The following is a 109780-nucleotide window of genomic DNA, read 5'->3' as shown; positions in this document are numbered from 1 at the left end:
AGCGACACCCGATCTGCGCGGGCGGCGAGGGCCCGGACACAGCGACGCCCGTCCAGTCGATTCTGGACGGGCGTGACTGTGTCTGGGGGGACCGGCTACAGCTGGATGCCGAGCCGTCGGGCGCTGCGGGCGCGCTGGCGCGAGGCGCGCAGTCGGCGCAGGCGCTTGATGAGCATGGGGTCCGCCTCGAGGGCGGCCTGGGAGTCGATGAGGGCGTTGAGCACCTGGTAGTAGCGGGTGGCGCTCATGTCGAAGAGCTCCTTGATGGCCTGCTCCTTGGCCCCGGCGTACTTCCACCACTGCCGCTCGAAGGCGATGATCTCGCGATCGCGCTCGCTCAGCCCTGCGGCGGCGCTGACGTGATCCTGCTCGTGTGCGGCGTTCACTCTCGACCCTTCGTGACGGTGCCTTGCAGGGGCAACTATACGGAGGGAATCACACGCTTGTCATTCTGTTCGGCGAGCCGTGCCTGACGACTTTCCGTGCTCGGTCACACCCGTCACACGCACCACACAGGTGCTCGGCGGAGCCGCCCGACGGGTCCGGGACGGCCTCAGGCCATGGTGTCGAGGATGGCGCTGATGTCGTCCTCGGAGGTCTTGGGGTTGACGATCGCGAACCGCGTCAGGGTCTCGCCGTCGTGCGAGGTCGGCACGACGAAGGCGAACTCGTCCTCGAGCAGCCGGTCCGACCAGCGCTGGTAGTCCGACGGGGACCAGCCGATCCGGCGGAACACCACGACCGACAGGTCGGGCTCACGGACCACTTCGACGTAGTCGCGGCGACCGATCTCCTCCGCAGCGAACCGGGTCACCGCCAGGGTCCGCTCGACGGCCTCGGTGTAGGCCTTGGTGCCGTGCGTGGCGAGGCTGAACCAGAACGGCAGCCCACGGGCGCGACGGGTGAGGCCGACCGAGTAGTCGGTCGGGTTCCAGTCGGCGGCCTCGGTGAGGACGTCGAGGTAGGACGCGTGCTGGGTGTGCGCGGCCCGGGCCAGCGCGGGCTCGCGGTAGAGCAGCGCACAGCAGTCGAACGGGGCGAAGAGCCACTTGTGGGGGTCGACGATGAACGAGTCCGCGTGCTCGATCCCCTCGTAGAGGTGGCGCACCGAGGGCGCGGCGAGGCCGGCGCCGCCGTACGCACCGTCGACGTGGAACCAGATGCCGAACTCCCGGCAGACCGCGGCGACGGACTCGAGGTCGTCGACGATCCCGAAGTTGGTCGTGCCCGACGTGGCGACCACGGCGAAGAACGTCTCGGGCCCGTGCTCGAGGAGCACCTCGCGCAGCGCCGGTCCGGTGAGCCGGCCCATCTCGTCGACCTCGACCCCGACGAACTCGGCATCCATCACGTCGCACGCCGACTGGATCGAGGAGTGCGCGCCGTGCGTCGCCGCGACACGCCACGGCCGGGAGCCCTCGCCACGGCGTCCCTGCTGGGTGGCCTCCATCCGGGCAGTGTGACGGGCTGCCACCAGCGCGGAGAGGTTGCCGATCGTGCCGCCGGGCACGAACACGCCGCCGGCGCTTTCGGGGAGGCCGACGAGGTCGGCGATCCAGCGCAGCGCCTGGTTCTCGGCGTACACGGCGCCGGCTCCCTCGAGCCACGAGCCGCCGTAGATCGACGAGGCGCCGACGACGAGGTCGAACATGGCCGAGGCCTCGGTGGGGGCACATGGGATGAAGGACAGGTACCGCGGGTGGTCGGTCGAGATGCACGCCGGGGCGAGGTCCTCCTCGAACAGCTTGAGCGCGGCGAGTCCGCCGATGCCGTCCGGGGTGATCGTCATCCCGGCCGCCGCGTCGAGCTCGGCGAGCGTCCGCGGCCCGTCGAGGGGGACCGGGTCGAGCTTCAGCCGGTCGGCGGAGTAGGCGAGGATCGCGTCGCCGAGGATCTCTAGCTGCTGGTCGCTGTAGCCGTGCACGCGGCGAGTCTAGGGCCGGGCGGACCCCAGCAGCTCGGCCCTCAGGCCGACCGCGTCGTCGACGACCGCGTGCGGGCCGGTGGCCTCCAGCTCCGCGCGCACCCCAGCACCCCAAGTGACCGCGAGCGCCCCCATGCCGGCCGCCCTCGCCGCCTCGACGTCGACGGTGGCGTCACCGATGTACACGCAGTCGGACGGTGCCGCGCCGAGGCGCTGCGCGGCATACAGGAGGGGCGCAGGGTCCGGCTTGTGCAGCGGGGTGGCCTCCTGCCCGGCGAGCACGTCGATCTTCTCGGCGAGACCCACGGCCCGCAGGCCGAGCTCGACGGTCTCGGCCTTCTTCGAGGACACCACCCCGGTGCGGGCACCGGCGGCGTGGAGGTCGTCGAGCAGCTCCGGGATGCCGTCGACGGTCTGGATCAGCTCGTCGTGGTTGGCGAGGTTCCAGGTGCGGTAGACGTCGGTGAGCTCGGCCCCGCGACCCGGGTAGCGCTCCTCGAGCACCGGCTGGAGCGGGCGCCCGATCCACGAGCGCACCTCGTCGTCGTGCGCGGACTCGCCGAGCACGGACGTCAGGGCGTGGCGGTAGGAGGCGACGATGAGCGGGATGGTGTCGGCCAGGGTGCCGTCGAAGTCGAACAGCACGACGGGCCAGCGCAGCGAGGTCACCCGGACAGCCTAGGCAGGCCGCGACGGTGCGGTTCGCGCGGTGCGACTCCCGCGGTGCAGCTCGAGCCGTGGGTCGAGCAGCAGGGGTCGAGCCGTGGGGTCGAGCCGTGGGGTCCAGCAGTCGGCTCAGCAGTCGGTGTCGAGCATGTCCTCCACCGCGGCCTTCTCGGCGCTGTCCACGTCGAGGTCCCAGTAGTACTTCACGTTGATCCACTCGCGGACGTACTCGCACTTCCACGTCGCGCTCGTCGGCTGCCACTCGGCCGGGTCGCGGTCACCCTTGCTGCGGTTGCTCGAGGCGGACACCGCGATGAGCTGGGGTCGGACGAGGTCGTTGGCGAAGTTCTTGCGATCCGTCGACGTCCACCCGCTCGCGCCCGAACCCCACGCCTCGGCCAACGGCACGACGTGGTCGATGTCGAACGTCGAGGCATCGGTCGTCTTCACGCCGTCGTAGACGCTGGTCCAGGAACCACTGGTCGCCTTGCACGCCGAGTCGGTCACCACCCCGGAGCCGTCGCGCTCAAGGACGGTCTCGCGGGTGTCGCAGGTCCCGCTGATGGTGATCCAGTGCGTGAAGAGCGTGCGGTCGTACCCCGCGTTGTCCTCGGGCGCCACGGTCAGGGTGGCGAGCTGGTCACGGGAGTCAGCAACGGTCGGGGCCGGCGGCGGGAGGGCGGAGGCGGCGGAGGCCGCGACGGGGAGCGCGGCGAGGGCGAGGGTGGCCGCGGCGGCAGCGCGCAGGAGGGAGGAGGGGGAGGTCATGACCAGCGAGACTGGCCCGAACCCGTTGCGCCGTGGGCAACTCCGCGGCCAACACGCGGTCCGGATTCGGTGCGGGTTCGGCAAGGCCCGGGTCAACTGTGCCGGTGTGCGACGGCAGGGATACGTTTCTGGGTATGCCGCCCGCAGCCCTCCCCGAGCTCGTCCACCCCTCGTGGGCGAAGGCTCTCGAGCCGGTGGCCGGCACCGTGGCCTCGATGGGCGAGTTCCTCCGGGCCGAGGTGGCTGCGGGGCGCGGGTACCTGCCGTCCGGGGACCGCGTGCTCAGGGCGTTCGAGCAGCCGCTGGACGCCGTCCGCGTGCTCATCGTGGGGCAGGACCCCTACCCGACCCCCGGTCACGCCGTGGGGCTGTCGTTCTCGGTGGCCGCGGACGTCCAGCCGGTGCCCCGGAGCCTGGCCAACATCTACCAGGAGCTCGGCACCGACCTCGGCCTGCCGCGACCCAGCACCGGTGACCTGTCGCCGTGGGCCGACCGCGGCGTGCTGCTGCTCAACCGCGTGCTGACCGTCCACCCCGGCAAGCCGGCGAGCCACCGCGGCAAGGGCTGGGAGACCGTGACGGCGCAGGCCATCTCGGCCCTCGTCGACCGCGGTGGCCCCCTCGTCGCGATCCTCTGGGGTCGCGACGCCCGCAACCTCGTGCCGCACCTCGGGGACGTCCCGTCCGTCGAGAGCGCGCACCCCTCACCCCTGTCGGCCCACTCGGGGTTCTTCGGCTCGCGCCCGTTCAGCCGCGCCAACGAGCTCCTGGCCCAGCAGGGCGCCGACCCGATCGACTGGAGCCTGCCGTGACCGACCCGACCGCCGAGCACACCACCGACGCGGCCACCGAGCTGCCCGGCAACGAGACCCACCTGCCCGAGAGCGGCGGCAAGGTCTGGCACCGCTACGTGGCAATCGGCGACTCGTTCACCGAGGGCATGTCCGACGCCGACCCCTCCCGCGACAACAGCTACGTGGGCTGGGCCGACCGGCTCGCCGAGCACCTCGCCGGGATCGCGCACCGGTCGGGTGGGGAGTTCGCCTACGCCAACCTCGCCGTGCGCGGCCGGCTCCTCGCCGACGTCATCGGACCCCAGCTGGAGGCCGCGCTCGGGCTGCAGCCCGACCTGGTCTCCATGGTGGGTGGCGGCAACGACATCCTGCGCCCGAAGGCCGACCTCGACGCGATCGCCGACCGGCTGGAGACCGCGGTGGTGCGCCTGCGCGCCGCCGGGAGCGACGTCCTGCTCGCGACCCCGACCGACCCGTCCGGCGCTCCCCTGCTCCGCCACCTGCGCGGCCGGCACGCGATCCACTCGGCCAACATCTTCAGCATCGCCCAGCAGCACGGCTGCTACGTCATCAACCAGTGGGGGATGGACGCGCTCAAGGACTTCCGGTTGTGGGCCGACGACCGGATCCACATGACCACCGAGGGCCACCGCCGCGTCGCGCTCAACGCCCTGTCCGCGCTCGGCCACGACACCGACCGCGCCGACTGGAGCACTCCGCTGCCCCCGCTCCCGCCGGTGGGCCGCCGGGAGGCGACGGCCGCGAACGCCGCCTGGGCCAGGACGCACCTCGCCCCCTGGGTCCAGCGCCGGCTGCGCGGCGAGTCCTCCGGCGACACCGTGACCGCGAAGCGATCCGAGCTCACCCCGGTCGAGCCGACCCAGCGCCATACCTGACCCCCGCCCGCGCCCCCCGTCTGCCCCCGCTCCGCCCCCCACCCCCCCACCCTCCGTCTGCAGCAGCAACCTCTGCTAGCAGACGTTGCTGCCGAGGGGGTAGGTGGCAACCTGCCCGCAGGGCAGAAACGTCTGCTGGGTCGGGGGCCCTCACCTCGGCGATGCAGGTAGTAGGACGTCCTACTACTACCCTTGCCCCATGCCTGCGACCCGTCTGATGCCCTCCGAGGAGGGCCAGGACCTCATCGACCTGACCCGCGAGATCTGCGCCAAGGAGCTCGCGCCCGTCGTCGACGAGGCCGAGCGGGCGGCCGCCACGACCCCGCAGCTCCCCCTCGAGGCGTTCCGTGTGCTGGGGCGGGCGGGCCTGCTCTCGCTGCCCTACCCCGAGGAGTTCGGCGGCGCCGCGCAGCCGTATGAGGTGTACCTGCAGGTCGTGGAGGAGATCGCCTCGGTCTGGATGAGCGTCGCCGTCGGCGTCTCGGTGCACGGCCTCACCTGCTACCCCGTGGCGACCTTCGGCAGCGACGAGCAGAAGGAGCGCCTGCTGCCCGACATGCTGTCCGGCGACCAGCTCGGGGCGTACTGCCTCTCCGAGCGCAGCGCCGGCTCCGACGTCGCCGCCATGACGACCAGGGCCGTCGCGGACGACGAGACCGACCCGACGTCCTACCGGCTCAAGGGCACCAAGGCGTGGATCTCGCACGCCGGCCACGCCGACTTCTACACGTCGTTCGTCCGCACCTCCGACGACGGCGGTCGCGGGCTGTCCTGCTTCGTCGTCCCCGGCGATGCCGCGGGGATCGCGTTCGGCACCCCCGAGAAGAAGATGGGCCTCCACTGCGACACCGTCAGCGAGGTGCACTTCGAGGGGGTCGACGTCGCGGCCGACCGCCTGGTCGGCGAACGCGGTCAGGGCATGGCCATCGCGCTCTCCGCCCTTGACTCCGGTCGGCTCGGGATCGCAGCTGCCGCAACAGGACTCGCGCAGGCCGCCCTCGACAGAGCCGTCGACTACGCCAAGGACCGCCAGCAGTTCGGGCGCCCCATCGGCGACAACCAGGGCCTCGCGTTCCTGCTCGCCGACATGGAGGCGGCGGTCACCTCGGCGCGCGCCTCCTACCTCCACGCGGCCCGCCTCCGCGACGCCGGACGGCCGTTCAGCAAGGAGGCGGCGGTCGCCAAGCTCATCTGCACCGACAACGCCATGCGTGTCACGACCGACGCCGTGCAGGTGCTCGGTGGTGCCGGGTACACCCAGGACTTCCCGCTCGAGCGCTACATGCGCGAGGCCAAGGTGACCCAGATCTTCGAGGGCACCAACCAGATCCAGCGGCTCGTCATCAGCCGCCAACTGCTCCGCGGCTGATCCCGCCCCATACCGACCTCCCCACCGAAAGGCCGAAAACCCTTGCAGATCAACGACTCCACCGTCGCCCTCGTCACCGGCGGCGCCTCCGGCCTGGGCGGCGCGACCGTCCGCCGCCTGCACGCCGAGGGTGCAGCCGTCGTCATCGTCGACCTCCCCTCCTCACCCGGCCAGGCCCTCGCCGAAGAGCTGGGTGACATGGCCGTGTTCGTCCCGGCGGACGTGCGCGACGAAGCCCAGGTCCAGGCCGCCATCGACGCCGCCGCCGAGCTCGGGACCCTGCGGATCGTCGTCAACTGCGCCGGTGTCGCCACCCCCGGTCGCGTGGTCGGCAAGCGCGGCCCGCTCGGCCTCGAGGACTTCGCGAACGTCGTCAACATCAACCTCATCGGCACCTTCAACGTCCTGCGCCTCTCCGCCGCCGCGATGCTCGCGAACGAGCCGCAGGACGGCGACCGCGGCGTGGTCGTCATGACGGCGTCCATCGCCGCCTACGACGGCCAGATCGGCCAGGCCGCGTATGCCGCGAGCAAGGGTGGGGTCGTCGGCCTCACCCTGAGCGCCGCCCGCGACCTCGCGGACAAGGCCATCCGCGTCGTCACCGTCGCTCCGGGGACCTTCGAGACGCCGATGCTCGCCGGCCTGCCCGGCGAGGTGAAGGAGCTCCTGGAGAAGCAGGTGCCGCACCCGTCCCGTCTCGGCAAGCCCGAGGAGTACGCCAACCTCGTCGCCCACATCGTCGACAACTCGATGCTCAACGGCGAGGTCATCCGGCTCGACGGCGCCCTGCGGATGCCCCCGCGCTGACCGGTTCACACCCGGCGCGCGAGCGCCAGACGCTGACGCTGCCCCGCCGAGTGCCTGCACTCAGCGGGGCAGCGCGCGTTCCTCGGTGATGCTGTTGCCGCCGTCGACGACGAGCACCTGGCCGGTCGTGTACCCGGCGCCGGGGCTCACGAGGTAGGCGATCGCCGCGGCGACCTCGTCCGCGGTCCCCGAGCGCCCGCCCGGCGTGACCAGCCCCTCGGCGGCCTCGTCGTCGGTCTGGGAGCCCGTGGCGATCCAACCCGGGGCGACCGCGTTGACGGTGACGCCGTGCACGGCCTCGTCCACGGCGAGCGCCCTGGTGAGGCCGACCAGCCCGGCCTTGGCCGCGGCATACGCGACCTCACCGCGCATGCCCATGACGGCACCGGTGACGCTCGCGACCATCACCACCCGCCCCGAGCCGCTGACCCGCAGGTGCGGCAGGGCCGCCCGGGTCACGAGGAACGCGGTGTCGAGGTTGCGGCGCAGCGACTCCGACCAGCGGTCGGGCGTCGTCGCGGTGAGGTCTCCCTCGAGGTAGTCGGGCTGGCTGGTGGACACCATGCCTGCGTTGTTGACGAGGACGTCGAGCCGGCCACCCCACTCCGCCGCCGCGTCGACGAGATCGGCGACGACCTCGGGATCGGTGAGGTCGCCCACGAGGCCGAGCGCCTCGACCCCCGAGTCCTCGAGCTCCCGGGCCCGGTCCTTGACCCGGTTCGTCGTCGCCGCGAGGACGACGCCCGCGCCCAGCGCACCGAGGTGGCGGGCCGTCGCGAACCCGATCCCGTTGGGGCTCCCCGCCCCGGTGACGAGGGCCGTGCGTCCGGACAGGTCGAGGGACGGAGGAAGCACCATGCCGGCAGTCTGCCGCACGGGGCCCCGTCGACGCCGGGCCCACCGGCCCGTCAGGGCATGAATCGACCCGGCCAACTCATACTTGGCCGGGTCAGCACCTGTCTAACAGCGCCGACCGCACCGGCAGGTCACCGACACGCGACGGTCATGTGAACAGTGGCGGACCTCACGGGTGCGGCCGGACGCAGCCGTCCGACCGCACCCCTCGGACGCGGGTGTCGGACGGAAGGCGTCAGACGGAGGTGGCGAACGCGTTCTCGAGGATGTCGAGGCCCTCGGAGAGCAGGTCGTCGCCGGAGGACAGCGGCGGCAGGAACCGGAAGACGTTGCCGAAGGTGCCACAGGTCAGGGTCACGAGGCCCTCGGCGTGGCAGGCCTTGTTGATCCGCCCGGTGAGGTCGGCGTCGGGGGTCTTCTTGTCCAGGTCGCTGACGAGCTCGACGGCGAGCATGGCGCCGCGGCCGCGGATGTCGCCGATGACGCCGTACTTGTCGGCGAGCGCCTCGAGACGGGGACGGAACATCGCCTCGACGGCCTTGGCCCGACCGCGCAGGTCCTCCTCCTTCATCGTCTCGATGGAGGCGAGGGCAGCCGCACAGGCGACGGGGTTGCCGCCGTACGTGCCACCGAGGCCACCGACGTGGATGGCGTCCATGACGTCCGCGCGCCCCGTCAGCGCCGCGAGCGGCATACCGCCGGCGATGCCCTTGGCGGTGGTGATGAGGTCGGGGACCACGTCCTCGTGCTCGGACGCGAACCAGTCACCGGTGCGGCAGAACCCGGTCTGCACCTCGTCGGCGATGAAGAGGATGCCGTTCTCGGTGCACCAGTCGGAGACCTTCTTGACGAACCCGGGGGCGGGCACGATGAACCCGCCCTCGCCCTGGATCGGCTCGAGGATGACGGCGGCGGTGTTGTCCTCGCCGACCTGCGCGTGGACGTCGGCGACGAACGCCTCGAACGCCTCGTCGGCGCAGGCCTCGGGGCCGGTGGGCCAGCGGTAGGGGTAGGCCATCTGCACCCGGTAGATCTCGCTCGCGAACGGCCCGAAACGGTGCTTGTAGGGCATGTTCTTCGCGGTCAGGCCCATCGTGAGGTTGGTCCGGCCGTGGTACGCGTGGTCGAACGCGACGACCCCCTGCCGGCCGGTGAAGTGGCGGGCCACCTTGACGGCGTTCTCGACGGCCTCGGAGCCGGAGTTGAACAGCGCCGAACGCTTCTCGTGGCTGCCCGGGGTGAGCTCGGACAGCGCCTCCGCGACGAGGATGTACTCCTCGTAGGGGGTGACCATGAAGCAGGTGTGCGTGAAGTCGTTGATCTGTGCCGTCACCGCGTCGATGACGCGCTGGTTGCCGTTGCCCACCGTCGTCACGGCGATGCCCGAGCCGAAGTCGATGAGCTGGTTGCCGTCGACGTCGCGCAGGATGCCGCCGGCCGCCTGCTCGATGTAGACGGGGAGGCCGGTGCCGACCCCGGCGGAGACTGCAGCGGTCTTGCGCTGCTGGAGGGCCTGGGACTTCGGGCCGGGGATGCTGGTGGCGAGGACGCGCTTCTGCTCGAGCATGGGCCGAGCATACGACCGGCTCGCGGTCGCCGACAGCGCGGCCACCCGCCCCGTCGGGAAGGGACCCAGCCGCCCCTATGCCGCGTGCCGGCCGGCGCTCGTGACCCCGGCGGCGCGCTGGGTCAGGACCGCCTCGAGAAGGTCGGGCCGGTTGGTGATCACCCCGTCGACGCCGCGGTCGAGCGCGGCGTCCATCGCTGCCGTTCCGTCGACCGTCCAGGTGAGGACCTGCAGCCCCCACCGGTGTGCCTGCGCGACGTAGGCCGCGTCGAAGGTGGCGTAGGCGGGGTTCACTTGGTCGACCCAGCGCGACAGGGCAGGGAGGTCCGCGACCGCAGGGGTGCCCAGCAGCCCGACCGGGACCTCCGGCTGGAGCACGTGGTACCGGCGCAGGGAGGTCGCGTCGAAGGACTGCACGACCGGCGCCTGGTCCGCAGGGCTGTCGTGAGGTACCCGGGGAACTGCTTCCACGTGCGCGTCACCTGCGCCTCGATCCCGGGGTAGAGCGAGGGTGACTTGAGCTCGATGAGGATGCCCGAGCGCGAGTAGCGGACCAGCTTGACCAGCTCGGCGAGGGTGGGGACCCGCTGCCCCGCATAGCGGGAGGACTTCCACGACCCGGCGTCCAGCGTCCTGATCTCGGCCAGGGTGAAGTCGGCGACCCGCCACGGCGACCTGGTCGGGTAGCGCTGCTCGACGTTGGTCGTCCTGGCCAGCGTGGTGTCGTGCATGAGGACCAGTCCGCCGTCCTTGGAGCGCTGGACGTCGCTCTCGACGAGGTCGGCACCCTGTCGCACCGCGAGGGCGAACGAGGCGAGGGTGTTCTCGGGCGCGACGGCGCTCGAACCCCGGTGGCCGACCGTCAGCGGCCGGGCGGCGCTGGCGGGGACCGCCCCAGCCGCCGTGGCTGTCGCCGCTCCTGCGGTCCCGGCACCCGCGGTCAGCGCGGCGGCCGCCACGAGGGTCGCGGCGCCTGTGGAGACCACGAGACGGAGGGAGCGCACGGCGACGACGGTAGCCCGCGGAAGTGCTGCGTATGCGGCGAATCGGGCAGTTCGGTCGAACGGCCCACGCGGGCGGGGACGGCAGTCCACCCGCTCCGGGTGACGCCGCGCCACACCGGCCCTAGGTTGGGCTGCATGGCAGCCAAGGCGACGTCCCCCGCGATCGAGCTGGAGGTCGGCGACCGGGACGTGCGCATCTCCAACCCCGACCGGGTGTACTTCCCGGAGCGCGGCGAGACCAAGCTCGACCTCGTCAAGTACTACCTGGCGGTGGGCGACGGCATCGTCAACGCCCTGCGGGAGCGGCCGTGCATGATGCACCGGTTCCCCGAGGGGGTGGCCGGCGAGAAGGTGCACCAGAAGCGGGTGCCGCACGGGGCCCCGCCGTGGCTGGAGACGGTGCGGGTGAAGTTCCCGCGGTACAACCGCACGGCCGACGAGCTGTGCGTCACCGAGCTGGCCCACGTGATCTGGGCGGTGCAGATGTCGACGGTCGAGTTCCACCCGTGGAACAGCCGCCGCGGGCACGTGGAGCGGCCCGACGAGTGGCGGATCGACCTCGACCCGGGACCGGAGTGCCCGTGGGACCGGGTTCAGCGCGTGACCCACGTCGTCCAGGAGGTGCTCGACGAGCTCGGGGCGGTGGGCTGGCCCAAGACGAGCGGGGGCTCGGGACTGCACGTGTACGTGCGGATCGACCCCCAGTGGGGGTTCAAGGACGTCCGCAGGGCCGCGCTCGCCTTCGCCCGGGAGGTGGAGCGCCGCGCCCCCGAGGACGTGACGACGACCTGGTGGCGCAAGGACCGCGACCCGGCGGCGCTGTTCGTGGACTACAACCAGAACGCCCGCGACCACACCATCGCCAGCGCCTACTCCGTGCGCGGCAACCCCCGCGGCACGGTGTCCACCCCGATCCGCTGGGACGAGGTCGACGACGTCACGCCGGACGACTTCACCATCGCGACCGTTCCTGCCCGCTACGCCGAGCTCGGCGACCTGCACGCGGGGATCGACGACGCGGTCTTCGGGATCGACCAGCTCGTGGAGTGGGCCGAGCGGGACGAACGAGATGGCGCTCAGGACCCGCCCGAGACCGCAGACGCGGACTGAAACACTCGCCATACCCGCACTTGCGGTCCTAGAGTGGCCCGTATGCCGCAGCTACGGATCAAGGACGCCGCCACCTTCCTCGGGGTGAGCGACGACACCGTCCGGCGCTGGGTCGACAGCGGCGCGCTCGCCTCCGAGGCCGACGACGCCGGGCGCAAGGTGGTGGACGGCTACCAGGTCGCCCTCCTCGCCCGCGACCAGGCCCACACCGCCACCGATCCCTCGACCGTCGGGCGGTCCGCCCGCAACCGCTTCGTCGGACTGGTCACCGACATCAAGACCGACCCGGTGATGGCGCAGGTGGAGCTGCAGTGCGGCCCGTTCCGCGTCGTCTCCCTCATGAGCAGCGAGGCCGTCCGCGACCTCGGCCTCGAGCTCGGGTCGGTCGCCATCGCCGTCGTGAAGTCCACCACCGTCATCGTCGAGACCCCGCAGGGAGCATCATGATCCGGCCCGCCCGCCTCGTCCTCCTCGCCACCGCCCTGACGCTCGCCCTCGGCACGGCCGCCTGCGGGAGCAGCTCGGGCGACGCCGCCGGCGGGTCCGGCTCCGCGGGAACGAGCTCGAGCTCGTCGTCCAGCGGGCTGTCGGGCGAGATCACCGTGTTCGCGGCAGCGTCCCTGAAGAAGACGTTCACCCAGATCGGCGCCGACCTCGAGAAGGCGAACCCGGGCGCCACGGTGAAGTTCAGCTTCGCCGGCTCCTCCGACCTCGTCGCGCAGATCCAGCAGGGCGCACCGGCGGACGTCTTCGCCTCGGCCGACACCAAGAACATGGACAAGGTGACCGCCGAGTCGCTCACCGCCGCAGCCCCCGTCGTCTTCGCCTCCAACACCCTCGAGATCGCCGTCCCGCCGGGCAACCCGGCGAAGATCGCCTCGTTCGCCGACCTCGCGAAGTCCGGGGTCAAGGTCGTCGTGTGCGCACCGGCCGTCCCGTGCGGCTCGGCCGCCGCCAAGGTCGAGGCGTCGGCCGGTGTCGACCTCACGCCCGTGAGCGAGGAGCAGTCCGTCACCGACGTGCTCGGCAAGGTCACCGCCGGTGAGGCCGACGCGGGCCTCGTCTACGTCACCGACGTCAAGGGCGCGGGCGCCACGGTCCAGGGGATCACCTTCCCCGAATCGTCGGCCGCCGTGAACTCCTACCCGATCGCGGCCCTCAAGGCCTCGAAGAACACCGCGCTGGCCGATGCCTTCGTCAAGGCCGTCACCGGATCCGGTGGTCAGCAGGTCCTCGCCGACGCCGGGTTCGCCAAGGCGCCGTGACCCGCTCCCGACGTCCAGGCCGCCCAGCACCCCGACTGGGAATGCCCGGCTGGGTGTTCGTCCCGGCCGCCGTGGGCGCCCTCTTCGTCGTGCTGCCCCTGCTGGCGATGCTCACCCGCGTGGACTGGACCCAGTTCCCCGAGCTCGTGACGTCGGAGTCGTCCCGGGCGGCTCTGCTCCTCAGTCTGCGGACCTCTGCTGCCAGCACGTTGCTGTGCGTCGTGTTCGGCGTACCGATGGCGGTCGTGCTGGCGCGCACCGAGTTCCGTGGGCAGTCGGTGCTGCGGTCGCTCGTGCTGCTTCCGTTGGTGCTGCCGCCGGTGGTGGGAGGCATCGCCCTGCTCTACACGTTCGGCCGCCGGGGTCTGCTCGGCAACACCATCGAGGTCCTCGGCCTGCAGATCGCCTTCTCCACGACGGCCGTCGTCCTCGCCCAGACCTTCGTGGCGCTGCCCTTCCTCGTCGTGAGCCTGGAGGGGGCCTTGCGAACAGGAGGGCAGCGCTACGAGGAGGTCGCCGCCACGCTGGGTGCCCGGCCGACGACGGTGTTCCTCCGCGTCACGCTGCCGCTGGTCCTCCCCGGCCTCGCCTCCGGGGCGGTCCTCGCGTTCGCCCGCGCCCTCGGGGAGTTCGGCGCGACCATCACGTTCGCGGGCAGCCTGCAGGGCGTGACGCGCACGCTCCCGCTCGAGATCTACCTCCAGCGGGAGACCGACCCCCAGGCGGCGGTGGCGCTCTCGCTGGTGCTCGTCGTCGTGGCCACCGTCGTCATCACCGTGACGCGTCGATCCCGGACCGCCCTGTGACGCTCGACGCGACCCTGCGCATCCCCGGACGCGATGTCGACCTCCACCTCCACGTCGAGCAGGGACGCACTCTGGCGCTGCTGGGGGCCAACGGAGCCGGCAAGTCCACCGCGCTCTCCTCCATCGCCGGCCTCCTCCACCCCGACAGCGGGGAGATCCGACTGGGCGACCGGATCCTGTTCTCCTCCAACGGATCCGGCACCTGGGTGCCCCCGCACGCCCGCGGCGTGGCCCTGCTGGCCCAAGAGGCACGGCTCTTCCCCCACCTGGACGTGACCGACAACGTCGCCTTCGGTCCGCGCAGTGCCGGTATGCCGCGTGGCGAGGCGCGAGAGCGGGCCGCCCACTGGCTGTGGGAGGTCGACGCGTCGGAGCTCGCCCGGCGGCGCCCGGCGGAGCTGTCCGGCGGCCAGGCGCAACGGGTGGCGATCGCCCGGGCTCTGGCCACGGAGCCCGAGCTCCTCCTGCTCGACGAACCCCTCTCGGCCCTGGACGTCGAGGCCGCCCCCGCGATCCGCCAGCTGCTGCGGCGGGTGCTGCGCGACCGCACGACCGTGGTGGTGACGCACGACATCCTCGACGCGGTGCTGCTGGCCGACGACGTGGCCGTGCTCGAGTCAGGTCGGGTCGTCGAGCAGGGACCGACGACGCGGGTGCTCTCGCGCCCCACCAGCGCGTTCGCCGCCCGGATCGCCGGACTCAACCTCGTGCGCGGGACTAGCGCAGGCACCGAGACCACGCCCGCCGTCAGCACCCCCGAGGGCCTGCGGGTCGAGGGTCTGGCCGAGGAGTCGCTCGTGGCCGGGGAGCCGGCCGTCGCCGTCTTCAGCCCGAGCTCGGTCGGGGTGTACCGCGAGGCTCCGCACGGCAGCCCGCGCAACACGGTGCGCGCCACGGTGACCGACCTCGAACCCCACGGCCACCAGGTGCGGGTCCACACGGCCCACGTCTCCGCGGACGTCACGCCGGCCGCGGTCGCCGAGCTCGACCTGGCCGTCGGTGCCGAGGTCGTCCTCACCGTGAAGGCGAGCGAGGTCGCCGTCTACGCCGCCTGAGCGAGCCGCGCGCCGACCGCCCCTGACGTCCCCCATGATCGTGGGATGGACGTGACGCGTGGGCGCCGATGCCCCCGGTGGGTGCCGGCGCTGGTGCTCCTGGCCACGGTGGGCCAGCTCGCGCTGGCGACCTTCGCGACCGGGCTGGCGCAGTTCGAGGGCAAGGCGTTCGGCGCGCGCCTGGTCGCCTACCCCGTGCTCATGCTGCTCGTGCCCCTGGCGTGGTGGGCGACCCACCGCCGAGGGCTCACGCCGACTCCGTGGGGCGCCTTCGCCCTCGTCATGGCACCGTTCCTCATCGACGTCAGCGGCAACACGCTCGATCTCTACGACTCGGTCGACTGGTGGGACGACGCGAACCACTTCGTCAACTGGTCCCTGCTCTGCGGCGGTCTGGGAATGCTTGTCCTGCAACGGATCGCCGAACCCTGGGTGCGCACGCTGCTGGTGACCGGACTGGGCGCGGTGCTCGCCATCGCGTGGGAGGTGGCCGAGTGGTGGACCTTCATCCGGCACGGCACCGAGCTGGGCACCGCCTACACGGACACGCTCGGCGACGAGGTCCTGGGGACTGCGGGGGCCCTGGTGGCAGGCCTCCTGCTGTCGCGCCGTGCCGGGTCGGTCACCCCCGGCCCGGTCACCCCCGGACCGGTCACTCCCGGACCGGTCACCTCCGGACCGGTCACCCCCGGACCGGGAGCTCCTGGAGGACCCAGCGGTTCCCGTCGGGGTCGCTGAAGTTCACGAAGCGCCCCCACGCGAGCTCCTCGACCGGGGTGCACTCGATCTCGCGCTCCACGAGGTACGCGTGAGCGTCGTCCGCGTTCGCGACGACGACCTGGATGTACTGCGCCTGACCCTCGGGGAGCATCCCGAGCCCCTTGCCGAAGCAGAAGGAGCATGCCGATCCGGGGGGCGTGACCTGGACGAAGCGCAGGTCCTCGTGGGGAGAGCCGTCCTGCTCGGCGACCCAGCCGACCCGGGCGTAGAAGTCCTTCGCGCGGTCGACGTCCGACACGGAGATGGGGATGAGCTCGATCTTGAAGTCCATGGTGCTGCCTCTCGTCCGGGAACCTGCGACAGCCCCAGCCTAGGAAGACAACAGGTCAGTTCCTGACCGCTTCCCCGAAGCGGAGGAGGACGGTCACGCGGGCGCCGGGGCCCCACCGGGGCGGCTGGGGTTGCGTCGGTGCAGCTCGTCGATGATCGCCTGCTCGCGCGCCATCACCGCCAGGACCTCGTCGTCACCGACAGCCACCGGACCGGCGGCACGCAGGAGGTCCTCGAGGTGGGCCAGCTCCGAGAGGAGCTCGCGGACGCTCGGCTCGGTGGCCGCGTCGTCAGGCTCGCCCACGACCTCTTCCACACCCCCGCGGTGGGCGACGGGAACCGCCAGGGACAGGGGTTCGACCGGTCTCACCGACTCCAGGAAATCGGTCATCGGCGGCCTCCTTGCTCGCGACGAATGGAAGGCTCCGACTGCTTGAAGCCCCATGATCATGAGTCGGTTTGTCCGTACTTGTCAACGCGAACCGGTCAGGTCCGGCGTCAGCGGCGCCCGCAGCCGCGACGGACGGAACGAGCCACACGCACCGCCCTGCGGGCGACGCGGCGCCCCCAGGAGGCGCGCGACCTCGGCTCGCCCTCCCCCTTGGCCGGGGCGTCACGGCGCAGGCTGAGGTTCCCCTTGGTGGTGCGGTAGGCCGTGAGCCCCGCCGCAGCGACAGGTGGCGACATGGCCGACACCTCCGCGTCCCCGGCCTCGACCCTCCGCAGCGAGCGCCACCCCAGCACCTCGGTCTCCGTCCGGACATCGAGGACAGCCCGACCCCGGCTGCCGGCCAGTCGCAGCATCCGGTCGAGCGGCACGTGCGCGACCCCGGTGAAGACCAGCCTTCGCCGGCCACCGGCGCCTGCCTCCCCCGTCACGACCCCTCCCGGGACCGTGACCGCGAAGTCGTCGTCACCGTCGCGGCGCCCCACGACCAGCAGGACCGACGCACGCTGGACCTCGTCGGTGACGTCGAGGTCGAGGCTGGGATCGTCCAGGCTCTCCCTCGGCACCCAGCGCAGGCGCCCGCCCTCCTCCGCGAACTCCACCTGCTGGCCGTCTCGGTGGAGCAGCTCGACCCGCAGCCCGATCTCGACCCCCTCCTGACCCCAGGTCACCTGCTCTGCCACGGCACGGGTGGTGATCGCCTGCTCGGTCCGCGCCAGGGCCATGAGCGCCTCGGTGGCACCAGCCCGCAGCAGGTGGACTCGGACTCGGGCCGAGAAGTGCAGCTCCCGGTCGGCGTCGGGCGCGTACCGCTGGTCGACCAGGGCCCGGGCCGCCCGCACCATCTCCGCTCTGTACTCAAGCGGGTACTCGAGCATCGGCGCCCGGGCGACGATGGGCAGCAGCTTCCGTTCGAGCCAGTGCGCCTTGATCCTGTCCCGGCGCGGGCCAGGCGGCACGTGCTCCTCCACGAGGTCGAGCACCCTGTTGAGCGCCACCTCGACGTACTCGTGCGGGTCCTTCAGGTCCAAGGACGCGTGCGCGGTCCCCTCGCGACGGGTCCAGTAGTAGAACGGGTGGTCGGCGTAGATCGAGATCCGTTCGGCCGCGAAGTAGGCAGCCATCGTGAACAGGTGGTCCTCCAGCCGGACCTTGCCCTCCGGGAAGCGAATACCGTTCTCGCGCAACATCTCTCGCCGGTAGAGCTTGTGCGGCGTGAGGAGTCGGACGATCGGCGAGTTCTCGAACGTCGCGTCCGGCTCGTTGCGCGTGAACATGAAGCGCCCGATGCTGCGCCCCACGCCCACCTCGCGGGCGACCACGACGTCACTGTGGTGCTGCCGAGCGAAGGCACAGGCCGTCGCCAGGCCGTCCCGACCGAGGAAGTCGTCGTGGTCGACGAACGTGACGTACTCGCCCGTGGCAAGCTCCAGGCCTACGTTCCGGGGCGTGCCCGGCCAGCCCGAGTTGGGTATGTGGCGCACGACCCAGTTGGGCCGCTGCGCGGCCAGCGCGTCCAGGACCTCCCCCGTGCCGTCGGTCGAACCGTCGTCCACGACCACGACCTCGAAGTGCTCCTGCGGCATGGACTGGCCGTCGAGCGAGCGCACGAGCTCATGGAGGGTTTCGCCGGTGTTGTACGCCGCCACGACCACGGTCACCGCGCACAGGTCCCCCGACGCGGGAGCTTGCGCAGGTGCGGAGCGAGGTGACAGGTCCGGACACATCATGACGAACGTACCGCCGTGGCGCTGAGAAATTCCTGACCGCATTTCCCACCCATCCGTTCGTGGATACGCTCCGAATGTGAGGTGGGTCACTCCAGTGACGGACGCCTTCGCCCGGGCTGAGGACCCGCCCAGCGCGGCAGCAACCAGCGAGTCGCGCCCAGCAAAGGAGACCCTCATGTCCGATGCCACACGGCGTACGTTCCTGGCTGCAGCCGGGACGGGCGCCGCTGCTGCCGCTGCGGCGGTCGCAGCAGCCCCGGGAGCCAGCGCGGCCCCCGCAACCGTCACTGCCGCGGGCTCCGCCGCGGCGCCCACCGGGCCCCGGCTCGTCGCGTACGTCGACGACCCCAGGTCCGGCCGGCTCACCGTCATGTACGGCGAGCACGAGGTCACCATCCAGGACGCCGACCTGGTCCGCCGCCTGACCCGAGCAGCAGGGAAGTGACCCATGTCCTCTCACCGTGAAGCCCCAGAGGTCTCGAAGGACCCGGTCGCCGACAACACCGACGTCTACGCCTTCGTCAGCCCGGACCGACCCGACTCGGTCACGCTGATCGCCAACTTCATCCCGTTCCAGAGCCCGCAGGGGGGTCCGAACTTCTACGAGTTCGGCGACGAGGTCCTCTACGAGATCCACGTCAGCAACCGGGGCGACGCCCGACCCGACGTGACCTACCAGTTCCGGTTCACCACCAAGGTGCGCAACAAGAACACCTTCCTCTACAACGTCGGCCCGATCGGCTCGATCACCGACCCCAACTGGAACCGCCCGCAGTACTACTCCGTCACCCGCGTCGCGCGTGGCGACCGACCGCGCCTGCTGGCCAGCAACCTCACCTGCCCACCGGTCAACATCGGCCCGCGCTCGACGCCGAACTACGCACGGTTCACCGACCAGGCCGTGCACCCGATCCAGGGTGGACGCAAGGTGTTCGCCGGGCAGCGCTCGGACGGCTTCCACGTCGACCTGGGCAGCATCTTCGACCTGGGCACCCTGCGCCCCTTCCAGATGGCGCACCTCATCCCGTCCGCGGCTGCGGCGGGCGTGAACGGCACCCAGGGACTCAACGTGCACAGCATCGCCATCCAGGTCCCCATCCGCGACCTGACCCGGTACCGCGACAAGCCCACGGACCCGATGGCGTCGCGGTCGGTCATCGGGGTGTGGGCCACTGCGAGCCGCCAGCGTTCGCGGGTGTGGGACGACGACGAGGGCAAGTACACCTGGCACGGTTCGTGGAACCAGGTGTCGCGTCTCGGCAACCCCCTGTTCAACGAGGTCATCACGCCGATGGCCAAGAAGGACACGTGGAACGCCAAGGCACCCAAGGACGACAAGGACTTCGCCCAGTACGTCGCCAAGCCCGAGCTCGCCGGGCTGCTGCCGGTGCTCTACCCGGGCGTCTTCCCGAACCTCGCGAAGTACACCAAGGACCGCGCGGACCTGCTCGCGATCCTGCTGACCGGCATCCCGAAGGGAGTGGTCCCCGGCTTCCAGAACTTCACCGGGACCACCCAGGCGGACATGCTGCGACTCAACGTCGCGATCCCGCCGACCAAGAACCCCAACCCGATCGGCCTGGTCGCGGGTGACGCTGCCGGCTTCCCGAACGGGCGACGGCTGGTCGACGACGTCGTGGCGATCGAGCTGCGGGCGGTTGCGGGTGCGACCATCCCGCTGGTCGACCCGAGCTACACCCCCGACGGTGCCGCGAGCGCCCTCACGGACGGGACGAGCAACACGAACCTGCCGTTCCTCGACTCGTTCCCGTACCTCGGCAACCCTGCAGGTGGCTACCAGACCAAGCCCGGCCAGCCGGCGGCCTGACCCACCTCCCCAGCCCTGCCCGGGCGACAGGCTCCTGTCGCCCGGGCAGGCTCCACCCCTGGAGTCCCCATGCAGAACCTCGAGAACCCGTATGCCGGCCAAGGCCCGGTCCTGCTCGACATCGGCGGTGACGTCGGCGCACTCGTCGTCGCCATGCCCGCCGAGGCCGAGGGACTCGAGGTCGAGATCCGGCCCGCCGGAACCACCGCCAGTGCGCACGGGGACCACAGCCACCCCCACCCGCACGACCACGCTCACCACGACCACGACCACGACCACGACCACGGTGCGGCCCACCACCCGCACGTCGGGGTGGTGGCTCGGCCCGGTGCGGACGGGCCGGCCCACACCCTCGTCTACCCCGAGGTGACGCAGGGCACCTACGAGCTCGTCCCCATACCCGGCGACACGGTGGTGATGACCGCGGAGGTGACCGGCGGGGTCGTCACCTACACGTCGTGGCCCGAGCCCGCCGGGGACGCGTAGGGAGGACGGCACGCGCGGGGTCCTGTTGGACGGCATCGTCGCAGGTCAGCGGGTCTGCGGGGCCTTGCGGGCACCGGTGACGAGGACTACCTTCGCAGGGAGTCAAGAAGCGGCCCGCCCACACCCAGGCAGGTCCGCTGACGGAGGCCGGATGTCGCTCGTACACAACCATGTCGCACTCCCCGCCCTCGCCTTCGACTACGACGTCGTGACGGCTCGGTGGACGTGGGACCCAGCCCTGCGGGAGCTGCACGGCCTGCGCTCCTCGGAGGAGCCCAGCACCGACCGCCTCCTCGCCCACATGCACAAGGACGACCGGGTCGTCATGATCAGCCGCTTCCAGCACCACCTCGAGCACGAGGGGCCGTACAGCTGCTCGTACCGGATGAAGGACGCGTCAGGGCACCAGCGGCGGCTGGTCTTCGTCGGTGAGAGCGAAGCGGTCGGCGGGGCGGTGACCCGGCTCAGCGGGTTCGTCGTCGACATCACGGAGCCGGCACGCCAGATCGGCCGCGATGCCGTCGCAGCCTCGACGACCCACCACTCCACGGTCGAGCAGGCCAAGGGGGCCCTGATGCTGGCCTACAACGTGGACGACGCGGGGGCCGCCGACCTGTTGCGCGCCCACGCGAGCCGCCACGAGGTGACGCCGCACGCCATCGCCACCGCGATCGTGGACCGGCTCAAGGACACTCGACGCGACACCGGCACGGGGAGCGCGCGGATGGCGGGCATCGTCGCGCACCTGGACGAGGTCCTGCACCCCTGAGGCTCAGGCGGTGTGGGCCCGGGCCTCGATCGGTCAGGTGTCGCGGGTGACGCTGTCGATGAAGGCCCGGAGGCGGCCCATCATGCGTTCCACGAGGTCCTCGACGGACAACGACTCCTGGAGGCGCGCGCCCGGGCCGGCGCTGCGCAGGCCACGGACGTAGGCGGAGCAGGCGAGGTCGCTGCACAAGTAGGTGCCCACCGAGTTCCCCTGCTGCCCAGACCTGCCCGCCTTGCGCGCCGTCATCAACGAGACCCCGTCGCCGGAGTGCGTGGTGAGGCAGACCGCGCACATGTTGCGTCGTCGCTGGCCCGTGGACGAGTCGGCGAGCCGCAGGGCGACACCGGTGGCCGACCCACCGACGGACGTCACGACATACGCTCGCTGCGGCGCGGCGGGGTCGCGCCAGCCCAGGAAGTCGAGGTCGTGCCACGGCTGGTCGGCCAGGTCCTTCGGCAGGACGAGGCGCTTGGCCTCGCCCTTCGTGGAGTTGACGAACGACGCCCTGATGTCGGTCTCGGTCAACGGCTGCATACTACGAAGTATAGGTCATACACTAGGACCCCTAGGTTTGGAGGGAACATGGCGCGAGCAGGGGTCACGGTCGAGCGGCTCACGGTTGCCGCTGCCGACCTCGCCGACGAGGTCGGGTTCGAGGGGATCACGCTGGCGGCCCTGGCCCGAGGCCTGGGCGTCAAGGACGCGAGCCTGTACGCCCACGTGCGCGGCCTGGCGCAGCTGCGGGCGCGCGTGACGGTCCTGGCGCTGGCGGAGCTGGCCGACCTCCTCGCCGACGCGGTGGCCGGGCGCTCCGGCAAGGACGCGCTGCTGGCGTTCGCCACGACCTACCGCCGGTACGCCCTCGACCACCCCGGTCGCTACACCGCCATGCAGCAGGAGCTCGACCCCGCCATGGCATCGACCAGCGCCGGTCCGCGGCACGGCCAGCTCGTGCGGGCCGTGCTGCGCGGATACGGCCTGACCGACCCCGACGAGACCGACGCCGGACGACTCGTGCTGTCCACGATCTACGGGTTCCTCGGCCTCGAGGCGATGGGCGGGTTCAGCCACCACCCACGGGACGTGGACACGTCGTTCGCCCGGGCGGTCGACGCGCTGGACCACGCGTTGCGGACGTGGCCCAGGACCGGCACCACCCCTGCGCGATCCTGACCGGGGCCGTTCCGGCAGCGCACCCTCAGCGGTCGGCCACCTGCTGCATGGCCTCGGGGTGGCGATCTCCCTGGACACGCACGCTGGCCGAGGCGTCATCCAGCTCGGACACGTCGTCGGCGATCAGCTCGATGCCCGTCGCTGCCAGGTTCTCGTCGCGTCGTTCCAGCCGGCGGGTGCCGGGGATGGGGACGACCCACGGCTTCTGGGCGAGGAGCCAGGCCAGGGCGACCTGACCGACGCTGGCGCCCTTGGTGTTCACCTGCACACCAGGGGGGGTTGATGGCTTGGTTCACACGTTCGAGTTGTCCTGTTGAAAGCCTGTTGTCCGGGAACGGTGATGTGGGGCTGTGCGTGGGAGGTAGCCGCATAAGGTCGTCTGATGCACAGCGACCGATCCACAGCCGTACGGGCCGACGCCAAGCCGGCCCGGGTGGATCGGGCCCTGATGTACAACCCAGGAGCGCGCAAGGTGACACGACCCGAAATCGAAGCAGTGGTGGCTCGCATCCGCGCCACCGCAGACCTGCTCGATCAGGCGGACGAACGCGCCGTGGTGTTCGATGTGGCCGATGAGATCTGCGTCATCGAGATGCACCTGCGGATGCTCTACAACGTCGACCACGACGGCTTCCCGATCCGTGAGTCCGACAACTAGGTCAGCGTCCCCGGCAGGGTCGTCGGCCACGGGTCATCCGTGGGCCGGGTTGTGCAGATGTACGTCGCTGTGCCGGTCGTGCCACCCAGGACGAGCACCTGACCCGCCGACGAGCTCGAGGCCCGCATCCTGTGGATCCTGCGCCGTTACCCAGCACCAGGCTGGGAGGAAGTTGACGTCGCTGCCTCTACCGCTTCCGCCGCGATGCCGCACTCATGAAGGCCGCGCTCGCTGAGGAGCCGGCCGCTCGCTGAGTGACACTTCGACGCCTAGCCGTGTGAGAACGATCGTCGGATCCGCGACATGGAGCATGGCCGCGGGCGTACTCTCGCGATCGTCGAGCGGGGTGCACCCCCAGTCGGACCCTTCTCGACAGGCGCCGGCCCCGTGTCCCCTGCCCGGGGTCGGCGCCGCCCTATCGCTGGCAGCTGCAGCGGCGTACCGTCAGGGCTGGACCCCCTCAGGGGAACAGCAGACCTGGTGACGTTCCCGGGCTGCCGGACGAGGTCCGGGGCGACCGCCGGAGCAGTGGCGGTCGCCCGTGTGACCGCGAGGTCGCCTCCCGGGGCATGCCCTACCCCGGCCGCCCGGTCCTCGAGCCGCTCCCCCAGTTCCGCGGCACCGCAACAGTGCGCCAGACACCGGAGCAGCGCGCCGCCCTGCTCGAGTTCGTCGCCCGCGGGTACCAGACGGGCCGCTCTCTGCGCGAGCTGGCCGAGCTCACCGATCGCACCCAGACCGCGATCCGCCGCGCCCTCGACGAAGCCGGGGTACGGCGCCGCGGCCGCGGCGCTCCGGCGGCTTCCGCGGCCAGAAGCGTGAGGTGATTGGTGCAGGATCGGCCCCAAGCATGCGCCACGCCGTCGGGGTCAACCTGCTCCGATGCAGGTCAGAGACCTAAGGCCTGAGAGCCGGCGAAGGGACTCGAACCCTCAACCCCCTGTTTACAAGACAGGTGCGCTACCAATTGCGCCACGCCGGCATGCCCGCGCACCCGGGTGCGGTGGACCGCGACGATGCTACCGACGCCCGTCCGCGTGTCCCAAAGGCCCGTACCCAGACCACCCACCCTCCCCGCCGAGCAGAGCCGACCGCCGCCGACCAGCGCCGTAGCGAGACGGCGCTTAGGGTCGACGGAGGGGTTGGTCCGGTCCGGGTCACCACCTCACTCGACGAAAGGTCTGTTCACATGTGGGTCCTGTTCACCCGTCGCCTCCGGATGTGGCTGCTCGCGAGCGTGGCACTGCCCGTCATCGGCTGGCTGCTGGGCCGGATCGGTACTGCCATCGAACAGCGTCGAGGCTCCTCGCGCGTGTCGCGCACCCTCGTGAGCGCCGGTGACAAGGTGCGCCGCCGCCGGTAGGCGGGCGTGGCCGCCAAGACCCCAGCACCTCACCGACGGTCGACATCGCGGACGCCATACGCGACCGTCGGCACCGTGGTGATGCGCTTCACATGAGCAATGTGGCGTCGGGGCGTGCCGATTTCCTCCCGGAGCACGACGAAGTGGTGACAGCACTTCTGCAGGAAGGAAACCACCATGTCGACACCGTCGAAGGCCAGCCACTCCCCCGAGGAGTACGGACTGGGCCGCCGCGCAGCCGCCGAGTTCACCGGAACGCTCTGGCTCGTCCTCGCGGGCTGCGGCACCGCCGTCCTGGCCGCGACCTCCATGGCTCAGGCCGACGGGTCACAGCTCTTCGTCGGCGTCGGCTACCTCGGTGTCGCCCTGGCGTTCGGCGTGGCCGTCACGACCATGGCCTACGGCCTGGGCCACATCTCCGGGGGCCACTTCAACCCTGCGGTCAGCCTCGGTCTGGCCCTCGCCGGCCGGCTCGGCTGGCGCGACCTGCCCACGTACGTGGCCTCCCAGCTGGCCGGTGCCGTGGCCGGCGCCGGGATCCTCTACGCCATCGCCTCGGGTCGACCCGGCTTCGACGTGACGACCGGCTTCGCCACCAACGGGTATGGCGCCCACTCGCCCCAGGGCTACGGCCTGACCGCCGCCCTGGTCACCGAGCTGGTCCTCACCGCGGTGTTCGTCGTCGTCATCCTCGGCGCCACCGACTCCGCCGCCCCCAAGGGCTTCGCACCGCTGGCGATCGGCCTGACGCTGACGGTCATCCACCTCGTGTCGATCCCGGTGACCAACACCTCCGTCAACCCGGCCCGGTCGATCGCCCCGGCCCTGTTCTCCGGTGCCGATGCGCTCGGTCAGGCCTGGCTGTTCATCGCGGCACCACTGGCCGGTGCCGCCGTGGCAGCGCTGGTGTACCGCCGGCTGTTCGCAGCGCGGACGGCGCCCGCCGCGATGGCCGACGCCGCGCGGAGCTGACCGCAGCGCCGTCCACCACGTCGAGATGGGCCCGTCCGGACTTCCGGACAGGCCCATCTCGACGTGCATGTGCGGAGTGCGTCAGTGGCGGTTGAGGTACGCCTGCAGGCTCCTGACCGTCGCGTGGTCGAGGTTGCGGGAGCCGTTCTTCTTGGCGCCGATCTTGGACTGCAGGGCGCGGATCGTCTTCGGGCCGATGGCACCGTCCGGCGTGGAGCCGACCTTGCGCTGCAGCTTCTTGACGTCCGAGTGCGAGATCCAGGCGTTGACCGAACCGCCGACCCAGCGCTCGATGGCGCGGTCGGTCTTCGGGCCGCGCACGCCGTCGACGACGAGCTTGGCGTGGGAGGACTGCTTGGCGGGGGCCTTGCGGACCGTCGAGCGCGAGGCGCGGCTGGTGCTGGTCGAGCCGGTGCTGGCTGCGCCACCGTTGGCCCGGGTCAGGCCGGCACGGGCACCACAGGTCGGCCAGGCGCCGGGGCCCTGGGCGGCCAGCACCTTCTTGGCGACCGAGATCTGCTCGGCCTTGGAGGCCTGGTGCGCGTTGTTGGCGTACCGCTCGCCGCCGTAGGCGTCCCACGTGCTCGGGGAGAACTGCAGCCCACCGTAGTAACCGTTGCCGGTGTTGATGGCCCAGTTGCCACCGCTCTCACAGGCGGCGACGCGGTCCCAGACGGTGGCCGCGGAGGCCGAGGTGGCGGTGGCCATGCCACCGGCGATGGTGGCGGCACCGGCGACGGCGACGCCGGCGAGGCGACGACGGACCGGCTGGGGCTTCCGGGCAGAGTGCTTCGGGGCATAGAACATTGCAGGGGGGTCCTTCCTGACCGGCGCCTGCGAGGTGAGCTGTCGGGTTCGGGCTGTCAGGTGCCCGGCCGGCGTGAGCCGGCTTCACCCCAAGACCGCCGGAGCGGTCGCGTTGGGTCCCCCGTCCTCGTCGTGCCCGGAGCTGTTCCGGTGAACCACCCGCCTGACGAGGCTCGGCGCTGCGGGTGGGCATTGGATTGGGAATGCGGTGGTGTGCAGTTGTCGGCGCGAATGCGCTGGTCAAAGGTAAGGCGCTGGCCCCCGGGCCACAAGCCGGTCCACGAAAAACGAACCGAAGAACGTATGGCGCATTCGTCCCTTTTGTGCCGGGCCGGAACTCGTCAGCGCCGTCGTACGCGCCGCTTCTGCACCATCCGGCGGTCGAAGGGTGCGGCCACGAACTCCCCGAGGACGCTGCCGGCTGCGATCGCCAGCAGGACGGCCATGGCGCCGAGCAGCGTCGTGATGCCGCCCTGCATCGACAGCGAGCCCGCGTTCGCCGAGGACCCGTTCACCATCTCGTAGAGGCCCCGGAAGATGGCCAGACCGGGCAGCAGGCCGTAGGACGCCGGGACGGCCAGCACCATGGCCGGCGCCCCCATCCGCAGCGCGATGAGCCTGCCGGCGAACCCGAGCACGGTGGCCGCGACACCGGCGGCGGCGAGCTGGCCGAGGGCGTCGAGCCGGTCCACGCCGAGGGACACGGCGACCCCGAGGGCCGACAGCGCACCGGCAGGCACGACGAGGTTGCGGCGACTGCGCAGCGACACCGCCCCCGACATGCCGACCACGAACGCTCCCACGACGGCCAGGGCCACCGGTGCGCTCAGGGCGCGCGTCGCCATGACTGAGGGCGAGACGAGCTGGAGGTCGAAGGTCGAGGTCAGCGCCAGCGTCACGGACAGCCCCGTCGCGACCCCGAGGATGATCCCGGCCGTCGTGAGGAACACCCCGAACATCCGGCCCGCGCCGGTCACCGAGTAGCCGGAGATGGCGTCCTCGAACGCCGACGCGACGGTCCGTCCCGGCAGCAGCACGGTGATCCCGCCGGCCACGATGAACGCGAACTCCTCCGAGGACACCGGGATCCAGCCGTTGGCCCCCATGCTGAACGCACCCCAGGCGATCGCGGTCGCGAGGAACCCGCCGATGGCGCACTGGTAGAAGTCGGGGAGCCCGCGGCGCCCGGTCGCCCGGGCGGCATACCCGACGAGCAGGGCCGAGCCCCCGGCGACGAGGGACGCGACGATGCCCGCCCCGAGCATGAGGGCGATGGCGGCCGAGAGGACGCCGAGCGAGCCCCGCACCGCCCAGCGCGGCCAGAACCGCGGCGCCCGGCGGATCTCGCGCAGCCGGGCTGCCGCGGCCTCGAGGTCGTAGCTGCCGGCGACGAGGTTCTCGACGAACTCGTGCACCGCGGTGAGGCGGTCGAAGTCGCGGGTCGCGGAGCGGACGACGCGCAGCATGGTGATGGGCGTCCCCGAGGAGGACGTGCACTGCACGAGCAGGGACTGCAGCGTGATGTCGACCTCGAGGTTGTCGAGTCCGGCGGCCGCGGCGACGGCGATGACGGACGACTCCACCTGGGGCGCCCCCGCGCCGCACCGCAGCATGAGCTCACCCACCCGCAGCGCGAGGTCCAGGGACGCCCGCGCCTCGCGTTCCTCGGCCGCGGCCTGCCTGACGCGGGCGTTGCGGTAGGGCGTGTGCCGCAGCGAGTCGACCATCGGCAGCGTGTCGGTGATCTCCTCACCGCGCCAGATCCGGCTCTGCCGCAGGGCCGGTCGCTTGAGCGGCCGACGAGGCGGCAGGGCGGGCGGAGGGTTGACGCCGGTCGCCATCAGCGGTTCACGCCCGGCACGACCACGGAGGGCTGCTGGGTCGGCCACCACTGCACGGTGCCGCCCTGCTGCAGGCTCCAGACGACGAGGCCGGCCGCCCCGAGCAGGAGCAGGGCCACGACGACCCGGGTCGCCCGCGGTCCGGGACTGGTGCCACGGACGATGCTGCGCGAACCGCGCCGCAGGCCGGCGCCACCGGGACCCCACCACGCCATCAGCCCGGCGACGACCGCACCGACGGCGACGGGCGCGGACCGGTCCGGTTCGGGCTGGCCGCCGGTCACGGCGACGATCGCGAGCGCGGCGCTGAACACCGCGCACACGCCCACGACCAGCGGCAGCAAGGCGCTCACGACGGTCGCCACCAGGCCGATCACGAGGTGCCACGGGCTCGCCGCGACCGCGAACGGGACGTCGGAGCGACGTCGCCCGCGGTTGTGGCGACGCAGCACCAGCGAGGTCACGGAGCGGTCGGCCGTCCGCGCCGCCCAGGACCACAGGACGGCGACGACGGCGGCCACGACCGGGAACGCCGCGGCACCGGCGACGAACAGGGCCAGCAGGGCGACCAGGGTGCCGGTCCGCCCGGCCCGGCCGATGCGGGGGTCGGGCTCGCCCGCGTCCCCCTCCCACGCCGCCTGCCAGTCCGACGGCTCGTCCTCGGGCGACGGCTCGTCGAAGCCGCCGACGTCGGCGCCACCGTCCCACTCGTCGTCGCGGTCCACGGGGAGGGCGACCGGACCCACGGGTCGCCGGTCGGCGACCGCGGGTCGGTCCCACCGTGCCGTGGGTCGCTGCTCCAGCACCTGCGTATGGCGCGGGGGTGCGCTGAGGGCGGTCGTCACCGGCTTCCCCTCGGCGTAGCGCTCGAGCGCCTCGACCACCTCGTCGGCGTCCGGGCGCCGGCGTGGCTCGGGCGAGAGGGCGGCGCGCAGCAGCGGGGCGAGTCGGGGGTCGACGCCGGTGAGGTCGGCCTCCCCGCGGCTGACCCGGCTGAGCACGACGTCCATCGGTCCGCGGCCGAAGGGCGGGGCACCGCTGGCGGCGAAGGCGAGGGTCGCCGCCCAGCCCCACCAGTCCGTCGCCTCGGTGACCGGCGCGCCCTCGACCACCTCGGGCGACAGGTAGCCGGGGGTGCCCATGACCAGGCCGGTCATGGTGATCCGCACGTCGTCGGCGACGTGGGCGATCCCGAAGTCGATGAGCACCGGGTCGCCGTCGAGCAGCAGGACGTTCCCGGGCTTGAGGTCACGGTGGATGACGTCGGCGGAGTGGATCGCGTCGAGCGCCTCGGCGAGGCCGCGGCCCAGCGAGAGGAGTGGGCCACCGGTGATCGGGCCGTGCTCCTTGACGACGTCGTCGAGCGCGGGCCCGGGCACGTACCGGGTCACGAGGTAGGGGCGGTCGCCATCGAGGTCGGCGTCGATGACCGCCGCGACGCGCGGGTCGCGGATCCGCCCGAGCACGTCCACCTCCCGGGCCAGCCGGGTGCGCGCGTCCTTGTCGTGGGCGATGTGCGGGCGCAGCAGCTTGAGCGCGACGGCGCGGCCATGGGGGTCCAGCGCGAGGTGGACGACACCCATGCCGCCCTCGCCGATCTGCTGGATCAGGCGGTACGGCCCGATCCGCGGCCCGTCGGGCGCACTGGTTCCGTCGCCGCCGTCGCTCCCCTCGATGGCCTCGGTCCGCATCCTCCTACGGTAAGGGAGGCCACCGGCGGAATCGGGTAGGGCTACTGCTGGATGTACCCGACGAGCTGGTCACGCTCGGTCTGGAGCTCGTCGATCCGGTGCTTGACGATGTCGCCGATGCTGACGATCGCCTGCAGCCGTCCGTCCACGACGACCGGCACGTGCCGGATGCGCAGGTCGGTCATCGTGCGGGCGAGCTCCTCGATGGCCGCTTCGGGCAGGCACGTCGTCACCTCGGCCGTCATGATCTCCGAGATGGGCAGGGCGAGCACGGCGGCGCCCCTGCGGTGCAGGTGGCGGACGATGTCGCGCTCGCTGACGATCCCGTCGACGGTGGACTGGTCCGTGGAGACGACCACGGCACCGATCCGGTGCTCCTCGAGCAGCTCGAGGAGTCTCTCGACCGTCTCGTCCGGTCGGACGGTCACGACCTGGTCACCCTTGCGACGCACCACATCCGAGATCTTCATGGTCAGACGTTAGACCGCAGGGCAGGTCCTCGCTAGGGGAGATTCAGGGCACCGCCCGCGGCGCCGACACCGAGGCCCTCGATCCGGCAAGGGGCGCCCGCCTGCGGCCGGACATAGGGTTGGGGTCGAATCAGAACCCCGGAGTTGATGAACCAGTGCCCCGCACAGCCACAAAGTTCGACCTCGTGATCGCCGCCAACCGCCTGCCCGTCGACCGTGTCGTCGACGCCGATGGCACCGAGTCGTGGAGGACCAGCCCCGGCGGGCTCGTCACCGCCATGGAGTCGGTGATGCGCGGCCGTGAAGGCGCCTGGGTGGGGTGGGCCGGCGAGGCCGGTGACGCACCCGAGCCGTTCGTCGAGGACGACATGTACCTGCGCCCCGTGGCGCTCTCCGAGGACGAGGTCGCTCACTACTACGAGGGTTTCAGCAACGACACCCTGTGGCCGATCTACCACGACGTCATCGTGTCGGCGACGTTCCACCGCTTCTGGTTCGGCGCCTACGAGGCCGTGAACCGCCGTTTCGCCGAGGCCGTCTGCGACGTCGCCGCCAAGGGCGCCACCGTCTGGGTGCACGACTACCAGCTGCAGCTCGTGCCGGCCATGGTCCGCGAGATGCGGCCCGACGTCCGGATCGGCTGGTTCAACCACATCCCCTTCCCGCCCGTCGAGCTGTTCGCCCAGCTCCCGTGGCGCCGCGCCATCCTCGAGGGGCTGCTGGGCGCCGACTACCTGGGGTTCCAGCGCGTCGCCGACGCCCAGAACTTCATCCGCGCCTGCCGCCAGCTCCTGAGCCTGCCCACCAAGGGCGACACGGTCTCGGAGTCGCGGTCCGAAGGAGCACGACGGGTCCGCGCCAGCGCGGTGCCGATCTCGATCGACTTCGCGGGGCTGGAGGCGCTCGCCAAGCAGCCCGAGACCAAGGCCCGTGCTGCCGAGATCCGCAAGTCCCTCGGCGACCCCGAGACCCTGATCCTCGGGGTGGACCGGCTCGACTACACCAAGGGCATCGGCCACCGCATCAAGGCGTACGGCGAGCTGCTCGAAGAGGGCAGGGTCGCCCCGCCGAAGCAGATGTTCGTCCAGGTGGCGACGCCGAGCCGCGAGCGCGTCGACGCCTACCGCGACCTGCGCAACGAGATCGAGGGCGAGGTCGGCCGGCTCAACGGCGAGTTCAGCGACATCGGCGCCCCCGCGGTGCAGTACCTGCACCACTCCTACCCGCGCCAGGAGATGGCCGCCCTCTATCTCGCTGCCGACGTCCTGCTCGTGACGCCGCTGCGTGACGGCATGAACCTCGTGGCCAAGGAGTACGTCACCTGCCGCTACGACGACGGCGGCGCGCTCGTCCTGTCGGAGTTCACCGGCGCGTTCCACGAGCTGCACCAGGCGTTCGTCGTCAACCCCCACGACATCGAGGGCCTCAAGCAGACGATCATGCGGGCCATCGAGACCCCTGACAAGGACAAGCGGCGCCTCATGCGCGCCATGCGCCGGCGGGTCGCCGACCACGACGTGCAGCGGTGGGCCGCCCGCTTCCTCGACAACCTCGCCCACGCTCCCGAGAAGGGTGGCTCGTGACGCTCCCTCCCGACTACCGCGAGGCCGCGGCGCGGTTCGCCGCGGCCGGCCGGGTGCTCGTGGCCACGGACTTCGACGGGGTGCTCGCCCCCCTCGTGCTCGACCCCTCCACCTCCGCCCCGCTCCCGGGCACGATCGCGGACCTGCAGGCGCTCGCCGCCCTCCCTGACACGTATGCCGCGGTGGTGTCCGGTCGCGACCTGGCCACTCTCACCGAGCTCACCGGGCTCGACGGCAGCGCCGTGACCCGGATCGGCAGCCACGGTGGCGAGTCCAGCGCAGCCGAGGGCGACGACCACGGTGAGGCGGCCCTGGATGACGAGCAGCGCGCGCACCTGGCCGACCTGACGCAGGAGCTCGAGGAGCTCTGCAGCGGGCTGCCCGAGGGCGTCTACCTCGAGCACAAGCCGACCGCCGTCGTCCTGCACACCCGTCGCATGGAGGAGGGTCCGGCCGCCGAGGCCGAGCAGGCCGCGCTCGACGTGGCCGCGCGGCATACGGGGCTGCACGTCCTGCACGGCAAGCAGGTGGTGGAGATGAGCGTCCTGCAGGCCGACAAGGGCACCGCGCTGGTCGCGCTGCGCGACTCGGTGGGTGCGAGCCGCGTCGCCTACTTCGGTGACGACGTGACCGACGAGCACGCGTTCACGGCCTTGGGCGCCGACGACCTCACGGTCAAGGTCGGCGACGGCGAGACGGCGGCGCGGTTCCGGGTGACGGGGCCGCAGGACGCCGCCGAGGCCCTGTCGCTGCTCCGGTCGCTCCGCGAGGACTAGCGCCGGGGCGCGGCACCCGTCGACGCGCGCACGACGAGCTCGGGACGGAAGACGTACTCGGCCCGCGGCGTGGGCTCGCCGCGGATCTCGTCGAGCAGGGCCCGCACGGCAGCCTCGGCCATCGGCTGCACGCTCTGGCGCACGGTCGTCAGCGGCGGGTCGGTGAAGGCGATGAGTGGCGAGTCGTCGTAGCCGACGACGGAGAAGTCCTCGGGCACCCGCAGCCCCGCCCGACGCGCCGCGCGGATCGCCCCGAGCGCCATGAGGTCCGAGCCGCAGACCACGGCGGTGCAGCCCTTGTCGAGCAGCCGGGCCCCGGCCGTGTCGCCGCCCTCGACCGAGAACATGGTGCGCTCGATGAGGTCCTCGACGTCGTCGCGGCCGAGCAGCGTGTGCATCGAGGAGCGGAACCCGGCGATCTTGCGGATGACGGGGACGAACCGGTCGGGGCCGATCGCGAGCCCGATGCGGGTGTGGCCCAGCTGGACCAGGTGGGTGAGCGCGAGCTCCATGGACGCGATGTCGTCGTTGGAGATGAAGGGGGCGTCGATGCCCTGCTGGTACCCGTTGACCAGGACGATCGGCAGGCCGCGCTCACGCAGCGTGGCGTAGCGGTCGGTGTCCTCGGTGACGTCGGCGTGCTGCCCGGAGACGTAGATGATGCCCGCGACGCCACGGTCGAGGAGCATCTGCACGTACTCGTCCTCGTGCACCCCACCGGGGGTCTGCGTGCACAGCACGGGGGTGAACTGGTGGCGGGCGAGCGCCGTCTCGATGATCTGCGCGAACGCCGGGAAGATCGGGTTGGTGAGCTCGGGGACGATGAGGCCGACGAGGTCCGCGGACTTGCGCCGCAGCCGGGACGGCCGGTCGTACCCGAGCACGTCGAGAGAGTGCAGCACCGCCTCGCGGGTGGAGTCGGCGACGCCGGGCTTGCCGTTGAGCACGCGGCTGACGGTCGCCTCGCTCACGTCGGCGTGGACCGCGATGTCGGCCAGTCTCGCCTTCACCGATCCCCTCCCCTTGGTGTGTGCTCCGCGCGCGCCCCGGCTGTGCCGCGGGGCGTCGCCGCAGGTGCCGGACAGGGCGCAATCTAGCAAGAACTTGCAGCGTGACCGATCAGGTACGTGCAAGAAGTTTCACGACGCAAGGGCGGTTGGCCCGGGTTTGTCCCGACCTCGTGCGTGAGCGCGAGTGCGCAAACGTTTCCATCCAGCGGATGGGAGGTGGTCAAACCGCGCCGGCTGGGACAGACTGACCCCACCGACGACACCGATGTCGCCGGTGTTCCACCTTTACAACGGATCGTCCGGCACGTTCCTGCCGGTGAAGGAAAGGCAAAGACGCCCATGGCAACTGTGAAGTTCGACGAGGCCACCCGCCTCTACCCCGGCAACGACAAGCCCTCTGTCGACAAGCTCAACATCGACATCGAGGATGGCGAGTTCCTCGTCCTCGTCGGCCCGTCCGGCTGTGGCAAGTCCACCTCCCTGCGCATGCTCGCCGGCCTCGAAGAGGTCAACGCCGGCAAGATCTGGATCGGTGACCGTGACGTCACCAACCTGTCCCCCAAGGACCGCGACGTCGCCATGGTCTTCCAGAACTACGCGCTCTACCCGCACATGACGGTCGCCGACAACATGGGCTTCGCGCTCAAGATCGCCGGCGTCGACAAGGGCGAGATCCGCAAGCGCGTCGAGGAGGCTGCCAAGATCCTCGACCTCACGCCGTACCTCGAGCGCAAGCCGAAGGCCCTCTCCGGTGGCCAGCGTCAGCGCGTCGCCATGGGTCGCGCGATCGTGCGCTCCCCCCAGGTGTTCCTCATGGACGAGCCGCTGTCGAACCTCGACGCCAAGCTCCGCGTCCAGACGCGCACCCAGATCGCCTCGCTGCAGCGACGCCTCGGCGTCACCACCGTCTACGTCACCCACGACCAGGTCGAGGCCATGACGATGGGTGACCGCGTCGCGGTCCTCAAGGACGGCATCCTGCAGCAGTGCGACAGCCCGCGCCGCATGTACGACCACCCGAACAACGTCTTCGTCGCCGGCTTCATCGGCTCCCCCGCCATGAACCTGCTCGAGGTCGAGTCCACCGACGGCGGTGTCCTCGTGGGTGACTCGACCGTCGCCGTCGAGCGCGACCGCCTCGCGGGCGCCTCGGGCAAGGGCCTGACGCTCGGTGTCCGTCCCGAGGACCTCGAGCTGCGCACCGACGGCCACGGCATCGCCGTGACGGTCGACGTCGTCGAGGAGCTCGGCGCCGACGCGTACATCTACGGCTCGACCAAGGCCGCCCAGCACGTGGACGAGGAGGACAGCGACGCACCCGAGAAGCCGTTCATCGCGCGCGTCGACGGTCGTCGTCCCCCGGCCAAGGGCGAGACGGTCTACCTGGCCCCGAAGACGGGTCACGTGCACCTCTTCGACGCCCAGTCCGGTCTGCGCCTCGGCGACTGACAGCGCCATCTGCAAGGCCTGTGGCCGGCTCCCGCGAGGGGGCCGGCCACACGGCTGTCCGGGCCAGGGCGCGCTGGTCGCCCGGCCCGGGTGCGGCGGTTGCCCGGCCCGGGCGCGCTGGTTGCCCGGCGCGGGCGGCCCGCTGGCCGGCCGGCACGGTGAGCAGCCCACCCGCACCGACGACCAGAGTGGGAGCATGGACCCGTGGCCCTGAACATCACCGCATCCCGGCCCGACCCGGCCCTGCTCGACCTCCCGTGGGAGCTCCCGCTCGAGACCTGGCCGGAGGAGTACCTGGCAGCCCTGCCCCGTGGCATCTCGCGGCACGTCGTGCGCTTCGTCAAGCTCTCCGGCCGGGTCCTGGCGGTCAAGGAGATCAAGGCCGACATCGCCGTCCGCGAGTACCAGATGCTGCGCGTCCTCAACAAGATCGAGGTCCCCTGCGTCGAGCCCTTCGGGGTCGTCAGCGGGCGCACCGACCGCGACGGCAACCCCCTCGACGCCTGCCTGATCACCCAGCACCTCCAGTTCTCGCTGCCCTACCGCGCGCTGTTCAGCCAGTCCCTGCGCGAGGGCACCTCCACCCGTCTCATCGACGCGCTCGCGGTGCTGCTCGTGCGCCTGCACCTGAGCGGGTTCTGGTGGGGCGACGTGTCCCTCTCCAACACGCTGTTCCGGCGCGACGCCGGCGCCTTCGCGGCCTACCTCGTGGACGCCGAGACCGGCGAGCTGCACCAGTCGCTCACGGACGGCCAGCGCGAGCACGACCTCGACATCGCCCGGGTCAACATCGCCGGTGAGCTGATGGACCTCGAGGCGGGCGGCTTCCTCGAGGCCGGCACCGACGCCGTCGACACCTCCAACCGGATCGTCACCCGCTACACCGAGCTGTGGGACGAGCTCACCGGCCTGGAGCGCTTCGAGCGCGGCGACCGCTGGCGCGTCGACGAGCGCATCCGGCGGCTGAACGAGCTCGGCTTCGACGTCGACGAGCTCGCCATCTCCACCGACTTCGACGGCACGACGATCCAGATCCAGCCCAAGGTCGTCGACGCCGGGCACCACTCCCGCCGGCTGCTGCGCCTCACCGGCCTCGACGTCGAGGAGAACCAGGCCCGTCGCCTGCTCAACGACCTCGACTCCTACCGCGCCGGCACCGACCGCCAGAACGACGACGAGGAGATCGTGGCGCACGACTGGCTGGCCAAGATCTACGAGCCGATCACCCGGACCGTGCCCCGCGACATGGCGGCCAAGCTGGAGCCGGCCGAGCTCTTCCACGAGGTGCTCGAACACCGTTGGTACATGTCCGAACGCGCCGGGCACGACATGCCCATCGAGGACGCGATCCGCGACTACGTCGCCCACGTCCTGCCCAGCAAGCCCGACGAAGCCACCGTGGTCGGCGTCGACACGGTCGAGATGCCGGTCGTCGCCATGTTCGACGACCGGTAGTCGTCGCCGCCGCACCGGCCCTCCCCCGTCCGGACAGGGTGTTCGCGAATCCGCCCCCTGGCCTGCTCCCGCGGCGGTACCTTTCCGGCGGCCCGCGGGGAGCGCGGCCGGAACGGCACGCGCACAGGGGGACGGACATGACCGAGCACCAGGCCTTCTCGACGTCGGGCGGCACGATGTCGGGACAGTGGGTGCCGATGGCCGGCTGGTGGCGCCGCGTCGCCGCCAGCCTGATCGACGCCCTCGTGGTCGCCGCGGCCCAGATCCCGTACTACGTCGGGCTGGTCGTGCTCCTCGACGCGGCACCTGGCGCGCGGATCCTCGGCGGCGACCCCGCCGACTACGCCGGCGTGGACCTGCCCACCCTGCTGCTGGCGAGCGGCCTGATGCTCCTGGGCTCCGTGCTCGGACTGGTGGCCGTGATCTGGAACCGCTTCATCCTGCAGGGACGTACCGGCCAGAGCCTGGGCAAGTCCGCGCTCAAGCTCTACCTCGTCAGCGCGCAGACCGGCACGCCCGTCGGCGCAGGCACCGCCTTCGTGCGCGACATCGTCCACATCGTCGACGGCCTCTTCTACCTCGGCTACCTCTGGCCCCTCTGGGACAGCCGGAAGCAGACCTTCGCCGACAAGATCGTCGGGACCGTCGTCGCGCACGCCGCGCCGGTCGGGGCTCCCGGAACGGCGCTCGTCCCGCCGGTGGGCGCGCCCCTTCCCCAGTAGCGTGAGCCCGTCGGCGACGGTTCGACGGCGGCCGCGCACCATCCCGAGGGACCACGATGACCGACCAGGCACAGCCACCGCACCCCGAGCCCCGTGGCGGGCTGGTGGGCCGGCGCTGGCCCGCGCCATACGGGATGGCCAGGTATGCCGCACTGACGGCACCCGGGGTCGACGGGCCGTGGGGGCCGCTCGCCGACTGGGGCAGCCGGGTGGCCGCCTCCCTCATCGACAGCCTGGTGGCACTCTCGGGGCTGCTGCTGTGCGTCGCCGGCGTGGTCACCTTCTCGGCGGGTGTCGCGAGGACCGAGTCGGTCTTCGACCCCGCCACACAGACGACCAGCCAGGTCGACACGGGCCTGATGGTCCTCGGCGGCGTGCTGGCCCTGCTCGGCCTCGTGGCGGTGCTGGCGATCCAGCTCTGGAACCGGACGTTCCGGCAGGGCCGCACGGGTCAGAGCCTGGGCAAGATGGCCTTGGGTCTGCGCCTCGTGGAGGAACGCACGGGCCAGCCCGTCGGGGCGGGGATGGCGTTCGTGCGCGAGCTGTGCCACACCCTCGACGGCCTCGGCGCCAACATCGGCTACCTGTGGCCGCTGTGGGACGACAAGCGCCAGACGTTCGCCGACAAGGTGATCGGCACCGTCGTGGTCCGGGTGCCGAGGCCCGGAGAGGCCGCCGGAGCAGAGGAGCCCGACGACGGAGGGCGGTGACCACCCGGGGTGGTCACCGCCCTCTGCGCGTATGCCGCGGAGAGCCGGGTCAGGCCCGCGGCGCCGAGGAGGCCTGGTAGAACTCCGAGGACTCCTTCTTGTACAGCAGCACGATGATGTAGGCGCCGAGCAGCACGGACACCACGTTGATCAGCTTGCTCAGCAGCGGTCCGGCCTGGACGAGGGTGCTGAGCAGGCCGAGGACGCTGATCGCGAAGAAGACCGTCGCGACGATGCGCGCCCAGGACTTCCCCTTGCCGTTGGCCGAGGCCATCCACAGCCACAGACCGACGCCCACGAGGCCGAAGACGATCCCGGTCGCGGTGCCGACCGTGACGGCGGTGTCGACCTGGGACGCCGTCAGGCTGCCGTTGTTCGACTTCTCGACGGCCTGACGGATGGCGTCGCGCATGAAGAGCGACAGGAGCAGGCCCAGCAGGCTCAGCCCGGCGCCGACCTTCATGAGCAGGACGGCCTGGTCCATCGCCGGGGGGCGCGTGACCGGCGCCGCGGATGGGGCCTGGCTCGGGTCCATCTGGGGCATCTGCCCGTAGCTGCCGCCCTCGGGTCCCGGAGGTGGCGGAGGTGTGCCGTACTCAGACATGGTGCGATCCCTTCGCGTTCTGGCCGCCGCTCCCCCTTGGACACGACGATGCCGCGAACGCTGGCGGACGCCCTCCCGACTTGGGCGGATTTGCGCCGTCAGGCGTTCTTGGCCTCCGCGCGCCGTCGGGCCACCTCGTAGAGCGTCACCCCGGCGGCGATGCCGGCGTTGAGCGACTCGGTCGTCGACGACATGGGGATCGACACGATCTGGTCGCAGGTCTCGCTGACGAGCCGGGACAGCCCCTTGCCCTCGGAGCCCACGACGATGACGATCGGCTCGGTCGCGAGCGCCAGGCCGGGCAGCTCGACGTCACCGTCCATGTCGAGCCCGAGGATGAAGAAGCCCGCCTTGCGGTACTCCTCGAGCGCACGGGTCAGGTTGGAGGCCAACGCGACCGGGACGCGCGCAGCGGCGCCGGCCGAGGTCTTCCACGCGCTCGCGGTCATGCCCACCGAGCGACGCTCGGGGACCACGACACCGTGGCCGCCGAAGGCGGCGACCGACCGGATGATCGCGCCGAGGTTGCGCGGGTCGGTGATGCCGTCGAGCGCGACGACGAGCGGGATGCCGGGCACCTGCGGGTCGATGAAGTCCTGCGGGTGCGCGTACTCGTAGGGCGGCACCTGGAGGGCGAGGCCCTGGTGGACGGCGCCGTCGGTGATCCGGTCGAGCTCGCCGCGGGGCGTCTCGAGGATCGCGATCCCCTTGGTGGTGGCCATCTTCAGCGCCTCACGGACACGGTCGTCCGCGTCGATCCGTCCGGCGACGTACATCGTGGTGACCGGGATGTCGGCGCGCAGCGCCTCGACCACGGAGTTGCGACCGGCGACGATCTCGCTGGACGCCTTGCCACCGCGACGGGAGCCGCCACTGCGCTGGCCGGAGCCGCCGGAGCCTCGCGGACCCGAGGGTCCGCCGCTCTTCGCAGCGGCCTTGGCCATCTTGTGCGCCTTGTGGTTGGGGCGGTCCTCCGCCCGGGGCGTCGGGCCCTTGCCCTCGAGGCCACGACGACGCTGACCGCCGGAACCGATCGACGACCCCTTCTTCGACGCGCCCTTGCGGATCGCGCCACGGCGCTGGGAGTTGCCTGCCATCAGATGCTGCCTGTCTCTTCGTTGTCCCGACGGGCCAGCGACCAGTTCGCTCCCGACGCGGTGTCCTCGATGACGATGCCGGCCAGACCGAGCTGGTCGCGGATCGCGTCCGCCGTGGCGAAGTCGCGGGCGGCCCGGGCCGCGGCGCGGGCCTCGAGCTGCACCTGCACGAGGGCGTCGAGGGCGCCCTGTGCGTCGCCGGAGCCCGACGTGGTGTCGGTCCCCCACTGCGGGTCGAGCGGGTTGACGCCCAACAGGTCGGTCATGACGACGACCGAGGCGAACGCTGCTGCGACCGCCTCCTCGTCACCGTCGTCGAGCGCGGTGTTGCCGGCCCGCACGGTGTCGTGCACCACGGCCAGGGCCCCACTGACGTTGAGGTCGTCGTCCATCGCGGCGGCATACGCCTCGGGGACGGCGCCCAGGTCGGGCGTGATGGAGGTCCCGTCGGGCAGCGACCGCAGGGCGCGGGTGAGGAAGCCCTCGATGCGCTCGACCGTGGCTTCGGCCTCGCGCAGCGAGCCCTCGTAGAAGTCGATGGTGGAGCGGTAGTGGGCGGCGGTGAGGTAGTACCGCAGGGCCAGCGGGCGGGCGACCTTGGTGACCTCGGAGACGACCAGGCTGTTGCCGAGCGACTTGCTCATCTTCTCGCCACCGAGGGTGACCCAGGCGTTGTGCAGCCAGAAGTTGGCGAAGCCCAGACCCGCGGCGTGCGACTGCGCCTGCTCGTTCTCGTGGTGCGGGAAGCGCAGGTCGACGCCGCCGCCGTGGATGTCGAACGCATCGCCGAGGTACTTGCGCGCCATCGCCGAGCACTCGAGGTGCCAGCCGGGACGGCCGACGCCGAAGGGGGTGGGCCACGAGGCGGTCGCGGGTTCGGACTCCTTGCGTCCCTTCCAGAGCGCGAAGTCACGGGGGTCGCGCTTGCCGCGCGGGTCGGCGTCCTGCGCCGCTTCCATGTCCTCGATCTTCTGGTGGGTCAGCGAGCCGTACTCCGGGAAGCTCTTGACGTCGAAGTAGACGTCCCCGCTGCCGTCCGTGGCCGCGTAGGCGTGCCCCTTCTCGACCAGGGTCTCCATCAGCTCGACCATCTCGGTGATGTGACCGGTCGCGCGCGGCTCGTAGGTCGGGGGCAGCACACCGAGCGACGCGAGCGCGGCAGCCGTGGCGACCTCGTTGCGGTAGGAGAGGGCGAACCACTCCTCACCCGCGTCGGCCGACTTGGCGAGGATCTTGTCGTCGATGTCGGTGACGTTCCGCACGAGCGAGACGTCGTAGCCATGACGGCCCTCGAGCCACCGGCGCAGCACGTCGAAGGCGACGGCGAAGCGGACGTGCCCGATGTGCGGCTGGCTCTGGGTCGTGAGCCCACAGATGTAGATCCCCACCTTGCCGGGCACAAGGGGGGTGAAGTCGCGCAGCTGGCGCGCGGCGGTGTCGTACAGGCGAAGACTCACGGGCGCAAGGCTACCGGCGCGGGCTCCACGAGCCGAACCACGAGCAGCCCCCCGAACTGGGCTGACCCGCCCCTGACCCGGTTCCGGGAGCGTAGGGTGCCACGCACAGGCGTTCGCGCCCTGCCCGGCGAGGGGGTCGAGCATGAGCACCACGAGCGAGACCGGCACCAGGCCGACCGCGGCCGCGTACCGCGCGCTGCTGCTGCTCGCCGTGCTGCTGGTCGTGGCCTACGCCGTCTGGACCCTCCCCGGCGTCCGGCCACGCCCGGGTTTCGACGAGCGCTTCGACGGACTCCTGCAGGGCGGTGCCTACACCGTCGTCGCCCTGCTCGGGCTCGTCGGCGCGCGGCACCGGCGCACGACCGGTGCGGCGGTCTGGCTCGTCGTGGCGTTCCTCATGCTGCGGGCGGTCGGCTTCGACGTCTCGCTGACGGCCCTCAGCCTGGGCCGCACCCCCTCCTACCCGTCCTGGGCGGATGCCGCCTGGGTCGCCTCCTCGCTCACCCTGTTCGCGGCCCTGGCGCTCAGGCTGAGCGACCTGTCGCGACGGCGCGGGTCGCTGATCGTGCTGGACGGCGTCAGTGCGGCGCTGGTCGCCCTCGGTCTCGCCGCGCACGCACTCGACGGCCCCCTGCGGACCCTCACCGCCGACGGGGTGCCCACCTCGGCGGTCGTCATGAACATCGTCTACCCGGCCCTCGACGTCGCGCTCCTCATGGCCGGTGCCGCCTTCCTCACGACGACCCGCTCCCGGGTGTCCCCGTCCGACCTGGTACTGCTCGGGGGAGTCCTGGCCGTGGTCGCGGTCGACGTGAGCTACTTCGTCCTGCTGGCCCAGGGGGCGTGGCGGCCGGGGACCTGGGTGGCCTCGCTCTCGCTGGTGGGCACGATCCTGGTGGCAACCGCGGTCGGGCCTTCCGTGGGGACGTCCCGGGCGAAACCCCAGCCGGTCCGGCGCAGAGGTGACCTCCCTGCCGCCGACCTCACGTCGGCGGTGGTCGTGCCCGCCGTCCTCGTCGCGATCGTCATCGCCATGCTCAGTCTCTCTGGTCTGCTCATCCCGGCTGTCGGACCCGCACTGGCCTGCTACGCGGTCGGCGGCGTCCTCGCCGTCACACGGGGTGTGCTCACCGTGCGCTCGGTGCAGGTCGAGGCCCACCGCGTCGTCGGTGTCGCCGCCGTGGACCTCAACCTCTTCAAGTCCCTCGTCGACGCCTCGGGCGAGCTGATCGGCATGGCCGGGGCGGGGGGTCAGCTGATGTACCTCAACCCTGCCGGGCGACGGATGCTCGGGCTCCCGGGCGACTTCGACGTGACGAGCCTGCACGTCTCCGAGGTCGTGCCGGGAGTCGGGGCGACCACCTTCGACCGGCGCTGGCCCGAGCTCCTGCGCCGTCGACAGTTCACCGGTGAGGCCGAGGTCGTGCCCGTCGACGGCCGCCCGAACGTGCCCGTGGAGGTCTCGACCTTCGTCGTCCACGACGACACCGATGCCGACGGCGTGGTCGTGGCGACCATCCAGCGGGACGTCAGCGAGCGCCGCCGCAACGAGCGGGCGCTGCACGACCTGGCCGAGCAGCGGGCCCGCCTGCTCCAGCGGCTCGTCCAGGCCCAGGAGGACGAGCGCGCCCGCATCGCCGACGACGTCCACGACGACCCGGTCCAGGCGCTTGCCGCGGTGGCCCTGCGCCTGGGCCTGCTGCGGCGGCACCTCGCTGCCGAGGCGCCGTCCCTGACGAACGACGTCGAGACCCTCCAGGAGATCGTCTCGACCGCCACCGAACGCCTGCGCAACCTGCTGTTCGACCTCGAGTCGCTGCCCGACGGGCTGAGCCTGGCCGAGGCCGTGCAGGACGCCGCCGCCTTCATCTTCGCCGGCACCGACGTCGAGGTCCGGGTGGCCGGTGAGTCCGACCTACCCGTCCCCGAGGCGGAGCGGGTCACCATCCACCGGGTGGTCAAGGAGGCGCTGGTGAACGCGCGCAAGCACGCCGGGGCCACCACCGTCGTGGTCGAGCTCGCCGTCTCGGACGGCGATGCCGTCGTCACCGTCGACGACGACGGACGCGGCATCGGGGAGGACGAGGACCGCGACCGCCCGGGGCACCTCGGCCTCTCGGGCATGCGCGACCGTGCCCAGGTGGCCGGGGCCTCGTTCGAGGTCGGGCCCCGCGCCGAGGGCGGTACCCGGGTGCGCCTGCGGTTGCCCCTGTCACGGGTGGGCGTGTCGCTCGGCTGACCGCAGCTCCCGTGGATCGACGGGCTGGAAGTCGGTCCTGCGCAGCGGCGGATCGCCGCACCCCCTTCGCCCAGAGTTCACCGCCACCCGTGACATCCGTCATGGGTGGCTCGGGGTGGTTCGAGCAGGTTGGTCCTGGGGCGCCGACCGCGCACCCGCACCCAGGAGGATCCACGTGACCAGACGCACCACCGCCGTCCTCGGCGCAGCGCTGCTCGGCGCCGCTGCGCTCGCGGTACCCGGCACCGCCCTCGCCTCGAGCCCGACCGGAGCAGGCCCCGACCACTCGGGGCACCACGCCCGGCCCGGAGCCCTGCCCGGCGGCTACACCAACCTCGTCGTCATCTACGAGGAGAACCACTCGTTCGACAACCTCTACGGCTCGTGGGGCCGCGTCGGCGGCGACCGCGTGGACGGTGCCACCGCGCCCGCGGTGAAGCAGGTCGCCCAGGACGGCACGGCATACGGATGCCTGTTGCAGGACGACGTCAACCTGACCACGCCCCCGCAGCCGAACACCTGCCAGGACGCCGGTCACGGCGTCGCGGCGAGCAACTTCGCCAACAAGGCCTTCACCATCGACGACTACATCAAGCCGTCCGACACCACCTGCGCGCCCGAGGGCGTCTTCGCCCCCAACGGTGTCGCGAAGGGCAGCGGGCTGCCCGGTGGCTGCACCCGCGACCAGGTGCACCGCTTCTACCAGGAGCAGTACCAGCTCGACGGTGGCAAGCAGGACCGCTACGTCACCGGGTCGGACGCGGTCGGCCTGACGATGGGGCGGTACGACACCAAGGCCCTGCCGATCTACCAGTACCTCCACTCGCACGACGCCCCCAACTACGTCCTCGCCGACCACTTCTTCCAGGGCGCCTTCGGTGGCTCGTTCCTCAACCACCAGTTCCTCATCTCCGCCCGAGCACCGCTGGACACCTCCGGCGGGGCTCTCGGTGCGAAGAGCTCGGTGCTGGACCGCAACGGGATGGTGAACACGTACCCGCTGTACACGCCGACGAGCGCAGTGGTCGACGGTCAGCTCACCCAGAAGTGCGCCGCCGGGGGCGATGACCCCGTCGCCGCCTGTGGCGACTACGCCGTCAACACGGTGCAGCCGTCCTCGACACCCTCGGGCAGCGGCGCCAAGATCCCGCTCATCGACGACGCGAAGTACCCCAACATCGGCGACCGCCTCAGCGCCAAGGGCGTGAGCTGGAACTGGTATGCCGGGGGCTGGGACGACGCCGTCGCCGGGCACCCGGGTGCCAACTTCCAGTACCACCACCAGCCGTTCAACTACTTCGCGAACTATGCGGCCGGCGCCCCGGGACGTTCCCACCTGCAGGACGAGGACAAGTTCCTGGCCGCCGCGAAGAACGGCACGCTCCCCCAGGTCAGCTTCGTCAAGCCCTACGGCTCCGAGAACGAGCACCCCGGGTACGCCAGCGAGCACACGGGGAGCGACCACCTCGTCGACCTGCTGAAGACCATCACCAGCGGACCGCAGGCCGACAAGACCCTCGTGGTCGTGACCTACGACGAGTTCGGCGGGTCCTACGACCACGTCGCGCCGCCGAAGGCCGACGCGTGGGGCCCCGGCACCCGTGTCCCCGCCCTGGTGCTGTCGGCCGGCATGAAGCACTCGGGCGTCAGCCACGCGAGCTACGACACCACGTCGATCCTCGCCACGATCGAGCACGCGTGGGGCCTGGCACCGCTGTCGCCGCGTGACGCCAAGGTCTCCGACCTCGCGCAGGCCGTGGCCGTCGGTGGACGGCACGACGGGCGCGACGGGCGCGACGACGACCGACCCGGTCGCCACTAGCACCGACGCACGACACCCACCTCGGGCCCGGACCGCGAACGCGGTCCGGGCCCGAGCCCGTCGGGGTACCGTGACCGCCACGACATGAGGGGGGAAACCGCATGAACGGATTCACGCACACGGCAGTAGCGTTCGCGCTGCTACCGGGCGTGCTCAACGCCATGGTGCTGATGGTCGGAGTGGTCGTCGTCGGCCGCAGGATGCAGCCCGACGCCGGATGGGCACACCTGGGCGCGGCCGGATTCGGACTCCTCCTGCTGGGTGTCCTGACCAACCTCACGATCAGTGGTTCGATCATGACAACGGGCCGGATGCTGGTGGGTGGCAGCCTGCTCATCAACGCACTGGGGATGCTGGCCGCAACGATGCAGCTGGTCGGCCTGGGGCTGCTCGTCGCGGCCGTGGTCAGCGACCGCTCGGAGCGGACAGCCGCCCCTGCGACCGACTGGCCTCAGGACGAGGAGTAGACCAGCGCGGTCGCGATGGCGGCGAGGCCCTCGCCGCGGCCGGTGAGGCCCAACCCGTCGGTCGTGGTGCCGCTGACCGACACGGGGGCATCGACCGCCGCCGACATCACCTGCTCGGCGAGGTGGCGCTGCGTGCCGATCTTCGGGGTGGTGCCGATGACCTGGACGCCGATGTTGCCGATCTCGAACCCCGCCTCCCGCACCAGCCGAGCGGCCTCGGCGAGCAGGGTGCGGCCGGCCGCGCCGTCCCACTCCGGGCGGTCGGTGCCGAAATGCAGGCCGAGGTCACCGATCCCCGCGGCCGAGAACAGGGCGTCGCAGGCGGCGTGGCAGGCCACATCGGCGTCGGAGTGCCCGGCCAGGCCCACCCCCGGCCAGTGCAGGCCGGCCACCCACAGCTCCCGGGTCGGGTCGGTCGAGAAGGCGTGGACGTCCACGCCGATCCCCGTGCGCGGCATACCGGTGGGCACCATGGCGCCATCCAACCACCGCCGCGCGGGCAAAATCGGGTGAGCCCCTCCCTGCCTCCCCGTTAGCGTTGCCGCGCATGAGCGAACCGCTGCCGATCCCCGTCCTCACCGGCGACCTGGTCACCCTGCGCCCCCACCGCGAGTCCGACGCCGAGGGCGTCCTGGAGCGCGCGGTCGACCCGCTCTCGCGCCGGTTCACCACCGTGCCGCTCGAGTACACCCGCGAGATGGCCGTCGACTACGTCACGGAGTTCACCGCCCCGTCGCCGGACCAGATCTGCTGGGCCGTGGAGGTGGACGGCCGGTATGCCGCGTCGATCGACCTGCGGATCCTGGCGGTCGACGCCGGGGCCGGGTCACTGGGCTTCGCCACCCACCAGGACTTCCGCGGGCGGGGTGTGATGTCGGAGAGCGTCCGCGTGGTGGTGGCGCACGCCTTCGGGGAGCTCGCCTTCCGCACGGTGCGCTGGGAGGCGCACGCCGGCAACTGGGGCAGCGCCAAGGCGGTGTGGCGGGCGGGGTTCCCGGTGCCGACGTTCGTGCCGGACCTGCTCGTCGAGCGGGGTCGTCTGCTCGACGGCTGGATGAGCACCCTGCACGCTCCCGCACCGACCGCCCCCGTGGCGACGTGGGACGAGGTGGTCGCGGCGCTCACCCGCTGATCCCCCGCCAGAGGTCTGGGGTCAGGCGTCAGGCGTCAGGCGTCAGGCGTCATCGAGGTGGCGCCGCGCGGTGGCGAGGTCGTCCGGTGTCGTCACCTTGAACGCGAGCCGGTGCCCCTCGACGACCCGCACGTGACCGCCCACGGCTTCGACCAGCGCGGCGTCGTCGGTCGCGTGGGCGCCCGAGGCGTGCGCGTGCTCGAGGACCTCGCGCAGGAACGCCTGCGGCGTCTGGACGGCGCGCAGCCGCGACCGATCGGGCGTCGCCACGACGACACCGTCGTCGTCGACCTGCTTGATGGTGTCCGTCACCGGCAGACCCGGCACGACCGCCGGGTGGCCGGAGCGCACCTCGTGGACCAGTCTGCTGAACAACGACGACGGCGCGAGGCAGCGCGCGGCGTCGTGGACGAGCACGATCCCATCGTCCGGGCGCAGGGCGCGCATCCCCGCCGCAACCGAGTCCGTGCGCTCGGCCCCACCCCTGACGACCTCGACATCCTGCGGGCGACTGCTCCGGGACGCGATCGCGCCCGCCTCCCTGAGGTGGGAGACGGGCGCGACGATGACGACGTGGGACACCTCAGGTACCCCGAGCGCTCGAGTCACGGCGTGCTCGAGCAGTGACGTTCCGTCGAGGTCGACGAACGCCTTGGGCTGGGCAGCCCCGAGCCGGGTCCCCTGGCCACCGGCCACGAGGACGACGGCGGCGCTCAGGACGCGAGAACCTCGTCGAGGATGGCCTCAGCCTTGTCCTCGTTCGTCTTCTCGGCCAGAGCCAGCTCGGAGACGAGGATCTGACGTGCCTTGGCGAGCATGCGCTTCTCGCCGGCCGACAGGCCACGGTCCTTGTCCCGACGCCACAGGTCGCGGACGACCTCGGCCACCTTGATGACATCGCCGGAGGCGAGCTTCTCGAGGTTGGCCTTGTAGCGGCGCGACCAGTTGGTCGGCTCCTCGGTGTGGGGAGCGCGCAGGACCGCGAAGACCTTGTCCAGGCCCTCCTGTCCGACGACGTCACGCACACCGATGTCCTCGCAGTTCTCTGCAGGAACCTCGATCGTCAGGTCGCCTTGGGCCACCTTGAGCTTGAGGTAGATCTTCTCCTCGCCCTTGATCGTGCGGGTGTTGATTTCTTCGATCAGTGCAGCCCCGTGGTGGGGGTACACGACCGTCTCGCCGACCTTGAAAACCATGTGCTGTTTTCCCCTTTCGCGACCCTCAGAATATCACGCCACGCCGGGGACGGGAAAGCAGTCCGGTTCACGTTTGCGCTGGTCAGGGGCATGGAAATGCCTTATGGGGCAATGATTTCGGTCTTGACAGGATGTACTCTTCCGTGCAACGCGCACGGGTGCGCACCGTCGGCACGAGGCCCGGTAGGCTGTCCCCGTGATGCGCCGAACCCCGCTGGCCGCCCGCTCCGCAGGCCGCCCCTCGCCCCTGCGTCGACTCGTTCCGGTGGCCGTGCTCGGTGCCGCGCTGGCCCTGTCCGCGTGCCAGACCCAGTCGCCGATCCAGACCGACCAGGCCTACGCACCGGCCGACGGCGTGGCCGTCGACCTCGGCAGCGTCCAGCTGCGCGACCTCGTGGTGATCAGCTCAGGCAAGGACCAGCCCGGCGTGCTGTCGGCCTCGGTGTCCAACACCAGCGGCGACTCCCAGCGCCTCGCGTTCGCCCTCCCGCAGGCCAAGCCGGTGTTCGCCCAGTCCGCCGCACACTCCGAGGCCAGGCTGTCCGACACCACCCAGGTGCAGCTGCCCTCGGTGCCCGTGAGCCCCGGCGACGTCGTCCAGCTCACGGTCCAGTCGCCGACGGCCCCGGCTGCCGTCGTGACGGTTCCGGTGCTGCCCGCCTCCGGTTACTACGCGACGCTCGCGCCCACCCCGGCACCGTCCGCGACCACGACGACCGCCACCCCCTGACCTCCCCCGGCCACGGGGGTATGGCGCGGAGCCGACTCCGCGCCATACGTCTCAGTCGGACTCGAACTTGTAGCCGAGCCCGCGCACGGTGACGATGAAGCGCGGGTCGGCCGGGTCGGGCTCGATCTTGGCGCGCAGCCGCTTCACGTGGACGTCCAGCGTCTTGGTGTCGCCGACGTAGTCGCTGCCCCACACCCGGTCGATGAGCTGCATCCGCGTGAGCACACGACCGGTGTTGCGCAGCAACATCTCCAGCAGCTCGAACTCCTTGAGCGGCAGCTGCGTCGTCTCGCCGGAGACGGTGACGATGTGGCGCTCGACGTCCATGCGGACCGGGCCCGCCTCGATGGTCGCCGGGACCAGGTCCTCGGGCTCGGACAGCCGTCGCAGCACGGCCTTGATCCGGGCCAGCAGCTCGCGGGACGAGTACGGCTTGGTGACGTAGTCGTCTGCGCCGATCTCGAGGCCCACGACCTTGTCGATCTCGCTGTCCTTGGCGGTCAGCATGATCACGGGCACGTTGGACCGTTGGCGCAGCGCACGGCACACCTCGGTCCCGGACAGGCCGGGCAGCATGAGGTCGAGCAGGACGAGGTCGGCACCCGACCGGTCGAAGTCTTCGAGGGCTTCCGGTCCGGTCTCGGCGACGGCCACCTCGTAGCCCTCCTTGCGCAGCAGGTAGGACAAGGGGTCGGAGAACGACACCTCGTCCTCGACGACCAGGATTCGGGTCATGCGCGGGGGTCTCCTTGGGACGGTGCGGCTGTGGGGGAAGCAGGGTCGATCCGGCCGCCGGAGCGGTCGGCGGCGGCGGGGAGGCGGATCGTGAACGTGGATCCACGGCCCTCCTCGCTCCACACGGTGACGTCGCCACCGTGGTTGGCGCAGATGTGCTTGACGATGGCCAGGCCGAGGCCGGTGCCACCCGTGGCGCGCGAGCGCGCGCCGTCGACGCGGTAGAACCGCTCGAAGATGCGCGCCTGCTCGGCCTGCGGGATGCCCTGGCCCTGGTCGGTCACGGTGATCTCGACCATGTCGCCGTTGAGGCGACCGCCGACCGCGACGCGAGTGCCGTTGCCCGAGTAGGCGACGGCGTTGCCGATGAGGTTGCGGACGGCGGTGACGAGCAGGTCCTCGTCGCCGAACACCTTGAGGTCGGGCGCGCACGCCTCGGCGATCTCGATCTGCTTGGCGTCGGAGCCGACCCGCGAGTAGTCGATGGCCTCGTGCACCGCAGCGGTCACGTCGACGAGGCGCGGCTCGTGCAGCGTGTCGGCGACCTGCAGGCGCGACAGGTCCACGATCTCCTTGACCAGCTGGGCGAGGCGGTGGCTCTCGACCTGCATGCGGCCGGCGAACCGCTCGACCGCGACCGGGTCGTCCTTCGCGTCGAGGATCGCCTCGGCGAGCAGGCCGATGCCACCTACGGGGGTCTTGAGCTCGTGGCTGACGTTGGCGACGAAGTCCCGGCGGACCTCCTCGACGCGCCTGGCCTGGGTGTGGTCCTCGACGAGGAGCAGCACGTGGCTGCTGCCGAGCGGGGCGACCCGCGCCTGCATGATGGACCGGCCCTGGCCGAGCGGGCCACGTGACAGCTCGAGCTGCGACTCGCGGATCACCCCGTCGCGGCGGACCTGCCGGGCGAGGTGGCGCAGCTCGGCGTGGACGAGCTCGCCGTCCCGCACCAGGCCGTAGGCGACGGCTGCCGGCGACATCTTGGTGACGGCGTCCGCCGAGTCGACGACGATGGCGCTCGACCGCAGCACCGCGAGGACGTCGCCCACACCCGGCGGCAGCGAGGTGGCCAAGGGCGTCGTGTCCGGCAGCTGCGTCTGCTGGCGCTCGGAGTAGCGCACGGCGATGACGGCCAGGGCACCGGTGAGCAGCCCGGCGAACCCGGCCAGCACGGCGGCAGTGGTCGCATCCACGATCCCAATGTACGGTGCGCGCCATACCGGTCCGGTCCGGAATCAGGACCGGCCCGCACGGGACCCCCAGATGTTCACCTGAGGTCATCCGACCGTTCACTGCCCCGTGGGAGCCTCGGCTCGCACGCTCCACCGCACTCACGCTAGGGAAGTAATGCGCGACGCTTTTCACGAGGACCTCGACACCATCTCCGACCAGCTCGTCGAGATGACCCGCCTGGCGGGGTCGGCCATGTCCCGGGCCACGACCGCCCTCCTCGACGCCGACATCCAGCTCGCCGAGTCGGTCATCCAGGCCGACAAGGAGCTCGACCGCATGCGTGAGGGGCTCGACGCCCTCTCCATCGACCTCCTGGCCCGGCAGCAGCCGGTCGCCACGGACCTTCGCATGGTGGTCACCTCCATGCGCATGAGTGCTGACCTCGAGCGGATGGGCGACCTCGCCCGCCACGTCGCCAAGGTCGCACGGCTGCGGTACCCCGAGTCGGCCGTGCCCGCGGACATCCGGGCGACCATCCTGCAGATGGGCCAGGTCGCCGAGCGCATCGTCGCCAAGTGCGGCCAGGTCATCGCGGCCAAGGACGTCGAGGACGCCAAGACGCTCGAGCGCGACGACGACGCGATGGACGAGCTGCACCGCACGCTGTTCAGCCACCTCATCGACGGGACGTGGAAGCACGGCACCGAGGCGGCCGTCGACATGACGCTGGTCGGTCGCTACTACGAGCGGTTCGCCGACCACGCCGTCTCGGTGGCCCACCGGGTCGTCTACCTCGTCACCGGCGAGTGGGACGTCGCCGAGGACCACGAGGAGCAGGAGGACCACAGCCCCACGCTGTAGGTCCGCCGCACCACCCGCGACACGGCGCAACCGCCTCACCGCGGCACGGCAAAGCGGGGGTTGTTCGGGGACACGGGATCTGCATGACCCGGTCTTGCCGAACAACCCCCGCTTTGCGTGCGTGTCGGGGTGAGTCGTCCGAAATATCTCCCACCGCTCTCAACCTGCGGCATGCTGACCCGCGTCCAGGGGGTGGGTGCCGACACCAGGTCGGCCGGGGCAGGCAGGGGTGGGACGTGGACGCAGGAGGCGAGGAGGAGTTCCGCCGCTTCGTGCAGGCGCGCTGGCACGCCCTGGTCCGGACGGCCTACCTGCTCACCGGCGACCAGGGGCGGGCAGAGGACCTCGTGCAGCAGGTGCTGGTCAAGGTGCACCGCCGGTGGGACCACATCTCCCGCGACGAGACCTCGGGTGGCCCCTACGCCTACACCCGCGCCGCGCTGGCGAACGAGTCCGCGTCCTGGTGGCGTCGCCGCCGGGTCGCCGAGACCCTCGGCGAGGTCCCCACCCACGCGGACCGGGCCACCGGCGACGCGTATGCCGCGTACGACACCCGCGACGAGGTCGCCCGGGCGGTGCTCGGCCTTCCTCCACGGATGCGCGCCGTGGTCGTGCTGCGCTACTTCGACGACCTCTCCGAGGCGGCCACGGCCGACGCGCTCGGCATGTCGCTCGGCTCGGTGAAGAGCCAGGCTTCCCGGGGCCTCGACCGCCTCCGCACCGTGCTCCAACAGACCAACGGCGCCCCCGAGAGGAGCCTGTCATGAGCCTCGAGACCCAGCTCCGCGACGCCCTGGCGGCCCGTGCCGACGAGCTCGACGGACCCGCGTTCGACCCCTACGAGCGGGTCACGGGCGCCGTCGTCACGAGCCGCCGACGCCGCCGCGGCGCAGCGATCGGTGCCGTGGCAGCCGTTGCCGCCGTCGCGGTCCTCGTGCCCGGCCTGAGCCAAGGGGACCGCCGGTCGACGCTGCCGGCCAAGCGCACCCAGGTCATCGTGCCGGGCCCCTCCGACCCACGGTGGGCCGCCATGTCGTCGTGGCCGGTGCGCGGCTCCCTCGCCGAGGACAAGGCGTTCATCAGCGCGGTCACGGAGAAGTCCCTCACGGCGCACGTCGTCTACGCCGCCGACCTCGACCGAACGCGCGTCGTCGTGGGCTGGGATCCAGAGGACGGCGGCTCCACCAGGGTCAGCATGTTCGCCGGACCCCTGGGGGCCGGCGCCGACGAGCTCGCCGGCGTCTCTGTGTGGAGCGGGGACGCCACCGACGTCGTCGTCCTGCGCGAGAGCGACGACCCCGACAGCAGGGTCGTCGCACTGACCACTCCCGGTAACCGCACGCTCGAGCTCTCGACCGGCGTCCAGATCGGCATCGACGGCACGGTGACCCGCGATGCCTACCGCCCGATCACCCTGACCGATGGAGCGTGGTCGAACGTCGTCCACGACTCCCCACCGTCGCTGATGCGCATCCACCCCTCGGGAGGCGCCGTCGCCGACACGCCCGCCACCCTGACGGGCCCTCCCGTGACCCAGCGCGAGGACCTGGGGTCGGTGTGCCTGAACTGCACCGGCGAGGACTTCCGGGCCAAGGCCGAGGATGCCATGGGGGCGGGAGTCGCGGTCAGGCTCGGGTTGGAGCCCAAGGACGTCCGCAGCACGACCCGGTTCTTCGGCGCTGCGGACCCGCAGGTCGTCGAGCACGCCGACTTCGGCGCCAAGGGCCCGGTCACGAACGAGGTGATCGTCGTGGACTCGACCCTGCCCGGAGGTCAGGTGCTGCGCAGCGCCATGGTCGTCGTGCGGGCCAAGGACAGCAGCGAGTCGATGGCCTCCGACTCGGCCTCCGGCGTCCCGATCGACGCAGCCACGGCTGCTGACCGTCCGTTCGTGCTCCACGGTGCGATCGACGGCAACCGGGTGACCCACGAGGTGTTCGCCCCGACCGCGGCCTCGGTCCGTCTCGTGTCGTCGGGATCCTTGGCCTATCCGAGCTCGGCGGTCGTCCCCGTGCGCAACGGGACCGCCCTCGTCACCACCCCGACCACGGACCCGTCGATCGCGTCCTACGAGGTCGTCACCTACGACGCCGACGGCGCGCAGATCGGGCGGTGGCCCCTGGACCTGCCGTCCGACGACGTCTGGACGGCAGGCACCACGCGCTGACCGCTAGCGCCCCTGGTTGGCCACGGCGGCGGCTGCCTCGGCAGCCGCCTCCGGGTCGAGGTACTCGGCCGGCTTGGTCGGCATGAAGTCCTCGCCGAGGGTGTAGACCAACGGCTGGCCGGTCGGGATGTTCAGGCCGGCGATGTCCTCGTCGCTGATCTGGTCCAGGTGCTTGACCAGGGCACGCAGGCTGTTGCCGTGGGCGGTGACGAGCACCGTCTCACCGGCCCGCAGGTCGTCCTGGATGGCGCCCTCCCAGTACGGCATCATCCGCGCGATGACGTCCTTGAGGCACTCCGTGCGGGGGACCTCGACACCGGCGTAGCGGGGGTCGCCCGACTGGTCGAACTCCGAACCCACCTCGATCGGCGGCGGCGGGGTGTCGAACGAGCGGCGCCACAGCATGAACTGCTCGTCGCCGTACTTCTCACGGGTGGCCGCCTTGTCCAGGCCCTGGAGCGCGCCGTAGTGGCGCTCGTTGAGCCGCCAGTCACGGCGCACCGGGATCCAGTGGCGGTCGGCGGCGTCGAGCGCCAGGTTGGCCGTGGTGATCGCCCGGCGCAGCACCGACGTGTGCACGACGGTCGGCAGAACTCCCTTGTCCTTCAACAACCTTCCGCCTGCGACCGCTTCGTCGCGACCCTGGTCGTTGAGGTCGACGTCGACCCAGCCGGTGAAGAGGTTCTTGGCGTTCCAGTCGGAGTGCCCGTGGCGCAGCAGGATGAGGGTGTATGCCATGGGTCCAGCGTAGTGACCGTGCGCGGCACCGCGCAGGGGCCGTCTCAGGGCCGTCTCAGGGGCGTCTCAGGACGTTGGGGCGTCCGCCGCCGACCGACCGTCGAGGAGGTGCCGGAACGCCTCGAGGTTGCGCAGCGACTCCCCGCGCGACACCCGCCAGTCCCACTCCTTCTGCATGCTCGTGCGGAACCCGATCGCGAGCAGCTCGTTGAAGTGCGTGTCGGCGGCGTCCAGCAGCGCGCCGAGAAGCTGGTCGAGGTATGCCGCGTCGACCCCGTCCGCGGGCAGGCGGCCGGTGACGTAGACGTCACCGGCGGTGTCGATGGCGTAGGCCAGGCCGGGCAGGCGCAGGTTCTTGCGGAGCAGGTAGCGGTAGAAGGTCTCGTGGTTCTCGTCGGGGTTGCGGATGACGAACGCCGACACCGACAGCGACGACTCGCCGGCCACGAGCGACGCCACCGTCTTGAGCTTCTTCTCGCCCGGCAGGGTGAGCACGTACTCGCCGGAGCGCGCGCCCGGCTCCCACTCGATGCCGGCGTCGGCGAGGTAGCCCTCGAGCACCCCGGCGAGCCCAGCCGGCGCGGACTGGTCCCTGCTCCCGGCGCCGGGCTGACCGCTCACGGCGTCACCGCCGAGGGCACGCCGACGAGCGCACCGTTGGGTGACGGCGGGTCGGAGACCCGTTCGCGGGCGCGCATCGCCTCGATGTAGACCTCGTACAGCCGGTCGGCTGTGCGGTCCCAGCCGAACAGTGCGGCGTGCTCGACAGCCTTGTTAGACAAGGCCTCTCGGCGCATGGGGTCCATGAGCAGTCCTTCCAGGGCGTCGGCCCAGGTGGGGATGTCGTGCCCGGCGACGAGCACGCCGGCGTCACCCACGGCCGTCGGCAGGCCACCGACGTCAGCGGCGACGACCGGGGTGCCGCAGGCCTGCGCCTCGACGGCGACGAGACCGAACGACTCGGAGTGCGACGGCACCGCGACCAGGTCGGCCGCCCGGTACCAGTGGGCGAGCTCGGGGCGGGACACCGGCGGGACGAACCGCACCTGCGCCGTCAGCCCCAGCGCCACCGTCAGCTCCTGCAGCGACTCCGGGTGCTCGAGCCCGGACCCGCTCGGCCCGCCGAGAACCGCCACGACGAGCTGTCCGCACCACTCGGGGTGGCGGCCGATCAGCTCTGCGGCTGCCTTGACGAGCACCTCGGGGGCCTTGAGCGGCTGGATCCGCCCGACGAAGAGCAGCACCTTCGCGTCCGGCGCCACGCCGACCAGGGCCCGCGACGCGCGCTGGTCGCCCGGCGAGAAGACGGACAGGTCCACCCCGGGGGGCACGACGACCACCTTGTCGGGGTCCGCTGCATACAGGTCGATCAGCTCGGCCCGCTCCCCCGCGGTGTTGGCGATGAGGCGGTCGGCGGCCTCGACGACCTGGAGCTCGCCGATCTCGCGGCCGGACGGCTCCGGGGCGTCGCCGTCCGCGAGGTGGCGGTTCTTGACCCGGGCCATGGTGTGCATCGTGTGCACGAGCGGCACCTGCCAGCGGTCGGCCGCCAGCCAGCCGACCTGGCCCGAGAGCCAGTAGTGCGAGTGGACGAGGCTGTAGTGGTCCTCGGGGGCGTGCGCGCCCGTGCGCATGACTCCGGCGGCGAAGGCGCACAGCTGGCCGGGGAGGTCGTTCTTGCCGAGCCCTTCGTAGGGTCCGGCCGTCACGTGGCGGACCAGCACCCCCGGCTCGAGCTCGACGGTGGGGGCGAGCTCGGCCGTGGTCGTGCGCGTGAAGATCTCGACCTCGACGTCCCGCTTGGCCAGCTCACGGGCCACCTCGACGACGTACACGTTGAGGCCACCGGCGTCACCGGTGCCCGGCTGCTCGAGCGGCGAGGTGTGGACGCTGAGCATGGCGACACGGTCGATGCGGTCGCGGGAGCCCATGCTCCCGAGTCTGCCACTGCGGACCCCTCGTCACCCCGACGGGGCGGGCTGCGGACGCGCGTACGACGAGATGGTGAGGAACCCCGCGTCGGACCAGATGTGCACGTCGATGCGGCCGTCGGCCCGCACGTCCACCCCGCGTGCCACCCGTCCGGGTCCCACCCCGACGTCGGTCCCCAGGTTCGTGGAGAAGGCGCCCTGCCCTTCGACGCTCCCCGGGGAGATCCACGCCGCCGTGCCGCGCAGGTTGCGGGCCGTGAGGGCCGGCCGCAGTCCGGTCGTCAGCGGGCGGTGGTCGAGGTGCCACACGATGCCGTCCGCTCCGTTGACGGAGGCGCCGACGCGGATCACCGACCCGGCCAGCTCGATACGGATCACCACCGGCATCGAGAGCGCCCCGTCCGAGACCGTCCCGAAGTACGTCGCCCGCCCGGGCAGGAACACCAGCTCGTCGATCGACAGGTTGCTCAGGCGGCGGGTGACGTGCTCGTCGGTGTCCGCGCCGGTGCCGGTCGCCCGGCCCTCGACCGCACTGATCATCGAGCCGCCGATGACGGTCTGGGTGAGCAGGCTCTGGCCGCGCACGATCCGCATCCCGTCGGGATACAGGGACACCGTCACCCCGCCGCCGAGGGTGGCCACCCCCTTGGCACCGGGTGCCACCCGCAGCAGGCCGGGCGAGACGTCGCTGACGCCGGCGTCCCGACCCAGCCACCCGGGCAGCTGGGTCCAGAGCCCGAGCAGGGCGAGGGCGCTCAGCGAGGCCACCAGCGCGACCATGCTGCGGCTGATGTTCCTCTCGCGCCAGTGCACGGAGCCAACCCTAGGCCGCGGTGCGCCGTACGCTGCTGCCGTGGTGGTGCAACGGCCGGTCGGGACGATCACCCGGGGAACCACCAACCCCAACCGCCTCCGCCGGGTCGACCGTTGGCTGGCCGGCCCCCAGGCGTGGCGCCTGCGCCGCGCCGTGGACCCGCCGGTCGTCGTGGACCTCGGCTACGGCGCCTCACCGGTCACCGCCGTCGAGCTGCACGACCGCCTCCGCGTGGTGCGTGCGGACGTCGAGGTCGTCGGTGTCGAGATCGACCCGGCCCGCGTCGCCCTGGGCCGGTCCCTGGCGCGGGAGGGGCTGGCCTTCCGGCTGGGCGGGTTCGAGGTGCCGCTTGACGACGGGCGCCGGGCGACCGTGGTGAGGGCGTTCAACGTCCTTCGGCAGTATGACGAGTCGCAGGTCGGGCCCGCGTGGGACACCGTGCGCGAGCGCCTCACCGACGACGGCCTCCTGGTCGACGGGACGTGCGACGAGCTGGGTCGGCGCAGCACGTGGGTCGCCGTCGACCGCACCGGCCCCGTCTCGCTCACGCTCTCCTGGCGGTTGCGCGGACTCGACGCACCCTCCGACATCGCGGAGCGGCTGCCCAAGGCGCTGATCCACCGCAACGTCCCCGGCGAACCCGTGCACGCGTGGCTCGGCGCCCTCGACCGCGCCTGGGCACATTCGGCGCACCACGCGAGCTTCGGTGTGCGGCAACGGTTCCTCGCCACCGCGACGACCTTGCGGGACGACGGCTGGCCGCTGCTCGACGGGCCGAGCCGTTGGCGCCTGGGTGAGCTCACCGTCGCCTGGGACGCCGTCACCCCCGGTGGTCAGCGGGCGTAGTCGTCCTGGAGCCGCACGATGTCGGCCTCGTCGAAGTCACCGAAGGCGACTTCGAGCATGCGGCCCGGGGCGTCGCCGTGGTTGGCCATGCGGTGGACCGATCCCTGCGGTGCCCAGACCTTCTCGCCCGAGGCCGCGACCCACGTGCGGTCACCGACGGTGACCTCCATGGGACCGTCCAGGACCTGCCAGAACTCACCACGGTTCTCGTGGGTCTGCAGCGAGAGTCGGTGGCCCGGCTGGACGGTGATGATCTTGACCGTCACGCGCTCGTTGGACACGAACTGCTCGAACTGCCCCCAGGGACGTTCCTGGACGAACGTCTCGTCGCGCGGGTCCCGCATCTGCACTCCCCCGTCGTCCTTCACCACGTCGTCCTTCACCCTGTCGTCCACCAGCTCGTCGGCCACGTCGTTCACCACGGTCCGTAGGGGCCCATGTGCTGGTTCCCGCTGCCGCCACGACCGACCATCGACCGGAGGGCGGGCCGGACGTCGGCGAGGTAGATGGCGGCCGCCACGAAGGCGATGAGGCCGATGGAGAAGATCCGGCCGCCGCCGCCGATGGAGACGAAGCCCAGGACCACCGCGACCCCGAGGACGATCGTCCAGAACTTCTTCGTGCGCTTGCCCGCCGCCAGGTAGACCTCGGGCCGGTACCGCAGGCCGTCGACGAGCGCGAAGACCTCGGCTGCGAAGGCCAGGAGGCTGAGCAGCAGGGTCACCACGGCCTGGAGGCTCCCGAGTGCGAACATGGGCCCCAGCCTAGACGTCAGACTTCGAGGACCAGTGTCACCGGGCCGTCATTGACCAGGGAGACCTGCATGTCCGCGCCGAACCGTCCCGTCGCCACGTCGATGCCCCGGCCCCTCAGGGCCTCGACCACGGCCTCGACCAGCGGCTCGGCCACCGGTCCCGGTGCGGCTGCACCCCACGACGGCCGACGGCCCTTGCGGGTGTCGGCGTAGAGGGTGAACTGGCTGACGACCAGCACCGGCGCACCGACGTCCGAGACCGACCGCTCGTCGCGCAGGATCCGCAGGTCGGCGATCTTGCGGGCCAACGTCGCGACCTGCTCGGGGCCGTCGTCGTGGGTGACACCGACCAGCACCAGCAGCCCCGGGCGCTCGATCGCGCCGACGACCTCGCCGTCGACGGTGACCGAGGCCGAGGAGACCCGCTGCACGACCGCGCGCACGACTGGCTCAGGCTGCCCGGGTCAGAGGTTGACGGCCACGATCGCGCCGACCGGCTCCCCGTGCCCGAGGACCGGGGAGTGCTCGAGCTGGGCGATGGCCGCCGACTCCACGCCGAGGTGGCGCAGCACGGCAGCCAGGATCACTGGCTTGGCCCGCGGGTAGCCGTCGGCGACCTTGAGGGCGATCCCGCGCCCGTCGGCCAGCCCCACGGCATACACGGACTCGGCGCCGTCCTTGGCGATGAGGCCGGGGGTGTGCTCGATGAGGGCGGTGACGTCGCGGCCGGTGCCGCCGAGGTACGCGGGGTTCGCGCGGATGGCGTCGGCCACCTCGGCCTCGTGGGTCCCGGCGGGCGCGGACGCCATCGTCCCGAACGCGCGGGCGAGACCGGCGAGCGTGACGGCCATGACGGGCGCACCGCAGCCGTCGACGGCGGTCGAGGTGATCTCGTCACCGGTCAGCTCGGCCAGCGTCTGCGCGATCGCGACCTGCAGCGGGTGCGAGGGGTCGCGGTAGGTGGCGGTGTCCCAGCCGTTCACGACGCAGGTGGCCAGCATCGCGGCATGCTTGCCGGAGCAGTTCTGGGTGATGGGGAGCTTGCCGCCGCCACTGCGAATGACCGCCTCGCGGGCCTCCTCGTTGACGGGGTAGTCAGCGGTGTTCTGCAGCGCGCCCTCGGTCAGCCCGACGGAGGCGAGCATCTCGCGCACCGCGGCGAGGTGGAAGTCCTCGCCCGAGTGGCTCGCGGAGGCGAGCGCGAGGTGCGCCGGCGGCATACGCAGGCCCGCACGGACCATGGCCAGCGTCTGGACCGGCTTGTTGGACGACCGCGGGAACACCGGGTCGTCGACGGCGCCGAGCGCCAGCAGGTGCTCGCCGCCGTCCGCGGCGGTCACGACCACCGAGGCCCGGTGGGCGGACTCCACGAACCCGCCGCGCACGTAGTGCGCGAGGACGGGGGCGTCGTCGAGGGCGGGCGGGGTGACGGTATGCGGCGTGCTCACCCTCCCGAGCCTAGCCACGGCCCGCGGGACGACGCAGGCCCCCACCCGTTGCCGGGTGGGGGCCTGCGCAGAGTCTGCTCAGGGCAGGACCGTGATCAGTCGCCGACCTTGGCCGCGGTCGTGGCGGTGGCCTTCTTCGCGGTGGAGGCGGTCTTGCGGGCACCGGTGGTCGCGCGCTTGGTGGCGGTCTTGGTCGCGGTGGCCGACTTCTTGGCGGTGGTGGAGGTGCGCTTGGCAGCCGTGCGGGTGCGCTTCGCGGACTCCTTGGCCGCGGTGGCGACCTCGGTGGTCTCGACGGCGACCGAGCTGGCGACGGCGTCGGCGACCGTGGCGGCCTCCTTGCGGCCGGTGGTCAGCGTGGCCTTGGCGGAGCGCTGGAGCTCGTTGGCAGACTTGCGCACGGTGGTGACCGCACCCTTGCCGAGGGCGACCGTGGTCTCGGCCTGGGCGATGAGGTCCTTGGTGGCCTTCTGGGTGCGCACGCGCTTGACGAGCTTCTCGCCGCGGGCGGCGACGGTCTCGTAGGACTCCTGCGCCTTGCCGGCCAGCTCGAGGCTGCGGTTCAGGGCCAGGGCCGGGAGCTCCTGGGCCTGCTCGGCCACACCGGACACGCGCGCCTGGGCCTTGGTCTGGATGGCAGCCGGGTTCAGGTCTGCCTTGAGGTCGTTGGTGAGCTCGAGGCCGACCGTGGTGGCGCGGACGCGGGCGTCGCGGACCTTCTCGACGGCGAGGTCGGTCAGGCCGACCACGGCGAACACGGGGGTGGTGTCGATGACGTTCTTGCGGATGTCGGCAACGAGTGCCATGTCAGTCTCCTTGGGTGGTGGTGGAGGGCGTGCTGCGCTTGCTCGTGCGCGTGGCGGTCGAGGGCTTGCGGCTCCGGGGAGTCGCGGCCTTCGTGCCGCCCGTGCGGGGCGCCGCGGCCTTGCGGGTGCGGCTCGTCGGGGCGGGGTCGCCGCCGACGAAGGAGTCGTAGATGTCCAGCAGGGCGGACTTCTGGCGGTCGCTGAGTCGCGGGTCGGCGCCGATGACGGCCCGGGTGTCGGGCGCCTCGGCCGGGTGGCCGTGGCGCTCGTCGAGGATCCCGGCCCGTACGTAGAGCGACTCGGCGGAGACCTCGAGGCCCTTGGCGAGCTGCTGGAGGATCTCGGCGCTGGGCTTCTTCAGGCCCCGCTCGATCTGCGACAGGTAGGGGTTCGAGACGCCTGCCAGCTCGGACAGCTGGCGCAGCGAGAGCTTCGCGGACTGACGCTGCTCACGCAGGTAGTCACCGAGGCTGTCACCGCCCAGGGGTCCCAGTGGAAGTCGGCTCATGCCTCCATCATGCTTGCTCCAGTTAGCAGAACGCAAACTGCAGGCAGCGTGATGGTGACCACACCGCGACAGGTCAGGCGGTGCGGCGGTCCTTGACCCCGAGCATCGAACGCGCGTCCTGGGTCGACATCGCCGGGCGCTGCATGACTTCGGCGAGGTGAGCGGCGCGTTCGACCAGCTCGCGGTTGTGCTGGACCTGGACCCCGCGGGAGAACACCACGTTGTCCTCCATCCCGACCCGCAGGTGGCCGCCCGCGGCGAGTGCGGCGGCGGCGATCGGCAGGTGCGTGCGGCCGATCCCCGTCGCGGCCCAGGACGTGACCTCGGCCGGGAGCATCGCGACGCCGGCGAGCAGGGCGGCCGGGTTTCCCGGCATACCGCCGGGCACACCGGTCACGAAGTCGACGTGGACCTTCCCCCCGAAGGGCAGGCCGTGCGCGTCGATGAGGCGGGCCAGGGCGGCGACGTGGCCGAGGTCGAACAGCTCGAACTCCGGGACGACCTCGCGCTCCTGCGCCTGGACGTACAGGTCGGAGATGAAGCCGTAGGGGTTGAGGAAGACGTCGTCGCCGAAGTTCGTGGTGCCACAGGTCAGCGAGCAGGAGTCCGGCTCCGCGTCGAGCACGGTCAGGCGCTGCTCGAGGGGGTCGTGCACGCTGCCGCCGGTGGACAGCTGGACGACGAGCGACGTCTGCTCACGAAGGGCGTCCACGGCGGCCTTGAGGTGGCCGTGGTCGAGCGTCGGGCGGTGCTCACCGTCGCGGATGTGCAGGTGGATCATCGAGGCACCGGCAGCCTCGCAGGCGACCGCGGTCTCGACGAGCTCCTCGAGCGTCGTCGGCAGCTGCGGGAAGTCGGACTTGGACAGCTCGGCGCCCGTGGGCGCGACGGTGATCAGGGTGCCGGGGGTCGTGGCCATGGCGGACATCATGGCAGGACGCCTCCGGCGGTCGTCGGCACCCGGGCCGAGATCAGGGAGCGACGACCTCCGTCTGGCTGCCGCTCACGCCACCGACGACGAGGGTCGCGTCGAGGGGGGTGTTGCGCTTGACCAGCGCGAGCCCGATCGGGCCGTCCTCGTGGTGGCGGGCCACGGAGGTGAGCAGCCCGACGGTCTTGTCGCCGAGCAGCACCGGCTCCCCGCGCTCCGGAAGGGTGTGGCCCGACCCGTCGAGGTGCAGGAAGACCAGGCGGCGCGGCGGACGCCCCAGGTTGTGGACCCGGGCGACCGTCTCCTGACCGCGGTAGCACCCCTTGTGCAGGTGGATCGCCGTGCGCAGCCAGTCGGTCTCGTGGGCGATGGTGCGGTGGTCGGTCTCGAACCCCAGGCGCGGGCGCCAGGCGGCGACGCGCAGCGCCTCGGCCGCCCACGAACCAGCCAGGTCGCGGTCGCCGACCGTCGCCTCGAGCTCGGCGACGGGCACGAGGACCTCGCGCCAAGCGCGCCCTTCCGCGGGGTGCCCCTCCACCGGGCCGTATGCCGCGGTGTCACCGACCAGCCCCGGCCACGGGTCACGCCACGCGAGGAGCTCACCGGGCTGGGCCTCGGCACCGGAGGGTTCGCCGAGGACCGCCCAGTCTGCGCTGACGTCCGCGACCTCGACCCGCAGCATGAACCGCATCGAGTCGAGCCAGCGCACGAGCGCCGGAGCGGTGCCGGGCTCGGTGATGATCCAGGACGTCTCACCGTCGTCGACGAGGTGCAGGTCGTGCTCGATGTGGCCCTTGGGGCTGAGCACCAACGACTCGCGCGACTCCCGCGGGCCGAGCCCGGTCAGCTGCTGGGTGGTGATGGAGTGCAGCCACGAGAGGCGGTCTGGACCGGTGACGGTGACCACCCCGTGGTGGGAGAGGTCCACGACGGCCAGGCCCTCGACGAGGAGGCGCTGCTCGCGCAGCGGGTCGCCGTAGTGGGCCGCCACCCCCGCGTCCGGCCCGTCACCCTCCACCGCGCCGGGCCGAGACAGCAGGACCGACCGGGTCACGGGGGCAGGAACGTCCTGGGCGGGAACCGTGGGGTCGCGGAGCTCGGTGGGGGTGGTCGGGGTCTGCGTCATGCGGGGTGCACCTCTGTCATCGGGTGGCCGTTCAGGCGGTCAGGATCGGCTCGCGCAGTCGGCGCACAGGCCGTGCACCGCCATGTGGGTCACGTCAGCAACAAAGCCGCTCGCGGCCAGAACATTCCCGGTGAAGGACTCGGCCAGGTCGCGGTCGCACTGCTCGACGCGTCCGCAGGTACGGCAGACGAGGTGGATGTGGTCGGCGTGGTCGGCCAGGTGGTAGCTCGGCGCGCGGTGGTCGAGGTGCGTGTGCCCCACGACCCCGAGCGACTCCAGGGCCTCCAGGGCCCGGTAGACGGTGGACGGTGCGAGAGTGGCCCCGCCGTCGGCGGACACCCGGGCGACCACGTCCTCGGGGGTCGCGTGGCCCAGCGTGGCCACGGCGTCGAGCACGCGCTGGCGCTGGGGCGTCATCCTGCGCCCCTGGGCCCGCAACCGCTCGCCGACGTCCTGCACGCCCCCCACTGTACGGTCGAGCGTGACGGCGACCTGCACGATCTGCCCGGGTGCGCCACCTACACTGGCCGGGTGCTGGACCAATTCGAAGAGACCCAGACCCCGCCCGCGCGCCCGAAGCGACGCCGCCTGCGCAGGACGTTGGCCATCGTCATCGCCCTGGTCGTGCTGCTCGTGGTCGGCTCCGTCGCGGGCTACCTGTTGTTCCTCAACAACACGGTCAACTCGAACGTCAAGCGCAGCTCCCTGCTCCCCACGCCCGGCGTGAGCGGGGCCACCGACGCACCGACGAAGAAGGCCGGGGCCAAGGACGCCCAGAACTTCCTCATCATCGGCTCCGACGCGCGGGCCGGCCTCGCCGGCGCCCGTTCCGACGTCATCGTGCTCATGCACGTCGCGGCCAACCGCAAGACGGTCAACCTCGTCCACTTCCCGCGTGACCTCTACGTCGACATCCCGGGCCGGGGCAAGGACAAGATCAACGCGGCCTTCGCCTACGGCGGCGCCCCGCTGCTCGTGCAGACCATCCAGGGTCTCGTGGGCGTGCCGGTCGACCACGTGGCGATCATCGACTTCGAGGGCTTCAAGCGGATGACCGACGCCGTCGGTGGCGTCAACGTCTACGTGGAGGAGTCGAGCTCCAGCCGGGGCTACACGTTCACCAAGGGCTACCAGCAGATGGGTGGCGAGGAGGCCCTCGCCTTCGTGCGCGAGCGCAAGGAGCTGAGCGAGGGAGACATCTCCCGCGGCCGGCGGCAGCAGGCTTTCATCAAGGCGCTGATGCTCAAGTCGCTGAGCAAGGACGTGCTCGGCAACCCGGTGAAGCTGGCGCAGTTCGTCGAGGCCGGCACGTCCAACCTCACGGTGGACAAGGACTTCTCCACCGGCGACATGCGCAGCGAGGCCGTTGCCATGCGCAACCTGCGCGGCAAGGACATCGCCTTCATCACGGCCCCCTTCACCGGGTACGGCACCTCCCCCGCCGGCGCGTCCATCGACATCCTCGACGTCCAGGGGATGCAGGACCTCGGGGACGCCCTGCAGAACGACGCGATGTCCTCCTACGAGGACGTCACCCGCACGCCGTAGCCGTCAGGGGCGCGAGAGCGCCCGGACGACCGTCGGCAGCGCGTCCATGACCTGGGCCGCCATGGCGTCGAAGACCTCAGGCGAGCGGCGGTAGGGGTCGACCACGTCGGCCTCGTCGTCGGACAGCGGCGAACCCATCCCGCGCTCGGCCGAGGCGAGCCGGGTGGCCCGTGCCACGTGCTCGCGGGCACTGTCGACCGGGCCGTGCAGGGCGTCGGCCGGGACCGCTGACAACAGGTGGGCGAACTCCCGGAAGGCGAACACCCGCCGCAGGACGCGCGGGTGCAACGTCGTCACCCGGCCGATGTGGGCCCGGCTGGCGGTGAGGACCAGGTCGGCACCGGCCACGAGGTCCTCCTCGAGGTGCCTGGCCACGAACCCGTCGGCGGAGTAGCCGGCAGCCTCGAGCCGGTCCCGCGCCTGCGGCTCCATCGGGTGACCGGCGAGTGCTCCGGTGCCGGCACTCGCGACCTCGACCGCACCCACGCCCCAGGACCGGTCGAGCTCGGCCTGCAGGGCGCGCTCGAGGAACGGTGAGCGGCAGATGTTGCCGGTGCAGACGTTGAGGATCCGCGCCGGGCGGTGGGTCAACGCCTCAGCCCACGCGCTTGAGCTCGGCAGACACGTGGCTCTGCAGCTTCTGGCCGACGGCGGCCATGTCCATGGCCCACAGGAGGTTGGAGTCGACCAACCCGTACAGGCGCGTGGCGGCGTTGTACTCCTTGGCGTGCGGGCTGCGCAGCACCCCGTCGGTGCGGAGCTGGACCTTGGCCGGCTCTGCGGTGCCGAAGTACAGCTCGACGATGCCTGTCGGGTGGGCGAGCACCAGCTCGACCTCCCCACCCTCGACCGGGCGCCAGAACCCCAGCTCGGTCGCCAGCGGGCGCACCTGCTCGCCGGCCTCGTTCAGCAGCCAGGTACGGCTCTGCCAGGTGAGGAAGGGGCGGCCGTCGTGGCTCACCTCGATCTCCTGGCCGAAGTTGGCCGACTCGATCGTGGGGTAGCCGACGACGCCGGCACCCTCCCAGCGACCGATCATCCAGGCCAGCGGTGCCAGCTCTCGGGGCAGGTCGGTGTCGAGGTGGAACACCATCAGCGAGGCGTCTTCACCAGGCGGTACACGACGAACCCGGCGAACCAGGTGATGACGAGGGCGGAGGCGACCAGCAGGCCGATGTAGAAGTAGTGCACGCGCCAGATCGTAGCCTGTGGGCCATGACCGCTCCCCGTACACGTCTGGTCGTCAAGGCCACCAGCGGCGCCCCGTCGGACCCCGACGCCGCCGGCACCGAGTCGACCGAACGCCTCAACCAGGCCCTCACGGTCGCGGCGACCGCCGCCGCGAGCGGGGTCGAGGTCAGCCTGTGGTTGACCGGTGACGCCGCCTGGATGGCGGTCCCCGGTCGGGCCGAACAGGTCCGGCTCGCCCACGCGGCACCCCTGCGCGACCTGCTCGACGCCGTCCTCGCCACCGGCACCGTCACGGTCTGTGGCCAGTGCGCCGCCCGTCGCGACCTCACCGAGGCCGACCTGGTCGAGGGCGTGGTGGTCCGGGGGGCGGCCGCGTTCGTCGAGGAGGTCATGGCCGACGGCGCCCAGGCGCTCGTCTACTGACCCACCCGCGAAACGCTGGTTGCGCGGCACACCTCGGGTCACCATCCCGCGGTATGCCGCGCAACCGGCGTCTCGCGCGAGAAGGTGCGCGCGGGAAGGTGCGGACGGGAGGGTGCGGCCGGGAGGGGTGTGCAGGAGGTCCGTGCGGGACGGTCAGGCGAAGAAGGGCGAGCGGACCACGACGTAGGCGACCACGCCGACCAGCAGCGACGAGGACGCGCCGACCGCCAGCTGGGCGCGCGGCATGGCCGTCGCCGGCAGCACCGCCATCACCCTGCGAGCGGCGTGCGCGACCGCGGCTGCGAGCAGGCCGAGCAGCGCCGCGGGCCACGGCTTGGGGTGTCCGGCCAGGACCGACACCACCATCCCCGCGGCCCCGCCGACCACCATCGAGATGAACAGGGCCCACTGCCGTAGTCGCTGCACCTTGATCAACGGGTCGGCGAGGACGCCGAAGCCCAGGCCGGCCATGGCCGCCGCGAGGGCGTGCTCGCCGTGCAGGATCTGCGGGACAGGGGCCAGGGCGATGCCGGCCGAGACAACGGCGAGGCCGGTGACGCTCGAGGTCACCGACTCGGTGAGGCGGGGTCGACCGTCGCGGCGCATGAGCTGGTGAAGGAAGGCCGCGATGACCGAGACGGCCAGGGCTGCCGGGAGCCACTGGAGGTACGGGGCCTCGCGGGTGAGGAGCACGCTGGCGGTCATGAGGACCGTGCCCACAGCCAGCACGGCGGACGTCCCCCGCGGGCTGGGCAGGCTCAGGAGCTGGGGCCAGCCCCAGGCGAGCACCAGGCCGGCGAGGGCCACCGCGACCGCGACGAAGTCGGGGCTGGCGTAGCCGGTCAGTCCGACGAGCGCGGCGAACGCGATGGTCGTCGCCATGGTCAGTGGACGCGCGAGCAGGGCCCTCTTCGGCAGGACCGCGGGGGTGTTGCGGCTGCGGGCCCGGCGTTCGCGCCGGGTCATCGGGGCGACCGGGGCCGGCGCCTGCTGCTCGGGAACGTCGGACACAGCCCGCATCCTCGCATCACCCACCGGCGAAGGGGGGCAGTACCTCCAGCACCGACCCCGAGGCGACCACGGCGTCACGGGTGACGGCCCTCCCGTCGAGGAGCAGGGTGCTCACTGCGGCGATCGGGGCCAGCGCCGGGTGCAGCGCGGTGACAGCGGCGACGGTCGCAGCGACCGTCCCACCGTCCACGACGTCCTGGTCGGTCCCGGCCGCTGCCCGGGCCGCCGCCCAGTAGCGCACCGTGACCGGGCCCGCGCTCGTCGCGGGATCCTGCTCGGACGGCATACCGCTCTCCTCCCGGCCCGGCTCCCTCGGTGGTGCGGGCCCTTCGTGACCGGCCCCCACCGGGAGCCGGTCTCATCGTGAGACAAGGGTCTCAGCATGTGTTCACCCGCTCGAGGGCGCCCCTCGAACCGTATCCTTCGTAGGCATGGCCCGTCTGCTGCTGCTGACCAACGCCCTGGCGCCGAGCGCCGAGGTGCTGCCGGCACTCGGGCTCCTGACGCACCAGGTGCGGATCATCCCGGCCGAGCCCACGGCCCTGGTCGATGCTCCCCCTGCGGACGCCGTGCTGCTCGACGCCCGCCGCGACCTGGCGGTGGCCCGATCCCTCTGCCGCGTGCTGCGCGCCACCGGCATGTCGGTCCCCCTCATCGCGATCCTCACCGAGGGCGGCCTCGCGGGGATCACTGCCGAGTGGGGCGTCGACGAGGTCCTGCTCGAGTCGGCCGGTCCCGCCGAGGTGGAGGCGCGCCTGCGCCTGGCCGCCGGACGGCTGCAGGAGATGCAGGAGCCGGACGAGGTCCAGATCACCAGCGGTGACGTGACCATCGACGAGGCGACCTACTCCGCGCGCGTGCGCGGTCGCCTGCTCGACCTGACCTACAAGGAGTTCGAGCTCCTCAAGTACCTCGCCCAGCACCCGGGCCGCGTGTTCAGCCGGGCCCAGCTCCTCCAGGAGGTCTGGGGCTACGACTACTACGGGGGCACCCGCACCGTCGACGTCCATGTCCGGCGCCTGCGGGCCAAGCTGGGCTCGGAGCACGAGGTGCTCATCGGCACCGTCCGCAACGTCGGGTACCGCTTCGTCCCGTCCGAGGACGTGCACGCCGACGCCTGACCCGCCGTGCCGCACCCGGTCCCGGCACACCATCCGTCACACGAAAGGCGCCCCTCCCGAAACGGGAGGGGCGCCTTCGTCGGTGCTCAGGGTGCTGCTGGCGCCTCAGCTGCCGGAGATCCGCGTCAGCGGTCCCGGGGTGTAGGGCGAGTTCGCCTCGAGGTAGTTGGCGAACGCGTCGATGTCCAGGCCGCCGTAGTAGACGTTCGTCCCCTTGGCCATGGTCGGAAAGTTGTCCCCACCACCCTGGAGGAAGTTGTTCGTCACGATGCGGTAGGTCTGGGTGTCGACGAGCGGCTGGCCGTTCAGCGTCACCGCGCCGAGCGTGGTGCCCGTGTAGGTGTAGTTGAACGCCTTGTTCACCTGCAGGATCTTCTTGCCGCTGCCGGCGTTCGACCCGCTCCACTGCTCGGTGAGCAGCTGCTTGACCTGGGCACCCGTGAGGTCGAGCGACACGAGGTAGTTGTTGAACGGCTGGACCGTGAACGCCTCCTCGAACACGACATCGCCCGGGGCCTCGTTGTACGGGCTGTTGGCGTAGCTCAGGTCGGCGCGGATGCCGCCGGGGTTCATGAACGCGATGTCCGGCTTCTTGCCGGCGGTGACCACGGACGGGTCGGCCAGCTGGGCGTCGGCGATGAGGTCGCCGAGCTGGGACTCGCCGCCGGCGTTGCCGGTGCGCGTCACGTCGGTCGTGATCTTGCCGAGGACACGGCTGGCGATAGGGCGGGCCAGGGCCGAGTAGTCGGTGATGATCTTGGTCTGTGCGGCGTCCTTCGGGACGTCACGGCTGACGATCATGTTGGCGCTCTTGACCGAGGTGCGGACGATGTCCTGGGTCCGACGGTCGTAGGTGAGGTCGGTGTCGGTGAACAAGCGGCCGAACGACGACGCCGACGTGACCATGCGCGGCTGGCCCTTGGGGTCCTTCACGTCGCACACGTACGGCTGGTGGGTGTGACCGGACACGATCATGTCGATGGCCGGGTCGAGGCCCTTGGCGATCGGCAGGATCGGGCTGTCGGGTGCGAGGCTGCCACCCTTGCCGCAGGTGTAGTCGTACGTCGGGTTCACCGTGTACGGCTTGTTGTCCGGGCCGTACCAGACCTGCTGGTTCGGGACACCGCCCTGGTGGATCAGCACGACGATCGCGTTGACGCCCTTGGAGCGCAGGACCGGCACGAGGGCGTTCGCGGTCGCGACCTCGTCCTTGAACTGCAGTCCGGCGACACCGGCGGCAGTGACGATCGACGGCGTGTCCTTGAGGGTCATGCCGATGAAGCCGATCTTGGCGCCCTTGATGTTCCTGATCGTGTAGGGCGGCAGGATCGTCTTGTTCGTCCCCGACTGCACGACGTTCGCCGCGAGGTAGTCGAAGTTCGCACCCGTGAACGTCTTGCCACCGGGGCAGGAGTCCTGGTTGTTCGCGCCGGCACCGTCGTCGAGGCAGCCGCCGTTGGCCATCCGCTGGAGCTCCTTGTACCCCTCGTCGAACTCGTGGTTGCCCACGGCGCTCGCGTCGAGGTGGAGGGCGTTCATCGCCTCGATGGTCGGCTCGTCGTGGAAGGCGGCCGACAGGAACGGCGAGGCGCCGATGAGGTCACCGGCGGCGACGGTCAGCGAGTACGGGTGACCCTTGCGGGCCTCCTTGAGGTGCGTCGCGAGGTACTCGGAGCCACCCGCGTCGGTGGTGACGTCGGCGGCGGAGACCACACCGGTCTTGGGGTCCGTGACGAGCTTGTGGTCCGTGACGACGCGGCCGCTGGAGCCCGAGGGGGGCTGCAGGTTGCCGTGGAAGTCGTTGAACGACAGCAGCTGGATGTCCATCGTGGGACCGTTCGGGGCGGCGGTGGAGCTGCCACCCGTCATCGCCAGGCCGGCGGCTGCCATGGCAGCCACGGCGACGACGCCGGAGAGGCGTCGGGTACGCAAAGAGGTCATGTGTGCGTCCTTGTGCGAAAAGGGGAGGAAACCGGCGGTAGCCGGACCCGTGCACGCTAACGGGGCCGTCGCCCGAAAAGGAAGATGCGTGGTGCAATGCTTTCCGTGCTTTCTCCTGCGCTTCGCGTCACCGACACCCTGGACGACACCGAACGCGGGCTCGTCCGCGCACTCCAGGCGCGCGCCGCCGCCGAGGACGGTGTCGGGGCCCTGTCCGAGCAGACCGTCCTGAACCTCGCCTCCGGACCCGGTCGGGTCCGCCACCTCCTCGCGTATGCCGCGGAGCAGCTCACGGGGTACGCCCAGCTCGAGGGCACGGACGACCCTACGGCGTCCGGCGAGCTCGTCGTCGACCCGCCGTCACGCCGTGCCGGCGTCGGCAGGGCGCTCGCAGAGGCGGTCCTCGAGCAGTCCCCGGAGGCCCGGTTGTGGTCCCACGGGCGGCTGCCGGCAGCCGTGGCCCTGGCCGACCGCCTGGGGCTGACCGCGGTGCGCGAGCTGCACAAGATGGCCCGGCCCCTGGGCGAGGGCGACCTCGACCCGGCGGCGAGCGCCCTGCCTGCGGGCTTCTCCGCGCGGGCGTTCGAGCCGGGTCGCGACGAGAAGGCGTGGCTGGCCACGAACGCCGCCGCCTTCGCCCACCACCCCGAGCAGGGCCGGATCACCCTGGCCGACCTGCAGGAGCGGATGGCGCTGCCGTGGTTCGACCCGGCCGGCTTCATCCTCGTGGTCGCGGACGAGCAGCCCGACGAGGTCGCCGCATTCCACTGGACCAAGGTCGAGGACGGCAAGGGGGAGGTCTACGTGGTCGGGGTGCACCCGACATACCAGGGGCGCGGGCTGGGCCGCCCACTCACCGCATTGGGCCTGGCCCACCTGGCCTCCCTCGGGCTGGCCGAGGTCGAGCTCTACGTCGACGGGGACAACCAGGCCGCGATACGGACCTACACGGGACTGGGGTTCGCCAGCATCATGGTGGACGTGATGTATTCGCGCACCGTTCACGGAGCACTGTCAGGATGAGCGCATGAGTGTGACCAGCCGGGCGGCCGACGAGGCCGGCTCCCTCGCCGCGGAGTCCCACGACGGCAGCGACGACACCGACTTCCCGGGGCAGGAGGTGTCGATCGCGAGCGCCCAGCCGCGGGCGTCCAACGGCCGCTTCATGCGCGTGGTCCACGCCACGAGCCAGCCCGACGACAGCGGACTGCCGGGCGACCGGTTCCTCGACCGCGAGATCTCCTGGCTCCAGTTCAACGAACGCGTCCTGCAGCTGGCCGCCGACGAGTCGGTGCCGCTGCTGGAGCGTGCCCGGTTCCTCGCCATCTTCACGTCCAACCTGGACGAGTTCTTCATGGTTCGTGTGGCCGGCCTCAAGCGCCGCATCGCCACGGGCCTCGCCATCCGGTCCGCTTCGGGGCTGGAGCCGCGCGAGGTGCTCGAGCAGATCTCGCTCGTGGCGCACGAGCTGCAGGCGATGCAGAGCATCGTCTACAAGGACAAGGTGCAGCCGGCGCTGGAGGACGAGGGCATCTCCATCGTCCGCTGGGACGAGCTCAGCGACCCCGAGCAGGACCTGCTGACGGAGCTCTTCGCCGACCGGGTGTTCCCGGTCCTCACCCCCCTGGCCGTCGACCCGGCCCACCCGTTCCCCTACATCTCCGGTCTCTCGCTCAACCTGGCTGTGGTGCTGGTCAACCCCAAGACGGGCAAGGAGCACTTCGCCCGCGTCAAGGTGCCGCCGCTGCTTCCCCGCCTGCTGCACATCGAGCCCTCGAGCGGAGAGCCGGCCACTTCCGACCTGTTCTCGACGCGGTTCGTGCCGCTCGAGGACGTCATCGCCTCCCACCTCGACATGCTCTTCCCGGGCATGGAGGTCCGTGAGCACTTCACCTTCCGGGTCACCCGCAACGAGGACCTCGAGGTCGAGGAGGACGACGCCGAGAACATCCTCACCGCGCTGGAGAAGGAGCTGACGCGACGCCGGTTCGGGCCGCCCGTCCGGCTCGAGGTCGACGAGACCATCGACGACCACGTGCTCGACATGTTGGTCCGTGAGCTCGGGGTCAGCGACAGCGAGGTCTACCGCCTGCCTGCCCCCCTCGACCTGCGCGGCCTCAACCTCGTGGCCGACCTCGAGCGGTCCGACCTGCGGTTCGAGCCGTTCCGCGGCCAGTCGCACCCCGACCTCGCCCCGGCGGAGACCGCGAAGGCGGCTGACATCCTCGCCGTCGTGCGCGACAAGGACGTGCTGCTCCAGCACCCCTACGACTCGTTCTCGACGTCCGTGCAGTCGTTCATCGAGCAGGCAGCGGCCGACCCGAGCGTGCTGGCCATCAAGCAGACGCTCTACCGCACCAGCGGCGACTCCCCCATCATCGACGCCCTCATCGATGCCGCCGAGGCCGGCAAGCAGGTGCTGGCGATCGTGGAGATCAAGGCGCGGTTCGACGAGCAGAACAACATCTCCTGGGCCCGCAAGCTCGAGCACGCGGGTGTCCACGTCGTCTACGGCATCGTCGGCCTCAAGACCCACGCCAAGCTCTGCATGGTCGTGCGGCAGGAGAACGACGGCACCCTGCGTCGGTACTGCCACATCGGCACGGGCAACTACAACGGCAAGACCGCGCGCATCTACGAGGACTTCGGTGTCCTCACGTCGGACCCGCAGGTCGGCGAGGACCTCGCGCGTCTGTTCAACCAGCTGTCCGGGTTCGCGCCCCGCAGCAAGTTCAAGCGCCTGCTCGTCGCGCCGCGCTCGGTGCGCTCCGGCCTCGTCGACCGCATCGAGATGGAGATCGAGCACGCCCAGGAGGGGCGTGGCGGACTCGTCCAGATCAAGGTCAACTCGATCGTGGACGAGGAGCTCATCGATGCGCTCTACCGCGCCTCGCAGGCAGGGGTCCGGGTCGACGTGTGGGTTCGGGGCATCTGCGCGCTGCGCCCCGGCGTCCCCGGCCTGTCGGAGACGATCCAGGTCAGGTCGATCCTCGGGCGGTTCCTCGAGCACTCCCGCGTCTTCCACTTCGGTGGAGGGGGCGAGCCCGAGGTGTTCATCGGCAGCGCCGACATGATGCACCGCAACCTCGACCGCCGGGTCGAGGCCCTGCTGCGCATCGCCGACCCGCGGCACGTCGAGGACCTGCAGTCGCTGCTGGCCCGCGGCATGAGCGACGAGTACGCCCACTGGCGGCTCAGCGGCGACGGCCGGTGGACGCGGGTCAGCCTCGACACCGACGGCCAGCCCCTTGCCGACCTCCAGGCCGCGATGATCGAGGTGCACGCCAAGCGCCGGCGCAAGGCCCGCCGACGTTGACCGCCCCCATCCCTGCCGCGGGGACCATCCCGTGGCGCCGGCGCCGGGGACAGCTCGAGGTCGCGCTCGTCCACCGGCCGAAGTACGACGACTGGTCGTGGGCCAAGGGCAAGCTCGACCCGGGTGAGGCGTGGCCGGTGGCGGCCGTCCGGGAGACCGAGGAGGAGACCTCCCTGGAGGTCGGCCTCGGTCGTCCCCTCCCCACGGCCGAGTACACCGTGCTCGACGCCGCCGGCACCCCGGCGACCAAGACCGTGCACTACTGGGCGGCCGAGGCGACCAGGCCCGCCGGCGCCCTGCGCAACGAGATCGACGAGGTCCGCTGGCTCGACGTCGTCAGCGCCTCCGACCGGCTCGACTACGCCCGCGACCGTGACCAGCTCCGCGCGCTGGTGCGCGCCGACAAGGCGGGGACGCTGACGACCTGGCCGCTGGCGCTCGTCCGGCACGCCCACGCCGTGGGGCGCGGCTCGTGGTCCGGCGACGACCGGCTCCGCCCCCTCGACCGGGCCGGGCAGGGCCGGGCCGCCGAGGTCGCGAGCCTCCTCGCGGCATACGCCGTCACGCGGCTGGTCAGCTCCCCGTCGGTGCGGTGCGCCGACACCCTGCGCCCCTATGCGGCAGCGACCGGGGCCTCGTTGCGGACCAAGGACGGACTGAGCGAGGAGGGGTATGCCGCGGACGCCACCCGCGCGCCCCGTCACCTGCTTCGGCTGCTGGAACGTGGGGCCCCCGCCGTCCTATGCAGCCACGGGCCCGTGCTGCCGGACCTGCTCGGCGCGCTGCTGCCGCTCGTGCACCCGGACGAGCCCGACGCGGCCTCCGTGGCGCAGACCCTGACCACCGCCGCCACCGACTCCATGGCCAAGGGGGAGGTCCTCGTGGCCCACCTGGTCGGCCAGGGTGAGGCCGCGCGAGTCGTCGCGGTGGAGCGCCACCTGCCCTGAGCGACGGGGCTCCTCGTGCGCCCCCCGTCCAACCCCTCGTCCAGCCGACAGGCCGCTGCTGACCGGGTGCTGACCGGCCGTTCACGTGGAACCCGCCGGGGGGACGGTACGACGCCCACCAATGTCTGGCTGGTGTTCACCCTGCGTTCACCCACGACGGGCCACGGCGTCACCCGCCCTGCCTACCTTCACAGTCGTCGGGCATCCCGCCCGCCCCGAATTTTCCCCTGTGAGAGGTTTGAACACCGTGAAGATCCAGCGTTTCGGCCTGCTGGCCAGCGTCGCCGTGGTCGGCTCCCTCGCGCTGACGGCGTGCGGTTCCGACAACAACACCGGCGCCACCGCCGGCGGCTCCTCGTCCGGCGGCTCCAGCTCGTCCGACTGCCCGACCGGCACCCTGAACGCCGAGGGTTCGTCGGCCCAGAAGAACGCCATCGACGAAGCGATCTCCGCCTTCCAGGACACCTGCTCGGGCGCCACGATCAACTACAACCCGACCGGCTCGGGCGCGGGCATCAAGCAGTTCCTCGCCGGCCAGGTCGACTTCGCCGGCTCCGACTCCGCGCTCAAGACGACGGAGAAGGACGGCAAGATCGAGGCCGACGAGGCCGCGAAGTTCTGCGGCTCCCCCGCGTGGAACCTGCCCATGGTCACCGGCCCGATCGCCGTGTCCTACAACGTCAAGGGTGTCGACAAGCTGGTCCTGACCCCCGAGGTCATCGCCAACATCTTCAACGGCAAGGTGACCACCTGGAACGACGCCTCGATCGCCAAGATCAACTCCGGCGTCACGCTCCCCTCCGAGCCGATCAAGGTCTTCTTCCGCTCGGACGAGTCCGGCACCACGGAGAACTTCACCAAGTACCTCAACGCTGCCGCCCCCTCCGCCTGGACCGCCGAGCCGGCCAAGGCCTGGACGGGCAAGGGTGAGGGCAAGGAGAAGTCCGCCGGTGTCGCGGGCGCCGTGAAGTCCACCGAGGGTGGCATCACCTACGCCGAGTGGTCCTACGCCAAGGACAACCAGCTCGGCATCGCCCAGATCGACAACGGCGCCGGCGCCGTGGAGCTGAACGGCGAGACGGTCGGCAAGGCCATCGCCACCGCGAAGGCCGACGGCGAGGGCAACGACCTGCGCCTCAAGCTCGACTACGCCACCAAGGAGGCCGGGGCCTACCCGATCAACCTGGTGACCTATGAGATCGTCTGCTCCAAGGGCAAGGACGCCGCCAAGTCCAAGCTGACCAAGGCCTTCCTCAAGAGCTTCGCCTCCAAGGAGACCCAGGCCTCCCTCGAGGAGATCGGCTACGCGCCGCTCCCCGACGAGGTCCGCACCAAGGTCGCCGCGGCGATCGACGCACTGTCCTGACCCCACCGCGGTGAGCCGGGGCTGGCCACCACCAGCCCCGGCTCACCGCTGTCCGTCCTTCCCCCCACCGCGATAGGCATCACGTGTCATCAGTGACCGGCGTATCCCTGGCCGACGAGACCCCCGGACCCCACGGCAGCGCCCCGCTCAGCGGCGACGGCGCCGGCACCGGCCGCCTCGGCGACCGCCTCTTCGGTGGTGCGGCCAAGGGCGCCGGCATCTTCGTCATCGCCCTCGTGACGCTCGTCGGGGTGTTCCTGCTCTGGCAGGCCATCCCGGCGATCGCGAACGACAAGGCCAGCTTCCTGACCTCGCGCGAGTGGTCGGTCAACGACAGCAACAACCTGCGGTTCGGCATCGTCGAGCTGCTCTGGACCACCGTCACCGCCAGCGCCATCGCGATGCTCATCGCGGTGCCGGTCGGCGTCGCGGTCGCCCTGTTCATCACGCAGTACGCCCCCACCTGGCTGTCGCGGCCCGCGGCCAGCCTGATCGACCTGCTGGCCGCCGTGCCGTCGATCGTGTTCGGCATCTGGGGCCTGCGGACGTTCGGGCCGGTGTTCGAGCCCGTGCAGAACTTCCTGCGCGACCACCTCGGCTGGATCCCGCTGTTCTCCGACGCCAACATCAGCGGCGGCAGCACGATCCTGTTCGTCGGCATCGTGCTGGCGATCATGGTGCTCCCGATCGTCACCGCCCTGTCCCGCGAGGTGTTCGCGCAGACGCCGATCACCCACCGTGAGGGCGCCCTCGCGCTCGGCGCGACCAAGTGGGAGATGATCCGGATCTCCGTCCTCCCGTTCGGGAAGCCCGGCGTGATCAGCGCCGCGATGCTCGGCCTGGGTCGTGCGCTCGGTGAGACGATCGCCGTGACGATCATCCTCTCCACGCTCCCCGACGGGGCGAAGTGGACGTTCTCGCTGCTCAACGGTGGTGAGACGTTCGCGTCACGGATCGCCAACAACGCCGCCGAGTTCGACACCCCGCAGAAGGCAGGGGCGTTCATCGCCGCCGGCCTCGTGCTCTTCATCCTGACCTTTGTCGTCAACGCCATCGCCCGCATCGTGATCGACCGCAGGAAGGCCTTCAGCGAATGACGACCTCCACCACCGCCACGACGTCGGCGACGTCCTCGTCGACCACCCCACCCGCCTCGAGGGGCGGCGCATCGACGGACCTCGGCCACAAGGCCCGCGGCCGGGCCTTCAAGGACCAGCTGGCCCGCGTCGTCATGTGGGGGGCCTTCCTGCTCGCCCTCGTCCCGCTGGTCTGGATCCTCTGGACGGTCGGCTCCAAGGGCTACCACCTGCTCCTCGACGCACAGTGGTGGGGCAACTCCCAGCGCGGCATCACGGCCCGGCGCGAGGGCGGCGGGGCCGTGCACGCGATCCAGGGCACCCTGATCCAGGGCCTCACGACCGCCCTGATCTCGGTCCCGATCGGGATCCTCACCGCGATCTACCTCGTCGAGTACGGGCGGGGGCGGCTCGCCAAGGTCGTGTCGTTCATGGTCGACATCCTCACCGGCGTCCCGTCGATCGTCGCCGGCCTGTTCATCTACGCCCTCTGGGTGACGACGTTCAAGTTCCAGCGGGTCGGCTTCGCGGTCTGCCTCGCGCTCGTGCTGCTGATGATCCCGGTCGTCGTCCGCTCGACCGAGGAGATGCTCAAGCTCGTGCCGAACGAGCTCCGCGAGGCGTCGTACGCGCTCGGGGTGCCGAAGTGGAAGACGATCATGAGGGTCGTCCTGCCGACGGCCTTCTCCGGCATCGTCACGGGCGTCCTGCTCGGCCTGGCCCGCGTGATGGGCGAGACCGCACCCCTGCTCATCCTGGGCCCGTACACGAAGTCGATCGCCAACGACCTCTTCGGTGGACTGATGCCGACACTCCCGACGATGATCAACCAGGACCGCACCGAGTCCCTGCAGCCTGCGGTCGACCGCATGTGGGCGGCTGCACTCACCCTGATCCTGCTCGTGCTCCTGCTCAACATCGCCGGCCGGGTGGTCTCGCGCTTCGGCTCGGTCAAGAAGTAGCCGGCCCCGCGCCATACCTCACCGCACGCATCCCCGAACCCGAACTGAACTCCGCAAGCGAAGGACGAATCCCCCTCATGGCCAAGCGAATCGACGTCAGTGACCTGAACGTCTACTACAGCGCGTTCAAGGCTGTCGAAGGCGTGACGATGACCGTGGAACCGCGCTCGGTGACAGCGTTCATCGGACCGTCCGGCTGCGGCAAGTCGACCTTCCTGCGCACGCTCAACCGCATGCACGAGGTGATCCCCGGCGGCCGCGTCGAGGGCAAGGTCATGCTCGACGACCAGGACCTCTACGACTCGGGCGTCGACCCGGTGGCCGTGCGTCGCACCGTCGGCATGGTGTTCCAGCGGCCGAACCCGTTCCCCACGATGTCCATCTACGACAACGTCGCAGCCGGCCTGAAGCTCAATGGCGTCAAGGGCAAGAAGCGGCTCGACGAGGTCGTCGAGAAGTCGCTGCAGGGGGCCAACCTCTGGAACGAGGTCAAGGACCGCCTGAGCAAGCCGGGTGCCGGTCTCTCCGGTGGGCAGCAGCAGCGCCTGTGCATCGCCCGCGCGATCGCCGTCGAGCCTCAGGTGCTGCTCATGGACGAGCCCTGCTCGGCCCTCGACCCGATCTCGACGCTGGCCATCGAGGACCTGATCGGCGAGCTGAAGAGCAAGTACACGATCGTCATCGTCACCCACAACATGCAGCAGGCGGCTCGCGTCTCGGACCGCACCGCGTTCTTCAACCTGGCGGCGACCGGCAAGCCGGGCAAGCTGATCGAGATCGACGACACCCAGCGGATCTTCAACAACCCCGGCGTGAAGGCCACGGAGGACTACATCTCCGGTCGCTTCGGCTGAGCCACTAGTCGTCGGGGGTGGCGGTGCCGGACGAGCGCTCGGACCCGCCGTCCGAGGAGCTCGTCTCGAACACGGGCGCCCCGCCTGAGCACCGGGCATGGACCTCGGACTCCTGCTCGCTGCCGTTCTGCCGGAACTGCACCTCGATCTCGGTCGACGAACGGTCTAGCTCGTAGGACCAGCCGTTCCTCGGGGTGGCAAAGCGCAGCGTCAGGGTGGTCCCCCGGCAGCTGACGCCGACCGAGCCCCCCGTGACGCTGATGGAGTCGTCCACCGTCTGCGGGCGAACCGGGGAGGAAGCGGAGGTTCTGGGGGCGGGTCGCGGCGTCGAGGACGGACGCGAACCGGTGCGGGGTGGGGTGACGGCCGGGCTCGGCACCGTGGACCGCGGCGCCGGCGCCGAGTGGCTCGGGGTGGTCCGGGCCGGTCGCGAGGTCGTCGGGGGTCGCCCTGCGGACGACGTGGGTGGCGACGTGCTCGACGGGACCGACGACGTCGCCGACACGGTGCCCTCGGTCACGTCCGTCGTGGTCGTGCCGGGGCCGGCCTGGGTGAGCTCGGGCCGGGCACCGTCGGTGAGGTAGGCCCCCCGACCCGCGCGGTCGATGACGATCCACGCCACCGTCGAGGTGCTCGCCACGATGGCCAGCCACAGGGCGACGGCGGCCACCACGGTGCCGGTGCGACGGCTCATCGGGACCTCCGTTCCACCCGGTCGCAGGGCCCACCCGGATCACGCTCATCGGCCTCGGGCGCGACGGCCCGTGCCGTAACGTTATCGCCGTGGCCCGCCTCCTGGTCGTCGAGGACGATGGTGGCATCCGCACGGCCCTCGTGCGTGCGCTCCACGACCGCGGGCACTCGGTCAGCTCCTGCTCCACCGGCATGGCCGGCCTCCAGGAGGCTCTCGACCACCAGCCCGACCTCGTCGTCCTCGACCTGGGCCTGCCCGACGTGGACGGCCTGACCCTGCTGTCGATGCTGCGCGGGGTGAGCCAGGTGCCGGTCATCGTCGTGACGGCTCGTGAGGAGGACGCCGCCCTCGTGCGCGCCCTCGACGCCGGGGCCGACGACTACGTGACCAAGCCCTTCGGCTCGGACCAGCTGGAGGCCCGCATCCGCGCGGTCCTGCGACGGACGAGCAGCGGCGCCCCGGCTGCGGGACCCCTCGAGGTGGGCGAGCTGGTCGTCGACCCCACCACGCGCCAGGCCACCCTGCGAGGCGACGCGCTGGACCTGTCGCGCAAGGAGTTCGACCTCCTCCTGCTGCTGGCCCAGCGGGCCGGCGAGGTCGTGAGCCGCCGGGAGATCCTCAGCGAGGTGTGGCAGCAGGCGTATGGCGGGGGCGACCGGACGCTCGACGTCCACCTGTCGTGGTTGCGCCGCAAGCTCGGCGAGACGGCTGCTCATCCGCGGTACCTGCGCAGCGTCCGTGGCGTGGGGCTGCGCCTCGCCGCGCCGGACCGGGACTGACGGTGCGTCGACGGATCAGCCTCCTCGTGGCCGCGACGTCCTCGGCCATCATCGTGGCCTTCATCATCCCCATGTGCCTGCTCGTCCGGACGCTCGCCGAGGACCGGGCGACCGCGACCGCCCAGCAGCAGGCCCAGGGCGTGGCGGTCATCGTGTCGAGCGTCGCCTCGACCAGCGACATCGGCGTGGCCGTCAGCCAGGTCGCCCAAGGCCGCGGGTACCACACGACCGTGGTCCTCCCGACGGGCCAGACCGTCGGGTCCACCCCGTCGCCGGCGCAGTCGGCCCTGGTCGAGAAGGCCCGGCAAGGGGGTTCGGCGTTCACCGACCGCTCCGCCACCGGCGCAGCGGTCCTGGTCCCCATCGCCCTGGACCGGGGCACCGCCGTCGTGCTCACCACGGTGACGGCCGAGGCGATGCACCGCGGGGTGACGATGGCCTGGCTCAGCATCGGCACGCTCGGGCTGGTGCTGCTCGCCCTGGCCCTGCTCATCGCCCGACGGCTTGCCGAACGCATCGCGACACCCGTCACCGACCTCGCGCGGGTGGCGCACCTGCTCCGGACCGGCGACATGGACGCCCGCGTCGAACCGGCCGGGCCGCAGGAGGTGCAGGAGGTCGGCACCGCCTTCAACCAGCTCGCCGAGCGGATCGACGACCTGCTCGCCGCCGAGCGGGAGGTCGTGGCGGACCTGTCCCACCGCCTGCGCACGCCGGTCACCGCGCTGCGGCTGGACAGCGAGTCGGTCCAGGACCCGGAGACGGCCGAACGCCTCCGCGGCCACGTGGACCAGCTCCAGCGCACCGTGGACGCCGTGGTGCTCGAGGCCCGCAGACCCGTGCGCTCCGCGATGCGTGGCGAGTGTGACGCGGTGGCCGTGGCCGCGGACCGGGTGCGCTTCTGGGAACCGCTGGCGAGCGACGAGGGACGCAGCATCAGGTTCGAGGCACCCCCCGGGCCGCTGCAGGTCGACCTTGCCGCGGTCGACCTGCGCGACCTGCTGGACAACCTCCTCGACAACGTCTTCGCCCACACGCCGGACGGCGCAGACGTCGTCGTGACCGTGCGCCCGGTCCCGGCGGACGGTGGCACCGGACGGGTCGAGGTGAGCGTCGCCGACTCCGGTCCCGGGTTCGGCGACCAGGAGGACCCGACCCGACGGGGTCACAGCGGCAGCGGTTCGACGGGGCTGGGCCTGGACATCGTCCGACGCATCGCGCGGACGTCGGGTGGGAACGCGACGCTGGGACGCACCGAGGACGGCGGCGCGCTGGTCACCGTCGACCTCGGTCGGGCCCACTGAGGTCAGTCGTCGCCGGGCTCGCCGGCGTCGTCGCCGTGGTCGTCGCCGGGCTCGCTCGCGCCGCCGTCGTCCTCGTGGTCGGCGTCCTCGTGCTCGACCTCCACCGCGTCCTCGGGTTCGGCGTCCTCGTGGTGCGCGGCCGTCGCGGCAGGGCGCGGCGTCGCCGCCACCGTGGAGTGGTGGCTGGCGCCGGAAGCGGCGTGCGCGGCGGCCGGGGCCGGAGCGGCGGCTCGGACCGCCTGCCGCACCGCGGCCGGGGCGGGGGCCTTGGCCACCAGGACCTTGGTGACCACCTTGTGCGTCACGCAGGCACCGTGCTCGAGCTTCGCCGGCTTGGCGCAGGGGGCGAGGCTGACCACCGGGGCCGGCGTCACGACCGCCACGGCGGGGACGGGCTGCGGCTTCGCCGTGACCTGCTTCGGGGCGTCGACCCCGGCGGCAGCGGTGTAGAAACCGACGGCGGCCACGAGCCCGGCGGCGAGGCCGACCGACACGGCGAGGGGGCGGCTGACAGACATGGGGGAGGTCCTCCGGGGGCAGGCAACGGGTGGTGCTGACGGGAGCAGAGTGCCCGGCGCCGGCTCAAGACCAACTCGTCTGGAGGTTAAGACCTCCTCAAGTCCGGGCAAGGATGACGAATGCGGGACCTAAGCCATGAGGTTCTCTTAGGGCACTCCTGAGGACGACTTGGGGCACGTGCGGTCAGGCTGGGTCGACGCCCGACCGTCCTCCCACCCCCTGCCGGAGAACTCCCCATGCCCCGTCCGCCCCTGACCACCCGCCACCGCGACCGGTACCGCGCGCTCGTCGTGCTCATCACCGGCGCGGCCGCGGCCTGCTCCGTCGCCGCCGTCGGCGCCGCCTCGGGCGCCGCCGCGCACGCCAGCGAGCAGAAGCAGGCAGCCAAGGAGGCCAGGGCCGCCGCCGCCCGCGCGGCATACGACCGCGCCGTCCGGGCCCAGCAGCTCGCCGCGCAGGCCCAGGCCGCCCTGACCCCCCGGGTCATCGTCAAGCAGCGCCCCGCCCGGACCGTCGTGACCACGAAGGTCGTCCACGTGGCGGCCGCGCCCGGCACCGCCCGCGTGGGAGGAGGCACCGCCGTGGTCCAGCAGCGCGGCACGCGCACCACCGTGCAGTCGGCGCCGCAGGCGGCCGCCGCGCCCCGCGCAGCCGCTGCACCCCGAGCCGCCACCCCGGCTCCCGCTCCCGCACCAGCACCTCCGCCCCCGCCCCCGCCGGTCGTCACCGCGGGGTCCTGAGGTGCCGCCGGTGACCGCTCCCGACGTCGGCGTGAGCACGTGGTCAGCCCTGGGCACCACCGTCGAGCTCCACGTGGCGGACCCCGCCGAGCTGGCCCGCGCCACCACGCGCGCCCGGGACGTCCTCGACGAGGTGGACGCGTCGTGCAGCCGTTTCCGGGCCGACTCCGACCTGGTCCGCGCCAACCGGCGACCGGGGCGGTGGACGCCCGTGTCCCCGGTGCTCGTGGGGGCGGTGCGCATCGCCCTCGAGGCCGCGCACGAGACGGCGGGCCGGGTGGACCCCTCCCTGGGCGAGGCCATGGAGGCCGCCGGCTACGACCGCACCTTCGACCTGCTGTCCCGTGCCACCGACCTCCCGACCGCCCTTCCCGGAGTCGTGCGCCCCGGTGCGTGGCGGGAGATCGGGGTTCGTCCCGATGCCGTCCTCGTGCCGCACGGCGCGCGGCTCGACCTCGGCGCAACGGGCAAGGCGTATGCCGCGGACCTCGTGGCCGCGGACCTCGCCACCACCCTGGGTGCGCCGGCCGCCATCAGCGTCGGCGGTGACGTGAGGGTGACCGACGCCCCGCACCACACCTCGCTCCACGGCCGGTACCGCTGGCCGGTCGTGGTCGGGGAGACCCGGACCGACCTCGCCGACCACCCCGACGACACGGTGAGCCTGCTCCTCGAGTCCGGCGGCGTCGCGACGTCCACCGTCCGCGCGCGGCGCTGGATGCGCGGTGGCCGCGAGTGGCACCACGTCCTCGACCCGGCGAACGGCCTCCCCGTCGCCGGTCCCTGGCGGTCCGTGACCGCGCTGGGCCACACGTGCACCGCGGCCAACACCGCGACGACGGCGGCGCTCGTGCTGGGCGACGCGGCCCCCGCGTGGCTCGAGCAGCGCGGTGTCGCCGCGCTGCTCGTCGACGAGCAGGGCGAACGCCATCCCACGAGTGCCTGGCGTGCCAGCGCGGAAGACGACTCGGCCGACCTGGCTGCCCCCCGACGAGGGGGTGGCCGGTGACGAGCCCGCTGCTCTGGTACCTCAACCGCGGCACGGGCCTGGTCCTGCTGGCGGTGTTCACCCTGACGGTCGTCCTCGGCGTGTTGTCCACGGGGCAGGGCGGCAGGGTCTGGCCGCGGTTCGCCACCCAGTCCACCCACCGCGGGCTGAGCCTGCTGACGACCCTCCTGCTGCTCGCGCACGCCGTCACCGCCGTCGTCGACGAGTTCGTCGACATCCGCTGGTGGCAGGCCCTGCTGCCGTTCGGGGGCACCTACCGCCCGCTCTACCTGGGCCTGGGCACGCTCGCCCTCGACCTCACCCTGGCCGTCGGCGCCACGAGCCTGCTGAAGCAGCGCCTCGGTGAACGCGCCTGGCGGGCGGTCCACCTGATGTCCTACCTCGCCTGGACCGCGGCGGTCGTCCACACCCTCGGGATCGGCACCGACGCCTCGACGTCGCTCGGCCGACCCGTGGTGCTCGTGTGCGTCGGCGCCCTCCTCGCCGCCGTCGTGCTGCGGCTCGCGATCCTCCAGCGCGCGGCGAGGACGACGTGACCGCCGTCGGCGTGCCCCGCCGCGCCGTCCCCGGCACCGTCGGTCCGCTCCCGGGTGAGACCGGCCGCGACGTCCCGGTGACCGACGTGAAGGTCCTGCGGGGCCCGCGCCTGCTCGCCACCGTGGCCGACGACCCATCCCTGGCGACGCACCGTGAACGCTTCGGTCCCCTGCCCACGTTGACCCTCCAGGCCGTTCTCGAGCTCGCCCGCGACGTCGACGTGCGAGGCCGTGGCGGAGCGGGTTTCCCCCTCGCCACGAAGCTCGCCGCCGCCGGCCGTGGTCGGCGCCCACTGGTCGTGGTCAACGCGGCCGAGGGTGAGCCGCGCAGCGCCAAGGACTCGGCGCTCGCCGTGGTCGCGCCCCACCGCGTGCTCGACGGTGCGGTCCTCGCCGCGCGAGCGCTGTGCACCAAGGAGATCCACGTGGTGACCCCTCGCGAGCGCCCCACCACGGGCGACGCCCTGGGCGCGGCGATCGCCGAGCGCGTCGCCGACGGCGAACGCCTCCGGTGGCGCAGCCACCTCGCCGCACCGGGATTCGTCAGCGGTCAGGCCCGTGCGGTCATCGAGCTCCTGTCGGGTCGTCCCGGCCTGCCGGTCACCGCCTGGCAGCCGGAGGCGGTGAGCGGCTACCGCGGGCGTCCGACGCTGCTCTCCAACGCCGAGACCTACGCGCAGCTCGCCTCCCTCGTCCACCTCGGCGCGACCGGGTATGCCGCGCTGGGCCTCCCCGAGGAGCCCGGCACCGTCCTGCTCACCGTCACGGACGGGGTGGGCACCAGGGTGGTCGAGGTCGCCACGGGCACCCCGTGGGACGCCGTGCTCTCCGTCGAGCAGCTCGACCGCCCCGTGCTGCTCGGCGGCTACCACGGCACCTGGTCGGCGCCGGGACAGCTGCAGGGCCAGCGGGTCAGCAGGGCGGCCATGAAGGACGCCGGACTCGCGCTCGGTGCCGGGGTCGTCATCGTGCCGGACCCCGGCGAGTGCCCGGTGCAGACCACCGCGGAGATCACGACCTACCTCGCCGCGTCGACCGCAGGCCGGTGCGGTCCCTGCTTCAACGGCCTGCCGGCCATGAGCCTGACCCTGGGCCACCTGGCCTCGCGCTCCGGCCACGTCCACGACACCGGTCGCCTCATCGACCTGGCCGAGGCCGTAGAGCGCCGTGGTGCGTGCGCTCACCCGGACGGCACCGCCCGACTGGTGCGGTCGCTGCTCACCGCCTGCCCGGACGAGGTCGCGCGCCACGCCGACGGCCGCTGCGGGTACGACCGATGAGCGGCTCGGGGCTGCGCCGCCTCAAGGTGGACTGGCCGGCCTGCCGCGCCAGGGGGTTGTGCGCCGAGCTGCTGCCCGAGGCCGTCTCACTGGACGAGTGGGGCTACCCCGTCATCACGGCGGACGTCACCCCGGAGCAGGTGGCACTCGCCCAGGAGGCGGTCCTCTCGTGCCCCCACGTCGCCCTGCGGCTGGTGGCCGTACCCGAGCCGCCGCTCTGACCCACGAGCCCTCCACGGGCCCACGCGCCTGCCCGTCAGGACCGGTCGGCAAAGACCCGGCGACCCCGGGTCACATGAACAGGTTGATGGCCCAGAAGCTCAGGGCCGCCACGATGCCGGCGCCGGGGAAGGTCAGCACCCACGCACCGACGATGTTGCCGGCGACGCCCCACCGCACCGCGGAGAGGCGCTTCGTCGCGCCCACACCCATGATCGCCGAGGTGATCGTGTGGGTCGTGGAGATCGGGGCACCGAAGGTGATGCCGGCGACGTAGAGGATCGAGGCAGCCGTGGTCTCGGCGGCGAAACCCTGCGGCGGGTCGAGGTGGATGATGCGGCGGCCGAGCGTGCGCATGATGCGCCACCCACCGGCATACGTGCCGGCACTGATGACGAGGGCGCTGAGGATGAGCACCCACAGCGGCACCTTCTCGCCGTCGTAGTGGCCACCGACCGTGAGGGCGAGGACGACGACACCGGCGGTCTTGGCCGCGTCCTGGAAGCCGTGGCCCAGGGCCATGGCCGCAGCCGAGGCGGTCTGCGCGTAGCGGAAGCCGCGCGAGACCTTGCCGGGCTGGGCACGACGGAAGAGCCAGAGGATCGCGGTCATCACCAGGTATCCGGCGATCACGCCGACGATCGGCGACAGGACCATCGGGACGACGACCTTCTCGAGGATGCCCGTCCACTTGACCGTGGCACTTGCCGCGAGGGCCGCACCACCGAGGCCGCCGATGAGGGCGTGCGACGAGGAGGACGGCAGGCCGTACCACCAGGTCAGCAGGTTCCAGCCGATGGCGCCGATGAGCGCGGCGGCACAGATCGCGAGGCCCTCGTTGCCCTGGGGCGCCTCGATGATGCCCTTGCCGATCGTCGCGGCGACACCACCGAAGAAGTAGACCGTGACTCCGCCGACCATGTTGGCGACCGCGGCCATGGCCAGGGCCACCCGCGGCGTGAGGGCGCGCGTCGAGACCGAGGTCGCGATCGCGTTCGCCGCGTCGTGGAAACCGTTGGTGTAGTTGAACCCCATCGCCAGGACGATGACGATTCCTACAGGAAGCCAATCCATGGGAGGACTCAGGACTCCTTGACCGCGATGCTCTCGACCTTGTGCGCGACGGTCTCGAAGGCGTCGGCGGCGGCCTCGAGCTCCTCGATGACCTCCTTGAGCTTCATGATCGTGATCGCGTCGGTGCCGTACTCGCCGTTGAACAGCGCCGCGAGCAGGCCGCGGTAGATCTGGTCGGCCTGGTTCTCGAGGCGGTTGATCTCGATCCAGTACTCCGAGAGGTCCTTCATCGAGCGCAGCCGCGGCATCGCCTCGGCGGTCAGCTCGGACATCCGCGAGAGGACCTCGACCTGGTCGGAGACGCCGGCGGGGAGGTCACCGATGCGGTACAGCACGATCAGGTCGACCGCCGCGTCCATGAGGTCCATGCAGTCGTCCAGCGTGGACGCCAGGCCGTGGATGTCCTCACGGTCGAACGGCGTGATGAACGAGCTGTTCACCTTGCGGATGATCTCGTGCGTCGCCTCGTCGGCGGCGTGCTCGATCTCGCGCATCCGCGCGGCCACGGTCTCGCGCTCGTCGTGGGCCACACCGAGGATGGTGGTGAGCTCACGGGAGCCGTCGATCAGGTAGGCGGCGGACCTGGCGAACAGGTCGTAGAAGCTGTTCTCCTGCGGGGTGAGGCGGAAGCCCACGGTTCTCTCCGGTCAGGCGGGGGGATGGCCGGGGACGATGCTACGGGCTACCCGCCTGCAAAGTGCAACCCGACGGGTACCTGGCGTTCACCGGGCGTTCAGCGACTCAGGCGTTCTGCCGCTTCCAGCTGCGGTGGGACCGGTCGGCGGCGGAGTCGGTGTCGACGCACTGACCTCGCTCGATCCCGAGCGCCCGGTCGATCTCGTCGTCCGTGAGGGGCCGCTCGCTCGCGGACGCAGCCACGACCAGGTCACCGACCAGCTCGATCTCGTCCTGGAGCGCGTCGTCGGTGAGCTCTGCACCGGCGTGCGGGTCCGTGGTCATGGCAAAACGCTAACGGAGTCCGGAGACGACCCGGACATTAGTTTGCGATGTCTTGACCCGCGCACGGCGCGAACCACCCATCTGGGTCATGTCCCGACCATACGGACTAGTCACTTTCTTCTATGTCGGATGATGGACCCATGCCGCACGAGGTCGACGGCGCCCGGACGGGCGAGCCGCCACAGGTCGAGGACCGGGGATCGTTCAGCCACGCCGTGTGCCGGGTGTGCGGGTGGAGCGGTCCCGGGCGGCGGTCCCGCCAGGTGTCGCGTCGCGACGCGGAGCAGCACGTGGGCGACTGCGCAGGAGCCTCGCCGCAGGGCTGAGGTCATGTGCGCCGGGCCGGGAGCGCCTCACGGCACGAGGCCGCTCGTAGCGGCTTAATTTGGGACCCGGGGCTACCGCGGCCCGGCGCACACCACACCATAACCCCGCACCCCGGCGGTCTGTTCCCCCGTTCGGCCCCTTGTGGAGAACCGGAGTTCGGGTGGCGTCACCGCTCCAGACAGGGGTATGGCGCAGGGCCGGGTCGGCCAGCGCGCGCGCCGGTCAGCGCAGCTCGCCGGCCCGCCAGAGGGCTGCACACGCCTCGAGGTCACCGGCGGTCGAGAGCATCGAGGCGGCCCGCTGGGTCTGCACCCCGGCGGCCTCGCGGTCCTGCACGTCGGTGGTGTGCGCGCGATCCGCACGACCAGCGGCGACGACGCGGCAGAAGGCCGCAGCCCGTTGCAGCGCAACGGCGAAGTCCCCCTCGAAGACCCCCCGGAGGATGGCGTCGGTGAGCTCGCGCAGCTCGGTCGGGCCGGGTGGTTCGGCGACCCCCGCGACGACGTGGTTGACGTCGGTGAAGCGCACGCCTGCCGAGTAGTCGGAGGCCGCGTCCTCGGGCGTCCGGCGCACCCACTCACGCAGGGCGTAGAGCCGCCACAGCGCGCCAGGGAGGCTCCGCGCAGGGCGGTCGGCCCAGAGCTCGGCCACGGTCGACAGGCCGAGGTCGTCGACGAGGGAGACGAGCCGCGCGGTCACGGCGGGGTCGGTCGAGGCACGGCCCGTCCCGACGAGGACGGCGGCCGTCTCGTGGGCGATCTCGGTCACCTGGGCGGGGTCGGGGACGGTGCCGCCCTGCGACTCCATGGCCGCAGGGCTGAAGAAGGCGGGACGGCGGGGGCCGGGACGGCCGCTGGGCTCGTTTCTCATCGGGACCAGTGTCCCAGCAGGAGCCGGCGTCCGCTCGGGGCGCGGCCCCTCAGCCGAACAGGTCGTCGAGGAAGGACTTCTTGCGCCGGCCGTGGCCGTACCCCTGCTGGCCGCCGTACCCGTGGCCCGGGACCTTCGACGTCTGGCGGTACGGCGCCTGCTGACCCTGCACGGGGGGCTGCTGCCACGCCCCCTGCTGCTGGGGCGGCTGCTGGGCGTACTGCTGCCCCTGCGGCGGCGCGGGCTGGTGCCAGGCGTTCTCGGCCGCGACGAGGGTCTCGAGCTCGCCGCGGTCGAGGAACAGCCCTCCGCACCCCGTGCACTGGTCGACGTGGACACGGTTGCGCTCGTACGAACGCATCTCGGAGGTGCACTTGGGACAGGTCAGGGTGCTCATGGTCAGCCAACGGACCGACCGGGGCCGGGGTTCCGCCGCGACCCGTCGGGTGCGGATGATGACCCGCGCACCCCTCCAACCCGGCGGCATACGCCATGGTGGGGTCATGACCGACTCGACGACGAGCCCGTCCAACTCCCTGCGCGGCCGGCCACGGGCCGGTCGGGTCGCCACGACGGTGGTGTCGACGGTCCTGCTCGTGGTGGGCGTGGCGGGGTTCGCGTTCTTCGGCTTCCTCGCGTGGTTCGGGTTGTGCGGGGTCTCGGGGTGCTCGGGCGGCGGGTTCGGCCGGTCGACGGACCCCGGGGGCACCCGGCTGATGCTGCTCCTCGCCGGCGCCTGCCTGCTCGTCACCTTGCTCGTGCGAGCAGCGTTGCGGCGCAACGCGCGCAGCGCAGTCCTCGCCCTCGTCACGGCGCTCGTGGGGACGGTCGTGCTCGGTGCGGCGATCGGGTCCGACTGGCACGGCTGCCCGCGGTCGATCTCGCACGCGACCTGCCTGGAGGAGAGCCGCTGAGCTCAGTCCGGACCGGCGGCGACCCGAGGTGAGAGGCCGACCCACGCCAGGTCGGTGAGTGTCGCCACGAACGCCTCCTCGCTCACCGTCGGCCGGTCGAGCCAGCGGTTCGTCGCGAGCTGGACCATGCCGACGATGGCGTAGGCGACGGTCTCCGCGTCGTCGGTCGGCTCGTCCTGGCGTGTGGCGACGAGGATGCCGACGGCACCGGCGATGGCTGCCTCGACACTGCCGACGAAGTCGCCGCCCTCGCCGAGGTCGTTGTGCGCCATGGCGTAGCGGTAGAGGTCGCGCTCCTCGCGCACGAGGGCGACGTACGCCCCGATGGCCGCGCGCAGCAGGTCACGGTCGTCGCCGTGGACCCGGGCGAGCTCGCCGATGATCCGCGGGATGAGGATCTCCGTCGCCACCTGCTCCAGGACCGCCCGGTGCAGGTCGTCCTTGTCTCGGAAGTGGCGGTAGAGCACCGGCTTGGTCACCTTCGCCTGGCGGCACACGTCGTCGAGGCTGATCTGCGGCCCGACCGCCCGGATCGCGGCGATGGCCGCGTCAACGAACTCGCGGCGGCGCTCCTCGCGGTGGGTCCGCCAACGCTCGCGGCGACCGTCGGGGCGGCCCGCGGGCGGTGCGGGCGGACCCTTGACATCTCCGGACTTCACGCTAACCATGGTAACTGTTACTGACGGTTACACCTATGGAGTCACCATGACCACCGTGAACACCGCACCCCCCAGCTCTCGCCAGGACGCCGCCGACCGACTCGCACGCATCCAGCCCCGCCACGACCGCGACACCACCGCCCGGCGCCTGCTCGCCTCGGCCGCCAAGCACTCGTACGACCCGCAGGTCGACATCGACTGGACCGAACCCCTGGAGCAAGGCCTGTACGGCCTCAGCCCCGAGTGGTCCTCGCTCTACGGCACCCCCCTGTGGGACGGCCTCGACGAGGACCGGAGGATCACGCTCACCGAGCACGAGTTCTGCTCCGTCTCGGGCGTGGGGATCTGGTTCGAGATGATCCTCATGCAGATGATCCTGCGCGACGTCTACGACCAGGACCCAGCGACTCCGCACGTGCAGTTCGCCCTCACCGAGATCGCGGACGAGTGCCGCCACTCGATCATGTTCGCCCGGACCGCGGAGAAGTACGGTGCCCCGTCGTACCGCCCCGAGCACCGGTCGCACCAGCTGGGCCGGCTGTTCAAGACGCTCGCGCACGGCCCCGACCTGTTCGCCTCGATCCTCGTCGCCGAGGAGGTGCTCGACATCTTCCAGCGCGAGCTCATCGCCGACGAGCGCGTCCAACCCCTGACCCGTGCGGTCAGCCGGATCCACGTCATCGAGGAGGCCCGGCACATGCGGTTCGCCCGCGAAGAGATCGCGCGGCGTGCTGCCGACATGTCCAGGGCCCAGCGCGGCCAGCAGCGCCTGGTCCTCGGGATCGTCGCGAACGTCATCATCGACAACCTCGTCCACCGGGACGTGTATGCCGCCGCCAACCTCGACCCCGACGCCTCGGTCGCCGCTGCGCGGGCCAACGACCACTACGGCGACAAGCTCCGCGCGAGCGCGGAGAACCTCACGACGCTCCTCGCGGACGCCGGGCTCATCGGAGGGCCGTCCGCGCGGCTGTGGCGGCGCGCCCGGCTGCTGTGAACCGCCACGCACCGCCCGGGTAGGTTCCCTCCGGGCGAGCGGCTGACCGCGGCATACCTTTTGGGTTTTTTGTCCTCGTCCGTTCAGATCATTCTGGTCCGGGACCCCTGCAGGTATGCGGTGTCCGGACCGATGGGCAGACAACGTTGTCACAGTGGCATGAGTCGCACGGGCACCGAACGAGGTTGGAAGGCAGGTCATGGCAGTAGCTCTGGTCGTCGAGAACGACGAGGACATCAGGCACCTGGTGTCCATCTCTGCCTCCAAGGCGGGTCTCGACCCGGTCGCCACGGGCAGCGGTGAGCAGGCGATGTCGCTCATCGGCGACGGGCTGACGCCCGACGTCGTCGTCGTGGACGTGCGGATGCCCGGCCTCAGCGGCCTGGACGTCGTGCGAGCGATGCGCGCCCACCGCCACCTCGAGGGCACCCCCGTCGTCATGCTCACGGCCATGGCCCGCCCCGAGGACCGCCAGGACGGCCTCGACGCCGGTGCGGACGAGTACATCCTGAAGCCGTTCAGCCCGCGGGCCCTCACGACGGTGCTTCGCGACCTCGTCGCCCGCGCCACCCCGACGACCACCTGACGACCCGCGGACCACGACAGCCCGCCTCCGCTCCCCTCGGACGAACGGCCGGGATTCGGGCAATTCGCCACATCTCGGCGGATGGTGTGGCTAGCGTCCGGACCGTGCGCTCACCTCGAAGGTCCCCGGTCCCGCTCCTGGCAGGGGTCGCCCTGCTCGCCGCCGTCGCGGCGATCAGCCCCGGGACGGCCTCCGCTGCCGTCCCCGCCGCCGTCGACACGGCCGCGCCCGTGCTGGTCTACCAGACCCACAACGGGAACGTCGTCAACCTCGCCAACGGCAGCAAGGAGGTCGTGGTGACGGCCCTCGTCACCGACGCCACCGGCGCCAGAACCCCCACGGCCGGCTTCCGAGCGGTGAACGGTGCCGACACCGCCGGTTTCGGACCGATGGTCCTGGTCTCGGGCACGCCCAAGAACGGGAAGTACGAGCGCCGCATCACCGTTCCCAGCACCACCCCCAAGACTTGGTTCGTCGTGGTGGACCCGCTTCAGGACACCTTGGGCAACACGGAGACCGCCTCGCACCAGGACTCGACGACCATGACCGTCTACAACAGCTCGGTCCCGTCGGTCCCGACCGCACCGCCGGGAGTGTGGATCGCCGCCGTCGGCGACGGCATGGTTGCGATCCGGTGCAACGGCGCCCCCTTCAACGGCGGCTCGCCAGTCACCTCGTTCCGCATCACCGCCTCCCCGGGCGGACAGACCATGACCGCCTCGACGTGCTCGTGGCTGTTCAAGGGACTCACCAACGGGGTGACCTACACGTTCACGATCGCGGCCACCAACAGTCGTGGCACCAGCGAGGAGTCCCAGCCCAGCGCACCGGCCACTCCGAAGTTCGCGCTGTCGCGGACGCCCGCCCCCGTCATCAGCGGGGCGGTCGAGGTGGGCTCCACGCTGACCGCCACCCCGGGGAGCTGGCAGCCGGCACCCGTGACGCTGACCTACCGCTGGTACAGGGTCTCGTCCTCCGGGATGGCCAGTCCCCTCAACGGGGCAGTGCGCCCGAAGTACGTCATCACGTCAACAGACCGGGGCTTCAAGCTCTCCGTCACCGTCACCGGCTCCAAGGACGGATATCCCTCTGTCGCCCGGGGATCCGAGGCGACCACTCCGGTCCCGGGCATCCTCTTCGCCACCCCCACCCCGGTCGTGACCGGTGCGCGCAAGGTCGGGTCGACCCTGACGGCGAACCCCGGCACCTGGGAACCCGCTCCCGTGACGCTGGCCTACCGCTGGTACCGCGTGGCCTCGACGGGTAGATCCTCGGCCATCCCCTGGGCGACCCGCGCGACCTACGCCACCGTGGCCAAGGACGCCGGCTACCGGTTGAAGGTGGTCGTCACCGGTTCGAAGCCCGACTACCCGTCGGTCAGCCGCACCTCGGTCACCACCGGCGCCATCGCCCGATAGCCTGTGGCCGCCGGGTGCCCGGGCGAGATCTCCCGCGAGGAGCCGCGTCCTGCCCCACGGGCCTCTAGCTCAATTGGCAGAGCTGCGGACTTTTAATCCGTAGGTTGTGGGTTCGAGCCCCACGGGGCCCACCACGCATTACCGCAGGTCAGACGGCCTCTCATTAGAGAAATGAGACGCCCTATGTGTACCCCCTCTGCTCGGTTGGTGCAGTTAGCGGTGCAATTGAGAGACTCACCGCGCCGTCAAGACAGCTTGGGGAACCGTCCGGTTCAGAGGCTCTCGGCAAGTCGCAGGGAAGATCTGCCACAGTTCCCTGCGACCACCAGCGGCCCGCGCATGGCGTTAGATGGCGTGACCGAGATGACCACCGCCGAGGTTCGTTCGATCGCGGTGCGCATCGAAGCGCGGCTGCAGTCGATCGCCGAACACGAGGCGGCCATCCGCAGGGATCTGGAGGCCCTGGCGTCGCTATCCTCACCCGCGGCTGACGACCATCTATTGGACGTTTCCGCAGCCGCGCAATGGCTCGGCGTGTCCAGGGCAACCATGTTCCGGCTGCTGCGCTCGGACAACCAGCTCCGCCATGTCAAAGTCGGCAAACGCACCTTGTTCCGCCCCGATGACCTGCGCAGCTACGCGGCGCGTCAGGTCGCCTCATGAGCCGGACCCGGTCCGCCAATGGCCGGTCCTCGATCTACCGGGACTCCACTGGGGCCTGGCACGGATGGGTCACCATGGGCCGCGACGAGAACGGCAAGCCGGTGCGCAGGCACGTGCGCGGTCGTACCAGAGGCGCCGTGACCGAGCGCGTGACGGCCTTGGAGAACGAGCGTGCACACAATTCTGGGCTCGCGGCATCCAATGGTCGGCAAACCTTCGGGGACTGGCTCGACGAATGGCTCGTGCACATCAAGCGAAGCCGCAAACCCAAGACGTTCACCACATACGAGGCCCTCATCCGCACCCACTGTCAGCAATTGAGAAACGTCAAGCTGCACGAGGTCACCGTGCGCCAGATCGATGACCTGCTCGACCGTGTCGCGATCACCGTTAGTCCCACCACGGCCGGCAACCTGCATCGCACCCTGCGCGCCGCCTTCGCCATCGCCGTACGCCGCGGACTCGTCTCCACAAACCCGTGTCGGTATGCCACCGTCCCGCGCGTATTGCACACCGAGGTCCAGCCACTCACCATTCAGGAGGTGCACCGCTTGCTGGCAGTCGCGACCGACGATCGCAATGCAGCCCGGTGGTCGGTCGCGCTCGCGCTGGGGCTGCGCCAAGGCGAGGCCCTAGCACTTAAGTGGGAGGACATAGACCTCGAGACCGGCACTCTCGCCGTCCGCCGCCAGCTTCAGCGGCAGCCGTGGGAACACGGTTGCAAGGCGGTCGAGCCTCAACATAGGCCCGCGCTGTGCCCGTGCCGCCACTCTGGAGGCCTGCGGTTCGACGACACCAAGACCGGGGCCGGACGCCGGGTTCTGGCTATCCCTTTACAGATGGTCCCCCAACTGGTGAGCCACCGCCGCGCGCAGGCTGCGGAGCGCCTCCACGCTGGGTCCGCGTGGCAAGACTTCGACCTCGTCTTTCCCCGACCCGACGGCTCTCCTACCGACCCGCGCAGCGACCACCGGGCCTGGAAGACACACCTCGCGCGTGCTGGCATCCGAGACGCCCGACTGCACGACGCCCGCCATACCGCCGCAACCATTCTTCTCGCGCAAGGCATCGACGGCCGCGTCGTCATGAGCCTCATGGGCTGGAGCCAAGCCGTGCTCCTCACCCGCTACCAACACGTCATTGACAGCATGCGGATCGAGGCCGCCGCCAAGCTCGGCAACGCGATCTGGGGAGAGTCTGGGGGCTGAACGCTGGCATGCCCAACCCCGCTCTGAATGGCGAAATCCGCCGTCCTGAGCGCCCGGAGGGTTGGTCGCTAGCCTTCTGATAGGCAGCGATTCGCAGACGCCGGCTGGACCTGACTCGACACGACTCACAGAGGATCTCCGTGGCGTATCGTCGCAGGTCACGGCGCTGGCGGCGCCTTCACTCGTCCAAAGCCGAGTGTTGTCGGATTGCTACTCAGTTCGTTTAGAGTCCGGCTTCTTGGGCCCACTTCTGGGCCTGCTTCCTCATTCTGCCTGGTCGAGCTCGTGACGGGAGTTGCGCAGCGCAAGGGCGCCACGCCCGGGCAGATCGCCCTGGCCTGGCTGCTCGCGCAGAAGCCGTGGATCGTGCCCATCCCTGGCACCCGGCGACTCGAGCGGCTTGAGGAGAACCTCGCAGCGGCTCAGGTCGAGCTGACGGCCGAGGACCTTGCAGAGCTCGACGAAGGGTCGTCCACGCTGGAGATCCGGGGCGAGCGCTAAACCGAGGCCATGCAACGGATGATCGACCGCTGACCGCATCCACCACTTTCGTTGAATGGTGGCCCAGTCCTTGCCCAGCGACGGAGAAGCAAGGCTAGGCGAAATGGTTGCCCATGCAGAAGTGGCCCTCACAGTTAGTGTGAGGGCCGCTCCATGGTGCTACTAGAAGTAGCGGGGGTCGAATCTGAACGGGGATTGCAGGCTGAGCTCGGCGGCACACCGGTCAGTCGCCGAGGGTGAGCTGAGCGCGGTGATGTGCGTAATGCAGCCCGGGTACCCGTACGCGTCCGCCAACGTCATGAACGGCTCGAAGTACGGTCCCAACTGGTCGGGAACGGCATCCCCTTCCCCGGCCGCCGTTCTGGCTCCCGCTCCAGGGTGGCGACCAGGTGGTCGATGGTGTGATCGCACAACCGGCCCATCCGAGCATGGTTGAACAAGAGTGCTCCACCGACCGAGCCTGCGTAGTTCACCCTGGAACGGGCCTGGGCCGAAGTCCAATGCCCGGGCGAAGCTGCGACCGACCCACGGCGGCAGCCCCGACACCAGGCGCACCAGCGGCAGGAGCCGCCGCACGACCAGGAACCCGAACACCATGTGGAACAGCAACTGCTCGTTGCTCCACCTCGTGCCGTTGGTCCGCGCCCGCAGCCTGGTCGGGGTCGCTGTGGCCAGAAGGTGGTGCAGGTCGTCCCGGCACGCTGACAGGTCGGCGACGACGGAGACCCGGTCCACGACCCCGCCGACGCCCTCCCCCGCAGTCACCAGGCGCCCCGCCTCATCAGGGTAGGTGCCGGTCCAGGCGCCGCAGCAACGACCCGACCACGGGCCAGTCTTGGGCTCCGGCGCTCATAACTTGCCCACGCACCGCAGCGACAGCGCGGCGTGCCGTCGCGCCCGGCGTGCGGCGGCCGGCCTCGGACGCGGAGCGGGCGCGCCGGTGCAGCCAGTGCGCGCAGCCGGCGCACAGCCCGACCTCGGGGTGGGTTCCGAGCCTGCTCAGGTCTTGCTCGTCGAAGGTGTTCCCGCAGCACCAGCACGACGGGCGGTGTGCTTGCTCGTCCTGTAGTGCTGCCTGCGCTGCCATGACCCCATCGTCCCCCCGAAGCGCGCCGGTGACCAGAGTCGCCCCGGACCCGTCTGGGGCGGGTCCCAGGCGTCTTGGTCTGCTGGCCGTGCAGGTGTCAGAGCTGCAGGTATCAGAGCAGAGAGCCGAGGTCTGATCCGACGGTCGGGTAGGCGGCGGTCATCGACTTCAGCTGGCGGGTGGTCAGTCCGAGCTTCATGGCGAGGCTGAGAACGTTGACGAGCTCGCCGTAGCCGGGGCCGAGCAGGTGCGCCCCAACGATGCGGTCGTTGGTCCGGTCGATGAGGATTTTCGTGGCTGCGGTGGTCTCCCCGATGCGGTAGTTGGAGTACCAGCCGCTGGTGTCGTGGTGGCGGACGTCGACGTCAAGGCCGCGGTCGCGGGCGTCCTGTTCGAGCATCCCGACCCGGGTCAGTTCGGGAATGGTAAAGACCACGGTGGGGACGCCGGTGTAGTCGGGGACGGTCGTGGTCCCTTTGAGCAGGTTGGAGTCGGCGACCTTGCCTTCGAATACGGCGACCGGGGTCAGCGGCATCCCGGGCGTGTTTGCCGAGTCCCCGGCGGCGTACACGGCCGGGTTGCTGGTGCTTTGCAGGTGCGGTGCCACCTGGACACCGTTCTCGTCCCAGTCGACGCCGGCGGCGTCCAGGTCGAGGCCGGCCAGGTCCGGGATGCGGCCCGCGCCGTGCACGACGAGGTCGAACTCGGCCACGTCAGGTTGACCGTCCCGTTCCACACTGACCCGGTACGCGGAGCCCGACGGTTCGACCGCGGTGACGGTGGTGTCCCGCCACAGGTCGATGCCGGCGGCGGTGCCACGGGTGACGAGGAGCTCGACGAGGTCGGGGTCGAACGCCTTCAGCGGCCGCGACCCCTGGTCCAGGATGACGGGGCTGCTGCCTGCGCGTGCCGCTATGTGCGCGAACTCGAAGGAGATGAACCCGCCACCGACGAACAAGATCCGTTCCGGCAGCTCGGGCAGGTCCATGAACCCGGTGCTGTCGACCAGGTGCTCGTGGCCGGCGAAGGTCAGCGGCTGGGGCCGGGCGCCGGTGACGACCAGGAAGTGCGCCGCCTCGTAGGAGCTGCCGTCGACGGCGATGGTGGTGGGGCCGTTGAACCGGGCGCGCCCGTGCAGGGTGTCGACGCCATTGCCGACCAGGGTGCCTTCGATACTTCCCGGGGTAGGGTCGGTGAACCCGCGCTTGTGCTTGATGAGATCGGTCCAGTTGATGGCCAGGCCGGCCTCGTCGATGCCTTTGCCGCGCATCAGTGCCGCGCTGTCGACAATCTCGGCACCTCGCCGCAGGATCTTCTTGGGGTCGCAGCCGCGCAGCGCGCACGTGCCGCCGTACGGCAACGCGTCAACGATGGCGACCTTCCACCCGGCCGAGGCGCACTTGTTCGCCGCGGCCACCCCGGCCATGCCGGCCCCGACCACGATCAGGTCGTAGCGGCCCGGCATCACGCCCCGGCTCCGAGCTTGGCCTTCAGTTGGTCCATGGTGGGTGCGCCGGCCAGGCCGTCTGGTGTGCGGAAGACCCGGCACGACAACCCCACCCCGGCGCCTGGTTCGGCGAACACGTCGACGCCGTCGACCAGAATGCTCGGCGACCCGTGGAACCCGACCCTTTCGGCTTCCTCGACCGTTTCCACACGGTGCAGCGTCAGCACCATGTCGGGGCGCTGCGCCGCGATGGCGGCTAGCCGCTCATGGGCCAGCGTCCAGTTCGGGCAGTCATCGAAGTACAGCAAGGAGACGTCCATGCCTGCGACCGTAGACGTTGTACCGTGGTAGAAGGTCAAGAGGAGCGGGGTGAGCAGACGTGTTGATCGGTGAGCTTGCCGACGCCGCTGGGGTGAGCGCCCAGACCGTCCGACTGTACGAGCGCAAAGGGTTGTTGCCAGACGCTGACCGCGGCGCCAACGGGTACCGCGTCTACGACGACTCGATGCTGGTCCGTTTGCGCTTCATCCGCGTAGCTCAGGAGGCCGGGCTCACCCTGGCCGAGATCCGCAGCATCATCGAGATTCGCGACGACGGGACCGCTCCCTGCGCGCACGTCGGAAGCCTCATCGACACCAAGCTCACCGACGTCCGGGCCCGTATCCGCCACCTCGCTGCTCTGCAAGCCGAGCTCGAAAGGCTCCTCGGGCGCAGCCAGGCCCTCGACCCCGCAGACTGCGCCGACGACGACATCTGCCACATCCTCGCCACCGCGAAGTAGTCGTCAGACCCCCGCTGTGTACGGCCTGCGCGCAGCCGCACGTGGCAACCCTCCAGCAAGACATCGAGGGGGGCGCGCGCCGGTGCTAGGTCAGTCGTACGCCCCGCACTTCCAGGCGTGCCTTCAACGCCGCGAGCTTGGCCAGCGTTTTCTTCGCGGCTTGGTGGCGCACCATGATGGACGAGAACATTGCCGCCGCCGCGGCCTTCGAAGTCGACGGTGGTGGTCACCCGTGAGCGGGCATCATCGAGAAGCTCGACGATGAGGTCCACCAGACGCGGATGGGTCCGTGGAGGGCCTGCACCCAACCACCGCCGCAGCGGTAGCTCCGGGTGTCGTTGGAGTCGTAGGGACAGACGGCGCCGCCGATGCGGCGCGACGTCAGGCACCGGTGCCAGTCTCCAACCTTGCGGACGCCACTCGTGGTGATACGTCCGTCGACGACTCCGCTCCACCACTGGCTGAAGCGGGTGGCTTTGGCCGCGTACGCCAACAGGTTCGCTGTGTGGCGGCGTAGGTGCGGACGGTGACCGGTGGCATCAGGACGGCCGGTTGGCGGTGGCGTAGGCGAACACGTCCACAGCGGCGCGGTTGACGTCCATGCTCACGGCGACCGGTGCCATCAGGACGCCCCGTTGGTGATGGCGGCATACCGGTCCAGATACAGCTGCCAGCCCTGGTCGCCGTCGATGCCTTCATGGACCGCTTCCCAGCCGGGCCCGTGCCGGTCGATGTGGCGGTGCTCGAGCACGACACGTGTCTGACCACCGCTCAACGGCGTGAACTGGACATCGACCTCACTGGCCTTCGCCGGGTCGGTCTCGACCTGCTAGGTCGGCCCGATGTCCCAGCTGAACACGACCCGGCTCGGCTGGTCGTAGGTGAGGATTCGTTCCCACCGGCACTCGACCCGTCCGTGCCGCGGTCGATGATGTGACCTCCGACCCACGGCTCGAACACGGTCGTCGCGATGGGCACTGCCAGCAGGTTGTGCTCGGGCGGCTTGAAGTCGCCGAACCCGTCGGTGAACAGGGCGAACGCCCGCTCAACCGGGACGTCCACCACCACTTTCTTGCGCACCACGGGCGCAGCGCTCGGGGTCATGACTGCTCCCTCGGTGTCGGTTCGTTGGTGTTCCGCGCGCACCCGGTCAGGGCCCGATTCGAGAACGTGTCGAGCTGGTCGCGCATCGCGGCCACACCCTCGGGGTTGAGCCGGTTGATGCGGCGAGTGCCTTCGGCCTGCTCGGTGACCAGGCGGGCGGCCTTGAGGACCTTCAGGTGCTAGGAGACCGCGGGCCGGCTCACGGGCAGGGCATCGGCCAGCTCACCCACGGCGCGGGTCCGTCCGGCCAGGCACTCGAAGATGGCGCGTCGCGTGGGGTCCCCGAGGGCGCTGAGCCCATCCACCTGTTGGCCAGCCACCACGAACGGTCAGTTAGCACTTACCGAACGCTTTGCCCACCCTCAACTGTCGCCGGGTAGGCGTGGACGACTGCTCGTCGTAGACGAGGAACGGCGGCGACCATCCGTTGCTGTGCCTCGTGCGCCAGGTCGTGCGCGGCCGCTGCGCTCACGTCCGCGTCCACGTCGAGGGTGACATCTGCCAAGAGCTCGTGCCCGACCCACCGCATCCGCAGGTCACGCACTCCGGTGACGTGCGGCATGGAAACCAGAGCGTCCTCTGCGGCCTCGACCTTGTCCGGTTCGACGCCGTCCATCAGGCGTCGGAACACCTCGCGCGCCGCCGTGCGAAGCACCATGACGATGGCGACGGTGATGAGCAGACCCACCACCGGGTCCGCCCAGCTCCAGCCGACAGCAACACCTCCCGCACCGACCAGGACCGCCAATGAGGTCAGGCCGTCGGTGCGGGCGTGGTGGCCGTCTGCGACAAGGGCGGCGGAGCCGATGGCGTTACCTTCGCGGATCCGGTAGATGGCCACGGCTTCGTTGCCGAGGAAGCCCAAGAACCCGGCGACAGCGACCCAGCCGAGGTTGTGCACCGGTGCCGGGTCCAGGAGCCGGCGGATGGCCTCCCATCCGGCCAGGACTGCGGACGCGGCGATCATGAGGATGACGAACAGGCCGGCAAGGTCTTCGGCGCGGCCGAACCCGTAGGTGTACCTGCGCGTCGGTGGGCGCCGGCCGAGCCAGAACGCCACCCACAGGGGGATGGCGGTGAACGCGTCGGAGAAGTTGTGGATGGTGTCGGCAAGTAGCGCGACCGACCCTGACGCGAGAAAGACCAGCAGTTGGAGAACAGCCGTCAAGGCCAGCCCGACAAGGCTGACCTTCACCGCGCGAATGCCGCGGGCGCTGGACTCCAACGCGTCGTCGACGGAGTCCGCCGCATCGTGGGAGTGCGGGGTGAACGCGTGGCGAACCCGGTCAAGCCACCCGTGCTCGTGGTGCTCGTGCTTGTGGCCGTCGTGGTCGTGGTCGTGGTCGCCCTGGTCGTGCTCATGGCCGCGACCGTGCAGGCCGTCCATCTCGTGTGGCTGGTGGGGCTGGTTCGCCTGCTCGGAGCGCATGCATCCATCATACCTGCATACCTGTGAAGGTATGCAGGCGGTAGGGTTTGCAGTGTGCACGACGACCTCCCCGCCCTGTCCATGCCGCATGACGACCAGGCCCAGCTCGCCGCGGAGACCTTCCGGATGCTGGCCGACCCGACGCGGATCAAGCTGCTGTGGGCACTGATGCAAGGCGAGTCATCAGTGACCTGCCTCGCCGAGCTTGCCGGGGTCACGCCGACCTCGGTGAGTCAGCACCTGGCCAAGCTGCGACTGGCTGGCTTGGTGCGGGGACGCCGGGAAGGAACGTTCATCTACTACACGACCGCCAACACCCATGTGCACGCCTTGTTGGCTGAGGCGCTGTCCCATGCGGAGCACGCCGATTCCGACCTCGGCTCGGAGGGCACGCACCGGCATGCCCTTGGTGCTGGCACCTCGGCCCCTTCTGACGCTGACCCATCACCCCGCTGAGGAACCCTGACCGGGCGAGCTCACGTCACGTACCCTGCGAGGCGGACCCTGACGTTCAGCTCCCCGAGAGCAGCCCATTCATCGTGGTGATTTCCTTCGTCTGACCGTCGACGATGCTCTGAGCAAGGACGCGCACTCGCGGGTCTTTCGTGGTGGTCAGGACGTCCTTGGCCATGGTGAGAGCCCCTTGGTGGTGGGCGATCATCATCGTCAGCCACATCCGGTCGAACTGGGCGCCGGACGCCTGGCTCAGCTTGGTCATGTCGACCTGGCTCATCATGCCGTCACTTCCGTGGTCCATGCCGGCCATACCGTTCATGTCCGCGGAGCCGGTGGGTGCACCCCACGTGCCCAGCCATCCGTCCATGGTGGCGATCTCGGGGTCCTGAGCGGCCTTGATCTTGGTGGCGAGAGCCTTGACGTCGGCCGAGGAGGCCCGGGTCAGGGCCAGGTTCGCCATCTCGACGGCTTGCTGGTGGTGCGGCACCATCGACTGGGCGAACATCACGTCGGCAGGGTCGACCTTGGCCGCGGACGTTGCACTCGAGCTCGCACTCCCCATCCCGGTCATGCCGTTGTGGTCAGTGTTGGTTCCGCCGCAGGCGCTGAGGGCGACGGTGCCCGCCAGGACAGCGGTGACGGACAGGGCACGAGCAGTGGTGCGCACGGCGTGAACTCCTTGCGTTGGGGGCAGGACGCGGGTGCCGAGCCGTAAGGGGGGACTCGCAGGCCCGGCACCCTCACGCACCACTGTCCGGTTCGTCCCCTGAGGGTCTGGTCGGTATCCGATGAAGGTTCGATGAAGAACCAATAGGACCAGGTCCGCGGCGTCCTCCCCGTGTGGTCGGGCCACTCGACCTCCGGCTACCGTTGTCCGGGTGGGGGCGTCAGGTCCGGTACGAAAGCGTCGTCATCATCCCGGCCTCACCGTGGTAGGCGTTGTGGCAGTGCGTCATCCACTGGCCCGGGTTCGTTGCGTCGAGATCAACCGTGACCGTACGCATCGGGGACACGATGACCGTGTCCTTGCGCACCCCGGGCCGACCGTTGCCGTCCACGACGGCGAAGGTGTGGCCGTGCACGTGCACCGGGTGGAACATCATCGTCGCGTTCTTCAGCCGCAACCTCACTCGTTCCCCCTGGCGCACGTCCAGTGGCCGTTGCCGATCGAAGGTGCGCCCGTTGACGGTCCACTCGTACCCGCTCATCGACCCGCCCAGGACGACGTCGTGAGTCCGGTCCACACGGCGGACAGGCATGGCCGCAGGCTCCGCTGGTGTCAGGTCGGCGACGGTCAGGACCCGCCCATCGAGCTCTTCCGGACGCACCTGCGGGGTCGGCACGGGCCCGGTGGACGTGCGCACCACAGCCATCCCCTGGCCTTGCTTGCCCTCGGCCGACGCCACCAGCGGGAACGCACCGTCGCCCAGGGGCAGCAGCAGGTCGACGCGTTCACCCATGCCGAGCAGGACCGCGTCGCCGGTCATGGGCACCACGGGGAACCCGTCGGCGTGGGTAAGGCTCAGCTGGTGCCCGCCGACCGCGACGCGGAACGCGGTGTCCGAGGCTGCGTTCACCAGGCGTACCCGGACCCTCTCCCCGGGACGACCGGTCAGTGTCACCGGCGCCGATGGCACGCGGCCATTGACCAGGTAGTGCGGGTAGGCGACATCGCCGGCGCCACCCAGCAACGGTGACGTCATCGACTCACCACCCATGCCACCTCCACCCATGCCCATGCCCATGCCGCCCATGCCGGACCCGGTGGCGGCCCTGAGCGAGGCCAGGACCTGGTCGGGGGTGCGGCCGGTGCCGTCGACCCAGTCGTCCACGACCACGACCCACTCGTGGTCGTACGCGCCGAGTTCGGCCGGGTCGTCCACCACCAGAACGCCGTAGAGGCCCCTGTCGAGCTGGACGCCGACATGTGGGTGGAAGAAGTACGTGCCCGGGTCAGGGACGGTGAAGTCGTACCGGAACGAGGTGTTCGGGGCGACCGGGGCCTGCGTCATGTCGGGGACGCCGTCCATGTCGTTTCGCAGCGCAATCCCGTGCCAGTGCACCGTCGTGGGCGCCGGAAGGCCGTTGCTCAGGTCGACGACGACGCGGTCACCTGCTCGGGCACGGATCGCGGGTCCCGGCACCGACCCGAACGACCACGTGTCGACCACAGGTCCGCCCAGGTCGACCCGTCCCGGCGCCGCAACCAGTCGGGAGGTCACAGTCCGACCGGTGTGCCGACGGGCACGGTCGACTGCCCCCACCACGGGGGAGCTCGGGCGGACGAGCCGCGACGTCGGGGACCCGCACGCCGCAAGGACTCCCAACCCGGCCAGCCCGGCGCCCCCCGCCAGTACTGCCCGTCGCGCCAAGGACACGGACGGCGGGTCGGTGTACGCGGGGTCGACCCGGTGTCGCGTGCTCGATCGGCTCATGCCCTGCTCATCAGGGCGGCAAGCCGGGACCGGTACTCGGTCTCGTCGATGTCACCTGCGGCGAACCGCTGCTCGAGCAGGGCTCGCGCCGCCGGGGATACCTCGTGCCCGACCGGGGGCGCCGAACCGTTGTCGGTCCTGGCGACCATCGTGCGGTCACGTGCACCCCATGGCCAGCGCATCACAGCCACGATGGCCACAGCCACCAGGACCCATAGCCCGACCATCATCACCGACATGACCACCCAGCTGCCCCAGCCGGTGTCGTAGCCACCCATCATCAGGACCACCCTCTTCATCTTCTTCTCGTTGTGTCCTCCCAGCGTGCGACGGCCCCACTGCACCCCCGGTCGCGCAACGATGAAGGTTCGCTGAAGAAGCACCCGGTATGGCTCTTGGCACCTCGGCCGCACGCGATGGCCTGCGACGATGTCGCCATGAGCACCCCCGACGCCGCCCAACAAGCCAGCCAAGTGCGCGGGCTGCGCGCGCTGGTCGTCGAGGACGACACCCCGATGGCTGACGTCATCGCCAGCTACCTGGACCGCGACGGGTTCGAGGTCCGCACCTGCGGCAACGGCCTCGACGCGGTCGACGTCGCCCGCGAGCTCGACCCTGATGTCGTCGTCCTCGACCTCGGTCTACCGGGCCAGGACGGGCTCGAGGTGTGCCGGCAGCTGCGCACCTTCTCCGACGCGTACGTCGTCATGCTCACCGCCCGCACCGACGAGGTCGACACCCTCGTCGGCCTGTCCGTCGGGGCCGACGACTACATGACCAAACCGTTCAGCCCCCGAGAGCTCGTCGCGAGGTTGCGCGCCATGCTGCGCCGCCCCCGGCCCATCGGTGGGCACGGGACCGCGCAGCCCCAGCTGCGCACCTTCGGCGATTTGTCCATCGACCCGCTGGGTCGCGACGTTTGGATTGGTACCGAGCCGGTCCCCTTGACCCGCACCGAGTTCGACCTCCTCGCGGCCCTGTCAGCCAGGCCGCAGATGGCGTTCAGCCGACGACAGCTCATCGAGGACGTGTGGGGGTCGGGTTGGGTCGGTGACGAGCACCTCGTCGACGTCCACGTGCTCCACCTGCGTCGCAAGCTCGGTGACGACGCCACCACGTCCCGGTTCATCCGCACCGTTCGCGGCATCGGGTACCGGATGGGGACCGGCGCATGACCACCTCGGCGCAGCCGACGCCCCCGCCGTCGCCCGAACCAGCGCGCTCAACGCCGTCGTCAGGAACGCCGGCACCTTCGTCGTCAGGGCGGGAACGGCGGCGTCCCGCGGGGCTGTCGACGCGCCTGCTGCTCGCCCAGGGGCTGCTCCTGGTCGCCGGGGCAGGCACCGCATGGCTCGTCGCCATCGCCATCGGCCCCGGCATTTTCCACCAGCACATGATCGAGGCCGGCGGCACCCACACCCCGGCCGAGCTCGACCACATCGAGCGCGGTTTCCGTGACTCGCTCGTCGTGGCGCTGTCCACCGGCCTGGTCGCTGCCGTCCTCATCGCCCTAGTCGTCACGTGGTGGTTCAGCCGACGGCTGCGCACCTCCACCGCTGCCGTCGCCGCGTCCACCACCCGCATCAGCCACGGCCACTACGACACTCGCGTGCCGACCGTCGGCCTCGGTCAGGAGTTCGACCACCTCGCCGACACCGTGAACGAGCTCGCTACCCGCCTCGGGCACGTCGAACAGACCCGCACCCGGCTGCTGGCCGACCTCGCCCACGAGATGCGCACCCCGCTGGCCAGCATCGACGCCCACCTCGAGGCCATCGAGGACGGGGTCCGCACCACCGACGCAGCCACCATGGCAGTCCTGCGCGGCAACAGCCGGCGCCTGCACCGCCTGGCCAACGACATCACCACCGTCAGCCGCGCCGAGGAAGGACGCCTGGACCTGCGACCGACGCCCACGGCAGCGGCCGACCTCCTGCGCGGCGCCGCCTCTGCTGCCTCGGACGCCTACTGCACCGCTGGTGTCACTCTGCGGACCGAGGTCAACACCCCGGCCACCATCGACGTCGACCCCGACCGGATCAGCCAGGTCCTGACGAACCTGCTCGACAACGCCCTGCACCACACAAGGGCCCCAGGAGCAGTCACCCTCACCGCCCGCCGCGGTCAGGACCACACGGTCGAGCTCGTCGTCACCGACACAGGCAGCGGCATCAGCGAAGCCGACCTGCCGCACATCTTCGAACGGTTCTACCGTGCCGACCCGTCCCGCCAGCACCGCGGCGGAAGCGGCATCGGACTGACCATCAGCCGCGCCATCATCGACGCCCACGGCGGCACCCTCGTCGCCACCAGCAACGGACCCGGACGCGGCGCCACCTTCACCGCCACCCTCCCCGAATCCGGACACCACCACCCCTGACCCGCCGTGCGGCGGGGCCGCCCAAGGACCTTCACCTCTTGACGAGATACCCCCTAGGGGTATCTTGGTGGACATGGACACAACCCACGACCACGCGAACCACTCCGACCTGCCGGGGGACGTGCGGGTGTCGTCGGTGAAGGACCCCGTCTGCGGCATGGACGTCGACCCCGCCACCAGCGAGCACCGCACCGACCTCGACGGGCGCACCCATCACTTCTGCTCGCCCGGGTGCAGGGCGAAGTTCGACGCCAACCCCAGCGCCTACCAGGGCGGCGGACCCGAGGCCCACCAACACCACGCCGACCGCACCGCTCACGCCGCCGCCGCTGCCGACTCCGGTGGGGGCGTGGCGGCGGCCGAGTGGACGTGCCCGATGCACCCCGAGATTCGCCGGCCCGGACCCGGCACGTGCCCCATCTGCGGTATGGCGCTCGAACCAGTGACCGTCACCGCCGACAGTGGCCCCAACCCGGAGCTTGCCGACATGATCCGCCGGTTCAAGCTCGCGACCGCGCTGAGCATCCCGGTCCTCATCCTGGGCATGGGCCGCGACCTGGTCCCGGCCCTGCACGACGCCATCTCCACGACGGCGTCGAACTGGGCCCAGCTGGCCTTTGCGACACCGGTGGTTCTGTGGGCAGGTGCCCCGTTCTTCACCCGCGGCTGGACCTCGGTGCGCACGATGAAGCTGAACATGTTCACCCTCATCGCCATGGGCACCGGCGTCGCTTGGTTGTTCAGCGTCGTCGCCACGGTGGCGCCGGGGGTGTTCCCGGAGTCGTTCCGCATGGATGGTGGTGTCGCGGTCTACTTCGAAGCGGCCGCCGTCATCACCGCCCTCGTCCTGCTCGGCCAGGTCCTCGAGCTGCGCGCCCGCGAGAGCACCTCGGGCGCCATACGAGCCCTGCTCGACCTGACCCCGAAGACCGCCCGTCGCGTCGACGACTCCGGCACCGAGACCGACGTACCCCTGGAGCAGGTCGTCGTCGGCGACCTGCTGCGCGTCCGGCCTGGGGAGTCCGTCCCCGTCGACGGACAGGTCCACGACGGGTCCTCCACGTTGGACGAGTCGATGGTGACCGGCGAGTCCATGCCCGTCACCAAGACCGCCGGCGACCCGGTCATCGGTGGCACCGTCAACCAGACCGGTTCCCTGCTCGTGCGCGCCGGCAAGGTCGGCGCCGACACGATGTTGGCCCGGATCGTCCAGATGGTCGCCGACGCGCAGCGCTCCCGGGCACCCATCCAGCGCCTCGCCGACAAGGTCTCAGCCCTGTTCGTGCCCGCCGTCATCCTGGCCGCGGTCGTCGCGTTCGTCATCTGGGCCACCATCGGCCCCGACCCGCGCCTCGCACACGCACTGGTGATCGCCGTCAGCGTGCTCATCATCGCCTGCCCCTGCGCCCTCGGCCTGGCAACGCCGGTGTCGATCATGGTCGGCGTCGGACGCGGTGCGTCGCTGGGCGTGCTCATCAAGAACGCCGAAGCGCTCGAGCTGCTCGAGAAGGTCGACACCCTCGTCGTCGACAAGACCGGCACCCTCACCCAAGGCAAGCCGTCCCTGACCCACATCAGCCCCGCCGCTGGATTCGACAAGAACGACGTGCTTCGCCTCGCGGCCGCGGTCGAACGCCCCTCCCAGCACCCGCTCGGGGTAGCCATCGTCGCCGCGGCGGGCGACGCCGACCTGACCGTCCCGGACGTGACCGACTTCGACGCCCCCACCGGCAAGGGCGTGGTCGGCACCGTCGAGGGACGACGCGTCCTGGTCGGCACCGCCTCGTTCCTGGCAGCCAACGACGTTGCCACGGACGCGTTGGACGAGGAGGCGGACCGGTTGCGCACCGACGGCGCCAGCGCCGTCTACGTCGCAGTGGACGGCGACCTTGCCGCGGTCCTGGCCATCGCCGACCCTGTGAAGGACACCACCGCATCAGCCCTCGACGCCCTGCGCCGGGACGGCATCGAGGTCGTCATGCTCACTGGCGACAACACCAGGACCGCTCAGGCCGTCGCCCGCACCTTGGGCATCGACCGGGTCGAGGCCGAAGTCATGCCCGACCACAAGGCCGACGTCGTCACCAGACTCCGCGCCGAGGGCAAGGTCGTGGCCATGGCCGGCGACGGCGTCAACGACGCACCCGCCCTGTCTGCGGCCGATGTCGGCATCGCCATGAGCACCGGGA

At 71.2% G+C, this 109780-nt stretch carries 125 protein-coding genes, 2 tRNA genes and 1 riboswitch (1 of these 128 running past the window's edge); of the genes, 65 read left to right on the top strand and 62 right to left on the bottom strand.

What is annotated here, in order from left to right; genetic code table 11:
• Positions 1 to 95 precede the first annotated feature (95 nt).
• The 4 genes from ASC58_RS13665 to ASC58_RS13650 form a co-directional block, all read right to left on the bottom strand.
• Entirely contained in the window at positions 96 to 386 is a 291-nt protein-coding gene (locus ASC58_RS13665; RefSeq protein ID WP_200947831.1) for a DUF3263 domain-containing protein, read from the bottom strand.
• A gap of 167 nt (positions 387 to 553) precedes the next feature.
• Positions 554 to 1924, bottom strand: coding sequence for a pyridoxal-dependent decarboxylase (locus ASC58_RS13660; protein ID WP_056919692.1), 1371 nt, complete (start codon positions 1922 to 1924; stop codon positions 554 to 556).
• A 9-nt stretch (positions 1925 to 1933) separates the two neighbouring features.
• The gene (locus ASC58_RS13655; protein ID WP_056919691.1) at positions 1934 to 2593 is read right to left on the bottom strand and encodes an HAD family hydrolase; all 660 of its coding nucleotides are present in this window, start codon (positions 2591 to 2593) and stop codon (positions 1934 to 1936) included.
• A 126-nt stretch (positions 2594 to 2719) separates the two neighbouring features.
• Positions 2720 to 3358, bottom strand: a complete 639-nt coding sequence (locus ASC58_RS13650; protein WP_056919690.1) for an HNH endonuclease family protein — start codon at positions 3356 to 3358, stop codon at positions 2720 to 2722.
• A 134-nt stretch (positions 3359 to 3492) separates the two neighbouring features.
• Between ASC58_RS13650 and ASC58_RS13645 the strand changes: the two genes are divergently transcribed.
• The 4 genes from ASC58_RS13645 to ASC58_RS13630 all read left to right on the top strand — a co-directional run bounded on the left by ASC58_RS13645 (position 3493) and on the right by ASC58_RS13630 (position 7224).
• The gene (locus tag ASC58_RS13645) at positions 3493 to 4170 is read left to right on the top strand and encodes a uracil-DNA glycosylase (protein WP_056919689.1); all 678 of its coding nucleotides are present in this window, start codon (positions 3493 to 3495) and stop codon (positions 4168 to 4170) included.
• Entirely contained in the window at positions 4167 to 5048 is an 882-nt protein-coding gene (locus tag ASC58_RS13640; protein WP_082553291.1) for an SGNH/GDSL hydrolase family protein, read from the top strand. The genes ASC58_RS13645 and ASC58_RS13640 overlap by 4 nt, the downstream gene beginning before the upstream one ends.
• Positions 5049 to 5247: 199 nt before the next feature.
• Positions 5248 to 6417, top strand: a complete 1170-nt coding sequence (locus ASC58_RS13635) for an acyl-CoA dehydrogenase family protein (RefSeq protein WP_056919688.1) — start codon at positions 5248 to 5250, stop codon at positions 6415 to 6417.
• A gap of 42 nt (positions 6418 to 6459) precedes the next feature.
• A complete protein-coding gene (locus tag ASC58_RS13630) occupies positions 6460 to 7224 on the top strand; it encodes a 3-hydroxyacyl-CoA dehydrogenase (protein ID WP_056916413.1) in 765 nt (254 codons plus the stop codon).
• 60 nt (positions 7225 to 7284) lie between these two features.
• Here the strand turns inward: ASC58_RS13630 and ASC58_RS13625 are convergent, their stop codons facing one another.
• From ASC58_RS13625 to ASC58_RS21815, 4 genes are all read right to left on the bottom strand, one after another.
• Positions 7285 to 8082 carry an SDR family NAD(P)-dependent oxidoreductase gene (locus ASC58_RS13625; RefSeq protein WP_056919687.1) on the bottom strand — a complete coding sequence of 266 codons (798 nt, stop codon included), beginning with the start codon at positions 8080 to 8082 and terminating at the stop codon, positions 7285 to 7287.
• A 232-nt stretch (positions 8083 to 8314) separates the two neighbouring features.
• Complete coding sequence (gene gabT / locus ASC58_RS13620) at positions 8315 to 9646, bottom strand: 4-aminobutyrate--2-oxoglutarate transaminase (protein ID WP_056919835.1); 1332 nt, start codon at positions 9644 to 9646, stop codon at positions 8315 to 8317.
• A 75-nt stretch (positions 9647 to 9721) separates the two neighbouring features.
• Positions 9722 to 10024, bottom strand: a complete 303-nt coding sequence (locus ASC58_RS21820; RefSeq protein ID WP_255353303.1) for a glycerophosphodiester phosphodiesterase — start codon at positions 10022 to 10024, stop codon at positions 9722 to 9724.
• Entirely contained in the window at positions 9937 to 10650 is a 714-nt protein-coding gene (locus ASC58_RS21815; protein ID WP_056919685.1) for a glycerophosphodiester phosphodiesterase family protein, read from the bottom strand. Before ASC58_RS21815 ends, ASC58_RS21820 begins: the two co-directional genes overlap by 88 nt.
• Positions 10651 to 10785: 135 nt before the next feature.
• Here ASC58_RS21815 and ligD point away from each other — a divergent pair, with 135 nt between their 5' ends.
• From ligD to ASC58_RS13580, 6 genes are read left to right on the top strand one after another with little or no spacing between them, the layout of a single operon-like run.
• Positions 10786 to 11760 (top strand): non-homologous end-joining DNA ligase, encoded by a 975-nt coding sequence (gene ligD / locus ASC58_RS13605; protein ID WP_056916411.1) that lies wholly within the window; start codon positions 10786 to 10788, stop codon positions 11758 to 11760.
• Between the two features lie 42 nt (positions 11761 to 11802).
• Complete coding sequence (locus ASC58_RS13600; RefSeq protein ID WP_056916410.1) at positions 11803 to 12207, top strand: molybdopterin-binding protein; 405 nt, start codon at positions 11803 to 11805, stop codon at positions 12205 to 12207.
• On the top strand, positions 12204 to 13025 hold the full coding sequence (gene modA, locus ASC58_RS13595; protein WP_056919684.1) for a molybdate ABC transporter substrate-binding protein: 822 nt from the start codon (positions 12204 to 12206) through the stop codon (positions 13023 to 13025). Before ASC58_RS13600 ends, modA begins: the two co-directional genes overlap by 4 nt.
• 41 nt (positions 13026 to 13066) lie before the next feature.
• Entirely contained in the window at positions 13067 to 13831 is a 765-nt protein-coding gene (locus tag ASC58_RS13590; RefSeq protein ID WP_056919683.1) for an ABC transporter permease, read from the top strand.
• Positions 13828 to 14886: a sulfate/molybdate ABC transporter ATP-binding protein gene (locus ASC58_RS13585; RefSeq protein WP_056919682.1), complete on the top strand. Its 1059-nt coding sequence runs from the start codon at positions 13828 to 13830 to the stop codon at positions 14884 to 14886. The genes ASC58_RS13590 and ASC58_RS13585 overlap by 4 nt, the downstream gene beginning before the upstream one ends.
• A gap of 45 nt (positions 14887 to 14931) precedes the next feature.
• Entirely contained in the window at positions 14932 to 15624 is a 693-nt protein-coding gene (locus tag ASC58_RS13580) for a hypothetical protein (RefSeq protein ID WP_200947830.1), read from the top strand.
• Here ASC58_RS13580 and ASC58_RS13575 read toward each other — a convergent pair.
• The 3 genes from ASC58_RS13575 to ASC58_RS13565 form a co-directional block, all read right to left on the bottom strand.
• A complete protein-coding gene (locus ASC58_RS13575) occupies positions 15569 to 15937 on the bottom strand; it encodes a VOC family protein (RefSeq protein WP_056916406.1) in 369 nt (122 codons plus the stop codon). The genes ASC58_RS13580 and ASC58_RS13575 overlap by 56 nt on opposite strands.
• Before the next feature lie 93 nt (positions 15938 to 16030).
• The gene (locus ASC58_RS13570; RefSeq protein WP_056919681.1) at positions 16031 to 16327 is read right to left on the bottom strand and encodes a hypothetical protein; all 297 of its coding nucleotides are present in this window, start codon (positions 16325 to 16327) and stop codon (positions 16031 to 16033) included.
• A gap of 107 nt (positions 16328 to 16434) precedes the next feature.
• Complete coding sequence (locus ASC58_RS13565) at positions 16435 to 18045, bottom strand: glycosyltransferase family A protein (RefSeq protein WP_056919680.1); 1611 nt, start codon at positions 18043 to 18045, stop codon at positions 16435 to 16437.
• Positions 18046 to 18289: 244 nt separating this feature from the next.
• Between ASC58_RS13565 and ASC58_RS21280 the strand changes: the two genes are divergently transcribed.
• The 4 genes from ASC58_RS21280 (at position 18290) to ASC58_RS13545 (ending at position 21197) form a co-directional block, all read left to right on the top strand.
• A complete protein-coding gene (locus tag ASC58_RS21280) occupies positions 18290 to 18559 on the top strand; it encodes a hypothetical protein (RefSeq protein ID WP_056916403.1) in 270 nt (89 codons plus the stop codon).
• A gap of 3 nt (positions 18560 to 18562) precedes the next feature.
• Positions 18563 to 19942, top strand: a complete 1380-nt coding sequence (locus tag ASC58_RS13555) for a DUF4331 domain-containing protein (RefSeq protein WP_056916402.1) — start codon at positions 18563 to 18565, stop codon at positions 19940 to 19942.
• 69 nt (positions 19943 to 20011) lie between these two features.
• Positions 20012 to 20428, top strand: a complete 417-nt coding sequence (locus tag ASC58_RS13550; protein ID WP_056919679.1) for a hypothetical protein — start codon at positions 20012 to 20014, stop codon at positions 20426 to 20428.
• 151 nt (positions 20429 to 20579) lie between these two features.
• Complete coding sequence (locus ASC58_RS13545) at positions 20580 to 21197, top strand: PAS and ANTAR domain-containing protein (RefSeq protein WP_056916400.1); 618 nt, start codon at positions 20580 to 20582, stop codon at positions 21195 to 21197.
• A gap of 33 nt (positions 21198 to 21230) precedes the next feature.
• Here the strand turns inward: ASC58_RS13545 and ASC58_RS13540 are convergent, their stop codons facing one another.
• The gene (locus ASC58_RS13540; protein ID WP_056919678.1) at positions 21231 to 21731 is read right to left on the bottom strand and encodes an FBP domain-containing protein; all 501 of its coding nucleotides are present in this window, start codon (positions 21729 to 21731) and stop codon (positions 21231 to 21233) included.
• A 48-nt stretch (positions 21732 to 21779) separates the two neighbouring features.
• On the opposite strand from ASC58_RS13540, the gene ASC58_RS13535 reads away from it, so the two are divergent.
• The gene (locus ASC58_RS13535) at positions 21780 to 22370 is read left to right on the top strand and encodes a TetR/AcrR family transcriptional regulator (protein ID WP_056919677.1); all 591 of its coding nucleotides are present in this window, start codon (positions 21780 to 21782) and stop codon (positions 22368 to 22370) included.
• A gap of 25 nt (positions 22371 to 22395) precedes the next feature.
• Here the strand turns inward: ASC58_RS13535 and ASC58_RS13530 are convergent, their stop codons facing one another.
• On the bottom strand, positions 22396 to 22632 hold the full coding sequence (locus tag ASC58_RS13530; RefSeq protein WP_235529229.1) for an aldo/keto reductase: 237 nt from the start codon (positions 22630 to 22632) through the stop codon (positions 22396 to 22398).
• Between the two features lie 120 nt (positions 22633 to 22752).
• On the opposite strand from ASC58_RS13530, the gene ASC58_RS21090 reads away from it, so the two are divergent.
• Both ASC58_RS21090 and ASC58_RS13525 read left to right on the top strand, forming a co-directional pair.
• Positions 22753 to 23028, top strand: coding sequence for a hypothetical protein (locus tag ASC58_RS21090; RefSeq protein ID WP_235529228.1), 276 nt, complete (start codon positions 22753 to 22755; stop codon positions 23026 to 23028).
• A 569-nt stretch (positions 23029 to 23597) separates the two neighbouring features.
• On the top strand, positions 23598 to 23855 hold the full coding sequence (locus ASC58_RS13525; protein ID WP_056919675.1) for a helix-turn-helix domain-containing protein: 258 nt from the start codon (positions 23598 to 23600) through the stop codon (positions 23853 to 23855).
• Between the two features lie 82 nt (positions 23856 to 23937).
• Here ASC58_RS13525 and ASC58_RS13520 read toward each other — a convergent pair.
• Positions 23938 to 24010, bottom strand: a tRNA-Thr gene (locus tag ASC58_RS13520).
• Positions 24011 to 24217: 207 nt separating this feature from the next.
• Here ASC58_RS13520 and ASC58_RS21085 point away from each other — a divergent pair.
• The gene (locus ASC58_RS21085) at positions 24218 to 24391 is read left to right on the top strand and encodes a hypothetical protein (protein WP_157581468.1); all 174 of its coding nucleotides are present in this window, start codon (positions 24218 to 24220) and stop codon (positions 24389 to 24391) included.
• A 29-nt stretch (positions 24392 to 24420) separates the two neighbouring features.
• On the opposite strand, the gene ASC58_RS21080 is transcribed toward ASC58_RS21085, so the two are convergent.
• Positions 24421 to 24570 carry a hypothetical protein gene (locus ASC58_RS21080; protein WP_157598505.1) on the bottom strand — a complete coding sequence of 50 codons (150 nt, stop codon included), beginning with the start codon at positions 24568 to 24570 and terminating at the stop codon, positions 24421 to 24423.
• Here ASC58_RS21080 and aqpZ point away from each other — a divergent pair.
• A complete protein-coding gene (gene aqpZ / locus ASC58_RS13515) occupies positions 24569 to 25363 on the top strand; it encodes an aquaporin Z (RefSeq protein ID WP_056919674.1) in 795 nt (264 codons plus the stop codon). The genes ASC58_RS21080 and aqpZ overlap by 2 nt on opposite strands.
• An 81-nt stretch (positions 25364 to 25444) precedes the next feature.
• Here aqpZ and ASC58_RS13510 read toward each other — a convergent pair whose 3' ends face one another.
• The 4 genes from ASC58_RS13510 to ASC58_RS13495 all read right to left on the bottom strand — a co-directional run bounded on the left by ASC58_RS13510 (position 25445) and on the right by ASC58_RS13495 (position 30172).
• A complete protein-coding gene (locus ASC58_RS13510; protein WP_056919673.1) occupies positions 25445 to 26170 on the bottom strand; it encodes a transglycosylase family protein in 726 nt (241 codons plus the stop codon).
• 9 nt (positions 26171 to 26179) lie between these two features.
• Positions 26180 to 26359, bottom strand: a riboswitch (cyclic di-AMP (ydaO/yuaA leader).
• Positions 26360 to 26511: 152 nt separating this feature from the next.
• Positions 26512 to 28059 (bottom strand): threonine/serine exporter ThrE family protein, encoded by a 1548-nt coding sequence (locus ASC58_RS13505; protein ID WP_157598504.1) that lies wholly within the window; start codon positions 28057 to 28059, stop codon positions 26512 to 26514.
• Positions 28011 to 29702, bottom strand: coding sequence for a serine/threonine-protein kinase (locus ASC58_RS21380; RefSeq protein ID WP_056919671.1), 1692 nt, complete (start codon positions 29700 to 29702; stop codon positions 28011 to 28013). Before ASC58_RS21380 ends, ASC58_RS13505 begins: the two co-directional genes overlap by 49 nt.
• A 41-nt stretch (positions 29703 to 29743) precedes the next feature.
• On the bottom strand, positions 29744 to 30172 hold the full coding sequence (locus ASC58_RS13495) for a CBS domain-containing protein (protein ID WP_056916392.1): 429 nt from the start codon (positions 30170 to 30172) through the stop codon (positions 29744 to 29746).
• 155 nt (positions 30173 to 30327) lie between these two features.
• Between ASC58_RS13495 and ASC58_RS13490 the strand changes: the two genes are divergently transcribed.
• Positions 30328 to 31755, top strand: a complete 1428-nt coding sequence (locus ASC58_RS13490; protein WP_056916391.1) for a trehalose-6-phosphate synthase — start codon at positions 30328 to 30330, stop codon at positions 31753 to 31755.
• Complete coding sequence (gene otsB, locus ASC58_RS13485; protein ID WP_056919670.1) at positions 31752 to 32531, top strand: trehalose-phosphatase; 780 nt, start codon at positions 31752 to 31754, stop codon at positions 32529 to 32531. Before ASC58_RS13490 ends, otsB begins: the two co-directional genes overlap by 4 nt.
• On the opposite strand, the gene ASC58_RS13480 is transcribed toward otsB, so the two are convergent.
• Positions 32528 to 33541 (bottom strand): LacI family DNA-binding transcriptional regulator, encoded by a 1014-nt coding sequence (locus ASC58_RS13480; protein ID WP_056916389.1) that lies wholly within the window; start codon positions 33539 to 33541, stop codon positions 32528 to 32530. The two genes, otsB and ASC58_RS13480, sit on opposite strands and share 4 nt — an antisense overlap.
• A 339-nt stretch (positions 33542 to 33880) precedes the next feature.
• On the opposite strand from ASC58_RS13480, the gene ASC58_RS13475 reads away from it, so the two are divergent.
• The 4 genes from ASC58_RS13475 (at position 33881) to ASC58_RS13460 (ending at position 37877) form a co-directional block, all read left to right on the top strand.
• On the top strand, positions 33881 to 34990 hold the full coding sequence (locus ASC58_RS13475) for an ABC transporter ATP-binding protein (protein ID WP_056919669.1): 1110 nt from the start codon (positions 33881 to 33883) through the stop codon (positions 34988 to 34990).
• 204 nt (positions 34991 to 35194) lie between these two features.
• Complete coding sequence (locus ASC58_RS13470) at positions 35195 to 36445, top strand: DUF4032 domain-containing protein (RefSeq protein WP_056916387.1); 1251 nt, start codon at positions 35195 to 35197, stop codon at positions 36443 to 36445.
• Positions 36446 to 36582: 137 nt separating this feature from the next.
• Positions 36583 to 37167, top strand: coding sequence for an RDD family protein (locus ASC58_RS13465; RefSeq protein ID WP_056919668.1), 585 nt, complete (start codon positions 36583 to 36585; stop codon positions 37165 to 37167).
• 56 nt (positions 37168 to 37223) lie between these two features.
• The gene (locus tag ASC58_RS13460; protein ID WP_082553289.1) at positions 37224 to 37877 is read left to right on the top strand and encodes an RDD family protein; all 654 of its coding nucleotides are present in this window, start codon (positions 37224 to 37226) and stop codon (positions 37875 to 37877) included.
• Between the two features lie 49 nt (positions 37878 to 37926).
• On the opposite strand, the gene ASC58_RS13455 is transcribed toward ASC58_RS13460, so the two are convergent.
• The 3 genes from ASC58_RS13455 to cysS form a co-directional block, all read right to left on the bottom strand.
• Positions 37927 to 38481, bottom strand: coding sequence for a hypothetical protein (locus tag ASC58_RS13455; RefSeq protein WP_157598503.1), 555 nt, complete (start codon positions 38479 to 38481; stop codon positions 37927 to 37929).
• Positions 38482 to 38579: 98 nt separating this feature from the next.
• Complete coding sequence (gene rlmB, locus ASC58_RS13450; RefSeq protein ID WP_056919665.1) at positions 38580 to 39578, bottom strand: 23S rRNA (guanosine(2251)-2'-O)-methyltransferase RlmB; 999 nt, start codon at positions 39576 to 39578, stop codon at positions 38580 to 38582.
• Positions 39578 to 41035 carry a cysteine--tRNA ligase gene (gene cysS, locus ASC58_RS13445; RefSeq protein WP_056919664.1) on the bottom strand — a complete coding sequence of 486 codons (1458 nt, stop codon included), beginning with the start codon at positions 41033 to 41035 and terminating at the stop codon, positions 39578 to 39580. Before cysS ends, rlmB begins: the two co-directional genes overlap by 1 nt.
• A 142-nt stretch (positions 41036 to 41177) precedes the next feature.
• On the opposite strand from cysS, the gene ASC58_RS13440 reads away from it, so the two are divergent.
• The 3 genes from ASC58_RS13440 to ASC58_RS13430 all read left to right on the top strand — a co-directional run bounded on the left by ASC58_RS13440 (position 41178) and on the right by ASC58_RS13430 (position 45563).
• The gene (locus ASC58_RS13440; RefSeq protein WP_056919663.1) at positions 41178 to 43274 is read left to right on the top strand and encodes an ATP-binding protein; all 2097 of its coding nucleotides are present in this window, start codon (positions 41178 to 41180) and stop codon (positions 43272 to 43274) included.
• A 175-nt stretch (positions 43275 to 43449) separates the two neighbouring features.
• A complete protein-coding gene (acpA, locus tag ASC58_RS13435) occupies positions 43450 to 45096 on the top strand; it encodes an acid phosphatase (protein ID WP_056919662.1) in 1647 nt (548 codons plus the stop codon).
• A 101-nt stretch (positions 45097 to 45197) separates the two neighbouring features.
• On the top strand, positions 45198 to 45563 hold the full coding sequence (locus ASC58_RS13430; protein ID WP_056919661.1) for a hypothetical protein: 366 nt from the start codon (positions 45198 to 45200) through the stop codon (positions 45561 to 45563).
• Here the strand turns inward: ASC58_RS13430 and ispF are convergent.
• Complete coding sequence (gene ispF / locus ASC58_RS13425; protein WP_200947829.1) at positions 45548 to 46036, bottom strand: 2-C-methyl-D-erythritol 2,4-cyclodiphosphate synthase; 489 nt, start codon at positions 46034 to 46036, stop codon at positions 45548 to 45550. The two genes, ASC58_RS13430 and ispF, sit on opposite strands and share 16 nt — an antisense overlap.
• A gap of 74 nt (positions 46037 to 46110) precedes the next feature.
• On the opposite strand from ispF, the gene ASC58_RS13420 reads away from it, so the two are divergent.
• Positions 46111 to 46695 (top strand): GNAT family N-acetyltransferase, encoded by a 585-nt coding sequence (locus tag ASC58_RS13420; protein WP_056919660.1) that lies wholly within the window; start codon positions 46111 to 46113, stop codon positions 46693 to 46695.
• Positions 46696 to 46737: 42 nt separating this feature from the next.
• Here ASC58_RS13420 and ispD read toward each other — a convergent pair whose 3' ends face one another.
• Positions 46738 to 47391, bottom strand: coding sequence for a 2-C-methyl-D-erythritol 4-phosphate cytidylyltransferase (gene ispD / locus ASC58_RS13415; RefSeq protein WP_235529227.1), 654 nt, complete (start codon positions 47389 to 47391; stop codon positions 46738 to 46740).
• A gap of 17 nt (positions 47392 to 47408) precedes the next feature.
• A complete protein-coding gene (locus ASC58_RS13410; protein WP_056884891.1) occupies positions 47409 to 47891 on the bottom strand; it encodes a CarD family transcriptional regulator in 483 nt (160 codons plus the stop codon).
• Positions 47892 to 48087: 196 nt separating this feature from the next.
• Between ASC58_RS13410 and ASC58_RS13405 the strand changes: the two genes are divergently transcribed.
• Positions 48088 to 48621: a hypothetical protein gene (locus ASC58_RS13405; RefSeq protein ID WP_157581464.1), complete on the top strand. Its 534-nt coding sequence runs from the start codon at positions 48088 to 48090 to the stop codon at positions 48619 to 48621.
• A gap of 51 nt (positions 48622 to 48672) precedes the next feature.
• On the opposite strand, the gene ASC58_RS13400 is transcribed toward ASC58_RS13405, so the two are convergent.
• On the bottom strand, positions 48673 to 49356 hold the full coding sequence (locus tag ASC58_RS13400; RefSeq protein WP_056916376.1) for a response regulator transcription factor: 684 nt from the start codon (positions 49354 to 49356) through the stop codon (positions 48673 to 48675).
• A complete protein-coding gene (locus ASC58_RS13395; RefSeq protein ID WP_082553288.1) occupies positions 49353 to 50549 on the bottom strand; it encodes a cell wall metabolism sensor histidine kinase WalK in 1197 nt (398 codons plus the stop codon). The genes ASC58_RS13400 and ASC58_RS13395 overlap by 4 nt, the downstream gene beginning before the upstream one ends.
• A gap of 154 nt (positions 50550 to 50703) precedes the next feature.
• On the opposite strand from ASC58_RS13395, the gene phoU reads away from it, so the two are divergent.
• The 3 genes from phoU (at position 50704) to ASC58_RS13380 (ending at position 53557) form a co-directional block, all read left to right on the top strand.
• Complete coding sequence (gene phoU, locus ASC58_RS13390) at positions 50704 to 51390, top strand: phosphate signaling complex protein PhoU (protein ID WP_056916375.1); 687 nt, start codon at positions 50704 to 50706, stop codon at positions 51388 to 51390.
• A gap of 236 nt (positions 51391 to 51626) precedes the next feature.
• Entirely contained in the window at positions 51627 to 52157 is a 531-nt protein-coding gene (locus ASC58_RS13385; protein WP_056919659.1) for a SigE family RNA polymerase sigma factor, read from the top strand.
• Positions 52154 to 53557, top strand: coding sequence for a hypothetical protein (locus ASC58_RS13380; RefSeq protein ID WP_056919658.1), 1404 nt, complete (start codon positions 52154 to 52156; stop codon positions 53555 to 53557). The genes ASC58_RS13385 and ASC58_RS13380 overlap by 4 nt, the downstream gene beginning before the upstream one ends.
• A gap of 3 nt (positions 53558 to 53560) precedes the next feature.
• On the opposite strand, the gene ASC58_RS13375 is transcribed toward ASC58_RS13380, so the two are convergent.
• The 4 genes from ASC58_RS13375 to ASC58_RS13360 form a co-directional block, all read right to left on the bottom strand.
• Positions 53561 to 54295, bottom strand: coding sequence for a phosphoglyceromutase (locus ASC58_RS13375; protein WP_056919657.1), 735 nt, complete (start codon positions 54293 to 54295; stop codon positions 53561 to 53563).
• Between the two features lie 66 nt (positions 54296 to 54361).
• Positions 54362 to 54916 carry a YbjN domain-containing protein gene (locus ASC58_RS13370; RefSeq protein WP_369796237.1) on the bottom strand — a complete coding sequence of 185 codons (555 nt, stop codon included), beginning with the start codon at positions 54914 to 54916 and terminating at the stop codon, positions 54362 to 54364.
• Complete coding sequence (gene mshA, locus ASC58_RS13365) at positions 54913 to 56226, bottom strand: D-inositol-3-phosphate glycosyltransferase (RefSeq protein WP_056919656.1); 1314 nt, start codon at positions 56224 to 56226, stop codon at positions 54913 to 54915. Before mshA ends, ASC58_RS13370 begins: the two co-directional genes overlap by 4 nt.
• A gap of 30 nt (positions 56227 to 56256) precedes the next feature.
• Positions 56257 to 57039 (bottom strand): hypothetical protein, encoded by a 783-nt coding sequence (locus ASC58_RS13360; protein ID WP_157598502.1) that lies wholly within the window; start codon positions 57037 to 57039, stop codon positions 56257 to 56259.
• Positions 57040 to 57082: 43 nt separating this feature from the next.
• On the opposite strand from ASC58_RS13360, the gene ASC58_RS13355 reads away from it, so the two are divergent.
• On the top strand, positions 57083 to 57886 hold the full coding sequence (locus ASC58_RS13355; protein WP_157598531.1) for a class I SAM-dependent methyltransferase: 804 nt from the start codon (positions 57083 to 57085) through the stop codon (positions 57884 to 57886).
• Here the strand turns inward: ASC58_RS13355 and ASC58_RS13350 are convergent.
• The 9 genes from ASC58_RS13350 to ASC58_RS13310 form a co-directional block, all read right to left on the bottom strand.
• On the bottom strand, positions 57874 to 58308 hold the full coding sequence (locus tag ASC58_RS13350) for a phosphomannose isomerase type II C-terminal cupin domain (RefSeq protein WP_369796236.1): 435 nt from the start codon (positions 58306 to 58308) through the stop codon (positions 57874 to 57876). The two genes, ASC58_RS13355 and ASC58_RS13350, sit on opposite strands and share 13 nt — an antisense overlap.
• Positions 58302 to 58640 carry a DUF2516 family protein gene (locus tag ASC58_RS13345; RefSeq protein WP_056916368.1) on the bottom strand — a complete coding sequence of 113 codons (339 nt, stop codon included), beginning with the start codon at positions 58638 to 58640 and terminating at the stop codon, positions 58302 to 58304. The genes ASC58_RS13350 and ASC58_RS13345 overlap by 7 nt, the downstream gene beginning before the upstream one ends.
• A gap of 17 nt (positions 58641 to 58657) precedes the next feature.
• On the bottom strand, positions 58658 to 59083 hold the full coding sequence (dtd, locus tag ASC58_RS13340; protein WP_056919654.1) for a D-aminoacyl-tRNA deacylase: 426 nt from the start codon (positions 59081 to 59083) through the stop codon (positions 58658 to 58660).
• A gap of 21 nt (positions 59084 to 59104) precedes the next feature.
• Entirely contained in the window at positions 59105 to 60088 is a 984-nt protein-coding gene (locus ASC58_RS13335) for an asparaginase (RefSeq protein WP_056919653.1), read from the bottom strand.
• A 95-nt stretch (positions 60089 to 60183) separates the two neighbouring features.
• Positions 60184 to 60894, bottom strand: a complete 711-nt coding sequence (locus ASC58_RS13330) for a hypothetical protein (RefSeq protein WP_056919652.1) — start codon at positions 60892 to 60894, stop codon at positions 60184 to 60186.
• 1 nt (position 60895) lies between these two features.
• On the bottom strand, positions 60896 to 61402 hold the full coding sequence (locus ASC58_RS13325; protein ID WP_056916364.1) for a helix-turn-helix domain-containing protein: 507 nt from the start codon (positions 61400 to 61402) through the stop codon (positions 60896 to 60898).
• A 73-nt stretch (positions 61403 to 61475) separates the two neighbouring features.
• Positions 61476 to 62321 (bottom strand): 3-keto-5-aminohexanoate cleavage protein, encoded by an 846-nt coding sequence (locus ASC58_RS13320; protein ID WP_056919832.1) that lies wholly within the window; start codon positions 62319 to 62321, stop codon positions 61476 to 61478.
• 52 nt (positions 62322 to 62373) lie between these two features.
• Positions 62374 to 63459: a folate-binding protein YgfZ gene (locus tag ASC58_RS13315; protein WP_082553286.1), complete on the bottom strand. Its 1086-nt coding sequence runs from the start codon at positions 63457 to 63459 to the stop codon at positions 62374 to 62376.
• 39 nt (positions 63460 to 63498) lie between these two features.
• Positions 63499 to 63918: a Fur family transcriptional regulator gene (locus ASC58_RS13310; protein ID WP_200947828.1), complete on the bottom strand. Its 420-nt coding sequence runs from the start codon at positions 63916 to 63918 to the stop codon at positions 63499 to 63501.
• A 72-nt stretch (positions 63919 to 63990) separates the two neighbouring features.
• Between ASC58_RS13310 and ASC58_RS13305 the strand changes: the two genes are divergently transcribed.
• The gene (locus tag ASC58_RS13305; RefSeq protein WP_056919651.1) at positions 63991 to 65007 is read left to right on the top strand and encodes an LCP family protein; all 1017 of its coding nucleotides are present in this window, start codon (positions 63991 to 63993) and stop codon (positions 65005 to 65007) included.
• 3 nt (positions 65008 to 65010) lie between these two features.
• Here the strand turns inward: ASC58_RS13305 and ASC58_RS13300 are convergent, their stop codons facing one another.
• Together ASC58_RS13300 and ASC58_RS13295 are read right to left on the bottom strand one after the other, a co-directional pair.
• Entirely contained in the window at positions 65011 to 65598 is a 588-nt protein-coding gene (locus ASC58_RS13300) for a hypothetical protein (RefSeq protein ID WP_056919650.1), read from the bottom strand.
• Positions 65599 to 65602: 4 nt separating this feature from the next.
• Positions 65603 to 66100 (bottom strand): FABP family protein, encoded by a 498-nt coding sequence (locus ASC58_RS13295; protein ID WP_056919649.1) that lies wholly within the window; start codon positions 66098 to 66100, stop codon positions 65603 to 65605.
• Positions 66101 to 66222: 122 nt separating this feature from the next.
• On the opposite strand from ASC58_RS13295, the gene ASC58_RS13290 reads away from it, so the two are divergent.
• Positions 66223 to 66621, top strand: coding sequence for a DsrE family protein (locus ASC58_RS13290; RefSeq protein WP_082553284.1), 399 nt, complete (start codon positions 66223 to 66225; stop codon positions 66619 to 66621).
• A gap of 153 nt (positions 66622 to 66774) precedes the next feature.
• On the opposite strand, the gene ASC58_RS13285 is transcribed toward ASC58_RS13290, so the two are convergent.
• Positions 66775 to 67632, bottom strand: a complete 858-nt coding sequence (locus ASC58_RS13285; protein ID WP_056916359.1) for a hypothetical protein — start codon at positions 67630 to 67632, stop codon at positions 66775 to 66777.
• 16 nt (positions 67633 to 67648) lie between these two features.
• The gene (locus tag ASC58_RS13280) at positions 67649 to 67918 is read right to left on the bottom strand and encodes a MoaD/ThiS family protein (protein ID WP_056919648.1); all 270 of its coding nucleotides are present in this window, start codon (positions 67916 to 67918) and stop codon (positions 67649 to 67651) included.
• Positions 67919 to 68063: 145 nt separating this feature from the next.
• On the opposite strand from ASC58_RS13280, the gene ASC58_RS13275 reads away from it, so the two are divergent.
• Entirely contained in the window at positions 68064 to 68753 is a 690-nt protein-coding gene (locus tag ASC58_RS13275) for a response regulator transcription factor (RefSeq protein ID WP_056916357.1), read from the top strand.
• Between the two features lie 105 nt (positions 68754 to 68858).
• Here the strand turns inward: ASC58_RS13275 and ASC58_RS13270 are convergent, their stop codons facing one another.
• A complete protein-coding gene (locus tag ASC58_RS13270; RefSeq protein WP_056919647.1) occupies positions 68859 to 70694 on the bottom strand; it encodes a bifunctional UDP-sugar hydrolase/5'-nucleotidase in 1836 nt (611 codons plus the stop codon).
• 105 nt (positions 70695 to 70799) lie between these two features.
• Between ASC58_RS13270 and mshD the strand changes: the two genes are divergently transcribed.
• The 7 genes from mshD (at position 70800) to pstB (ending at position 79215) form a co-directional block, all read left to right on the top strand.
• Positions 70800 to 71717, top strand: a complete 918-nt coding sequence (gene mshD, locus ASC58_RS13265; protein ID WP_235529226.1) for a mycothiol synthase — start codon at positions 70800 to 70802, stop codon at positions 71715 to 71717.
• Positions 71718 to 71721: 4 nt separating this feature from the next.
• Entirely contained in the window at positions 71722 to 74010 is a 2289-nt protein-coding gene (locus tag ASC58_RS13260; RefSeq protein WP_056919645.1) for an RNA degradosome polyphosphate kinase, read from the top strand.
• Positions 74007 to 74957 (top strand): NUDIX hydrolase, encoded by a 951-nt coding sequence (locus ASC58_RS13255; protein ID WP_056919644.1) that lies wholly within the window; start codon positions 74007 to 74009, stop codon positions 74955 to 74957. The genes ASC58_RS13260 and ASC58_RS13255 overlap by 4 nt, the downstream gene beginning before the upstream one ends.
• Before the next feature lie 247 nt (positions 74958 to 75204).
• Complete coding sequence (pstS, locus tag ASC58_RS13250) at positions 75205 to 76323, top strand: phosphate ABC transporter substrate-binding protein PstS (protein ID WP_056919643.1); 1119 nt, start codon at positions 75205 to 75207, stop codon at positions 76321 to 76323.
• Between the two features lie 83 nt (positions 76324 to 76406).
• Positions 76407 to 77420, top strand: a complete 1014-nt coding sequence (gene pstC / locus ASC58_RS13245; protein ID WP_056916352.1) for a phosphate ABC transporter permease subunit PstC — start codon at positions 76407 to 76409, stop codon at positions 77418 to 77420.
• A complete protein-coding gene (gene pstA / locus ASC58_RS13240; RefSeq protein ID WP_056919642.1) occupies positions 77417 to 78361 on the top strand; it encodes a phosphate ABC transporter permease PstA in 945 nt (314 codons plus the stop codon). The genes pstC and pstA overlap by 4 nt, the downstream gene beginning before the upstream one ends.
• 77 nt (positions 78362 to 78438) lie before the next feature.
• Positions 78439 to 79215, top strand: a complete 777-nt coding sequence (gene pstB / locus ASC58_RS13235; protein WP_056919641.1) for a phosphate ABC transporter ATP-binding protein PstB — start codon at positions 78439 to 78441, stop codon at positions 79213 to 79215.
• A 4-nt stretch (positions 79216 to 79219) separates the two neighbouring features.
• On the opposite strand, the gene ASC58_RS13230 is transcribed toward pstB, so the two are convergent.
• Positions 79220 to 79909 (bottom strand): lipase chaperone, encoded by a 690-nt coding sequence (locus ASC58_RS13230; RefSeq protein WP_056919640.1) that lies wholly within the window; start codon positions 79907 to 79909, stop codon positions 79220 to 79222.
• An 89-nt stretch (positions 79910 to 79998) separates the two neighbouring features.
• On the opposite strand from ASC58_RS13230, the gene ASC58_RS13225 reads away from it, so the two are divergent.
• Entirely contained in the window at positions 79999 to 80688 is a 690-nt protein-coding gene (locus tag ASC58_RS13225; protein WP_056916348.1) for a response regulator transcription factor, read from the top strand.
• A 2-nt stretch (positions 80689 to 80690) separates the two neighbouring features.
• A complete protein-coding gene (locus ASC58_RS13220; RefSeq protein WP_056919639.1) occupies positions 80691 to 81992 on the top strand; it encodes a sensor histidine kinase KdpD in 1302 nt (433 codons plus the stop codon).
• A 2-nt stretch (positions 81993 to 81994) separates the two neighbouring features.
• Here the strand turns inward: ASC58_RS13220 and ASC58_RS13215 are convergent, their stop codons facing one another.
• Entirely contained in the window at positions 81995 to 82510 is a 516-nt protein-coding gene (locus ASC58_RS13215) for a hypothetical protein (RefSeq protein ID WP_056916346.1), read from the bottom strand.
• 237 nt (positions 82511 to 82747) lie between these two features.
• Between ASC58_RS13215 and ASC58_RS13210 the strand changes: the two genes are divergently transcribed.
• From ASC58_RS13210 to ASC58_RS13190, 5 genes are read left to right on the top strand one after another with little or no spacing between them, the layout of a single operon-like run.
• Complete coding sequence (locus tag ASC58_RS13210) at positions 82748 to 83251, top strand: hypothetical protein (RefSeq protein WP_056919638.1); 504 nt, start codon at positions 82748 to 82750, stop codon at positions 83249 to 83251.
• A gap of 10 nt (positions 83252 to 83261) precedes the next feature.
• Positions 83262 to 84260 (top strand): FAD:protein FMN transferase, encoded by a 999-nt coding sequence (locus tag ASC58_RS13205; RefSeq protein WP_056916344.1) that lies wholly within the window; start codon positions 83262 to 83264, stop codon positions 84258 to 84260.
• On the top strand, positions 84257 to 84796 hold the full coding sequence (locus ASC58_RS13200) for a ferric reductase-like transmembrane domain-containing protein (protein WP_056916343.1): 540 nt from the start codon (positions 84257 to 84259) through the stop codon (positions 84794 to 84796). The genes ASC58_RS13205 and ASC58_RS13200 overlap by 4 nt, the downstream gene beginning before the upstream one ends.
• A complete protein-coding gene (locus ASC58_RS13195) occupies positions 84793 to 86076 on the top strand; it encodes an NADH-ubiquinone oxidoreductase-F iron-sulfur binding region domain-containing protein (RefSeq protein WP_056916342.1) in 1284 nt (427 codons plus the stop codon). The genes ASC58_RS13200 and ASC58_RS13195 overlap by 4 nt, the downstream gene beginning before the upstream one ends.
• Positions 86073 to 86297 carry a ferredoxin gene (locus ASC58_RS13190; RefSeq protein ID WP_056919637.1) on the top strand — a complete coding sequence of 75 codons (225 nt, stop codon included), beginning with the start codon at positions 86073 to 86075 and terminating at the stop codon, positions 86295 to 86297. The genes ASC58_RS13195 and ASC58_RS13190 overlap by 4 nt, the downstream gene beginning before the upstream one ends.
• 70 nt (positions 86298 to 86367) lie before the next feature.
• Here ASC58_RS13190 and ASC58_RS13185 read toward each other — a convergent pair whose 3' ends face one another.
• The 3 genes from ASC58_RS13185 to ASC58_RS13175 all read right to left on the bottom strand — a co-directional run bounded on the left by ASC58_RS13185 (position 86368) and on the right by ASC58_RS13175 (position 88329).
• Positions 86368 to 87369 (bottom strand): inorganic phosphate transporter, encoded by a 1002-nt coding sequence (locus tag ASC58_RS13185; RefSeq protein ID WP_056919636.1) that lies wholly within the window; start codon positions 87367 to 87369, stop codon positions 86368 to 86370.
• An 8-nt stretch (positions 87370 to 87377) separates the two neighbouring features.
• Positions 87378 to 88004, bottom strand: coding sequence for a DUF47 domain-containing protein (locus tag ASC58_RS13180; RefSeq protein WP_056916339.1), 627 nt, complete (start codon positions 88002 to 88004; stop codon positions 87378 to 87380).
• A 106-nt stretch (positions 88005 to 88110) separates the two neighbouring features.
• Positions 88111 to 88329: a hypothetical protein gene (locus ASC58_RS13175; protein WP_056916338.1), complete on the bottom strand. Its 219-nt coding sequence runs from the start codon at positions 88327 to 88329 to the stop codon at positions 88111 to 88113.
• A gap of 140 nt (positions 88330 to 88469) precedes the next feature.
• Between ASC58_RS13175 and ASC58_RS13170 the strand changes: the two genes are divergently transcribed.
• Positions 88470 to 88655: a hypothetical protein gene (locus ASC58_RS13170; protein ID WP_056919635.1), complete on the top strand. Its 186-nt coding sequence runs from the start codon at positions 88470 to 88472 to the stop codon at positions 88653 to 88655.
• A 223-nt stretch (positions 88656 to 88878) separates the two neighbouring features.
• Here ASC58_RS13170 and ASC58_RS13165 read toward each other — a convergent pair whose 3' ends face one another.
• Entirely contained in the window at positions 88879 to 89526 is a 648-nt protein-coding gene (locus ASC58_RS13165) for a hypothetical protein (RefSeq protein WP_056916336.1), read from the bottom strand.
• A gap of 49 nt (positions 89527 to 89575) precedes the next feature.
• Positions 89576 to 89923, bottom strand: coding sequence for a zf-TFIIB domain-containing protein (locus tag ASC58_RS13160; RefSeq protein WP_082553333.1), 348 nt, complete (start codon positions 89921 to 89923; stop codon positions 89576 to 89578).
• Between the two features lie 106 nt (positions 89924 to 90029).
• On the opposite strand from ASC58_RS13160, the gene ASC58_RS13155 reads away from it, so the two are divergent.
• Entirely contained in the window at positions 90030 to 90440 is a 411-nt protein-coding gene (locus ASC58_RS13155) for a hypothetical protein (protein ID WP_056919633.1), read from the top strand.
• 2 nt (positions 90441 to 90442) lie between these two features.
• On the opposite strand, the gene ASC58_RS13150 is transcribed toward ASC58_RS13155, so the two are convergent.
• Positions 90443 to 91099, bottom strand: coding sequence for a TetR/AcrR family transcriptional regulator (locus ASC58_RS13150; RefSeq protein ID WP_056919632.1), 657 nt, complete (start codon positions 91097 to 91099; stop codon positions 90443 to 90445).
• A 55-nt stretch (positions 91100 to 91154) separates the two neighbouring features.
• Between ASC58_RS13150 and ASC58_RS13145 the strand changes: the two genes are divergently transcribed.
• From ASC58_RS13145 to ASC58_RS21675, 7 genes are all read left to right on the top strand, one after another.
• A complete protein-coding gene (locus ASC58_RS13145) occupies positions 91155 to 92096 on the top strand; it encodes a diiron oxygenase (protein ID WP_235529225.1) in 942 nt (313 codons plus the stop codon).
• Positions 92097 to 92295: 199 nt separating this feature from the next.
• Positions 92296 to 92682 carry a response regulator transcription factor gene (locus tag ASC58_RS13140; RefSeq protein WP_056919631.1) on the top strand — a complete coding sequence of 129 codons (387 nt, stop codon included), beginning with the start codon at positions 92296 to 92298 and terminating at the stop codon, positions 92680 to 92682.
• Between the two features lie 104 nt (positions 92683 to 92786).
• The gene (locus ASC58_RS13135; protein WP_056919630.1) at positions 92787 to 94100 is read left to right on the top strand and encodes a hypothetical protein; all 1314 of its coding nucleotides are present in this window, start codon (positions 92787 to 92789) and stop codon (positions 94098 to 94100) included.
• A 58-nt stretch (positions 94101 to 94158) separates the two neighbouring features.
• Positions 94159 to 94234: transfer RNA gene (locus tag ASC58_RS13130), tRNA-Lys, on the top strand.
• A 229-nt stretch (positions 94235 to 94463) separates the two neighbouring features.
• The gene (locus ASC58_RS21275; protein WP_235529255.1) at positions 94464 to 94763 is read left to right on the top strand and encodes a helix-turn-helix domain-containing protein; all 300 of its coding nucleotides are present in this window, start codon (positions 94464 to 94466) and stop codon (positions 94761 to 94763) included.
• Positions 94764 to 94837: 74 nt separating this feature from the next.
• A complete protein-coding gene (locus tag ASC58_RS13120) occupies positions 94838 to 95971 on the top strand; it encodes a site-specific integrase (protein WP_162246855.1) in 1134 nt (377 codons plus the stop codon).
• A gap of 285 nt (positions 95972 to 96256) precedes the next feature.
• Positions 96257 to 96472, top strand: a complete 216-nt coding sequence (locus ASC58_RS21675; RefSeq protein ID WP_056919627.1) for an aldo/keto reductase — start codon at positions 96257 to 96259, stop codon at positions 96470 to 96472.
• 1199 nt (positions 96473 to 97671) lie between these two features.
• On the opposite strand, the gene ASC58_RS13105 is transcribed toward ASC58_RS21675, so the two are convergent.
• Together ASC58_RS13105 and ASC58_RS13100 are read right to left on the bottom strand one after the other, a co-directional pair.
• Positions 97672 to 99024, bottom strand: coding sequence for an NAD(P)/FAD-dependent oxidoreductase (locus tag ASC58_RS13105; protein ID WP_056919626.1), 1353 nt, complete (start codon positions 99022 to 99024; stop codon positions 97672 to 97674).
• Complete coding sequence (locus tag ASC58_RS13100) at positions 99024 to 99326, bottom strand: hypothetical protein (RefSeq protein WP_056919625.1); 303 nt, start codon at positions 99324 to 99326, stop codon at positions 99024 to 99026. The genes ASC58_RS13105 and ASC58_RS13100 overlap by 1 nt, the downstream gene beginning before the upstream one ends.
• Positions 99327 to 99385: 59 nt before the next feature.
• Between ASC58_RS13100 and ASC58_RS13095 the strand changes: the two genes are divergently transcribed.
• A complete protein-coding gene (locus tag ASC58_RS13095; protein ID WP_056919624.1) occupies positions 99386 to 99787 on the top strand; it encodes a heavy metal-responsive transcriptional regulator in 402 nt (133 codons plus the stop codon).
• A 622-nt stretch (positions 99788 to 100409) separates the two neighbouring features.
• On the opposite strand, the gene ASC58_RS21810 is transcribed toward ASC58_RS13095, so the two are convergent.
• The 3 genes from ASC58_RS21810 to ASC58_RS13075 all read right to left on the bottom strand — a co-directional run bounded on the left by ASC58_RS21810 (position 100410) and on the right by ASC58_RS13075 (position 102320).
• Complete coding sequence (locus tag ASC58_RS21810) at positions 100410 to 100538, bottom strand: hypothetical protein (protein ID WP_255353302.1); 129 nt, start codon at positions 100536 to 100538, stop codon at positions 100410 to 100412.
• A 532-nt stretch (positions 100539 to 101070) separates the two neighbouring features.
• Entirely contained in the window at positions 101071 to 101196 is a 126-nt protein-coding gene (locus tag ASC58_RS21670) for a helix-turn-helix transcriptional regulator (RefSeq protein ID WP_235529254.1), read from the bottom strand.
• A gap of 35 nt (positions 101197 to 101231) precedes the next feature.
• The gene (locus ASC58_RS13075) at positions 101232 to 102320 is read right to left on the bottom strand and encodes a cation diffusion facilitator family transporter (RefSeq protein WP_369796235.1); all 1089 of its coding nucleotides are present in this window, start codon (positions 102318 to 102320) and stop codon (positions 101232 to 101234) included.
• Between the two features lie 54 nt (positions 102321 to 102374).
• Here ASC58_RS13075 and ASC58_RS13070 point away from each other — a divergent pair, with 54 nt between their 5' ends.
• Complete coding sequence (locus ASC58_RS13070) at positions 102375 to 102776, top strand: metalloregulator ArsR/SmtB family transcription factor (protein WP_056919622.1); 402 nt, start codon at positions 102375 to 102377, stop codon at positions 102774 to 102776.
• Between the two features lie 55 nt (positions 102777 to 102831).
• Here the strand turns inward: ASC58_RS13070 and ASC58_RS13065 are convergent, their stop codons facing one another.
• The 3 genes from ASC58_RS13065 to ASC58_RS13055 all read right to left on the bottom strand — a co-directional run bounded on the left by ASC58_RS13065 (position 102832) and on the right by ASC58_RS13055 (position 105510).
• Complete coding sequence (locus ASC58_RS13065; RefSeq protein ID WP_056919621.1) at positions 102832 to 103443, bottom strand: DUF305 domain-containing protein; 612 nt, start codon at positions 103441 to 103443, stop codon at positions 102832 to 102834.
• Positions 103444 to 103663: 220 nt separating this feature from the next.
• Entirely contained in the window at positions 103664 to 105211 is a 1548-nt protein-coding gene (locus ASC58_RS13060; protein WP_056919620.1) for a multicopper oxidase family protein, read from the bottom strand.
• A complete protein-coding gene (locus ASC58_RS13055; RefSeq protein WP_056919619.1) occupies positions 105208 to 105510 on the bottom strand; it encodes a hypothetical protein in 303 nt (100 codons plus the stop codon). Before ASC58_RS13055 ends, ASC58_RS13060 begins: the two co-directional genes overlap by 4 nt.
• Positions 105511 to 105648: 138 nt before the next feature.
• On the opposite strand from ASC58_RS13055, the gene ASC58_RS13050 reads away from it, so the two are divergent.
• From ASC58_RS13050 to ASC58_RS13040, 3 genes are all read left to right on the top strand, one after another.
• Positions 105649 to 106386: a response regulator transcription factor gene (locus ASC58_RS13050; RefSeq protein ID WP_056914702.1), complete on the top strand. Its 738-nt coding sequence runs from the start codon at positions 105649 to 105651 to the stop codon at positions 106384 to 106386.
• Positions 106383 to 107591 carry a cell wall metabolism sensor histidine kinase WalK gene (locus ASC58_RS13045; RefSeq protein WP_082553276.1) on the top strand — a complete coding sequence of 403 codons (1209 nt, stop codon included), beginning with the start codon at positions 106383 to 106385 and terminating at the stop codon, positions 107589 to 107591. Before ASC58_RS13050 ends, ASC58_RS13045 begins: the two co-directional genes overlap by 4 nt.
• Positions 107592 to 107664: 73 nt before the next feature.
• Positions 107665 to 109780, top strand: the 5' portion of a protein-coding gene (locus ASC58_RS13040; RefSeq protein WP_082553331.1) for a heavy metal translocating P-type ATPase. It continues 278 nt past the right edge of the window; 2116 of the gene's 2394 nt are visible here — the first part of the coding sequence; its start codon is at positions 107665 to 107667; its stop codon lies off the right edge, out of view.

The sequence above is a fragment of the Phycicoccus sp. Root101 genome (genome assembly GCF_001426245.1).
GTDB lineage: Bacteria > Actinomycetota > Actinomycetes > Actinomycetales > Dermatophilaceae > Pedococcus.
The sequence above is the reverse complement of the archived record's forward strand: the minus strand, read 5'-3'. Positions and strand labels throughout refer to the sequence as shown.

Excerpts from the sequence above, each read along its gene's own strand:
- ASC58_RS13650 (WP_056919690.1), bottom strand. The coding sequence starts at position 3,358 with ATGACCTCCCCCTCCTCCCTCCTGCGCGCTGCCGCCGCGGCCACCCTC.
- ASC58_RS13645 (WP_056919689.1), top strand. The coding sequence starts at position 3,493 with ATGCCGCCCGCAGCCCTCCCCGAGCTCGTCCACCCCTCGTGGGCGAAG.
- ASC58_RS13635 (WP_056919688.1), top strand. The coding sequence starts at position 5,248 with ATGCCTGCGACCCGTCTGATGCCCTCCGAGGAGGGCCAGGACCTCATC.
- ASC58_RS13625 (WP_056919687.1), bottom strand. The coding sequence starts at position 8,082 with ATGGTGCTTCCTCCGTCCCTCGACCTGTCCGGACGCACGGCCCTCGTC.
- gabT (WP_056919835.1), bottom strand. The coding sequence starts at position 9,646 with ATGCTCGAGCAGAAGCGCGTCCTCGCCACCAGCATCCCCGGCCCGAAG.
- ligD (WP_056916411.1), top strand. The coding sequence starts at position 10,786 with ATGGCAGCCAAGGCGACGTCCCCCGCGATCGAGCTGGAGGTCGGCGAC.
- ASC58_RS13600 (WP_056916410.1), top strand. The coding sequence starts at position 11,803 with ATGCCGCAGCTACGGATCAAGGACGCCGCCACCTTCCTCGGGGTGAGC.
- modA (WP_056919684.1), top strand. The coding sequence starts at position 12,204 with ATGATCCGGCCCGCCCGCCTCGTCCTCCTCGCCACCGCCCTGACGCTC.
- ASC58_RS13590 (WP_056919683.1), top strand. The coding sequence starts at position 13,067 with ATGCCCGGCTGGGTGTTCGTCCCGGCCGCCGTGGGCGCCCTCTTCGTC.
- ASC58_RS13580 (WP_200947830.1), top strand. The coding sequence starts at position 14,932 with ATGGACGTGACGCGTGGGCGCCGATGCCCCCGGTGGGTGCCGGCGCTG.
- ASC58_RS13575 (WP_056916406.1), bottom strand. The coding sequence starts at position 15,937 with ATGGACTTCAAGATCGAGCTCATCCCCATCTCCGTGTCGGACGTCGAC.
- ASC58_RS13570 (WP_056919681.1), bottom strand. The coding sequence starts at position 16,327 with ATGACCGATTTCCTGGAGTCGGTGAGACCGGTCGAACCCCTGTCCCTG.
- ASC58_RS21280 (WP_056916403.1), top strand. The coding sequence starts at position 18,290 with ATGTCCGATGCCACACGGCGTACGTTCCTGGCTGCAGCCGGGACGGGC.
- ASC58_RS13555 (WP_056916402.1), top strand. The coding sequence starts at position 18,563 with ATGTCCTCTCACCGTGAAGCCCCAGAGGTCTCGAAGGACCCGGTCGCC.
- ASC58_RS13550 (WP_056919679.1), top strand. The coding sequence starts at position 20,012 with ATGCAGAACCTCGAGAACCCGTATGCCGGCCAAGGCCCGGTCCTGCTC.
- ASC58_RS13545 (WP_056916400.1), top strand. The coding sequence starts at position 20,580 with ATGTCGCTCGTACACAACCATGTCGCACTCCCCGCCCTCGCCTTCGAC.
- ASC58_RS13540 (WP_056919678.1), bottom strand. The coding sequence starts at position 21,731 with ATGCAGCCGTTGACCGAGACCGACATCAGGGCGTCGTTCGTCAACTCC.
- ASC58_RS13535 (WP_056919677.1), top strand. The coding sequence starts at position 21,780 with ATGGCGCGAGCAGGGGTCACGGTCGAGCGGCTCACGGTTGCCGCTGCC.
- ASC58_RS21090 (WP_235529228.1), top strand. The coding sequence starts at position 22,753 with ATGCACAGCGACCGATCCACAGCCGTACGGGCCGACGCCAAGCCGGCC.
- ASC58_RS13525 (WP_056919675.1), top strand. The coding sequence starts at position 23,598 with ATGCCCTACCCCGGCCGCCCGGTCCTCGAGCCGCTCCCCCAGTTCCGC.
- ASC58_RS21085 (WP_157581468.1), top strand. The coding sequence starts at position 24,218 with ATGTGGGTCCTGTTCACCCGTCGCCTCCGGATGTGGCTGCTCGCGAGC.
- aqpZ (WP_056919674.1), top strand. The coding sequence starts at position 24,569 with ATGTCGACACCGTCGAAGGCCAGCCACTCCCCCGAGGAGTACGGACTG.
- ASC58_RS21080 (WP_157598505.1), bottom strand. The coding sequence starts at position 24,570 with ATGGTGGTTTCCTTCCTGCAGAAGTGCTGTCACCACTTCGTCGTGCTC.
- ASC58_RS13510 (WP_056919673.1), bottom strand. The coding sequence starts at position 26,170 with ATGTTCTATGCCCCGAAGCACTCTGCCCGGAAGCCCCAGCCGGTCCGT.
- ASC58_RS21380 (WP_056919671.1), bottom strand. The coding sequence starts at position 29,702 with ATGCGGACCGAGGCCATCGAGGGGAGCGACGGCGGCGACGGAACCAGT.
- ASC58_RS13495 (WP_056916392.1), bottom strand. The coding sequence starts at position 30,172 with ATGAAGATCTCGGATGTGGTGCGTCGCAAGGGTGACCAGGTCGTGACC.
- ASC58_RS13475 (WP_056919669.1), top strand. The coding sequence starts at position 33,881 with ATGGCAACTGTGAAGTTCGACGAGGCCACCCGCCTCTACCCCGGCAAC.
- ASC58_RS13465 (WP_056919668.1), top strand. The coding sequence starts at position 36,583 with ATGACCGAGCACCAGGCCTTCTCGACGTCGGGCGGCACGATGTCGGGA.
- ASC58_RS13460 (WP_082553289.1), top strand. The coding sequence starts at position 37,224 with ATGACCGACCAGGCACAGCCACCGCACCCCGAGCCCCGTGGCGGGCTG.
- ASC58_RS13455 (WP_157598503.1), bottom strand. The coding sequence starts at position 38,481 with ATGTCTGAGTACGGCACACCTCCGCCACCTCCGGGACCCGAGGGCGGC.
- rlmB (WP_056919665.1), bottom strand. The coding sequence starts at position 39,578 with ATGGCAGGCAACTCCCAGCGCCGTGGCGCGATCCGCAAGGGCGCGTCG.
- ASC58_RS13440 (WP_056919663.1), top strand. The coding sequence starts at position 41,178 with ATGAGCACCACGAGCGAGACCGGCACCAGGCCGACCGCGGCCGCGTAC.
- ASC58_RS13430 (WP_056919661.1), top strand. The coding sequence starts at position 45,198 with ATGAACGGATTCACGCACACGGCAGTAGCGTTCGCGCTGCTACCGGGC.
- ispF (WP_200947829.1), bottom strand. The coding sequence starts at position 46,036 with ATGGTGCCCACCGGTATGCCGCGCACGGGGATCGGCGTGGACGTCCAC.
- ASC58_RS13420 (WP_056919660.1), top strand. The coding sequence starts at position 46,111 with ATGAGCGAACCGCTGCCGATCCCCGTCCTCACCGGCGACCTGGTCACC.
- ASC58_RS13410 (WP_056884891.1), bottom strand. The coding sequence starts at position 47,891 with ATGGTTTTCAAGGTCGGCGAGACGGTCGTGTACCCCCACCACGGGGCT.
- ASC58_RS13400 (WP_056916376.1), bottom strand. The coding sequence starts at position 49,356 with ATGACCCGAATCCTGGTCGTCGAGGACGAGGTGTCGTTCTCCGACCCC.
- phoU (WP_056916375.1), top strand. The coding sequence starts at position 50,704 with ATGCGCGACGCTTTTCACGAGGACCTCGACACCATCTCCGACCAGCTC.
- ASC58_RS13380 (WP_056919658.1), top strand. The coding sequence starts at position 52,154 with ATGAGCCTCGAGACCCAGCTCCGCGACGCCCTGGCGGCCCGTGCCGAC.
- ASC58_RS13375 (WP_056919657.1), bottom strand. The coding sequence starts at position 54,295 with ATGGCATACACCCTCATCCTGCTGCGCCACGGGCACTCCGACTGGAAC.
- mshA (WP_056919656.1), bottom strand. The coding sequence starts at position 56,226 with ATGGGCTCCCGCGACCGCATCGACCGTGTCGCCATGCTCAGCGTCCAC.
- ASC58_RS13345 (WP_056916368.1), bottom strand. The coding sequence starts at position 58,640 with ATGTTCGCACTCGGGAGCCTCCAGGCCGTGGTGACCCTGCTGCTCAGC.
- ASC58_RS13330 (WP_056919652.1), bottom strand. The coding sequence starts at position 60,894 with ATGGCACTCGTTGCCGACATCCGCAAGAACGTCATCGACACCACCCCC.
- ASC58_RS13325 (WP_056916364.1), bottom strand. The coding sequence starts at position 61,402 with ATGAGCCGACTTCCACTGGGACCCCTGGGCGGTGACAGCCTCGGTGAC.
- ASC58_RS13320 (WP_056919832.1), bottom strand. The coding sequence starts at position 62,321 with ATGGCCACGACCCCCGGCACCCTGATCACCGTCGCGCCCACGGGCGCC.
- ASC58_RS13315 (WP_082553286.1), bottom strand. The coding sequence starts at position 63,459 with ATGACGCAGACCCCGACCACCCCCACCGAGCTCCGCGACCCCACGGTT.
- ASC58_RS13295 (WP_056919649.1), bottom strand. The coding sequence starts at position 66,100 with ATGGTGTTCCACCTCGACACCGACCTGCCCCGAGAGCTGGCACCGCTG.
- ASC58_RS13290 (WP_082553284.1), top strand. The coding sequence starts at position 66,223 with ATGACCGCTCCCCGTACACGTCTGGTCGTCAAGGCCACCAGCGGCGCC.
- ASC58_RS13280 (WP_056919648.1), bottom strand. The coding sequence starts at position 67,918 with ATGCCGTCCGAGCAGGATCCCGCGACGAGCGCGGGCCCGGTCACGGTG.
- ASC58_RS13275 (WP_056916357.1), top strand. The coding sequence starts at position 68,064 with ATGGCCCGTCTGCTGCTGCTGACCAACGCCCTGGCGCCGAGCGCCGAG.
- ASC58_RS13270 (WP_056919647.1), bottom strand. The coding sequence starts at position 70,694 with ATGACCTCTTTGCGTACCCGACGCCTCTCCGGCGTCGTCGCCGTGGCT.
- ASC58_RS13260 (WP_056919645.1), top strand. The coding sequence starts at position 71,722 with ATGAGTGTGACCAGCCGGGCGGCCGACGAGGCCGGCTCCCTCGCCGCG.
- pstA (WP_056919642.1), top strand. The coding sequence starts at position 77,417 with ATGACGACCTCCACCACCGCCACGACGTCGGCGACGTCCTCGTCGACC.
- pstB (WP_056919641.1), top strand. The coding sequence starts at position 78,439 with ATGGCCAAGCGAATCGACGTCAGTGACCTGAACGTCTACTACAGCGCG.
- ASC58_RS13230 (WP_056919640.1), bottom strand. The coding sequence starts at position 79,909 with ATGAGCCGTCGCACCGGCACCGTGGTGGCCGCCGTCGCCCTGTGGCTG.
- ASC58_RS13215 (WP_056916346.1), bottom strand. The coding sequence starts at position 82,510 with ATGTCTGTCAGCCGCCCCCTCGCCGTGTCGGTCGGCCTCGCCGCCGGG.
- ASC58_RS13210 (WP_056919638.1), top strand. The coding sequence starts at position 82,748 with ATGCCCCGTCCGCCCCTGACCACCCGCCACCGCGACCGGTACCGCGCG.
- ASC58_RS13190 (WP_056919637.1), top strand. The coding sequence starts at position 86,073 with ATGAGCGGCTCGGGGCTGCGCCGCCTCAAGGTGGACTGGCCGGCCTGC.
- ASC58_RS13185 (WP_056919636.1), bottom strand. The coding sequence starts at position 87,369 with ATGGATTGGCTTCCTGTAGGAATCGTCATCGTCCTGGCGATGGGGTTC.
- ASC58_RS13175 (WP_056916338.1), bottom strand. The coding sequence starts at position 88,329 with ATGACCACGGACCCGCACGCCGGTGCAGAGCTCACCGACGACGCGCTC.
- ASC58_RS13170 (WP_056919635.1), top strand. The coding sequence starts at position 88,470 with ATGCCGCACGAGGTCGACGGCGCCCGGACGGGCGAGCCGCCACAGGTC.
- ASC58_RS13165 (WP_056916336.1), bottom strand. The coding sequence starts at position 89,526 with ATGAGAAACGAGCCCAGCGGCCGTCCCGGCCCCCGCCGTCCCGCCTTC.
- ASC58_RS13160 (WP_082553333.1), bottom strand. The coding sequence starts at position 89,923 with ATGAGCACCCTGACCTGTCCCAAGTGCACCTCCGAGATGCGTTCGTAC.
- ASC58_RS13155 (WP_056919633.1), top strand. The coding sequence starts at position 90,030 with ATGACCGACTCGACGACGAGCCCGTCCAACTCCCTGCGCGGCCGGCCA.
- ASC58_RS13140 (WP_056919631.1), top strand. The coding sequence starts at position 92,296 with ATGGCAGTAGCTCTGGTCGTCGAGAACGACGAGGACATCAGGCACCTG.
- ASC58_RS21275 (WP_235529255.1), top strand. The coding sequence starts at position 94,464 with ATGACCACCGCCGAGGTTCGTTCGATCGCGGTGCGCATCGAAGCGCGG.
- ASC58_RS13120 (WP_162246855.1), top strand. The coding sequence starts at position 94,838 with ATGGGCCGCGACGAGAACGGCAAGCCGGTGCGCAGGCACGTGCGCGGT.
- ASC58_RS13105 (WP_056919626.1), bottom strand. The coding sequence starts at position 99,024 with ATGCCGGGCCGCTACGACCTGATCGTGGTCGGGGCCGGCATGGCCGGG.
- ASC58_RS13100 (WP_056919625.1), bottom strand. The coding sequence starts at position 99,326 with ATGGACGTCTCCTTGCTGTACTTCGATGACTGCCCGAACTGGACGCTG.
- ASC58_RS13075 (WP_369796235.1), bottom strand. The coding sequence starts at position 102,320 with ATGCGCTCCGAGCAGGCGAACCAGCCCCACCAGCCACACGAGATGGAC.
- ASC58_RS13060 (WP_056919620.1), bottom strand. The coding sequence starts at position 105,211 with ATGAGCCGATCGAGCACGCGACACCGGGTCGACCCCGCGTACACCGAC.
- ASC58_RS13055 (WP_056919619.1), bottom strand. The coding sequence starts at position 105,510 with ATGAAGAGGGTGGTCCTGATGATGGGTGGCTACGACACCGGCTGGGGC.
- ASC58_RS13050 (WP_056914702.1), top strand. The coding sequence starts at position 105,649 with ATGAGCACCCCCGACGCCGCCCAACAAGCCAGCCAAGTGCGCGGGCTG.
- ASC58_RS13045 (WP_082553276.1), top strand. The coding sequence starts at position 106,383 with ATGACCACCTCGGCGCAGCCGACGCCCCCGCCGTCGCCCGAACCAGCG.